This window comes from Kocuria varians (assembly GCF_006539885.1).
Lineage (GTDB): Bacteria > Actinomycetota > Actinomycetes > Actinomycetales > Micrococcaceae > Kocuria > Kocuria varians.
This window is the reverse complement of sequence record NZ_BJNW01000012.1, coordinates 1-103310: the sequence shown is the minus strand read 5'-3', so window position 1 is coordinate 103310 and position 103310 is coordinate 1. Positions and strand designations below refer to the sequence as shown.

104 protein-coding genes, 1 tRNA gene, 1 other RNA gene and 1 pseudogene are annotated in these 103310 nt (G+C 70.1%); 41 read left to right on the top strand and 66 right to left on the bottom strand.

All coding sequences use genetic code 11. The annotated features are described in order from the left end of the window. The 3 genes from KVA01_RS07955 to KVA01_RS07940 form a co-directional block, all read left to right on the top strand. A partial coding sequence (locus KVA01_RS07955; protein ID WP_218023602.1) for a DUF6318 family protein occupies nt 1–823 on the top strand: 823 nt, incomplete at its 5' end. 311 nt (nt 824–1134) lie between these two features. Beyond that, on the top strand, nt 1135–1917 hold the full coding sequence (locus KVA01_RS07950) for a PKD domain-containing protein (RefSeq protein WP_141269632.1): 783 nt from the start codon (nt 1135–1137) through the stop codon (nt 1915–1917). Nucleotides 1918–2223: 306 nt separating this feature from the next. Then, the gene (locus tag KVA01_RS07940; protein ID WP_141269628.1) at nt 2224–3426 is read left to right on the top strand and encodes an ADP-ribosylglycohydrolase family protein; all 1203 of its coding nucleotides are present in this window, start codon (nt 2224–2226) and stop codon (nt 3424–3426) included. Between the two features lie 56 nt (nt 3427–3482). Here the strand turns inward: KVA01_RS07940 and KVA01_RS07935 are convergent, their stop codons facing one another. The 8 genes from KVA01_RS07935 to clpS form a co-directional block, all read right to left on the bottom strand. After that, nucleotides 3483–4064, bottom strand: coding sequence for a 3'-5' exonuclease (locus KVA01_RS07935; RefSeq protein WP_068469460.1), 582 nt, complete (start codon nt 4062–4064; stop codon nt 3483–3485). Nucleotides 4065–4114: 50 nt separating this feature from the next. Then, nucleotides 4115–4975: a phosphotransferase family protein gene (locus KVA01_RS07930; protein ID WP_141269626.1), complete on the bottom strand. Its 861-nt coding sequence runs from the start codon at nt 4973–4975 to the stop codon at nt 4115–4117. Between the two features lie 3 nt (nt 4976–4978). Beyond that, on the bottom strand, nt 4979–5644 hold the full coding sequence (gene rdgB / locus KVA01_RS07925; RefSeq protein ID WP_068469457.1) for an RdgB/HAM1 family non-canonical purine NTP pyrophosphatase: 666 nt from the start codon (nt 5642–5644) through the stop codon (nt 4979–4981). Then, nucleotides 5634–6431 (bottom strand): ribonuclease PH, encoded by a 798-nt coding sequence (gene rph / locus KVA01_RS07920; RefSeq protein WP_371858573.1) that lies wholly within the window; start codon nt 6429–6431, stop codon nt 5634–5636. Before rph ends, rdgB begins: the two co-directional genes overlap by 11 nt. 10 nt (nt 6432–6441) lie before the next feature. Beyond that, on the bottom strand, nt 6442–7281 hold the full coding sequence (locus tag KVA01_RS07915) for an MBL fold metallo-hydrolase (RefSeq protein WP_068469452.1): 840 nt from the start codon (nt 7279–7281) through the stop codon (nt 6442–6444). A gap of 24 nt (nt 7282–7305) precedes the next feature. Continuing rightward, nucleotides 7306–8199, bottom strand: a complete 894-nt coding sequence (murI, locus tag KVA01_RS07910) for a glutamate racemase (protein ID WP_068469450.1) — start codon at nt 8197–8199, stop codon at nt 7306–7308. Nucleotides 8200–8287: 88 nt separating this feature from the next. Continuing rightward, nucleotides 8288–8848, bottom strand: a complete 561-nt coding sequence (locus KVA01_RS07905; RefSeq protein ID WP_068469448.1) for a DUF2017 domain-containing protein — start codon at nt 8846–8848, stop codon at nt 8288–8290. Continuing rightward, nucleotides 8848–9150: an ATP-dependent Clp protease adapter ClpS gene (gene clpS / locus KVA01_RS07900; protein ID WP_170221138.1), complete on the bottom strand. Its 303-nt coding sequence runs from the start codon at nt 9148–9150 to the stop codon at nt 8848–8850. Before clpS ends, KVA01_RS07905 begins: the two co-directional genes overlap by 1 nt. Nucleotides 9151–9294: 144 nt before the next feature. Here clpS and KVA01_RS07895 point away from each other — a divergent pair, with 144 nt between their 5' ends. Next, on the top strand, nt 9295–10635 hold the full coding sequence (locus KVA01_RS07895; protein WP_141269624.1) for a nicotinate phosphoribosyltransferase: 1341 nt from the start codon (nt 9295–9297) through the stop codon (nt 10633–10635). Between the two features lie 28 nt (nt 10636–10663). Further along, entirely contained in the window at nt 10664–11281 is a 618-nt protein-coding gene (locus KVA01_RS07890; protein ID WP_141269622.1) for an isochorismatase family protein, read from the top strand. Nucleotides 11282–11348: 67 nt separating this feature from the next. Here the strand turns inward: KVA01_RS07890 and KVA01_RS07885 are convergent, their stop codons facing one another. From KVA01_RS07885 to KVA01_RS07865, 5 genes are all read right to left on the bottom strand, one after another. Continuing rightward, nucleotides 11349–13133 carry a DEAD/DEAH box helicase gene (locus KVA01_RS07885; RefSeq protein WP_141269646.1) on the bottom strand — a complete coding sequence of 595 codons (1785 nt, stop codon included), beginning with the start codon at nt 13131–13133 and terminating at the stop codon, nt 11349–11351. Between the two features lie 298 nt (nt 13134–13431). Next, a complete protein-coding gene (locus KVA01_RS07880) occupies nt 13432–13776 on the bottom strand; it encodes a DUF3039 domain-containing protein (RefSeq protein ID WP_371858572.1) in 345 nt (114 codons plus the stop codon). Between the two features lie 32 nt (nt 13777–13808). Continuing rightward, entirely contained in the window at nt 13809–15482 is a 1674-nt protein-coding gene (locus KVA01_RS07875) for a hypothetical protein (RefSeq protein ID WP_233438807.1), read from the bottom strand. A gap of 86 nt (nt 15483–15568) precedes the next feature. After that, a complete protein-coding gene (locus KVA01_RS07870; RefSeq protein WP_082810346.1) occupies nt 15569–16468 on the bottom strand; it encodes an ABC transporter ATP-binding protein in 900 nt (299 codons plus the stop codon). Nucleotides 16469–16617: 149 nt separating this feature from the next. Further along, entirely contained in the window at nt 16618–17601 is a 984-nt protein-coding gene (locus KVA01_RS07865; RefSeq protein ID WP_068469444.1) for a tetratricopeptide repeat protein, read from the bottom strand. A 141-nt stretch (nt 17602–17742) separates the two neighbouring features. Between KVA01_RS07865 and KVA01_RS07860 the strand changes: the two genes are divergently transcribed. The 3 genes from KVA01_RS07860 to KVA01_RS07850 all read left to right on the top strand — a co-directional run bounded on the left by KVA01_RS07860 (nt 17743) and on the right by KVA01_RS07850 (nt 20362). Further along, nucleotides 17743–18921 carry an AI-2E family transporter gene (locus KVA01_RS07860; protein ID WP_068469612.1) on the top strand — a complete coding sequence of 393 codons (1179 nt, stop codon included), beginning with the start codon at nt 17743–17745 and terminating at the stop codon, nt 18919–18921. A 202-nt stretch (nt 18922–19123) separates the two neighbouring features. Beyond that, on the top strand, nt 19124–19819 hold the full coding sequence (nucS, locus tag KVA01_RS07855) for an endonuclease NucS (RefSeq protein ID WP_068469442.1): 696 nt from the start codon (nt 19124–19126) through the stop codon (nt 19817–19819). Between the two features lie 339 nt (nt 19820–20158). Then, nucleotides 20159–20362 (top strand): cold-shock protein, encoded by a 204-nt coding sequence (locus KVA01_RS07850; protein ID WP_012398055.1) that lies wholly within the window; start codon nt 20159–20161, stop codon nt 20360–20362. 183 nt (nt 20363–20545) lie between these two features. On the opposite strand, the gene murA is transcribed toward KVA01_RS07850, so the two are convergent. From murA to KVA01_RS07775, 15 genes are all read right to left on the bottom strand, one after another. Then, complete coding sequence (murA, locus tag KVA01_RS07845; RefSeq protein ID WP_068469440.1) at nt 20546–21829, bottom strand: UDP-N-acetylglucosamine 1-carboxyvinyltransferase; 1284 nt, start codon at nt 21827–21829, stop codon at nt 20546–20548. A 167-nt stretch (nt 21830–21996) separates the two neighbouring features. Beyond that, nucleotides 21997–22275: a F0F1 ATP synthase subunit epsilon gene (locus KVA01_RS07840; protein ID WP_068469438.1), complete on the bottom strand. Its 279-nt coding sequence runs from the start codon at nt 22273–22275 to the stop codon at nt 21997–21999. A gap of 3 nt (nt 22276–22278) precedes the next feature. After that, nucleotides 22279–23745 (bottom strand): F0F1 ATP synthase subunit beta, encoded by a 1467-nt coding sequence (atpD, locus tag KVA01_RS07835; protein WP_141269620.1) that lies wholly within the window; start codon nt 23743–23745, stop codon nt 22279–22281. A 42-nt stretch (nt 23746–23787) separates the two neighbouring features. Continuing rightward, a complete protein-coding gene (locus tag KVA01_RS07830; protein WP_141269618.1) occupies nt 23788–24699 on the bottom strand; it encodes a F0F1 ATP synthase subunit gamma in 912 nt (303 codons plus the stop codon). 57 nt (nt 24700–24756) lie between these two features. Further along, complete coding sequence (gene atpA, locus KVA01_RS07825; RefSeq protein ID WP_141269616.1) at nt 24757–26382, bottom strand: F0F1 ATP synthase subunit alpha; 1626 nt, start codon at nt 26380–26382, stop codon at nt 24757–24759. Nucleotides 26383–26553: 171 nt separating this feature from the next. Continuing rightward, nucleotides 26554–27366, bottom strand: a complete 813-nt coding sequence (gene atpH / locus KVA01_RS07820) for an ATP synthase F1 subunit delta (RefSeq protein ID WP_068469430.1) — start codon at nt 27364–27366, stop codon at nt 26554–26556. Further along, on the bottom strand, nt 27366–27917 hold the full coding sequence (locus KVA01_RS07815; protein ID WP_068469428.1) for a F0F1 ATP synthase subunit B: 552 nt from the start codon (nt 27915–27917) through the stop codon (nt 27366–27368). Before KVA01_RS07815 ends, atpH begins: the two co-directional genes overlap by 1 nt. A gap of 48 nt (nt 27918–27965) precedes the next feature. Then, a complete protein-coding gene (gene atpE, locus KVA01_RS07810; protein WP_012398047.1) occupies nt 27966–28169 on the bottom strand; it encodes an ATP synthase F0 subunit C in 204 nt (67 codons plus the stop codon). 114 nt (nt 28170–28283) lie between these two features. After that, nucleotides 28284–29075, bottom strand: coding sequence for a F0F1 ATP synthase subunit A (gene atpB / locus KVA01_RS07805; RefSeq protein ID WP_068469427.1), 792 nt, complete (start codon nt 29073–29075; stop codon nt 28284–28286). A gap of 55 nt (nt 29076–29130) precedes the next feature. Then, a complete protein-coding gene (locus KVA01_RS07800; RefSeq protein WP_231860643.1) occupies nt 29131–29487 on the bottom strand; it encodes an AtpZ/AtpI family protein in 357 nt (118 codons plus the stop codon). Then, nucleotides 29484–30053, bottom strand: coding sequence for a hypothetical protein (locus tag KVA01_RS07795; RefSeq protein ID WP_068469425.1), 570 nt, complete (start codon nt 30051–30053; stop codon nt 29484–29486). The genes KVA01_RS07800 and KVA01_RS07795 overlap by 4 nt, the downstream gene beginning before the upstream one ends. Then, nucleotides 30050–31183, bottom strand: a complete 1134-nt coding sequence (locus tag KVA01_RS07790; protein ID WP_233438806.1) for an MraY family glycosyltransferase — start codon at nt 31181–31183, stop codon at nt 30050–30052. Before KVA01_RS07790 ends, KVA01_RS07795 begins: the two co-directional genes overlap by 4 nt. Further along, nucleotides 31180–33189: a polysaccharide biosynthesis protein gene (locus KVA01_RS07785; RefSeq protein ID WP_231860641.1), complete on the bottom strand. Its 2010-nt coding sequence runs from the start codon at nt 33187–33189 to the stop codon at nt 31180–31182. Before KVA01_RS07785 ends, KVA01_RS07790 begins: the two co-directional genes overlap by 4 nt. 28 nt (nt 33190–33217) lie before the next feature. Further along, nucleotides 33218–34078: a glycosyltransferase gene (locus KVA01_RS07780; protein ID WP_141269614.1), complete on the bottom strand. Its 861-nt coding sequence runs from the start codon at nt 34076–34078 to the stop codon at nt 33218–33220. Beyond that, on the bottom strand, nt 34065–34997 hold the full coding sequence (locus KVA01_RS07775; protein WP_141269612.1) for a glycosyltransferase: 933 nt from the start codon (nt 34995–34997) through the stop codon (nt 34065–34067). The genes KVA01_RS07780 and KVA01_RS07775 overlap by 14 nt, the downstream gene beginning before the upstream one ends. 232 nt (nt 34998–35229) lie before the next feature. Between KVA01_RS07775 and KVA01_RS07770 the strand changes: the two genes are divergently transcribed. Continuing rightward, nucleotides 35230–36198, top strand: coding sequence for an NAD-dependent epimerase/dehydratase family protein (locus KVA01_RS07770; RefSeq protein WP_068469419.1), 969 nt, complete (start codon nt 35230–35232; stop codon nt 36196–36198). A 200-nt stretch (nt 36199–36398) separates the two neighbouring features. Here the strand turns inward: KVA01_RS07770 and KVA01_RS07765 are convergent, their stop codons facing one another. The 9 genes from KVA01_RS07765 to argS form a co-directional block, all read right to left on the bottom strand. Continuing rightward, entirely contained in the window at nt 36399–37418 is a 1020-nt protein-coding gene (locus KVA01_RS07765) for an L-threonylcarbamoyladenylate synthase (RefSeq protein ID WP_233438805.1), read from the bottom strand. A gap of 136 nt (nt 37419–37554) precedes the next feature. Then, nucleotides 37555–38421, bottom strand: a complete 867-nt coding sequence (prmC, locus tag KVA01_RS07760) for a peptide chain release factor N(5)-glutamine methyltransferase (RefSeq protein WP_068469417.1) — start codon at nt 38419–38421, stop codon at nt 37555–37557. A 3-nt stretch (nt 38422–38424) separates the two neighbouring features. Next, nucleotides 38425–39534 carry a peptide chain release factor 1 gene (prfA, locus tag KVA01_RS07755; protein ID WP_141269608.1) on the bottom strand — a complete coding sequence of 370 codons (1110 nt, stop codon included), beginning with the start codon at nt 39532–39534 and terminating at the stop codon, nt 38425–38427. 45 nt (nt 39535–39579) lie between these two features. After that, entirely contained in the window at nt 39580–41679 is a 2100-nt protein-coding gene (gene rho / locus KVA01_RS07750) for a transcription termination factor Rho (protein WP_141269606.1), read from the bottom strand. Nucleotides 41680–41982: 303 nt separating this feature from the next. After that, a complete protein-coding gene (gene thrB / locus KVA01_RS07745; RefSeq protein WP_233438804.1) occupies nt 41983–42984 on the bottom strand; it encodes a homoserine kinase in 1002 nt (333 codons plus the stop codon). 11 nt (nt 42985–42995) lie between these two features. Continuing rightward, nucleotides 42996–44105 (bottom strand): threonine synthase, encoded by a 1110-nt coding sequence (gene thrC / locus KVA01_RS07740; RefSeq protein ID WP_068469410.1) that lies wholly within the window; start codon nt 44103–44105, stop codon nt 42996–42998. Between the two features lie 107 nt (nt 44106–44212). Next, complete coding sequence (locus tag KVA01_RS07735; RefSeq protein ID WP_068469408.1) at nt 44213–45535, bottom strand: homoserine dehydrogenase; 1323 nt, start codon at nt 45533–45535, stop codon at nt 44213–44215. Then, nucleotides 45532–47013 (bottom strand): diaminopimelate decarboxylase, encoded by a 1482-nt coding sequence (gene lysA, locus KVA01_RS07730; RefSeq protein WP_141269602.1) that lies wholly within the window; start codon nt 47011–47013, stop codon nt 45532–45534. Before lysA ends, KVA01_RS07735 begins: the two co-directional genes overlap by 4 nt. A gap of 2 nt (nt 47014–47015) precedes the next feature. Further along, nucleotides 47016–48686, bottom strand: a complete 1671-nt coding sequence (gene argS / locus KVA01_RS07725) for an arginine--tRNA ligase (RefSeq protein ID WP_141269600.1) — start codon at nt 48684–48686, stop codon at nt 47016–47018. A gap of 145 nt (nt 48687–48831) precedes the next feature. On the opposite strand from argS, the gene KVA01_RS07720 reads away from it, so the two are divergent. Continuing rightward, nucleotides 48832–48904: transfer RNA gene (locus KVA01_RS07720), tRNA-Arg, on the top strand. A gap of 182 nt (nt 48905–49086) precedes the next feature. On the opposite strand, the gene KVA01_RS07715 is transcribed toward KVA01_RS07720, so the two are convergent. From KVA01_RS07715 to KVA01_RS07700, 4 genes are read right to left on the bottom strand one after another with little or no spacing between them, the layout of a single operon-like run. Continuing rightward, nucleotides 49087–49467, bottom strand: a complete 381-nt coding sequence (locus KVA01_RS07715; protein WP_141269598.1) for a hypothetical protein — start codon at nt 49465–49467, stop codon at nt 49087–49089. A 9-nt stretch (nt 49468–49476) separates the two neighbouring features. After that, nucleotides 49477–50370, bottom strand: coding sequence for an ABC transporter ATP-binding protein (locus KVA01_RS07710; protein WP_068469402.1), 894 nt, complete (start codon nt 50368–50370; stop codon nt 49477–49479). 4 nt (nt 50371–50374) lie between these two features. Then, a complete protein-coding gene (locus KVA01_RS07705; protein ID WP_068469401.1) occupies nt 50375–51343 on the bottom strand; it encodes an ABC transporter permease in 969 nt (322 codons plus the stop codon). A 5-nt stretch (nt 51344–51348) separates the two neighbouring features. Next, nucleotides 51349–52335, bottom strand: coding sequence for an ABC transporter substrate-binding protein (locus KVA01_RS07700; RefSeq protein WP_068469399.1), 987 nt, complete (start codon nt 52333–52335; stop codon nt 51349–51351). Between the two features lie 161 nt (nt 52336–52496). Between KVA01_RS07700 and hrpA the strand changes: the two genes are divergently transcribed. Then, nucleotides 52497–56636, top strand: a complete 4140-nt coding sequence (gene hrpA / locus KVA01_RS07695) for an ATP-dependent RNA helicase HrpA (protein ID WP_141269596.1) — start codon at nt 52497–52499, stop codon at nt 56634–56636. An 82-nt stretch (nt 56637–56718) separates the two neighbouring features. Here hrpA and KVA01_RS07690 read toward each other — a convergent pair whose 3' ends face one another. Next, nucleotides 56719–57147 carry an HIT family protein gene (locus KVA01_RS07690; RefSeq protein WP_068469395.1) on the bottom strand — a complete coding sequence of 143 codons (429 nt, stop codon included), beginning with the start codon at nt 57145–57147 and terminating at the stop codon, nt 56719–56721. Between the two features lie 47 nt (nt 57148–57194). Then, nucleotides 57195–57857: an MBL fold metallo-hydrolase gene (locus KVA01_RS07685; RefSeq protein WP_141269594.1), complete on the bottom strand. Its 663-nt coding sequence runs from the start codon at nt 57855–57857 to the stop codon at nt 57195–57197. A 158-nt stretch (nt 57858–58015) separates the two neighbouring features. Here KVA01_RS07685 and KVA01_RS07680 point away from each other — a divergent pair, with 158 nt between their 5' ends. Beyond that, entirely contained in the window at nt 58016–58465 is a 450-nt protein-coding gene (locus KVA01_RS07680; protein ID WP_068469393.1) for a Fur family transcriptional regulator, read from the top strand. After that, nucleotides 58462–59430 (top strand): diacylglycerol/lipid kinase family protein, encoded by a 969-nt coding sequence (locus KVA01_RS07675; protein ID WP_068469602.1) that lies wholly within the window; start codon nt 58462–58464, stop codon nt 59428–59430. The genes KVA01_RS07680 and KVA01_RS07675 overlap by 4 nt, the downstream gene beginning before the upstream one ends. On the opposite strand, the gene KVA01_RS07670 is transcribed toward KVA01_RS07675, so the two are convergent. The 4 genes from KVA01_RS07670 to KVA01_RS07655 all read right to left on the bottom strand — a co-directional run bounded on the left by KVA01_RS07670 (nt 59415) and on the right by KVA01_RS07655 (nt 63944). Then, a complete protein-coding gene (locus KVA01_RS07670) occupies nt 59415–60413 on the bottom strand; it encodes a metal ABC transporter permease (RefSeq protein WP_082810360.1) in 999 nt (332 codons plus the stop codon). The two genes, KVA01_RS07675 and KVA01_RS07670, sit on opposite strands and share 16 nt — an antisense overlap. An 11-nt stretch (nt 60414–60424) precedes the next feature. Next, nucleotides 60425–61378, bottom strand: a complete 954-nt coding sequence (locus KVA01_RS07665) for a metal ABC transporter ATP-binding protein (RefSeq protein ID WP_082810344.1) — start codon at nt 61376–61378, stop codon at nt 60425–60427. A gap of 3 nt (nt 61379–61381) precedes the next feature. After that, nucleotides 61382–62356 (bottom strand): metal ABC transporter solute-binding protein, Zn/Mn family, encoded by a 975-nt coding sequence (locus KVA01_RS07660; protein WP_068469388.1) that lies wholly within the window; start codon nt 62354–62356, stop codon nt 61382–61384. 130 nt (nt 62357–62486) lie between these two features. Further along, the gene (locus tag KVA01_RS07655; protein WP_141269642.1) at nt 62487–63944 is read right to left on the bottom strand and encodes a GuaB1 family IMP dehydrogenase-related protein; all 1458 of its coding nucleotides are present in this window, start codon (nt 63942–63944) and stop codon (nt 62487–62489) included. Between the two features lie 305 nt (nt 63945–64249). On the opposite strand from KVA01_RS07655, the gene KVA01_RS07650 reads away from it, so the two are divergent. The 3 genes from KVA01_RS07650 to KVA01_RS13210 all read left to right on the top strand — a co-directional run bounded on the left by KVA01_RS07650 (nt 64250) and on the right by KVA01_RS13210 (nt 69054). After that, nucleotides 64250–68104: a multifunctional oxoglutarate decarboxylase/oxoglutarate dehydrogenase thiamine pyrophosphate-binding subunit/dihydrolipoyllysine-residue succinyltransferase subunit gene (locus KVA01_RS07650; RefSeq protein WP_141269592.1), complete on the top strand. Its 3855-nt coding sequence runs from the start codon at nt 64250–64252 to the stop codon at nt 68102–68104. A gap of 169 nt (nt 68105–68273) precedes the next feature. After that, the gene (locus KVA01_RS07645; protein WP_141269590.1) at nt 68274–68873 is read left to right on the top strand and encodes a GDSL-type esterase/lipase family protein; all 600 of its coding nucleotides are present in this window, start codon (nt 68274–68276) and stop codon (nt 68871–68873) included. Nucleotides 68874–68979: 106 nt separating this feature from the next. After that, a complete protein-coding gene (locus KVA01_RS13210; RefSeq protein WP_371858574.1) occupies nt 68980–69054 on the top strand; it encodes a 50S ribosomal protein bL37 in 75 nt (24 codons plus the stop codon). 89 nt (nt 69055–69143) lie between these two features. Here KVA01_RS13210 and rsrA read toward each other — a convergent pair whose 3' ends face one another. Both rsrA and KVA01_RS07635 read right to left on the bottom strand, forming a co-directional pair. After that, a complete protein-coding gene (rsrA, locus tag KVA01_RS07640; protein ID WP_141269588.1) occupies nt 69144–69410 on the bottom strand; it encodes a mycothiol system anti-sigma-R factor in 267 nt (88 codons plus the stop codon). 4 nt (nt 69411–69414) lie between these two features. Continuing rightward, nucleotides 69415–70092 carry a sigma-70 family RNA polymerase sigma factor gene (locus KVA01_RS07635; RefSeq protein WP_068469380.1) on the bottom strand — a complete coding sequence of 226 codons (678 nt, stop codon included), beginning with the start codon at nt 70090–70092 and terminating at the stop codon, nt 69415–69417. Nucleotides 70093–70303: 211 nt separating this feature from the next. On the opposite strand from KVA01_RS07635, the gene KVA01_RS07630 reads away from it, so the two are divergent. From KVA01_RS07630 to hisN, 4 genes are read left to right on the top strand one after another with little or no spacing between them, the layout of a single operon-like run. Further along, nucleotides 70304–70840: a DoxX family protein gene (locus KVA01_RS07630; protein ID WP_068469378.1), complete on the top strand. Its 537-nt coding sequence runs from the start codon at nt 70304–70306 to the stop codon at nt 70838–70840. A 14-nt stretch (nt 70841–70854) separates the two neighbouring features. Continuing rightward, nucleotides 70855–72213 (top strand): 3-phosphoshikimate 1-carboxyvinyltransferase, encoded by a 1359-nt coding sequence (aroA, locus tag KVA01_RS07625; RefSeq protein WP_141269586.1) that lies wholly within the window; start codon nt 70855–70857, stop codon nt 72211–72213. Nucleotides 72214–72216: 3 nt separating this feature from the next. After that, a complete protein-coding gene (gene rsgA / locus KVA01_RS07620) occupies nt 72217–73332 on the top strand; it encodes a ribosome small subunit-dependent GTPase A (protein ID WP_068469374.1) in 1116 nt (371 codons plus the stop codon). Between the two features lie 5 nt (nt 73333–73337). Next, nucleotides 73338–74138 (top strand): histidinol-phosphatase, encoded by an 801-nt coding sequence (hisN, locus tag KVA01_RS07615; RefSeq protein WP_141269584.1) that lies wholly within the window; start codon nt 73338–73340, stop codon nt 74136–74138. Between the two features lie 91 nt (nt 74139–74229). Here the strand turns inward: hisN and KVA01_RS07610 are convergent, their stop codons facing one another. Together KVA01_RS07610 and ssrA are read right to left on the bottom strand one after the other, a co-directional pair. Further along, a complete protein-coding gene (locus KVA01_RS07610) occupies nt 74230–75042 on the bottom strand; it encodes a DUF4190 domain-containing protein (RefSeq protein WP_068469369.1) in 813 nt (270 codons plus the stop codon). A 172-nt stretch (nt 75043–75214) separates the two neighbouring features. Then, nucleotides 75215–75582: a transfer-messenger RNA gene (ssrA, locus tag KVA01_RS07605) on the bottom strand. Nucleotides 75583–75812: 230 nt separating this feature from the next. On the opposite strand from ssrA, the gene KVA01_RS07600 reads away from it, so the two are divergent. Then, nucleotides 75813–77558: an ABC-F family ATP-binding cassette domain-containing protein gene (locus KVA01_RS07600; protein ID WP_141269582.1), complete on the top strand. Its 1746-nt coding sequence runs from the start codon at nt 75813–75815 to the stop codon at nt 77556–77558. A 31-nt stretch (nt 77559–77589) separates the two neighbouring features. Here the strand turns inward: KVA01_RS07600 and smpB are convergent, their stop codons facing one another. Next, the gene (gene smpB, locus KVA01_RS07595; RefSeq protein WP_068469365.1) at nt 77590–78078 is read right to left on the bottom strand and encodes an SsrA-binding protein SmpB; all 489 of its coding nucleotides are present in this window, start codon (nt 78076–78078) and stop codon (nt 77590–77592) included. 100 nt (nt 78079–78178) lie between these two features. Next, a complete protein-coding gene (gene prfB, locus KVA01_RS07590) occupies nt 78179–79297 on the bottom strand; it encodes a peptide chain release factor 2 (protein WP_068469363.1) in 1119 nt (372 codons plus the stop codon). Between the two features lie 178 nt (nt 79298–79475). Between prfB and KVA01_RS07585 the strand changes: the two genes are divergently transcribed. Together KVA01_RS07585 and KVA01_RS12610 are read left to right on the top strand one after the other, a co-directional pair. Then, nucleotides 79476–80552, top strand: coding sequence for a glucose-1-phosphate adenylyltransferase family protein (locus tag KVA01_RS07585; protein ID WP_307723022.1), 1077 nt, complete (start codon nt 79476–79478; stop codon nt 80550–80552). A 26-nt stretch (nt 80553–80578) separates the two neighbouring features. Continuing rightward, the gene (locus KVA01_RS12610; protein WP_170221134.1) at nt 80579–80746 is read left to right on the top strand and encodes a hypothetical protein; all 168 of its coding nucleotides are present in this window, start codon (nt 80579–80581) and stop codon (nt 80744–80746) included. A 181-nt stretch (nt 80747–80927) separates the two neighbouring features. Here KVA01_RS12610 and KVA01_RS07580 read toward each other — a convergent pair whose 3' ends face one another. The 8 genes and pseudogenes from KVA01_RS07580 to KVA01_RS07545 form a co-directional block, all read right to left on the bottom strand. Beyond that, nucleotides 80928–81476, bottom strand: a complete 549-nt coding sequence (locus KVA01_RS07580) for a DoxX family protein (protein ID WP_307723021.1) — start codon at nt 81474–81476, stop codon at nt 80928–80930. A 67-nt stretch (nt 81477–81543) separates the two neighbouring features. Next, entirely contained in the window at nt 81544–82011 is a 468-nt protein-coding gene (locus tag KVA01_RS07575; RefSeq protein ID WP_141269578.1) for a pilus assembly protein TadG-related protein, read from the bottom strand. Between the two features lie 62 nt (nt 82012–82073). Beyond that, nucleotides 82074–82532, bottom strand: coding sequence for a hypothetical protein (locus KVA01_RS07570; protein ID WP_233438803.1), 459 nt, complete (start codon nt 82530–82532; stop codon nt 82074–82076). After that, the gene (locus KVA01_RS07565; RefSeq protein ID WP_233438802.1) at nt 82510–82920 is read right to left on the bottom strand and encodes a TadE family protein; all 411 of its coding nucleotides are present in this window, start codon (nt 82918–82920) and stop codon (nt 82510–82512) included. Before KVA01_RS07565 ends, KVA01_RS07570 begins: the two co-directional genes overlap by 23 nt. Further along, a complete protein-coding gene (locus KVA01_RS07560) occupies nt 82892–83146 on the bottom strand; it encodes a hypothetical protein (protein WP_068471045.1) in 255 nt (84 codons plus the stop codon). Before KVA01_RS07560 ends, KVA01_RS07565 begins: the two co-directional genes overlap by 29 nt. A gap of 38 nt (nt 83147–83184) precedes the next feature. Beyond that, nucleotides 83185–84129 carry a type II secretion system F family protein gene (locus KVA01_RS07555; RefSeq protein WP_068471043.1) on the bottom strand — a complete coding sequence of 315 codons (945 nt, stop codon included), beginning with the start codon at nt 84127–84129 and terminating at the stop codon, nt 83185–83187. Then, nucleotides 84126–84983: a type II secretion system F family protein gene (locus tag KVA01_RS07550; RefSeq protein WP_141269576.1), complete on the bottom strand. Its 858-nt coding sequence runs from the start codon at nt 84981–84983 to the stop codon at nt 84126–84128. Before KVA01_RS07550 ends, KVA01_RS07555 begins: the two co-directional genes overlap by 4 nt. Next, nucleotides 84980–86173 (bottom strand): annotated as a pseudogene (locus KVA01_RS07545) (TadA family conjugal transfer-associated ATPase); the annotation flags it as partial. The pseudogene KVA01_RS07545 and the gene KVA01_RS07550, both read right to left, overlap by 4 nt. Before the next feature lie 27 nt (nt 86174–86200). Here KVA01_RS07545 and KVA01_RS07540 point away from each other — a divergent pair. The 14 genes from KVA01_RS07540 (at nt 86201) to KVA01_RS07485 (ending at nt 94369) form a co-directional block, all read left to right on the top strand. After that, nucleotides 86201–87586, top strand: a complete 1386-nt coding sequence (locus tag KVA01_RS07540) for a recombinase family protein (RefSeq protein WP_141269574.1) — start codon at nt 86201–86203, stop codon at nt 87584–87586. Beyond that, on the top strand, nt 87583–88152 hold the full coding sequence (locus tag KVA01_RS07535) for a hypothetical protein (protein WP_012397990.1): 570 nt from the start codon (nt 87583–87585) through the stop codon (nt 88150–88152). The genes KVA01_RS07540 and KVA01_RS07535 overlap by 4 nt, the downstream gene beginning before the upstream one ends. Before the next feature lie 162 nt (nt 88153–88314). After that, a complete protein-coding gene (locus KVA01_RS07530; RefSeq protein WP_141269572.1) occupies nt 88315–88551 on the top strand; it encodes a hypothetical protein in 237 nt (78 codons plus the stop codon). Continuing rightward, the gene (locus KVA01_RS12605; protein ID WP_170221133.1) at nt 88548–88703 is read left to right on the top strand and encodes a hypothetical protein; all 156 of its coding nucleotides are present in this window, start codon (nt 88548–88550) and stop codon (nt 88701–88703) included. The genes KVA01_RS07530 and KVA01_RS12605 overlap by 4 nt, the downstream gene beginning before the upstream one ends. Continuing rightward, nucleotides 88700–89605 carry a bifunctional DNA primase/polymerase gene (locus KVA01_RS07525; protein ID WP_141269570.1) on the top strand — a complete coding sequence of 302 codons (906 nt, stop codon included), beginning with the start codon at nt 88700–88702 and terminating at the stop codon, nt 89603–89605. The genes KVA01_RS12605 and KVA01_RS07525 overlap by 4 nt, the downstream gene beginning before the upstream one ends. Next, nucleotides 89602–90702, top strand: coding sequence for an ATP-binding protein (locus KVA01_RS07520; protein WP_141269568.1), 1101 nt, complete (start codon nt 89602–89604; stop codon nt 90700–90702). The genes KVA01_RS07525 and KVA01_RS07520 overlap by 4 nt, the downstream gene beginning before the upstream one ends. A gap of 194 nt (nt 90703–90896) precedes the next feature. Further along, on the top strand, nt 90897–91103 hold the full coding sequence (locus tag KVA01_RS07515; RefSeq protein WP_141269566.1) for a hypothetical protein: 207 nt from the start codon (nt 90897–90899) through the stop codon (nt 91101–91103). A 674-nt stretch (nt 91104–91777) separates the two neighbouring features. Beyond that, a complete protein-coding gene (locus tag KVA01_RS07510) occupies nt 91778–91993 on the top strand; it encodes a hypothetical protein (RefSeq protein ID WP_141269564.1) in 216 nt (71 codons plus the stop codon). A 2-nt stretch (nt 91994–91995) separates the two neighbouring features. Beyond that, nucleotides 91996–92160, top strand: coding sequence for a ribbon-helix-helix domain-containing protein (locus KVA01_RS07505; RefSeq protein ID WP_141269562.1), 165 nt, complete (start codon nt 91996–91998; stop codon nt 92158–92160). Next, nucleotides 92144–92536 (top strand): hypothetical protein, encoded by a 393-nt coding sequence (locus tag KVA01_RS07500; protein WP_141269560.1) that lies wholly within the window; start codon nt 92144–92146, stop codon nt 92534–92536. Before KVA01_RS07505 ends, KVA01_RS07500 begins: the two co-directional genes overlap by 17 nt. After that, entirely contained in the window at nt 92520–93218 is a 699-nt protein-coding gene (locus tag KVA01_RS07495; RefSeq protein ID WP_141269558.1) for a hypothetical protein, read from the top strand. The genes KVA01_RS07500 and KVA01_RS07495 overlap by 17 nt, the downstream gene beginning before the upstream one ends. Nucleotides 93219–93340: 122 nt before the next feature. Then, nucleotides 93341–93520, top strand: coding sequence for a hypothetical protein (locus KVA01_RS07490; protein WP_141269556.1), 180 nt, complete (start codon nt 93341–93343; stop codon nt 93518–93520). 12 nt (nt 93521–93532) lie between these two features. Then, nucleotides 93533–93709 (top strand): hypothetical protein, encoded by a 177-nt coding sequence (locus KVA01_RS12600; RefSeq protein WP_170221132.1) that lies wholly within the window; start codon nt 93533–93535, stop codon nt 93707–93709. Between the two features lie 27 nt (nt 93710–93736). Next, nucleotides 93737–94369, top strand: a complete 633-nt coding sequence (locus KVA01_RS07485; protein WP_141269554.1) for a recombinase family protein — start codon at nt 93737–93739, stop codon at nt 94367–94369. A gap of 5 nt (nt 94370–94374) precedes the next feature. On the opposite strand, the gene KVA01_RS07480 is transcribed toward KVA01_RS07485, so the two are convergent. Then, nucleotides 94375–94818, bottom strand: coding sequence for a hypothetical protein (locus KVA01_RS07480; protein ID WP_141269552.1), 444 nt, complete (start codon nt 94816–94818; stop codon nt 94375–94377). A gap of 139 nt (nt 94819–94957) precedes the next feature. Here KVA01_RS07480 and KVA01_RS07475 point away from each other — a divergent pair, with 139 nt between their 5' ends. From KVA01_RS07475 to KVA01_RS12595, 3 genes are all read left to right on the top strand, one after another. Then, nucleotides 94958–97486 (top strand): tape measure protein, encoded by a 2529-nt coding sequence (locus KVA01_RS07475; RefSeq protein ID WP_141269550.1) that lies wholly within the window; start codon nt 94958–94960, stop codon nt 97484–97486. Between the two features lie 88 nt (nt 97487–97574). Then, nucleotides 97575–97967: a hypothetical protein gene (locus tag KVA01_RS07470; protein ID WP_141269548.1), complete on the top strand. Its 393-nt coding sequence runs from the start codon at nt 97575–97577 to the stop codon at nt 97965–97967. A gap of 402 nt (nt 97968–98369) precedes the next feature. Next, complete coding sequence (locus KVA01_RS12595) at nt 98370–98513, top strand: hypothetical protein (protein WP_170221131.1); 144 nt, start codon at nt 98370–98372, stop codon at nt 98511–98513. Between the two features lie 84 nt (nt 98514–98597). Here KVA01_RS12595 and KVA01_RS07465 read toward each other — a convergent pair whose 3' ends face one another. The 4 genes from KVA01_RS07465 to KVA01_RS07450 form a co-directional block, all read right to left on the bottom strand. Then, nucleotides 98598–99281, bottom strand: a complete 684-nt coding sequence (locus KVA01_RS07465) for a hypothetical protein (protein WP_141269545.1) — start codon at nt 99279–99281, stop codon at nt 98598–98600. Then, nucleotides 99278–99640 (bottom strand): hypothetical protein, encoded by a 363-nt coding sequence (locus KVA01_RS07460; RefSeq protein WP_174805715.1) that lies wholly within the window; start codon nt 99638–99640, stop codon nt 99278–99280. Before KVA01_RS07460 ends, KVA01_RS07465 begins: the two co-directional genes overlap by 4 nt. Nucleotides 99641–99850: 210 nt before the next feature. Beyond that, nucleotides 99851–100363, bottom strand: coding sequence for a DUF2304 domain-containing protein (locus KVA01_RS07455; RefSeq protein ID WP_068468653.1), 513 nt, complete (start codon nt 100361–100363; stop codon nt 99851–99853). 12 nt (nt 100364–100375) lie between these two features. Then, nucleotides 100376–101050, bottom strand: coding sequence for a glycosyltransferase family 2 protein (locus KVA01_RS07450; protein ID WP_068468655.1), 675 nt, complete (start codon nt 101048–101050; stop codon nt 100376–100378). A 127-nt stretch (nt 101051–101177) separates the two neighbouring features. On the opposite strand from KVA01_RS07450, the gene KVA01_RS07445 reads away from it, so the two are divergent. Further along, on the top strand, nt 101178–103211 hold the full coding sequence (locus tag KVA01_RS07445) for a DUF6541 family protein (protein WP_141269543.1): 2034 nt from the start codon (nt 101178–101180) through the stop codon (nt 103209–103211). The last annotated feature ends 99 nt before the right edge of the window (nt 103212–103310 follow it).

Here is a 103310-nt window from a genome sequence, read left to right as displayed (position 1 = left end):
TCTGGGGGATGTTCGACGCGTCACACACGGTGTGGCAAGACAGGGGGAATTCATGGGCACGCACAGATCTGGATCCATGCAGCGAACGGCGAGCGGGGTCGCCCTGGCATTCCTGGCCGCCGCGCTGGTCACTGGCTGCTCCGGCGGCGACGGCTCGGCAGAGAGTGCTTCTGACGGCGGCTCCCCCTCGGCTTCCGCATCTGCGTCACCCAGCGAGACCGCTTCCGTTCAGCCCACGGCCTCCGGGGGGTCGACGGCGACTCCCTCGGGATCCGAGAGCCCCCTCCCCGACGACTGGCGGCCGCAGGAGCCCACTGTCCTCGCCACGGGCCAGAAAGTTCCGGACGACTACGAACCCGCCACGCTCGAGCACCCGGCGCGCAACGTCCCGAAGCCCGTCATGCCCGAGGAAGCCAAGAACGAAACCGAGGCCGGCGCCCAGGCCTTCCTCAACTACCGCGCGGACGCCCAGTGGTACTCCATCCAGACCGGCGACACTTCCCTGGTCCGGGAAGTAACCTCCACCGACTGCGAAAAATGCACCGAGCAATTCAATGACTTCGACTCGATATATTCTTCAGGAAATTGGGCAGGCGGTGGCTTCGAAAAGGAGACACTCATACCCAATGCTTTTACGAAGCGACAAGATGGGGGTTATAATCTACCAGTTAAAATAAATAGTTTGGGCATGATTAAGGTCACCGATAACCATATAACTTTAAGGCAAGAGCCTTTCAATCTCCCAAATCGGTTCGATACATATCTTTATTATGAAAATGGATCCTGGATGTACTTGACAGCATCCCCCCGAGGGTCCCTCTGATGCGAGCCTTTAAAGTACTCCTGTCCCTGCTCTTATTTCTAGTTGCCCTGGACGTCGCTGGATCCGCTTCGGCAGACGAGCCGTCCTCAGACGGCGGCTTTGGAGCCAGCCAAGCTGACGGATCACTCTTGTCTTCTGCGAACGCATCTGGAAACTTGATACGGATGCGAGTTAGGCAGGATGCAGCAAAAGGCGTGGAGGCAGACGGATATTCGACTGGACCTTCCGGAAACAGCTTTGCGTCAGTCCAAGGCGCCGCCTGGGATCCCGACACCGATCCCGCCTTTCAAAAGGCCCTCCGTGCTCGATTGATGTCCAACGACGACTCCATCTTCTTCAACGCCCAGCTCATGGACACGGCAAAGAACCGGACAACCTATGGTTTGCAGGATCCGTGCATCGACGACAAGGGAGCGGCGCTGAGCCGTTGCCGGTCGGCTCAGGAGTGCACCGACGACTCCGGGGCCAAGGGTGTGAACATGGACATCGTCGTCGGCGGCGCGAATGAGGGCGCGCGGTCGGCCCGCGGAACGCAGATGTGTGTCGGTCAGGCGCAAGCCGAGGACGCGAACGACGACGGCTATGTCCCGCTTCCCGTCTTCACCCTCCAGGACTTCCAGCAGCTGGCCGTAGCACCGGCGGAGAACCACGCCCAGCCGGCGCCGGACACGTTGAAGAACATGAACACGAACGTCTATGCCGTCGCCCAGCCGCAGACCTTCGAGACGACGCTCGGCGGCTATCCCGTGTCCGTGCGCGCGTATCCCGTCCAGTACACGTGGAACTACGGCGATGGCACCACGCTGGGCCCCACTCCCCTGACCGGCTCTCCCCTGGCGGACGGCGCGTGGGACGTCCCCACGGACACGTCGCACGTGTACACGCGCACGGGCGACTTTCAGATCACGCTCACCACGTCGTTCTACGGGGAGTACAACATTGCGGGGACCGGGTGGCAGCCCGTGAACGGCTACAACCAGGTCACGTCACCGCCCGTGGCGCTGAGCGTGTGGCGGTCCACGGTCCACAACGTCGCCGACGACTGCCGCGTTAACCCGTCCGGCATCGGCTGCCCCGGCGCGAAGAACGGGTGAGGACGGCAGAGGAGGAAGGGGCGTCGCCCGGGGCGCAGAGCCTTCGTCGACCGGGCATCCGTACCTGAGCGCCACGAGTCTCATTCCAGACAGCGAGACCCTGCCCGCACTTTCGCGCAGCGGACGCCCCACGCCGTACAGGCCCCGTGCCCCGTGCCCTACGCCCCGTGCCCTACGCCCTGCGCCCTGCGCCCTACGCCCTGCGCCCTGCGCCCTGTGCCCTGTGCCCTGTGCCCTGTGCCCTGTGCCCTGTGCCCTGTGCCCTGACGATGACACGCGCTCCCGCCTGTTTCCTAGACTGGCACCATGACCTCACCTGATGCGCCGTCGCTGCTGGACCGGGACCACGGCCTGGATGCCTCCTCCGAGTGCTACCCGGATGTCGTACGCTCGGTTTTCCTCGCCCCGTGGGCCGCTCGCCGGTCCGAGGAACCGGATCAGCCGACGCAGCTCGCCGCCCGCACCGTCGTCGCCCTCAACGAGGTGGCGCGGTGGGCGAACGACGGTCAGTCCGCGGACCCCACCGCGTGCGCCTGGCTTGCCTACCTGCGCTGGGCGCTGAGCAACGGCGCGTGCCTTCCCGCCGACGCGCCCGTGCCACCGCAGGACGAGCTCGACCTCGACTTCCCCGTGCTCTCCGCCCCCGGACCGCACGACGGCGACAGCTTCCAGGCACTCGCCACGGGCCGCCTAGGTGAGGTCGCGCGACCGGTGCTGCCCCTCGCGGAAAGCCCCGAGGTTTTGGCTCGCACCGCACCGTACGGTCTGATCCCGAACATCGGATGGAAATCGCTCATCATCCTGGCGCTCGACTCCGCCGCGATCACCCACGGCAGCCCCGAGGCCCAGACGGCGGCGGCGGCGCTGGCCCTGGTCGTGCACGCGGCGGCACGGGCGCGTGCCACCGGTGGAACGCTGCACGAGGTCGTGCGCGAAACAGCTAGGGTCGCTTCCGAGATCACCCGCCCCGCCCCTCGCACGCACGAACTCCTCGCCCTGTGCGCGGATCCTGAGGCTCTGGCCCCGCTGTGGACCGAGCCGGGCGCGCTCGCCTCCCGCCTGGGCAGAGGCGACACCGCCACCGAGGCGTTGGCGCTCGGCCTCGCCGCGCTGCTCGCCGTCGAGGATTCCGGCGCCGCGAAAGCGACAGGTTCCACGAACAGTGCAAGGAACATCACCGGGGACGACGTCGCCGGGGCGGCCCGTGCCCTGATGGCCGAGCACGGCGTGCGGGAGGGAGCGGCGCACGATGTCGCGGTCGTCGTTGCCGCCGCCCGCTGGGGTCTCGCGGCGGCTGCCCCGGCGGACGACACTGATGGCACCGCTGCAGCGGCGTCGAACCGGAACGCAGGAGACCATGCCGTCGCCGCGCCGTCGCCGCCCCATACCCCCGCTCCCGGAGTAACGGCAACCGCGCCCCAAGACGGCAAAGGCGAAGAGGGCTCGGCCGCCGCACGGGCGGAACTGCACGCACTGGCCGATCGCTGGAACGGCCTCTGGCGCCCCTGACTCACCGATCCGCCGGTCGGCCCTGATCCGGGCACATGCTCCTGGGGCCGCGAGACTCAGAACTCGCCGCGCTGCATCCGCACCCCGTAGTGCGCGGTGAGCTCGGCCATGCTCCCGGCTCCGCTGCGCCGTGCGACGTCGAGCACGATCTGCGCGCACGCGAGTGCATCGCTCAGGGCGTTGTGGTGGTCCTCGACCTCGGCACCGGCCTCGCGTGAGGCGGACGGCAGGGCGTAGGAGCGCAGCATGTAGGCGGCCCGCGCGAGGCGCAGCGAGCAGGCGTAGTCCCAGGAACGGGGCACGCCCCCGCAGGCACGGTTCGTCGCCCGGATCACCCCGGTGTCGAAGACGGCGTTGTGGGCCACGAGCACCGCGTCCGGGTCATCCGGCAGGATGTTGCGGCACATCCAGTCCCAGGCGACGTCGAAGGTGGGCGCGTCCACCACGTCCGCCGGGCGGATCCCGTGGACGCGGATGTTCCCGGGCTCGAAGGCGTCGTGCCCGGGCGGCGGGCGCAGCAGGGAGTACCGCGTGTCGACCACCTCACCGTCCCGGACCCGCACCACGCCCAGGGCGCACGCGGAGGCCAGGCTGCGGTTGGCGGTCTCGAAGTCGATGGCGGTGAAACTGACGGGCACGCTCCGAGGCTAGGCAGAGGCTCAGACACGCACAGCGAGAAAACCCGAGCTCAGGCCGCCGCGACCGCCCGCATCTCGTACCAGGCGTCCGCCTTCTCCACCGCCTGGCGCACCTGGGCGGCATCGAGCTCGTGGTGCAGGGCATAGGCAATGGCCTGCAGGGGGAAGATCCGGGCGTGCAGGCGGGCGCGCTCGTAGCTCTGCGGGTCGGTGGCGTCCCGCACGCTGGACCAGCCGAACCAGAGCCCCAGCGAGGCGACGTCGTACGCCGGGTCGCTCAGGCACGCGTGGTCCCAGTCGATGACGCCCACCAGGTGGTCGCCCTCCCACAGCATGTTGGAGCCCATGAGGTCCCCGTGGACGAGCCGCGGTGCCACGTTCTCGAGCGCGACGAGGTCGTCGATGTCGCTCAGCGCGCGGTCCCTGTTGCGGGGCAGCAGCAGCGGGAGCACCTGGTCCAGCAGCACGTGGCGCCGTCGGTGGCCGCCCCAGTGCTGGCCGGGGCGGTCGAGCCACGGCTCGGCGTCCTGGGCGTCCGCCTCGCGCAGCTGCTCGAGGACACGGCGCAGCTCGCGCGGATCGGCACTGCCGGGGGCACGCGGCGCGCCGGGGATCCAGGCCATGCCCACGGCCGTGTACCGGCCGTCCTGCAGCACGGGTGTGAGGGGCCGCGGGATCGCGAAGTCGAAGTCGGGCAGCTGCGACAGGGCCTGCGTGCGGCGTCGCACGTTGTCGCCGGAGGTCGGGTTCTTCGCGATCCGCACGCTCATGAGGTGCCCCGCGTTGACCACGATGTGCGCGGATCCCCCGGCGTGCAGCTCCCACTCGGAGCGGTCCACCGTCACGCCCGCCTCCGCGAGGACCGCCTCGACGGCTCCGGCAAAGGGAAGGTGTCCGCACGCGAAGGTCATGTCTCAGCCCTCGGACCCCGTCTCGGAGGGTTCAGCCCCGGTACGGTCCAGCAGCTCCAGCACGAACGGCAGCACAGCGGACATGGCACGGGCGCGGTGGCTGATCCTGTTCTTGTGCTCGAGGCTCAGCTGGGCAGCGCTGAGGCCGCCCTCCCCCTCGGGGGCGAAGACCGGGTCGTAGCCGAAACCGTTCTCCCCCGCCGGCGCGGTGAGGATGGTGCCGGGCAGCTCGCCGCGCACCACGTGCTCCTCCCCGTCAGGGCCCACGACGGCCGCTGCACACACGAAGCGTGCACGGCGGTGCTCGGGGGCGATGTCGGAGAGCTGGGCGAGCAGCAGGTCCAGGTTGGCGGCGTCGTCGCCGTGGCGGCCGGACCAGCGGGCCGAGAAGATGCCGGGCGCCCCGCCCATCACGTCCACGGCCAGCCCGGAGTCGTCCGCGAGCGCGACCTTCCCGGACGCGGCGGCCGCGGCGCGCGCCTTGAGCAGCGCGTTCTCCTCGAACGTCACGCCGGTCTCGACGACGTCGCCCAGCCCGGCGGACTTAGCATCCACCACGGTGCCGGGGCCGGAGAAGCCGGCCGCCTCGAGCATGGCCTGCAGCTCGCGGACCTTGCCCCGGTTGTGCGTGGCGAGCACGACGCGCGCCGCGCCGAGGTCAGCGCTCATGGCCGCCCTCCAGCGTCCTGCGCTGGATCTGGGCGAGCTGCGCGCAGCCGGCCACGGCGAGGTCGAGCAGGGCGTCGAGCTCGTCCCGGCGGAAGGGGGCACCCTCGGCAGTTCCCTGGACCTCCACGAAGTCCCCGGAGCCGGTGACCACCACGTTCATGTCCGTCTCCGCACGGACGTCCTCCACGTACGGGAGGTCGAGCATGGGGACAGCGTCGATGATGCCCACGGAGACGGCGGACACCGAGTCCGTCAGGGGGTTCACGGTGCGCTTCAGCACGCCGTTCTCGTGCGCCCAGGCAATGGCCTCCGCGAGTGCGACGTACGCGCCGGTGATCGAGGCGGTGCGGGTGCCGCCGTCCGCCTGCAGGACGTCGCAGTCGAGCACCACCGTGTTCTCTCCGAGCGCCTCGAGGTCGATGACCGAGCGCAGGGAGCGGCCGATCAGCCGGGAGATCTCGTGGGTGCGCCCGCCGATCTTGCCCTTCACGGACTCGCGCGCGGAGCGGGTGGAGGTGGCTCGCGGGAGCATGGCGTACTCGGCGGTGACCCAGCCGCGCCCCTGGCCCTTGAGCCAACGGGGCACGCCCTCGGTCAGCGACGCCGTGCACAGCACCTTGGTGCCGCCGAACTCGATGAGTGCGGACCCCTCGGCCTGGTCGGACCAGCCGCGCGTGACGGTGATGGGCCGGAGCTCGTCGACCCCGCGGCCGTCGGCGCGGACCACCGGCTGCGCGGAGGCGTCGAGGTGGGGGGTGGACATGGCCGGGTCGGTAGGCGAGGTCATGCGTGTCACCCTAGTCGCCGCTCCGCACGGGTGCCAACGCATCGACCGAACGGTCGGTGGGGTCCGCGACGTCGTAGCGGTGGGCCACGCGTGTGACGGCCAGGGCGCCGTAGTAGACCGCGGCGGCCTCGGCCAGCACGGTCTCCGGGGAGTTCCACTCCGGCAGGTGGGTCAGCAGCAGGCGACGGGCCCCGGCGGCCGCGGCGGTCTCCCCCGCACGCCTGCCCGTCAGGTGGATGCCGCGCAGGTGGTCCTCCCTGCCCTCCTGGTAGGCGGCCTCGCACAGGAACACGTCCGCGTCCCGGGCGGCGGCCACCAGCTCGTCGCACGCGTCGGTGTCGCCGGAGTAGGTGAGCACCTCCGTGCCGCCGGGTCCGCGGTACTCCACGCGCAGCGCGTACGGCTCGGGGCACGTGTGGTTCACCGGGTGGGGAGTCACGGTGAACGGTCCCACGCTCACCGGCTCGTGCGGGTGCCACACGTGGAACTCGAACTCGGTGTCCATGGAGTGCTCCGGCGGCAGCAGGTGCAGCTGGTTGAGGTAGGTGGGCAGCTGCGAGGGCCCGAACAGCGGGATCCGTCCGCCCTTCCAGCCGCGCGGGTCCCACTTGACCGCCACGTGCAGCCCGCCCAGGTCCACGCAGTGGTCCGGGTGCAGGTGCGAGAGCATGACGGCGTCGATCGTGTCGAGCTCGATGTAGCGCTGCAGCGCCCCCAGGGTGCCGTTGCCCATGTCGAGCACGATCCGCCAGGTCCGGCCGTCGGCATCCTCACCGCACAGCAGGTAGCACGAGGCGGGTGCGTCCGGACCGGGAAAGCTCCCGGAGTTTCCGACCACGGTGAGCAACATGGTGAAGACCTTTCTGCGGCCGGCTCAGCGCCGGGTCGGGTGGATCGTGGCGAGGGAGCCGGTGGGGTACTGCTCCGCCACGGAGCTCGTGTGCCGCACGCGGACCACCTCCGGCCCCAGGAAGCGCTGGGCGAGGGTCTCGAAACGGGCGGGATCGCCCGTGGCCAGGAACTCGTGGTGCGGGGCCAGGCTCGCGTCCCGCTCGAGCCCGTTGTCCATGAGCGAGCGGTAGACGTCCCGCGCGGTCTCCTCCGCGGAGGACACCAGGTTCACGCTCTCCCCCATCACGTAGGAGATCACCGCGGTGAGAAGCGGGTAGTGGGTGCACCCCAGGACCAAAGTGTCCACCCGGGCGTCCTTCAGCGGCTGCAGGTAGCGCTGCGCTGTGGCCAGCAGCTTCGGTCCGGTGGTCACCCCGCGCTCCACGTACTCGACGAACTCGGGGCAGGCGACCGACGTGATCTCCAGCTGGGGGGCGGCGGCGAAGGTGTCGTCGTAGGCCCGCGAGCCGATGGTTGCCTCCGTGCCGATGACCCCCACGCGGCCGGTGCGGGTGGTGGCCACGGCGCGTCGCACGGCGGGCTGGATGACCTCGGTGACCGGGATGTCGTAGCCGCGCGTGTAGCGCTCGCGGGCGTCGCGCAGCACCGCCGCCGACGCCGTGTTGCAGGCGATCACGAGCACCTTGACCCCGGAGTCCACGAGCTCGTCCATGATGCGCAGGGCGTTGGAGCGGACCTCCGCGATGGGCAACGGGCCGTAGGGGCCGTGCGCGGTGTCTCCCACGTAGAGGATCTCTTCGTGGGGCAGCTGGTCGATGATGGACCGGGCCACCGTGAGCCCGCCCACGCCGGAGTCGAAGACGCCGATGGGCGAGTTGGGGTTCGGACCGGAATGACGTTCGCGCTCAGCCTGCATATCCGCAAACTGTAGTGCGTTGCGCAGGGTGCTTCGCACATGAGTCAGCGTGCGTGACGGGTGCGCTGAGCCTGGGTGACGGCCCCGCTCAGCGTGAGGGAAGCGTCTTCGTGAGCGCCGTCATCAGTGTCTCCTGCAGCCAGGAGACGAAGTTGTAGACGACCGCCATGTAGTCCTCGACCGACTCGGTCTTGCCGAAGTCCGTGAGTTTTCCCACACGCTCGGCGTCCTCCGCCGTCTCGATGCCCAGCCGGGCGGCCAGCACCATGCGGACGTCGTTGAGGGAGCGCGCGAAGTCCTGGGCCTGCTCCGTGGTGAGCAGCACCGGGTCCGACTCCAGGGCCAGCGACGACGCCCGCAGCGCGGCGGTCTTGCGTTCGCGCAGGGACCGGTCCGTGAGCCTGCGGAACTCCGCGGCCTGCTCCGGGTCCGACGACGCCGCGGGCAGCAGCCTGCGCACGGCCGGGTCCTCGGGCTCGGCCACCTCCTCGTCCCAGCCCACGAGTGCCTCGAGGGGGTCCACGTCCTCGCGGGGCTCGGGCTCGAGGGTGGTTCCCACGTCCGAGAACAGCTTCTGCAGCAGCCGCACCTCCGGGCCCTCGAAGTGTGCCGTGATGCCCTTCCGCGTGCGCTTGAAACCGTGTGCCATCAGTTCTCCCCCGCCTTCTCGTAGGTCGCCCACAGTCCGTAGCCGTGCAGGGCGCTCACATGGGCCTCGGCCTCCTCGAGGGAGCCCGTGAAGACGATGGAGCGCCCCCGCTCGTGGACCTCCAGCATGAGGGTGCGAGCCTTGGCGGGCGGGTAGCCGAAGTGGGCGCGGAAGACGTAGACCACGTAGCTCATGAGGTTCACGGGGTCGTCCCAGACCACCACGTTCCAGGGGACGTTCACGGCCGTGACGGCCTGGTCCTCGCGGGCGACCACCGGGGATTCCGCCGGTGCGGCGCTCATCAGGACTGCGGGTTCGGCGCGGGTGCTGGGGGCCGGGGTGCGGGCCGCCGTGTGGGTACCGGACATTTTCCCCATGGTAGTCACGAGCCCGCCCAGATGCCCGCGCGGGGTGTGCGCGCGGTGCACGCGCACTAGGCTGGCGGGGTGAACGACCACACGTATTCCTGGCACCCCCAGCCCACGTCCCTCCTCACGGACCACTACGAGCTGACCATGCTGCAGGCGGCGCTGCGTGCCGGCACGGCCTCGCGGCGCAGCGTGTTCGAGGTCTTCGCCCGCCGGCTGCCCCACGGCCGGCGCTACGGCGTCTTCGCCGGTGTGGGCCGCGTGCTGGAGGGCCTCGAGCAGTTCCGGTTCACGGACGAGCAGCTGCGCTTCCTGCGGGACACCGCCGTGGTGGACGCCGCCACGGTCGCCTACCTGGAGAACTTCCGCTTCACGGGGCAGATCCGCGGCTACGCGGAGGGCGAGACGTACTTCCCCTACTCCCCGCTGCTGAGCGTGGAGTCCTCCTTCGCGGAGGCCTGCGTGCTGGAGACCTTCATCCTCTCCGTGCTCAACTACGACTCCGCCGTGGCCTCCGCGGCCTCCCGCATGGTCGGTGCCGCCGGTGACCGCCCGTGCATCGAGATGGGCTCCCGCCGGGCGCACGAGCAGGCCGCCGTGGCGGCCGCGCGCGCCGCCGTCGTCGCTGGCTTCGAGTCGACCTCCAACCTGGAAGCCGGGTTCCGCTACGGCGTGAAGACCGTGGGCACCGCCGCCCACTCCTTCACCCTGCTGCACGACTCCGAGGAGCAGGCGTTCCGCGCCCAGCTCGACGCCCTGGGCGTCTCCACGGCGCTGCTCGTGGACACGTACGACGTCGAGCGGGCCGTCCGCCTGGCCGTCGAGATCGCGGGTCCGGACCTGGGCGGCGTGCGCCTGGACTCCGGCGACCTCGTCACCCAGGCGGCCTCGGTGCGCGCGCTGCTCGACAGGCTCGGCAATCCGCACACGCGCATCACGGTCACGAGCGACCTCGACGAGTACGCCATCGCCGCCCTGCGCGCGGCCCCGGTGGACGCCTACGGCGTGGGCACGCGCCTCGTCACCGGCTCCGGCGCGCCCACCTCGTCGATGGTCTACAAGCTGGTCTCGCGCGAGGGCGCCTCCGGCACCATGGAGCCGGTGGCGAAGGCCTCGTCCGGCAAGGCGTCAGTAGGCGGCGAGAAGTACGCGCTGCGGCGTCGCAATGCACACGGCGTGGCCACGCACGAGATGGTCGGCGTGTCCCACCTGCCCGAGGACGACGGCGACGACCGCCCCCTGCTCGTCGACTACATGACCGGCGGCGAACTGCGGGACGGGTTCACCGGCCCCGAGGCTGTGCAGCGGGCGCGCGTGCGCCACGCGGAGTCGATCGCGGAGCTGCCGCGCGCGGCCCGCCGGCTCTCCGAGGGCGAGCCCGTGATCCCCACGGTCATCGAACCCGGCACCGCACACTGACAGCACCGAGATCGAGAGGGAGGCACACGTGCGCACCGCACTAGTGATCGTGGACATCCAGAACGACTTCTGCGAGGGCGGCAGCCTGGCCGTGGCCGGCGGCGCGGCCGTGGCCGCGGGGGTCTCCGAGTACCTCGAGGACCACCACGCGGACTACGACGCCGTGGCCGCGACCCAGGACTGGCACATCGAGCCGGGCGAGCACTTCAGCGAGACCCCGGACTACCGCACGAGCTGGCCCGTGCACTGCGTCGCGGAGACCGAGGGCGCGCAGACGCACCCTGACTTCGACACGGACTACGTCACGGAGTTCTTCCGCAAGGGCGCGTACGACGCCGCCTACTCGGGGTTCGAGGGCCTCTCCGCCCCGGACGTGGACGTCCCCATGGGCGAGTCCGAGGAGGACTCGGACGAGGAGCGGGTGAGCCTGGACGACTGGCTGCGCGAGCGCGGGATCGAGGCCGTGGACGTCGTGGGCCTCGCACTCGACCACTGCGTGCTCGCCACCGCGCGCGACGCCGTGGAGGCCGGCTACGAGACCCGGCTGCTGCTGCCGCTCACGGCCCCGGTCTCCGAGGAGGCCGGCGAGCGCGCCGTGGCCGAGCTGGAGGACGTGGGCGTGGAGGTCCTCACGGAGCTGCCCTGACCCCGCGCCGAGCGCGCTGACCCGCACCGGCCTCTGCGACCCGGCCGGGCGGCGTCGCCCGCGCCCGCTACTTGCGGCCGATGAACCAGCGCTGCAGCAGGGCGATCCGGGCGTTGAGCTGCTCCTCCGAGGCCTGCGCCACCGCGGGACCACCGCACTTGGTGCGCAGCTCGTTGTGGATCACGCCGTGCGGGGTGCCCGTGCGCGCCGACCACGCCGAGACGTTCTTGGACAGCTGCGCCCGCAGGTCCTTGAGCCGCCTGTGGTCCGGCACCGCGGGAGCCTCCGGGGCGGACGAGCCGCTGCCCTGACGCTGCACCGAGCGGGACTGCCGCTCGCGCAGCAGCGCGGAGACCTGCTCGGGGTCCAGCAGCCCGGGAATGCCGAGGTACTCGGCCTCTTCCTCGGAGCCCACGGCCGCACCGCCGCCGAACGCACCGCCGTCGAAGAGCACCCCGTGGAACGAGGCGTCCGAGTCCAGCGCCTGGAAGTTGCCCTGGGCGAGCGCGGAGGACGCGCGCTCCTCCCGGTTGGCCTCCTCCAGCAGGTCGTCGTCCCAGCCGGTCTCCATGGGCTGGTCGAAGTCGACGACGTCCGGCACGCTCTTGGGCTTGTCGAGGGCGTGGTCGCGCTCCTCCTCCATGGAGTTCGCGAGCGCCATGAGCACGGGCACCGACGGCAGGAACACCGAGGCCGTCTCACCGCGCTTGCGGGCACGCACGAAGCGCCCCACGGCCTGGGCGAAGAACAGGGGCGTGGAGGTGGAGGTCGCGTACACGCCCACCGCGAGGCGCGGGACGTCGACGCCCTCCGAGACCATGCGCACTGCAACCATCCAGCGCTTGTCCGACTCGGAGAACTGGTCGATCTTGTTCGAGGCCGCCTTGTCGTCCGAGAGCACCACGGTGGGACGCTCCCCCGTGAGCGCGTGCAGCTGCTCGGCGTAGGCCTTGGCGTCCTGGTGGTCGGTCGCGATCACCAGGGCACCGGCGTCCGGCACGGTGCGCCGCACCTGCGTGAGGCGCTGGTCCGCGGCACGGAGCACGGAGGGTATCCACTGGCCCTGCGGGTCCAGGGCCGTGCGCCACGCGTGGGAGGTGATGTCCTTCGTGAACCCCTCCCCGAGCTGGGCGGCCATCTCCTCGCCCGCGGACGTGCGCCAGCGCATCTGTCCCGAGTAGGCCATGAAGATCACCGGGCGCACGACGTGGTCCTGCAGGGCGCTGCCGTAGCCGTACGTGTAGTCCGCGGTGGAGCGGCGGATCCCGTCCCCGTCCTCGGTGTAGGTCACGAACGGGATCGGTGAGGTGTCCGAGCGGAAGGGCGTGCCGGTTAGGGCGAGCCGTCGCGTAGCGGGTTCGAACGCCTCCCGCAGCCCGTCACCCCAGGACAGGGCGTCACCCGCGTGGTGGATCTCGTCCATGATCACGAGCGTGCGACCGGCCTCGGTGCGTGCGCGGTGCAGCAGCGGCTTGTTGGCCACCTGCGCGTATGTGACGGCCGCACCCATGTAGCCGCGACCGTGCTGGCCGTCCGCGTTCTTGAAGTTGGGGTCGATCGCCAGGCCCACACGGGCCGCGGCGTCCGCCCACTGCCGCTTGAGGTGCTCTGTGGGGGTCACCACCGTGACCCGCTGGACCACCCCGGCGTCGTGCAGCTTCTTGGCCACGGTCAGCGCGAACGTGGTCTTGCCTGCTCCGGGGGTTGCCACGGCCATGAAGTCCCGCGGCTGCGCCTGCTCGTAGCGCTGGATCGCCTCCGCCTGCCAGGCACGCAGCTTGGGGGCGGTGCCCCACGCCGCTCGGTCCGGGTACGCCGGAGGAAGGTCCGCCGCCGCCCCGAAAAGGGACATCTGGTCGTTCTCAGCCACGTGGTGCTCGTCCTCTCCGCGCTCTGGGGCGCGTGTTTCCGCCATGTCCCCGCAGCGACGCCGCCCGGTCCGGTCCGCGGCCCGGCGCCCGCCCTGCCCGCCGCTCGTGGCGGCCGGCGGTGGCAGCCGCTCCGCAACGGTGCCGGCGCTACCTCCCGACCTGGTGGGCCGGGCACATCCGCACGGCGCTGGGCCGCTCGGCACGGCAACGGCGCCCGCTCAGTGCGGGCGCCGCCGGTGTTCCGCGGGGCGGAACGGGGTGGTGCGTGCGGTGGTGCTGTCAGTTTTCGGGCTGGTCTTTGCCGGGGCGCAGGCCCTGGTAGATCTCCTTGCACTCCGGGCACACCGGGAAGCGCTGGGGGTCGCGACCGGGGGTCCACACCTTGCCGCACAGGGCGATCACGGGTTCGCCGGACAGCGCCGACTCCATGATCTTCTCCTTGCGGACGTAGTGGGCGAACCGCTCGTGGTCACCGGGCTCCGCGAACTGGCGGGTCTCCTCGCGCTCGATCGTGGCGGTCCCGCCCACGGTCTCGGTTCCGGACTCGGTGCTGTCGAGCACCCGCGGGAACCGGGAGAAAGGGCCCTCGACGTGCTGGGCTTCGGTGGTCTGCATGCCGTCCACTGTACCGCGTGCGACGTGGGCGGGCCGCCCGCTCAGCGGTATCCGGCCACCTCCTGCAGCAGCTCGGGACCGCGCCCGTCCAGCCACGTCCCGCCCACGCGCACGCCGATCCCCAGCAGCACGAGACCCTCCACGACACCCACGGCGAGGGCCACCCAGCTCCACACGGCGGCGCCGGTGCCCAGGTGCACGAAGAGCAGCACGATGGGCGGCAGCGCGAGCAGCAGCATGAAGCCCATGAGCACGAACTGCAGTACGAGGTTCAGGATGGTGAACCCCTGCGGCGTCTTCATGGGGGACGCCCCCGGAGGCGGCGTGGGATAGGTGTAGCGCGCGGAGACCACCGAGACCACGCCGGCACCGCCGAGCAGCAGGGCGGCACAGGCCCCGAGCATGGCCGGCAGCGCGTGCCACTGCTGCAGCCGCACGAGCCAGAGCACCAGGCCCAGGGCCACGAGCGGCGTGGCCACCACCAGCATGGCCACGACCCGCCCCAGCCGGTCGGCCCTGCCCGGCACGGGAGCCAGCAGGTGCAGGCTGAACGCGGTGTTGTCGTAGGAGACGTCCGCGGAGATGGCGTAGGACATCAGCAGGGCGATCATCAGGGGCAGCAGCCACATGGAGAATCCCGAGTCGCCACCCAGGAACCACAGGGCCGCGCTGATCGCCGGGATCATCACGAGGGACGCCGAGTACCGCGGATCCCTGAGCCAGTAGATGAGGCACCGTGCGGCCACGGCACCCCACGGGGCCGCGGGGAAGCGGTCGAACAGACCGATCCCGGCCACGGACCTGCCGGTGGCGCGCGCGGCTCCCCCGGCGGCGTCGGCCAGGGCACGCTCCAGGGCGAACCGGGCCACCGCGACGAGCACGACGAGCGTGACCAGCACGACGGCCAGGCGCGCCAGCGCGGCGCCCCAGTGGCCCGCACCCACGTCGCCCGGGATCGCCCAGACCGCGCCCAGCGGGGTCCAGCCGAGGACAGAGGCCCACACGGGCAGCCGGTCCCAGACCCGCTCCACCCCGGTGGCGACGGATGCGAAGATCGGGCCCAGCAGCACGATGAGCAGCAGGCTCAGGATCGAGATGATCTCCGTGGAGCGCCGCCCCCTGGCGATCCGCGCCGCGAGCGCGGAGGCGCAGCGTGCGCCGGTGAACGCGAGCAGAGCGGCCAGCACGGCACACACCACGGAGGCTGCCAGCGCGGCGGGCGAGGCGCGCCAGGTCGAGAGCCATCCGAGCAGCGCGATCACCGTGAGCACGCCCGGGATCCCGATCAGCGCACCCACCACCTGCCCGGTCAGCAGACCGGTGGTGCTCAGCGGGAACAGCGCGAGCCGGGACGGGTCCAGCGTGGCGTCCGCCTTGGCGGTCAGCACCGGCATCACCCACCAGCCGAGCAGCACCACGCTGCCCACGATGACCGAGGAAGCGGTGACGACGTCCAGGGGCTCGGCGCCCAGGAAGACCATGCCGGTCACCAGCATCCCCAGGATGGACAGCGCGTAGAGCCCGCCCAGGATGGTGCCCACCAGGACCCACGTGCTGCGGGTCAGGGTGTTGCGCAGGATCCGCCACTTCAGGCTCGCGAGACTGCGGGCCTCCTCGAGCACGCCCATCCGGTGCGTGACCCGTTCCTGCCCGGACGGCGACGGACGCACGGAGTCGGGGACGGCGGCGTCGGCACCGGGACCGGCGCTTTCCACGGCCCAGGGTGCGGCACCACGCCCTGCCACCGCCGCGTCCGGCCGGTCGCGGTCGGGGGTGTGGTCGGCGTTCCCGGGGGTCCGGTTCACTCGGGACGAAGCCACAGCAGCCCCTCCCCCGCATCCGTGCGGCCCCCCACGAAGGACACGAAGCGGTCCTCCAGGGACATGCCGTCGCGCACCTGGTCCATGGTGCCCTCGGCGAGCACCCGGCCCTGGTCCATGATTGCGACGTGGTCGCACATGCGCTGCACGAGGTCCATCACGTGGCTCGAGACCACCACCGTGCCGCCGGCCTCCGTGTAGTGGTGCAGCAGCGACCGGATGTTCGCGGCGGAGACCGGGTCCACCGACTCGAACGGCTCGTCGAGCACGAGCAGGCTGGGCGCGTGGATCATGGCCGCCGCGAGCGCGATCTTCTTGGTCATGCCCGCGGAGTAGTCCTGCACCTGGCGGCCCGCCGCCTCCTGCAGGTCCATCGCGCCGATCAGGTCCTCGGTGCGGTCCTTGACCAGCTGGCGGTCCATCCCGCGCAGCAGTCCCGAGTAGGCGACGAGCTGGCGGCCGGTGAGCCGGTCGAAGAGGTGCGCGCCGTCCGGGAGCACACCCATGCGGCGCTTGGCCGTGACCGGGTCGCGCCACACGTCCACGAGATCGTCCCGGCTGCCGCCGCCCACGAGCACGGTGCCGGCGGTGGGACGCAGCAGGCCCGTGGCCATCGACAGCGTGGTGGTTTTGCCCGCCCCGTTGCGGCCCACGAGCCCGTAGAACGAGCCGCGCGGCACCGTGAGGTTCACGCGGTCCGCGGCGGGTCGGGAGCCGTGGCCGTAGACCTTGGTGAGGTCGCGGACCACGAGGGCCGCGGCGTCGGGGTGCGGTGCGGCGTCGGCGAGCGGAGCGGATGTGGCGTGTGGCTCGGCGTCCCTCCCCGGCTCTCCATCCGGGGCTCGGACGGGGACGTGGTGATCGCTCGGTGGAGTGGTCATGACTCCAACCTAGGGAATGGCCCCCGGGGAGTCACGCATTCCGTGCCCGCGCGCCCCGAGCCACGGGTCTCGGGCCACGGATCGACGACGCCCCCGCCCGAGCGCGCGACAGCGCACTCCGACGGGGGCGGCGAACTTGGTCGGGAGGCTCAGAACAGCGCGCGCATCAGCTGCGCCCGTGCGCTCACCACGCGTGGGTCGTCCGCGCCCACGACGTCGAAGAGCTCCACGAGGCGCGCCCGTGCCGTGTCCTTGTCGTCGCCGGCCGTGGTGCGCACGAGGTTCAGCAGCCGCCGGAACGCGTCCTCCACGTGCCCGCCGGACACGTCCAGGTCCGCGACGTCGAGCGCGGCCTGGACGTTCGCGGGGTCCGACGCCGCGGCGTCGCGCACCGCCTTCGCGTCCATCGCGCTCACCCGCTGCAGCAGGTGCACCTGGGCGAGTGCCAGCTTGGCGTCGTGGTCCCCGGGGTTCTCCGCGAGGGCCTTCTTGTAGCTGGCCTCCGCGCCGTCGAGGTCCCCGGCCTCGAGCTTGTCCACGGCCTCCTGGTGCAGGGGCGGCAGGGGCGCGGGCTCGTTGGCCTCCCCGCCCGTGGGCTCGGCCGTGCCCGTCACCCCGTTCTGCTGGGCCAGGCTCAACAGCTCGCCGAGCAGCCCGCGCAGCTGGTCCTCGGGGACGGTCGAGTTCACCAGGGGCACCACGCGGCCGCCCAGCAGCGCGAGGACGGTGGGAACGCTCTGGGCCTGGAACGCCTGCGCGATCTGCGGCTCCGCGGACACGTCCACCGTGCCCAGCAGCAGCCGGCCGTCGAAGCCGTCCACGACGCGCGCGACGACCTCCACGAAGCTCTCGGACTCCGGGCTCTGCGGCGAGTGCAGCACCACGACCACCGGGTACTGCGTGGACGCCTCCGCGTACTGCTGGAAGTTCGCGGTGCTCAGCGCCACGCGGTAGGAGCCCCCGGCCGGGTTCGCCGCGGTAGGTGCCCCCGACGACGACGCCGTGGGGCCGGCTCCCAGATCCACCGCACCGCGCACGGACGCCGGGACCTGCTGCGGCTGCTCCGTGGCCGGCCGACCCTGGGCCGGGGTGCCGTTCGGACGCGCGGACGGGGACGCGGGGAACTCGCTCATGGTTGACCTCCTCGACGGGGCACCGCGGGGTGCCCGTGACTCGTGCCCGCCGTTGGGACCCGGCGGGCGCTTTCCTGCCGTCCATTATGCCCACGGCGACTCACTGCTGTCCTGCGGGAGCTCGCGTTGTACGCTTCCGGCGTGAGCACAACCCCTGAGCCCCGACGCAAGCCACCCGCGCGCTTCCGCCCGTTGCGCCAGCGCTTCGAGGTGCCGCCGGAGCCCAGCGGGGATCCCGAGCAGCGCCGCGCACCATGGGACCACCCCGGGGACAGCCGCGCGCACCCCGTCCAGACCGGCTTCATGCTCACGGTGGGCGTGGGTCTCGCGCTGCTCGTCTACTACGTGCTGACCAACGTGGGCGGGCTCGTCGGGTGGATCGTCACCGCGGCCTTCATCTCGCTCGGACTCGATCCGCTCGTGCGGTGGCTGGAGTCCAAGGGCCTGCCCCGCCCGCTGGCGGCTGGCATCGTGATCGTGGCCCTCGTCCTGGTGATCCTGGGCTTCATCCTGGGGGTCGTGCCGAGCATCGTGGAGCAGGCGCAGCAGATCGCCGCTCGCGGCCCGGACTTCGTGAACGACTTCATGCGCTCGGACCTCTTCCGCACGCTCGACGAGCGCTTCGACATCGCCTCCTCCGTGCAGCACGCCGCGGACGGCCTGGGCCAGAAGATCACCTCGGACGAGAACTTCCTGGGTGGCATCTTCGGCTCCGTGGTCAACGTCAGCGGCGTGGTGGTCACGTCCATCACGGGCACCCTGATCGTGATGGCCCTGAGCCTCTACTTCCTCTTCTCCCTGCCCACCATGAAGGCGTGGTGCTACCGCCTGGCCCCCGCGAGCCGTCGCGCCCGCGTGCAGCAGCTGGGCGAGCGCATGACCAACGGCGTGGGCAACTACGTCATGGGCCAGGCCTGCGTGGCGCTGATCAACGCGACCGTGGCATTCATCCTGATGAGCATCTGGGGCGTCCCGTACGCCACGCTGCTCGTGCTCTTCGTGGCGCTGCTCGCGTTCATCCCGCTCGTGGGCGGTGTGCTCGCCGGCATCCTCGTGACGATCGCCGCGTCCCTGGGGGGCTGGGACACCGCCATCCCCTACGCCGTGTGCTACTTCGCGTACCTCCAGCTCGAGGCGTACGTGATCTCCCCGCGCATCATGGCTCGCGCGGTCGCCGTGCCCGGCGCCGTGGCCGTGATCGCGGTGGCCGCCGGCGGCGCGCTGTGGAGCGTGCTCGGCGCGCTGATCGCCATCCCCACCGCCGCGGCGGGCCTGCTGCTCGTGCGCGAGGTCTTCGTGCCGCGCCAGGACACGCGCTGACGGACGACGACGACGCCCGCGCGCCCCGGCGCGGCCCTCACCACGGTCCTCTCCGCGGGTTCAGGGCCCGCCGCGGGCACCGTGACACTCGTCTCCGCTCTCAGGCCCACCTCGGGAGCTGAGCTGACCCGAGAGCTGAGCCGTAGTCCCCGGCACGGGACGGTCTCGGGCGCTGTACCGCCCCGGGCGCTAGGCTGTCGGGGTGCGTTTAGTGATTGCAGACTGCTCGGTCCGCTACGAGGGGCGGCTCAACGCCTACCTGCCCCCGGCGCGGCGCCTCATCATGCTCAAGGCGGACGGCTCCGTGCTCGTCCACTCGGACGGCGGCTCCTACAAGCCGTTGAACTGGATGAGCCCGCCCGCGAACCTGCACGTCCTGGAGCCCTCCGAGGAGCTTGCCGAAGAGGGCGTCACGGAGGTCTGGGAGGTGCGCGCCGGCAAGTCCGACGACCGGTTGCTGATCCACATCACCACCGTCTACAGCCAGCTGCACCACGAGCTGGGCGTGGACCCCGGCCTGGTGAAGGACGGCGTCGAGGCGGACCTGCAGCGGCTGCTCGCGGAGCAGATCACACGGCTCGGCGAGGGCTTCTCCCTCGTCCGCAGGGAGTACCCCACGCCCATCGGACCCGTGGACATCCTCGCCCGGGACGCGAACGGGGCCACGGTGGCGGTGGAGCTCAAGCGCCGCGGCGACATCGATGGCGTCGAACAGCTCACCCGGTACCTGGAGCTGCTCAACCGTGATCCCCTGCTGCACCCGGTGCGCGGTGTCTACGCCGCCCAGCAGATCAAGCCACAGGCGCGCACGCTCGCCAGGGACCGCGGCATCGAGTGCCTGAGCCTCGACTACGACGAGATGCGCGGCACCGCGGACACCCAGTCCCGCCTCTTCTGAGACGCAGGGCGGCACCGCTCCGGCGGCGTCCTGCCCGGGTCCCGGGGACACTCGCCCCTCCCCCGGTGGGCCTGCGCGCGGGCCCGCTCCCGGCGGGACATCGCCACGACACATCCCGTGAGCCGCCCGAAGACGATTGACCGCCGCCCGGCAGTGTGTGATGCTTAGAGTGTTCTCGCATCATGTTTGACATGCTCGCAGGAATGGTAGCGAGCGTGAAGTTCTGACTGGCGCTGTGGCACAACACATTGTGAGCCGCATCCACAGCCTTCTCGCGGTACCAGTTCAGGTGCACATCCATGTGCACGCACTACATACTCCAGAAGGAGATGCCCCATTATGGCTCAGGGCACCGTTAAGTGGTTCAACGCAGAAAAGGGCTTCGGCTTCATCACGCCGGACGACGCTGATGGCGACGTCTTCGTCCACTACAGCGAAATCCAGTCGGGCGGCTTCCGCACCCTCGAAGAGAACCAGCGCGTCGAGTTCGAGATCGGTCAGGGCCAGAAGGGCCCCCAGGCCACCGGCGTGACCGTCATCTGACAGTCCCCCTCGGACGAAGCCCCCGCCACCTCCACGAGGTGACGGGGGCTTCTTCGTGTCCCACGTCCGACGCCTCACACCGAGACGAACCTGCTGGCCGGTGTGAGATGTACGCACAAGGGGCCTCACCTGGACGAGGTGGTGCCGTGGATCGACGCGTGTACGACGTACGTACCCGGGGGCTCAGTTCCAGCCGCGTGCGATGCGCCGCTGCACACGGACCCCCGCGTTCTCGAGGTGCTCCACGAAATGCTCGTAGCCGCGGTCGATGTGCTCCACGCCCGAGACCTCGGTGACCCCCTCGGCCGCCATGCCTGCGATGACCAGTGCTGCCCCGGCGCGGATGTCCATGGCCTCCACGGGTGCACCGGAGAGCTCACGGGCCGGAACGCCGTCCACGCGGGCGTGGTGGCCGTCCAGGTGCACGCGCGCACCCAGGCGCTCGAGCTCCGCGGTGAAGCCCCAGCGGGCCTCGAAGACGTTCTCGGTGATGATCCCCGACCCCTCGGCCACCGCGTTGAGCGCGACCACGAAGGGCTGCAGGTCCGTGGGGAAGCCGGGGTACGGCAGCGTCGACACGTTGATGGCCCGCGGGCGCTCGGGTCCGCTCACGACGAAGCGCCCGTCCGCGGTGTCGATTACGCAGCCCGCGGAGCGCAGCTTGTCCAGGACGACGGACAGGTGCTCGGGCTCGGCTCCCACGATCTCCACGCGGCCACCCGTGACCGCCGCGGCGAAAGCCCACGTTCCGGCGACGATCCGATCAGGCACAGTGCGGTGGGTGACGGGGCTCAGGCTCGGCACACCCTCGATGGTCAGGGTGGTGGTTCCGAGGCCCTCAATCCGTGCACCCATCTCCTGGAGCATCCGCCCGATGTCCACGATCTCGGGCTCGCGGGCCACGTTCTCCAGCACGGTGACGCCGCGCGCCGTCGTCGCCGCGGTCATCAGGTTCTCGGTCGCTCCCACGGAAGGGTAGCCCAGTCGGTAGGAGGCACCTACCAGGCCTCCCTCCGCACTGGCGCGGAGGAACCCGCGCTCGATGCTCAGCTGCGCGCCCATGGCCTCGAGGCCCGCGCGGTGCATGTCCAGGCCGCGGGTGCCGATCGCGTCTCCCCCGGGCAGGGCCACCTCCGCACGGTCGCAGCGGGCCATCAGGGGCCCGAGCACGGAGATGGACGCCCGCATGGCGCGCACGAGGTCGTAGTCCGCCTGGTGGCCCAGCTCCTGCGGAACGTCAATGGTGACCTCGTGCTCCGCCGGGCGGTAGGAGACCTCGCAGCCCAACCGGCGCAGCAGCTCCGCCATGACCGTGACGTCGTGGATCTCCGGGACGTTCGTGATGGTCGAACGGCCCACGGCCAGCAGCGTGGCGGCCATGAGCTTGAGCACGCTGTTCTTGGCGCCGAATACGGGCAGGGAACCGGAGGCGGCGGTGGGTCCCTGCACCTCGATCATTTCTTCCACGTGTCCTCCTGGTGACCACGGCGTTGAATGGGGGGATGCGCACCCTGGGCAGGGACGCGCTGAGCGCAGACACGCGAGAGGCCCGCGGACGCTCGACCGGCCTCGGACGACGTCGACCCCCGTACCCGCAGGCACGAGGGTCGACGACGACGGGTCACACGAACCTGTCAGGCGGAGCGGTTCTCGGAATCGAGGGAGACCTCGTCCGCGACCACCGTGACGCGGTTGGCGTCCACGGAGATGAAGCCGGAGTCGATCCGCCCGCGGAGCCGGTCGCCGTCAAGACGGTCGATGACGAACTCCCCCGCGGTGAGCAGGCCGGCCATGGACTCGTGACCCGGCATGATGCCGATGTCGCCCTCGGTCGTCCGCACCCGCACGAGCCGCGCGGTGCCGGTCCAGATCTTGCGATCCAGCGCGACGATTTCCACGATGAGTTCGGCCATGACTTACTTCTCGCCCGTCTCGGCCTTGATCTCGTCCCAGCGACGCATGACGTCGTCCAGGCCGCCGACGTTGTAGAACGCCTGCTCCGGAACGTTGTCCAGCTCGCCGTCGCAGATCTTGCCGAAGGCCTCGATGGTCTCCTCGAGGGGAACCGTGGAGCCCTCCACACCGGTGAACTGCTTGGCCGTGTAGGTGTTCTGCGAGAGGAACTGCTCGATGCGACGTGCGCGGGACACGACGACCTTCTGCTCCTCGGAGAGCTCCTCGACGCCGAGGATCGCGATGATGTCCTGCAGCTCCTTGTTCTCCTGCAGGATCGACTTCACGCGGGTCGCGACGTCGTAGTGCGTCTGGCCCACGTACTGCGGGTCCAGGATGCGCGACGTCGAGGACAGCGGGTCGATCGCGGGGTACAGACCACGCGACGCGATCTCACGGGAGAGCTCGGTGGTGGCGTCCAGGTGAGCGAACGTGGTGGCCGGGGCCGGGTCCGTGTAGTCGTCCGCGGGCACGTAGATGGCCTGCATGGACGTGATGGAGTGGCCACGGGTGGAGGTGATGCGCTCCTGGAGCACACCCATCTCGTCCGCGAGGGTGGGCTGGTAACCCACGGCCGAGGGAATGCGACCCAGCAGGGTCGAGACCTCGGAGCCGGCCTGGGTGAACCGGAAGATGTTGTCGATGAACAGCAGCACGTCCTGGTACTGGACATCGCGGAAGTACTCCGCCATGGTCAGACCGGTCAGGGCCACGCGCAGACGCGTTCCGGGCGGCTCGTCCATCTGGCCGAACACAAGGGCGGTGTCCTTAAGGACGCCCGCCTCCTCCATCTCGACCCAGAGGTCGTTGCCCTCACGGGTGCGCTCGCCCACACCGGCGAACACCGAGGTGCCGCCGAAGTTGCGGGCCACACGGGTGATCATCTCCTGGATGAGCACCGTCTTGCCCACGCCGGCGCCGCCGAAGAGGCCGATCTTGCCGCCCTTGATGTAGGGGGTCAGGAGATCGATGGACTTGATGCCCGTCTCCATCATCTCGGTGCTGCCCTCGAGCTCCGCGAAGGACGGCGCCTTGCGGTGGATGGGCCAGCGCTCCTGGACGTCCAGCTCGGAGGTCGGCAGGTCCAGGGCGTCGCCCAGCACGTTGAAGATGTGGCCCTTGACCACGTCGCCCACGGGCACGGAGATCGGAGCACCCGTGTCCTGCACCGGGGTGCCGCGCACGAGGCCGTCCGTCTGCTGCAGGGAGATCGCGCGCACCACATTGGAGCCGAGGTGCTGGGCGGTCTCGAAGGTGATGCGCCGCGGCGTGCCGTTGAACACGTAATCCGCGGTCAGCGCGTTGTAGAGGTCCGGAACCTGGTTCTCGAGGAACTCGACGTCGACCACGGGGCCGATCACACGAGCGATGCGGCCGGTGCCGCCCGCGTTGACCGGCTGCGTCGCCTGGTCGTTGATAGTGGCAGTCATCTCTCTCACTTCGTTTCGGCTGGCAATGGGGTGGACGCGGGCTTACAGGGCCTCTGCGCCGCTGACGATCTCGGTCAACTCGGTGGTGATCTCGGCCTGACGGGCGTTGTTCATCAAGCGCGTGTACTTCTTGATGAGCTCCGTGGCGTTGTCCCCGGCCGCCTTCATGGCGCGCTGTCGGGAGGCCAGTTCGCTCGACGCCGCGTGGCACAGGGCCGAGTAGACACGCGCCTTCACGTACCGGGGCAGGATCTGGTTGAAGACCTCTTCGGGGTTCGGCTCGAACTCGAAGTTGTTGTGGTGGTCCTCCAGGGCGTCGTAGCGCTGTGCGACGTCGTCCCCCAGGTCGTTCGCGTCCACGACCTCCAGCGGCAGCAGGCGCAGCACCCGCGGCTCCTGGTTCACCATGGAGTTGAACTGCGTGTACACCAGCAGGACCTCGTCCACGCCGGCGTCCTCGTAGGACGCGTTGATGTCGCTCATCAGACGGTCCGTGAGCTCCTCGGCGCGCTCGGTGCTCGCGTTGTCCGTGTGACCCGTCCAGAAGTCGTCGTAGTCACGGTGCCGGAAGTCGAAGTACGCCTTGGCCTTGCGGCCCACGAGGTAGACCCGGACCTCCTTGCCCTGCGAACGCAACAGCTCGAGCAACTGCTCCGTGCGCTTGAGCACGTTCGAGGAGTACGACCCTGCCAGACCGCGGTCCGACGTGAAGACCACGACGGCCGAGCGCCGGACGTCGTCCGCAACGGTGGTCAGCGGGTGGGAGATGTTGTGCTGCGTGGCGATCTGGGAAACCGCGCGGGTCAGCGCGTTGGCGTACGGGTACGCACCTTCGAGGCTCTGCCGGGACTTGCTGATGCGCGAGGTCGCGATCATCTCCATCGCCTTGAAGATCTTCTTCATCGACGAGGTGGACGCGATCTTCTGTCGGTAGACCCGAATCTGCGCTCCCATGAAATTTCCTTTCGGCACCGCGGTGGTGCGCCGGCGAACGGCGCACCACCGGAACGGCTACTTCTTGACGATCGTTTCCTGGTTCACAGCGCTCGCGCCGAGGCTCTCGTGCTCCTCCACGCCCGGCTCGATGCCGTGCTTCGAGCCGTGGAAGTCGCGCTTGACCTCGGCCACCGCCGTCTTCAGGGCCTCGATCGCGTCGCCCTCGAGCTTGCCGGTGGAGTTGATCGAGTCCATCACGTTGGTGGTGCGACGGACCTGGTCCAGCAGCGCGCGCTCGAACTCCGCGACGTTGGCGACCTCGACGTCGTCGAGCTGACCGGTGGTGCCGGCCCAGATCGACACGACCTGGTCCGCCACGGGGTACGGCGTGTACTGGGGCTGCTTCAGCAGCTCCATCAGCCGCTCACCGCGGGTCAGCTGCTGGCGCGAGGCGGCGTCCAGGTCCGAGGCGAACATGGCGAACGCCTGCATGGAGCGGTAGGACGCGAGGTCCAGCTTCAGCGTGCCGGAGACCTTCTTCATGGCCTTCACCTGCGCGGCACCGCCCACGCGGGACACCGAGATGCCCACGTCGACGGCGGGACGCTGGTTGGCGTTGAACAGGTCCGACTGCAGGAAGATCTGACCGTCGGTGATGGAGATGACGTTGGTCGGGATGAACGCCGAGACGTCGTTCGCCTTCGTCTCGATGATCGGCAGGCCGGTCATCGAGCCCGCGCCCAGCTCGTCCGAGAGCTTGGCGCAGCGCTCGAGCAGGCGGGAGTGCAGGTAGAACACGTCACCGGGGTACGCCTCGCGTCCCGGCGGACGGCGCAGCAACAGGGACACGGCACGGTAGGCCTCCGCCTGCTTGGAGAGGTCGTCGAAGACGATCAGCACGTGCTTGCCGCCGTACATCCAGTGCTGGCCGATGGCCGAGCCGGCGTAGGGGGCGAGGTACTTCAGACCGGCCGACTCCGAGGCGGGGGCCGCCACGATGGTCGTGTAGTCCAGGGCACCGTTGTCCTCGAGGGTCTGGCGCACGGCCGCGATGGTCGAGGCCTTCTGACCGATGGCCACGTAGATGCAGCGGACCTGCTTGTCGACGTCGCCGGACTCCCAGTTGGAGCGCTGGTTCAGGATGGCGTCCACCGCGATCGCGGTCTTGCCGGTCTGACGGTCGCCGATGATCAGCTGACGCTGGCCGCGACCGATCGGGATCATGGCGTCGATGGCCTTGATGCCGGTCTGCAGCGGCTCGTGCACGGACTTGCGCATGGTCACGCCGGGCGCCTGGAGCTCGAGCTCGCGGCGGCCGTCCGTGGCGATGGGGCCGAGGTCGTCGAGGGGCTCGCCCAGCGGGTCCACCACGCGACCGAGGTAGCCCTCGCCCACGGGGACGGAGAGCACCTCACCGGTGCGGTGGACCTCCTGGCCCTCCTCGATGCCCTGGAAGTCACCGAGGACCACGACGCCGATGTCGCGGGTGTCGAGGTTCAGGGCCAGGCCCAGCACCCCGTTCTCGAACTTGAGCAACTCGTTCGCCATGACGGAGGGCAGACCCTCCACATGTGCGATGCCGTCCGCTGCGGACGACACGCGTCCTACTTCTACACGTTCCACGTTGCCGGGGTCGTAGGACGCCACGAAATCGTTCAGCGCCCTACGGACCTCATCGGCATTGATGGTCACATCGGCCATCTGCTGTCCCTGCTCTCTACGTCGTGTGATCATCGCGTGAGCAATGACCAAGCTTCTTCTTGTCGCGATGCGTTGCCCCATCGCCGTGCAACCGCCCGGGCGGCCCGTGGAGGCAACGCGACGAGATGCCGGCATCGACCGACTCCCCGCGATCCTCGCTCCACGTGAGGATCAGGCTCCGATCCGCTGCTGCAGCTGGTCCAGCCGGTGCGTGACGGAGCCGTCGATGATCTCCTCACCGACCCGGACGCGCAACCCACCCACGAGGGCGGGGTTGGTCTCCGTGGTCAGCTTCAGGTCCCGTCCGTACAACCGGTTCAGTCCGTCCCGCAGCTTGGCCACCTGGTCCTCACGCAACGGCCTGGCCGTCTGCACGCGGGCGATCCCGCGCTGCTGCCGGTCCGCGACCCACTGGGCGAACTGCTCGAGCAGACGCCCGGGCAGTGCACCGCGCGGTTCGCTGACCGCCCGCTCCACGAGCAGACGTGCCTCCTCCGACTGCGCCGTCATGAGACGACGGGCCAGGGTGACCTTGGCCTGCGCGCTCGCGCGGGGGTCGGAGAACGCCCACTGCACGTCCGCGGAGCGGTCGAGCATGGACTTGAACCCGAGGAGTTCGTCCACGAGCGATTCGAGGGCCTCGACGCCGCCGCGGTTCTCGGCCGCGGCCGCTGCGAGCAGCACCGCGGTCCGTTCGATCCTGTCCCCCAGCTGGCGCTCGGTGGCGCTGCGCTGGGAGGCGAGGTTCGCGACGATGTCCACGGCGACCTCGTGGGCCTTGCCGTCGAGGAGCGTGTGCACGAGGCGGGCCCGGTCCTCGGCAGACCGCGAGGGATCCGTCAGGGCGCGGCGCAGGGTGCCGTTGCCGTCCACGATGTCGAGGATCTCGAACAGCTGGGAGCTGATCTCGGCACTCGCGCCGTGCGCCCAGCGGTCCACGTCCACGGTGAGCGGGCGGTAGGGTTCGTTCGATGCTTCTGCCATTACCGTGCAGCTCCTGTACGGCCCTGCTCGGCATCAAGATCGGCCAGGAAGCGATCAACCACGCGGTTGGCGCGGTCGTCGTCCTTCAAGGACTCCCCGACGATCTTGGAGGCGAGCTGCGTTGCCAGAGTGCCGACCTCGACGCGCAGGGACACCACGGCGGCCGCACGCTCGGCCTCGATGGCCTTGTGGGCGTTCTCGGTGATCCGAGCGGATTCGAGGTTGGCGCGATCCTTGAAGTCCGCCAGGATCTTCTCGCCCTCTGAGCGAGCTTCCTCACGGATCTTCTGGGCCTCGAGCCGGGCACTTTCGAGCTGCTGGTTGTACTCGTCGCGAGCAGCCTTGGCCTCGGCCAGGGCGGCCTTGGCCTTGGCAAGTCCACCCTCGATGGCGTCCGCGCGGTCCTTGAAGACCTTCTCGAACGCCGGGACGATGTACTTGGCCGCGATGAAGAGCAGAATCACGAACCCGATGCCGGTGATCAGCATTTCCCAGCTGTCGGGGAAAAGAGGACTCTTGGCCTCTTCAGCTGCCAACACCATTGCGTTCATGAGCGCGATTCCTGTTCTCTAGTTAGGGCTTGTCCGATGGGCGTTGCCCTACTTGATGAACGCCAGGACCAGACCGAGGATGGCCAGGGCCTCGACCACGGCGAAGCCCATGAACAGCATGGGCTGCAGGACTCGCTGGGACTCGGGCTGGCGGGCCACGGACTGCATGTACGCAGCGAAGATGAGACCCACACCGATGCCACCGCCGATGGCAGCGAGACCATAGCCAATGACGCTAAGCGAACCTTCCATTGTGGATATTTCCTTTCTGGGTGCCCGCGGGCGCGGGCCGTGGTGCCGTTACGGGAATCGTAAGCGAGCGATGGTCAGAGTTGAGCGGCCCGGAGGTCGCGCTCCTTCGTGGGGCTAGTGCCCCTCCTGCAGTGCGCCCTGGACGTACACGGCGAACAGCAGGGTGAAGATGTATGCCTGGAGGACCTGGATGAGGACCTCGAGGAAGTAGATGAAGAGCCCCAGGATGATGCCGAAGATCGATCCGCCGATACCGAGGACGCCGCCCACCTGGGTGGCGAGGAACGCGGTCAGCGCTGCGGCGACCATGATGGCCATGTGGCCGGCGAACATCGTGGCGAACACACGCAGCGCGTGGGTCACGGGGCGGATGATCAGGTTCGAGAGGAACTCGAGCGGGATGAGGATCACGTAGAGGATCTTCGGCACGTTCGGGGGCATGGTCATCTTGACCATGAACTGCCCGAAGCCGTGACGCTTGATGCCCACGAACACCCACACGACGTACGCGATGGCGGCCACCACGTAGGCGGAGCCCGGGTGCGCGAAGGTGGGCAGCTGCAGCACCAGGATGGAGCCGAAGAGGTTGTTCACCAGGATGAAGAAGAAGAAGGTGAACAGCAGCGGGACGTAGGGGCGGAAGTCCTTCTCGCCGATGATGTCGCGGCCCAGGTGGTTGCGGACAAACCCGTAGCCCATCTCCCCGAGGAACTGGCCCTTGGAGGGCACCATGGCGCGGCGGCGGATCACGAACAGGAAGAAGCCGGCGATGATGACCACCGACAGCAGGATCAGCAGAGACTGCTTACCGAAGGCGAAGGACCCCACTTCGAAGAACGGGGGAAGATGAGCATCTTCCGTGGACGGGGCCACGAATTCGGCCGGAATCCTCAGGGCGGGGTTCAATACGGGTCCTTTCTGCGGTATCCAGACCGGTCACGCTCTGGGCTGGTGGCCCAGTTCAGTCGACATCCTTGTCTCCGACGGGGTCTCCATGCGGGTGATCACCGTGGTTCAGTGCGTCCCTCATGTGGAGGGAGCCGAGGTACACCCCGGCGGACGCGCCGAACACGGCTCCCGCGATCACAATCCACCGTGTTCCCAGCAGGTGATCCAGGAACCAGCCTACCAAACTCCAAAACACCGCACCGACCACGACATACAGCAGCACGGCGAGACCACCTCCGAGACCCCCGCGCTCCACGAGCTCCCCCGCGGTGTAGAGGGTGTCCTGGCGGGCGGACTTCTTGTAGCGCTCGGAGAGGTTGCGCAGGTCTCGGGGTCCCCGTGGCTCCTCCTGGCCGGGTGCGGGAGTCATGGGCTGGTCCTTCCGGAGGTCTGTGACGGCGCGACGGCGACCGTCGCGTTCTCGTTCGAGGTGCTGGCGTCCGGGGCGGCGTCGTCCTGGACGGGGCGCCCGAGTGCGGCCCGCGCCGAAACGCGCCGGGCGATCACGGCGAACGCCACCATCGCGGCCACGAGTGTGACCACCGCGGCCGCGACGAATGCCGGGGGGACGAGCCACGGCGGTGCCCCCGGGACGAGCAGCAGCCAGCCGAAGACCATCACCTTCACGAGGTAGAGCGCGGCGAGTGCGGGCGCGGTCGCCGCCGGAGCAGCTCGGTAGAGCAGGGCCGACACGAGCGCCGTCGCACCGGTGCTCACCGCCACGAGGCCCGCGCCGAAGCCGCCGGAGCGCAGGGGGGCGGCGGCGTCGACACCGTAGGAGGCGGCCACGAGCAGCGTGCCGACGACCACCCCGCCCATGGAGGCGAGGACGACGCCGCGACCGTAGCCGTCGCCCGTGACCGGTCCGGGCGTGGACTGCTCCCCCGGTTCTTCGGCGGACGCCGGCGCCGGGGCGGCGGGGCGAGTGCCGCTCACGGCCGCGGCTCCGCACCGCGCGCACGCAGCCGCCTCAGCACCGCGGGCGAGGCGAGGTAGGCGACGATGACGAGAACCACGGCCAGGCCGGCGATCGCCGAGCCCGTGCCCGAGGCCCAGAGGCCGTAGAGCGAGATCAGGCTCACGAGCACCGTGGCCGTGGTGACCACGAGCGCGGACTGGACGTGCGAGAGGCCCGCGTCCGTGAGTCGCTGGTAGGCGTGCTGGCGGTGCGGCTTGTACCAGACCTCGCCGCGGCGGATGCGCAGCACCAGGGTCACGGCGGTGTCCGCGAGATAGATCATCAGCGGCGGCAGCAGGTACTCCACGTACACGCCGGAGAGGAAGGCCCCGATGGCGATCGCGGCAATGGACCCGCCCAGCACGTAGGAGCCCACGTCCCCCAGGAAGACCGTGCCGCGCCCCAGGTTCCAGGGCAGGAAGCCCAGGAACGCGCCCGCGAGCGCAAGCCCCGCGCACACCATCCACGGCATGCCGTTCGTGGCCCCCGCCCATGCGTAGAGCAGTCCTACGGCGCCGCCGTGCAGCCCCGAGATGCCGTTGATGCCGTCCATGAAGTTGGCGATGTTGATGTAGGCGACCGTGGCCACGACCCCCACCGGCCACCACCAGGCGGGAACGCCGAGCGCGAAGATCATGGCGCCCGTGCCGAGCGCGCCGATAGCCGCCTGAGCGCCGAGGCGCATGCTGATGGAGACGCCACGGTAGTCCTCGGCCCAGCCGAGCGCGGCACTCGCCACGATCATGGCGAGCACCACCAGCGCGATCGAGCGGTCGACGGGGATCAGCCCCACGCACAGGGCCAGCGCGCAGGTCACGGCCAGGGAGATCGCGACGGCCAACCCCATGCCGCGCAGCACCGGCATGGAGTGCGACGAGCGGTCCGAGGGGATGTCGATGATCCCCCATCGCGTGAGCCACGGCTTCACCACGAACGGGAGCACGAGCGAGAGCGCGAAGGAGAGTCCCAGTGCGAGCGGTGCGGGGTGCAGCAAGAACTCCAGGGCCTCCGCGTCCGTCACGGTGGCGGGATCGGCCATGGCCAGGGGCATCGGTGCCTGACCGGCGGCGGTCACGAGACCGGGGGCCAGGGGTGCGAGGGCGCTCATGAACGGTCCCGTCCGGCGTGGAGGTCGTGGGAGGAGTCGGTGCTGTCGGAAGCGTCTCTGCCGTGCGACGGGTCTCCGTGGCGGGCTGCGTCCGTGTGGTGGGCCGTGTCCGTGTCGTGGGGCGCCTCGGTGCCGTGGGGCGTGGCCGCCGCGGCCCGGGGCACGGAGAAGTTCGTGATCTTGGGCTGCGTGCTCACGACCACCTGCGGGATGGAGCCCGTGAACATCATGCCGCCGCGGACCTTCCACACGTGGCGGTCCAGGTTCGCCGGGTCCAGCCGCTCGGCCTTCGCGTGGGAGATCTTGGGGTGGAACGGGCGCTCGTCCCTCTCCCCCGTGCCGATCAGGTCCTCGTGCAGCTTCTCGCCGTGGCGCAGCCCCGTGATCTCGATGGCGATGTCCTCCCGCCCGGACATCGCGCGCAGCCGCTGGGCGATGTCCAGGATCCGCACGGGCTCCCCCATGTCCAGGATGAGCACCTCGCCGCCGCGGGCGATCGCCCCGGCCTGGATCACGAGCTGGCACGCCTCCGGGATGGTCATGAAGTAGCGCGTGGCATCCGCGTGGGTCACCGTGATGGGGCCGCCCTGGCGGATCTGCTCCGCGAACAGCGGGAGCATGGACCCGCGGGAGCCGAAGACGTTGCCGAAGCGCACGGACGCGTAGCGCTTGCCGGTGCGCTCGCCCATCCACGCGGTGAGCTTCTCCGCGACGCGCTTGGAGTGCCCGAGCACCGTGGTGGGGTTGGCGGCCTTGTCCGTGGACACGTTGACGAACACGTCCACGTCCACGGAGGCCGCGGCGTCCAGGACGTGCAGGGAGCCCATGACGTTCGTCTTCCAGGCCTCGTCCGGGTACTGCTCCAGGAGGGAGACGTGCTTCAGGGCCGCCGCGTGGAAGACCACCTCCGGGCGGCGCTCCTGGAAGACCTTGTCCAGGGCGTCGGCGTCGCGGATGTCACACAGCACGGTGTCGTTGCCGTCCAGCAGGCCCCGGCCGGTGATGGAGATCTGAGTGGTCTGCAGACCGGTCTCGTCACGGTCCACCATGATCAGCTCCGCGGGCTCGAAGCCCACGAGCTGACGGCACAGCTCCGAGCCGATGGACCCGCCCGCACCGGTGACGAGCACGCGCTTGCCCGTGACGTACCCGGCGATGGCGTCCACGTGGATGTCCACGGGTCGCCGACCGATCAGGTCCTCCATGGCGATGTCGCGCAGGTCCACGCTCTGGTTGCCGCCGGTGAGCATCTCGGTCAGCGGGGGCACCGTCATCACGCGGGTCCCCGTGCCCTCCACGGCGTCCGAGACACGCTGCATGGTGCGCGGGTCCGCGTCCGCCAGCGCCACGATGAGCACCCCGGCGCGCGTGTGCTCCAGGACGGAGGCGGCGTCGTGCAGGGTGCCCATGACCGGCACCGAGGAGATCCGCAGGTGCTTCTTGGCGGGGTCGTCGTCCAGCAGGGCCACGGGCAGGAAGCCGGAGGCCGGGTCCTGCATCATGCGGTGCACCAGGAACGTGCCGAGCGCACCGGCACCGAAGATCACCACGTGCTGCGCCTCGTGCCCCGGCTTGGCCGTGGACTCCTGGTACATGCGCTTGAGGTAGCGGAACGCCGCCATGAGCAGGCACGCGAACGGGAACGCGATGAAGCCGAGCGAGCGCGGCACCCACAGCGTCACGCCGAAGACCAGCAGCACACCTTCGAGCAGTGCCGTCACGATGACCGTGACGACCACGAGCAGCTTGGCCTCCTCGAAGCTGCCGAACGAGTAGCGGCCCTTGTAGAGCGCGAAGGAGAAGCCCACGAGCAACTGCAGCACCACCGCCACGACGCACGTGGCCACGACCCCGCCCACCGAGACGAGGTCGATGTTGAGCTCGAAGCGCAGCAGCACCGCAACCCACAGCGCCACGATCCACGCCACGGAGTCCAGGATCATCTGGATCCACAGCCACGCGACGGGTTTCTCGCCTCTGGGGGTGGGGCTCGGGGAGTTGGGCATGGGGCCGTTGTCCTTTCGGGCGCGCGGGTCAGTCGTGGCGACGGCCCACCATGAGTCGGTAGGCGGCTTCACGCACCCGGACGGGCACGAACCGGTAGCCACCGCGCACCATGACGTTCGTGGCCCATTGTAGGAACCCCACGTGGCCCAGCGCCCGCAACCTGGCCTGCAGCGCGAGTTCTGCGCGCAGCACGCGGTAGCCGCCACGGCGTTCGTAGGAGCCCGCGGACACGCGGTAGCCCACGAGGGGCTCCGCGACGTTGCGCACGTCCGCGCCGGCGTGCAGCATGCGTGCCCACAGCCAGTAGTCCTCGGCCATGGGGGCGTCCTCGTAGCCGCCCACGCGCTCCACGGCGCTGCGGCGCAGCACGACGGTGGGGTGCGAGATCGGGTTGCGACGCCGGCTGACTGCCGCGATGCGCTCCGCACCCACGGGGGCGGTGCGCAGGGCAACGGGCCGGGTCTCGTCGTCCCCGATCTCGTGCATCGCGGAGCCGACGAGGTCCGCGCCGCCCTCGACCAGCGGGAGCTGGCGCTCGAAACGCTCGGGGTAGGCGACGTCGTCCGCGTCCGCGCGCGCCACGACGTCGTACGCGCACAGCGGCAGGGCCGTGCGCAGGGCGTGCGCGAGCCCCCGGTTCTGCGGGATCCGCACCAGGCGAACCGGAACCGGTGACTCCCGGGCGATCCGCTCCAGCTCGGCGTCCAGCTCCGGGGCCACGGGGCCGTCCTGCACGACCACCAGCTCGGCGGGCGGGCGGGTCTGCTCCACGGTGTTCGACTCGACGGCGCGGCGCACCCGCTCGGGCGTGTCCCCCGCGTAGACGGGCAGCAGGACCGAGAATCGGGCGGGCAGCTCGGAGGCCGTCAGCGGTTCAGCGAGGGCCACCGAAACCACGCCCGCGAATGCCGTTGCCGTAGAGCCGCGCCCAGGTGCGCAACCCCTTCAGGTCCCTGTTCTTGAGGTAGTGCGCGGGGTACCCGATGACGTCCGCTCCCAGCTGGACCACGCGCTTGTAGCGCCAGGACACGTAGCCGCGGTTGCGGAAGAAGTGCTTCTGCTTGAACTCCCCCGGGGGGATCAGCACCTGCAGCTTGCCGGGGATCACCACGTGCTCCTCCTCCCACCCGGGCGGGTGGGACACGGCCGTGGTGGTCACGGTGCCGAACGGCAGACCGCTCTTGCGCAGCCGCACGAGGAAGTCCACCTCGTCCCCGCGCAGGAAGAGCTTGAGGTCCGGCAGACCCACCCGGAAGAAGACCGACTCGTCCATGAGAGCGCCGTTGAAGAAGTTGGCGTACGAGTCGAGGAAGCCGAGCGGGACGAGGTCCTCGCGCCGGTGCGTGATGCCGCCCTCAAGGCGGTACGGGAAGGAGAGCAGCTCGTGGTCCTGCGGCGCCACGATCAGCGGGGAGACCACGGCGAGACCCCGTTCACGGGCGGCCGTGCGCAGCACCCGCAGGCAGTCCGGGTCCTCGGGGTGGGCGTCGTCGTCCATGAGCCAGACCTGCTCCGCGCCGCTCGCCAGGGCCGTGAGGATCGCCAGCGAGAAGCCGCCGGCGCCACCCAGGTTGGCTACCGAGCGGCGGTAGTGGAGGCTGAAGGTGCCGTCGATGCGCTCCAGCAGCTCGGCCTCGTCGAGCGCGGTGCGCCCGGCGTCCACGAGGCACAGGCTCGCCACGGGGTCGGTCTGGGAGCGCAGCCCGTCGATGAGGGCCGCCACGTCACGCGGCCGGTCCTGGGTCACGCACGCGACACTCACGATCGCGTCCGGCCGTGCCGCGGCCCTCGAGTCGGTGTCCGTCATGACGCCCCCGGGTGTTGTCGTGTGAAAGGTGGAGAAGCAGGGTCGCGGAGTCCGAACACCCTGGTGGGACAGGGATTCGTCACGGCTCAGCCGCGACGTCCCGGAGTCTACCAACCGCCACCTTGGCATCCGCTCGACGCCGCCGGGACGGATTCCGCATGGCGCGCACCGCGCCGCCGAGGGGCCCGGCGCTACCGTACGATGGGACAACCATCACGGGAGGAGACACACAGTGACGGCACACAGTTGGCGCGTCCTCGGAGCAACGGGCTTCATCGGTTCCGCCATCACCACCGCCCTTCGCTCACGCGACGTCCAGGTCACCCCGGTGGCCACACCCCGCCTTGCTTCTCCGGCGACCACCGTCCACCACCTCATCGAGCACGCACACCGTCTGGAATCCGTGATCGACTACCTGGCGGAGTCCTTCGCCGGCGCCGACACCGTCGTCAACGCCGCAGGCCTCGCCGCACCCGACCAGACGCACCAGCAGTCCCTGACCGGCGCCAACGCGCTGCTCCCCGTTCTCGTGGCTCTCGCCGCGCACCGCACGGGTGTGCGCCGCGTGATCCACATGAGCTCAGCGTCCGTGCAGGCGGACGCCCCCGTGCTCGACGAGTCCATCCGCACCGCGCCGTTCTCCCCCTACTCGTTCTCCAAGGCCCTCGGGGAGTCGGCGCTCTACCGCCTGCACTCGCAGTGGGAGGGGGAGGACCGGGCCCCGGAGATCACCGTCATCCGGGCGACGTCCGTGATGGGCAGCGACCGCCGTACCACGCGTCTGCTCGCCCGCTTCGCCTCGTCGCCGCTGAGCTCGGTGGCCGGCGACGGTACCGCCCCCACTCCTGTCACGTCGGTCACGGCGCTCGCCCAGTTCACGGCGTCCGTGGGCGAGTTCCCGGGTGCACTGCCGCCGGTGATCCTGCAGCCGTGGGAGGGCGCGACCACCGGGTCCGTGCTGCGCGACGCCGGCCGCCGCCACCCCACGAGCCTGCCCCCGTGGCTGTGCCGCGCGGTCATCGCCACCGCGCGCTTCGGCTCCAGCGTGGTCGGCCACCGTTACGCGGGACTCATCCGCCGCCTCGAGGTCACGTGGTTCGGCCAGCGCCAGGTCCCCGGCTGGGCCCACGAGCACCATGTGATCCCCGAGCCGCACGTCCAGGAGATCCTGCGCCAGGCGCACCTCGCGCTCGGGCGCTGAGCCGCCCACCCGGCACGACGAAGGGCCCGCCCCTCACCGCACTGCACGGTGGAGGGGCGGGCCCTCGGTCATGGACCCTGCGGTGCGTGGTTGTCACCCCGTGGTCATGCTTCCTAGGTCGGCCAGCCGGGCCGACCGCCGGGGGTCGCCGATGCGTCTGCGGGCGACGACTCCGCTCAGTCCCGGTGCGCGGGCACCGTTTACTCCGGGTCCGGGTCCGGGTCCCCCACGAGGCGCCGCGCCTCGTCCATGCTCAGCGCGCTCGTGCCACCCCACCGCGGTTCCGGGCGCACACTGCGGTCGCGCCCCTGGTCCACGGGACGGTCCTCGGCCACGGTGGACTCCAGGACCATCGAGGTGACGATTTCGTCGTCCGAGACGTCAATCTCAGCCTGCGGGTCGGCCTCTGCTCCGGTCGCAGTGGTCGCATCCCCGCCGGCCACACCATCCGGGCCTGTGGCCGACGTCGACGCCGACGCCGCGGTTCCACCCGCGGACGGGATTCCGGAATCGGCAACCTCCGCCGCGGTGGCGGGGGCCGATTCGCCCTGCGCTCCCCCGTGGACCGTGGGCACCACCTCGCGGAGCCGCTCGAGAGTGATGGCACCGTGACGCAGCACCACCGGCGTCTCCCCCGTGCAGTCCACGATGGTCGAGGCCACGTCCTGTGCACCGGAGGCGGCATCCGCGACGGGGCGGACGCCGTCGTCGAGATAGAGGGGCACACGGTTCTGCAACATCTCCTGCGCAGCCCGCGCGGTGCGCGCGGCGGGCATGCCGGTCCGGTTGGCCGAGCTCACGGCCATGGGTCCCACGCGCTCGAGGACCGCGCGCGTCACGCGGTCGTCGGGGACGCGCAGGGCCACGGTGCCGTGCGTCTCGCCGAGGTCCCAGCCGAGCGTGGGCTGGGCCCAGCACACGATGGTCAGCGCACCGGGCCAGAACGCCTCCGCGAGGGCGCGGGCCTCCGCGGAGACCTCGTCCGCGAGCCCGTCCATGACGGCCGGCCGGGCGATCAGCACGGGCGGCGGCATTTCGCGGGTGCGTCCTTTGGCACCCAGCAGGGCCTGGACACCCGCGGCCGAGAAGGCGTCGCAGCCGATCCCGTAGACGGTGTCCGTGGGCAGGACGATGCACCCGCCCTCGGTGACGACCTCCGCGGCCCGCGCCACGGCGTCGTCGAGTTCTTCCTGGCTCCCGCAGGGCCTGATCTCACTCACGCGCATCTCCTCTGCTCACGTGTTGCCTGTTCTTCCACGGCCTGGCGGGCTCGGGTACCTCATCGTCGGACCGGTCAACCCCTGGGCCCGTCACGCCGCGTCGGTCGTCACGGCGTGCGGTGCCCGCGCGCCGGGTTCAGTCCCGCTCCCCCGGCAGGAAGGCGGTCGTGGCCCGGGGCCGGTCCGTGAGGTCGCGATGGCACTGCACGTCCACGAAACCCCGGCGGCTCAGCGCATCGGCCACCGTCTCGACCTGCGACTCCGCGTGCTCCATGACGAAGCTGCCACCGGGGCGCAGCAGCCGCAGCGCCGTGTCCATGGCCGCGGCGGGGAAGAGCATGCCGCTCTCGTCCCCACCGTAGAGCGCCGTGGGCGGGTCGTAGTCGCGAACCTCCGGATCCCCAGGAACTTCCCCGACGGGGACGTACGGGGGGTTGGTCACGACCACGCAGAAGCGCCCGGAGCCCTCGACCGTGACGTCGCGGTAGTCGCACTCGAGCAGCCGGACCCGGCTGCCTGCCAGGTTCTGCCGCGTCCAGCGCAGCGCCTCCGGCTCCCGCTCGACCGCGGTCACGCGGCACGCCGGGTCCTCGGTGGCCACGGCCAGGGCAATGGCCCCGCTTCCGCTCCCGAGGTCGACGACGGCGGGGTGCACCTCACCGTGCTCGCGCCACTGCCTCGCGTGGTCCAGTGCCAGCTGCACGAGCAGCTCGGTCTCCGGGCGCGGCACGAAGACTCCGGGCCCCACCGCGAGGTCCAGCTGCCGGAACGGCGCCCGACCGGTGATGTGCTGCAGGGGTTCCCGCCGGACGCGGCGCGCCACGAGTTCCCGGTAGCCGGCGGGTTCGGGGGCGCCCAGGATGGCCTTCGCCTCCGTCTCCCCGCGGCTCAGGCCGAGGGCGTGGGCGGCGAGCAGGGCGGCGTCGGCGTCCGGGGAGGCAACCCCGGCGGCCGCGAGCTCACGGCGGGCCCCGGCGATCGCCTGGGCGAGGGACGTGGCCACGGGTCAGTTCTTCCGGCCCGCGGACCCCTGTCCCGAGGTGTCCTGGCTCAGCTGCTCGAGGCGGTGCCGCTCGTCGAGCTCGATCGCGGAGGCGATGACAGGATCCAGGGCACCGTCCAGCACGTGGTCCAGGTTGTAGGCCTTGTACCCCGTGCGGTGGTCCGCGATCCGGTTCTCCGGGAAGTTGTAGGTGCGGATGCGCTCCGAGCGGTCCACCGTGCGCACCTGGGACTTGCGGGCCGCGGCGTTCTCGGCGTCGATCTGCTCCTGCTGGTGCGCGAGCAACCGCGCCCGCAGCACGCGCATGGCGGCCTCACGGTTCTGCAGCTGGGACTTCTCGTTCTGCATGGACACCACGATGCCCGTGGGCACGTGGGTGATCCGCACGGCGGAGTCCGTGGTGTTGACCGACTGACCGCCCGGACCGGAGGAGCGGTAGACGTCGATCTTGAGGTCGTTCTGGCTGATGTCGATCTCGTCCGGCTCGTCCACCTCGGGAAACACCAGCACCCCCGCGGCGGAGGTGTGCACACGGCCCTGCGACTCGGTCACGGGCACGCGCTGCACCCGGTGCACCCCGCCCTCGTACTTGAAACGGGCCCACGCGCCCTCGGACGGGTCGGAGGAAGTGCCCTTCACCGCGAGCTGCACGTCCTTGTACCCACCGAGCTCGGTCGGGGTGGAGGACAGGATCTCGGTCTTGAGCCCCGACTGCTCCGCGAAGCGCATGTACATGCGCAGCAGGTCACCGGCGAAGAGCGCGGACTCGTCCCCGCCCTCCCCCGCCTTGACCTCCAGGATCACGTTGCGGCCGTCGTCCGGGTCCCGCGGGACGAGCTTGCGGCGCAGCACCTCGCGCGCCTCGCCCAGCTGCTCCTCGAGCGGCTTGACCTCCGCCGCGAGCTCGGGATCCATGCTCCCGAGCTCGCGGGCGGCCTCGAGGTCCTCGGACAGGCGCTCCACCCTGCGGTGCGCGTCCACGATCCCGTTGAGCTCCGAGTAGCGCCGACCCAGTTTCCTGGCCCTGCCGGCGTCCGCGTGGACCGCCGGGTCCGCCAGTTCACGTTGCAGCTGGGCGTACTCGTCCAGCAGCGGCTGCACGGGATCGGACATGGGGCGTTCTCCTTCTCGACGGGTGGGACGTGGCGCGCGGGCGTCCTAGTGACCGGCGAGCGTGGTCTTCTGGACCTGCAGCAGGAACTCCGCATTGGACTGCGTGTCCCGCAGCTTGCTCGTGAGCAGCTCCAGGGCCTGCTGCTGCTCCAGACCGGAGAGCACGCGGCGCAGGCGCCACATGATCTTGATCTCCTCCGGCGAGAGCAGGTTCTCCTCACGGCGCGTGCCCGAGGAGTTGACGTCCACGGCGGGGAAGATGCGACGGTCCGCGAGCTGGCGCGAGAGCCGCAGCTCCATGTTGCCGGTGCCCTTGAACTCCTCGAAGATGACCTCGTCCATCTTGGAGCCGGTCTCCACGAGCGCGGTGGCCAGGATGGTGAGCGAGCCGCCGTTCTCGATGTTGCGCGCGGCACCGAAGAACTTCTTGGGCGGGTACAACGCCGCCGAGTCCACACCACCCGAGAGGATGCGCCCGGATGCCGGTGCGGAGAGGTTGTACGCGCGGCCCAGGCGGGTCATGGAGTCCAGCAGGACCACCACGTCCATGCCCATCTCCACGAGACGCTTCGCGCGCTCGATCGCGAGCTCGGCGACCGTGGTGTGGTCGTCAGCGGGACGGTCGAAGGTCGAGGCGATGACCTCACCCTTTACCGTGCGCTGCATGTCCGTGACCTCTTCGGGGCGCTCGTCCACGAGCACCATCATGAGGTGCACCTCGGGGTTGTTCGTGGTGATCGCGTTGGCGATCGACTGCAGCATCAGGGTCTTGCCCGCCTTGGGCGGGGAGACGATCAGACCGCGCTGGCCCTTGCCGATCGGAGCGACCAGATCCACCACGCGCGGGCCGATCTTCTTGGGGTCGGTCTCCAGGCGCAGGCGCTCCTGCGGGTACAGCGGCACGAGCTTGTTGAACTCGACACGGTCCGCGTTCTCCTCCGGCTTGCGGCCGTTGACCGTGGTCAGCTGCACGAGCGCGGAGAACTTCTGGCGCGAGTTGTTGTGCTGCTCGCCCTCGCGGGGAGCACGGATGGCGCCCACGATGGCGTCGCCCTTGCGCAGGTTGTTCTTCTTGACCTGCGACAGGCTCACGTAGACGTCCGAGGGGCCCGGCAGGTAGCCGGAGGTCCGCACGAACGCGTAGTTGTCGAGCACGTCCAGGATGCCGGCCATGGGCAACAGGACGTCGTCCTCGGTGATCTCGACGTCGTCCACGTCCGGGCCGTTGTTGCGGTTGCGACGGTTGCGGCGCTCGTTGCGGTCGTTGCGATCACTGCGGTCATTGCGGTCGTTCCGGTTGCGGTTGCGGCGGTTGCGGCGCGAGCTGCCCTCGCCGTCGTTGTTGTTGCCGCCGCCGTTGTTGTTGCGGTTGCGGCGCTCGTTGCGGCCCTGGCCGTCCTGCGAGTTCTCGCCGGAGTCCTTGGAGTCGCGGGAGTCCTTGGAGTCCTGGCGGCCGTTGTTCTCCTGGTTGCCGTCCTTGGAGTCCTTCTGGTTCTGGTTGCCGCGACCACGGCCACCCTCGGACTTCTCGTCCCGCTTGCCGTCCTGGGACTTCTCGTCCTTGGAGCCGGAGGAGTTCTCCTGCTGGGAGGACTTCTCGTTGCGGTTGCCGCGCCCGCGCTGGTTGCGGCCGCCGCGGTGGGAGCTCTCCTTCGAGTCCTCGCCGGACTCGGAGGACTCCTGGTTCTCGTTCTCCTCGGAGGACTTGCCCTGGGCGGAGCGCTCACCGGAACCGGCGGCGCGGTGGGAGCGGCGCGAACCGCTCTGGCGCTTGCCGTTCTGCTCCGAGTTCTCACCGGAGCCGGACTCCGCCGACTGCTCGTCGGACCCGGCACCGCGGGAGGAGAACTCGTCCGAGGAGCCCGCCGGGGCGGCGTCGTCGACGTCGTCCGAGTGGCGGCGCGAGGCCTGCCGGGCGGTCTGCTCGATCTTCTCCTCGACAGCTTTGTCGCGGGCGGCGACGGCGCCACCGCGCTGGTGGGCCGAGATGGCCTCCACGAGGAGGGACTTGCGCATGCGGCGGGCGCCGGTGATGCCGAGCTGGGCGGCGAGGGCCTGCAGCTGCGCGAGTTTGAGCCCGGACAGGCCGGCGCTCTGGGCTTGCGAGGTGTCCGTTCCCTGTTCGGGGGCGGTGGATTCTGTCACGAAGCTTCCTTCTGACTCGGTGGGGGTCACGGCATTCAGATCGCCAGCAACCCGACGTTGATGGTGTGGGCCGCGCACTGCGGGCCACGAGAGTGCGTGCCGAAGGCACGCGACATCAGCAATGAAGTCCCCCGAAACCCCCGCGGGACCGCTGCGCCACACCACAGAGATGGTGACAGAGGTGGCCGGTCAACGCGGGAGAGGATCGCAGAGAGGCGGTGCTTCCGAGTACCTGCGGAGATGAACTGCGCACCAGTCTCGACTGCGGAGGTGCTGCGTCCGGAACGGACGAGTACCCGGGGGCTATTGCGTGGATACCGTCACTTTAGCACCCTCGCGCGGCACCTGCAGGATCTGGACACGCCAGGAGACCGGCTGACCGCGGTACGAGTGGGCGGGCGACGCCGTGTCCTCGGCGATCTCGTGGATCGCCGCCGCGGCGCGCTCGGCCTCTTCAGCACCGTTAACGAGCGTGAGGACCGTGGGTCCCGCGCCGGAGATCAGGGCGGCGTGACCGCGCTCGCGCAGCCGCGTCATCAGTTCCGCGCTGGGGGCCATCGCCTGGGCCCGGTAGGGCTGGTGCAGCAGGTCGAACGTGGCGGGCAGCAGCAGCTCGGGGCGACCGCCCAGAGCGGAGACGAGCAGGGCCGCCCGGCCAGCGTTGACCGCCGCGGTGCGGTGCGCCACGGTGTCGGGGAGCAGGCCGCGGGCCATGGCCGTGGCGACCTCGAAGTCCGGAACGGCAACCACGGGGACCACGTCCGGGTGCACGCTCACCGGCACGCTGTGGAAGCGGCCCTCCTCCTCGTAGGAGACCGTGAGCCCGCCGAGCAGGGTGGGCGCCACGTTGTCCGGGTGGCCCTCGAGCCGCGAGCACACCTGCAGCACCTCGTCCGGGGTGAGCCGGGAGGCCGCGGACAGGAAGGCGTTGGCCGCGAGCACGCCGGCCACCACGGCCGACGCCGAGGAGCCCATGCCGCGCCCGTGCGGGATGACGTTGTGGGCCTCGAGCCGCAGCGGCGGCAGGGATCCGGCACCGGCGGCGTCGTACGCGGCCTGCATGGCCCGCAGCACCAGGTGCTCGTGCGTGCGCGGCACCCCGCCCCCGGCGGCCTCGCCGTGCAGGTCGAACTCGAGGCCGGAGGAGAGGCGCGTGAGGCGCACGGTGTCGCGGCACTCCAGCGCGAGTCCGAGGGAGTCGAAGCCCGGACCCACGTTGCCCGTGGACGCCGGGACCTCGACGGTCACCGTGGTGCCCACCGGGGCCCCGTGACGGGCAGGGTCGTTCAGGTGTGCCTCGCTCACCGCGCCACCGCTCATTCCAGGCCGAGGGCCGCCGCGACCGCGACCACGTCGAAGGGGACGCGCTTCGGCTCGGCGGCCTGCTCGTCCTCCGCCTCGGCACCCTTGATGGCCCACTGCGGGTCCTTCAGGCCGTGCCCCGTGACCGTGGCCACGATGGTCCGCCCGGAGGGCACCTCACCGGCGCGCGCCTGCTTGAGCAGACCCGCGACGCTCGCCGCGGAGCCCGGCTCCACGAACACGCCCTCGCGCGAGGAGAGCCAGCGGTGGGCCTCCAGGATCTCGTCGTCCGTGACGGAGTCGATGACCCCCCCGGACTCGTCCCGGGCGGCGATCGCGCTGTCCCACGAGGCGGGGTTGCCGATCCGGATGGCCGTGGCAATGGTCTCCGGCTCGGTCACGGGGTGGCCCAGCACGAGCGGTGCCGCGCCCTCCGCCTGGAAGCCCCACATCACGGGCGTGTGCGTGGCGACCGCGGGCAGCATCTCCCCGGTCGTGCCGGGCGTTTCCTGCGCGTACTCTCGGTAGCCCTTCCAGTACGCGGTGATGTTGCCGGCGTTGCCCACCGGCAGGACGTGGATGTCCGGGGCGTCCCCGAGGGTGTCCACGACCTCGAACGCCGCGGTCTTCTGGCCCTCGATCCGGTACGGGTTGACCGAGTTCACCAGGAACACCGGATAGGACTCCGAGAGCTTGCGGGCGACCTCGAGGCAGTTGTCGAAGTTGCCGTCCACCTGGATGATGTCCGCACCGTGGGCCACGGCCTGGGACATCTTGCCCATGGAGATCTTGCCCTCGGGCACGAGCACGGCACAGCGCATCCCGGCCTGCTTCGCGTACGCCGCGGCGGAGGCGGAGGTGTTCCCGGTCGAGGCGCACACCACGGCCTTCGCGCCCTCCTCCTTGGCCTTGGTGATGGCCATCGTCATCCCGCGGTCCTTGAAGGAGCCCGTGGGGTTCATGCCCTCGAACTTCAGCCACACCGTGGAACCGGTCAGCTCGGACAGGGCGCGCGCACGGATTAGGGGCGTGCCGCCCTCCCCCATGGTGACGACCTCGGTCTGCTCGGTGACCGGCAGCCGGTCCTTGTACTCGTTGATGACGCCCTGCCAGACGTGTGCCATGCGGCGTTCTCCTCGGTTCGACTCGGTGCTTCTCGACTCGGTGCTTCCCGACCGGTCGCTTCGACGCGTTGGCCCCGCGGTTTGCGGCGGGCGGGGCCGGCCACCTGCTACTCCCCGGCCTCCACAGGCGTCACGGACACGATGTCACGCACCACGGGCAGCTCGCGCAGCGCGTCCACCGTGGCCACGAGCGAAGCGTGGCGCCCGGTGTGCGTCACCAGGCGCAGCAGGGACGTCTCGTTGACGCGCGGGTCCTCGCTCTGCTGCATCGTGGAGATCGACACCCCGTGGTCCGCGAAGACCTGCGCGAGGCGCGCGAGCACACCCAGCCGGTCGTTGACGGCCAGCGTCACGGACAGGCGCGTGGTGACGTCGTCCATGCTCACCGCCGGCAGTGCGGCGTAGGGCTCGAGCGGGATCCCGCGGGCCCCCAGAGCGATCGCGCGCGCGGCGGAGACCAGGTCTCCCAGCACGGCCGACGCCGTGGGGTCGCCGCCGGCGCCCTGGCCGTAGAACATCAGCGAACCGGCGTTCTCCGCCTCCACGAACACGGCGTTGTACGCACCGCGCACCCCGCCCAGCACGTGCTCGCGCGGGATCATCACCGGCTGCACGCGCAGGTTCACGCCGTCGCCGCAGCGCTCCCCCACCGACAGCAGCTTGATGACGTAGCCGGCCTCCTTGGCCGCGGCGACGTCCTCCGCGGTGACACCGGTGATGCCCTCGCAGTGGACGTCCGCGATCGTGTAGCTCGAGTGGAACGCGAGGGAGGCCAGCACTGCGGTCTTCGCGGCGGCGTCGTGCCCCTCGACGTCCGCGGTGGGGTCCGCTTCCGCGTAGCCGAGCTCCTGGGCCTGGGCCAGGGCGTCGTCGAACGCCGCCCCGGTGGAGTCCATCTGGTCCAGGATGAAGTTCGTGGTGCCGTTCATGATGCCGAGGAACCGGTTCACGCTGTCCCCGGCGAGGGAGTCCCGCATGGGGCGCACGATCGGGATGGCCCCGGCCACGGCGGCCTCGTAGGACAGCTGCGCGCCGGATGCCGCGGCGGCGTCGTGCAGCTCACGGCCGGACTCGGCGAGCAGCGCCTTGTTGCCCGTGATCACCGAGGTGCCGGCGTTGAGCGCGCGCAGCACGCGGGTGCGCGTGGGCTCGATGCCGCCGGTGAGCTCCACGACCACGTCCGCGGCGTCGATCACGGCGTCCGCGTCCGTGGTGAGCAGCTCGCGGGGCAGCTCGACGTCGCGCGGCGCGGTGACGTCGCGCACGGCGATCCCCGACAGCTCCAGGCGCACACCGGTGCGCTGCGCCAGCTCGTCCGCCTGGGTGAGCAGCACACGGGCCACCTGCGAGCCCACGGTGCCGGCGCCCAGCAGACCGACCCTCAGGACGGGGGTCTCGGAGGTCTCGTGTGTGGAGGGTGAAGGGTTCATCGGTTCGGAGGTTCCTCAGCGCTCGGGCGGGTGGAGGCGGTCGTGGCGTGCACCGGATCCGCAATGCCGGTGTCACGTGCGAGCAGATCGGTGACGGACTCGCGGCGGACGATCTCGCGGCTCCAGCCGTCGGGGCCCACGGCCACGATCCCGGGGCGGGGCAGCCAGTTGTAGTTGCTGGACAGGGCCCAGCAGTACGCGCCGGTCACGGGCACCACGAGCAGGTCCCCCGCGGCGACGTCGCCGGGCAGGTAGACGTCCTTGACGACCACGTCACCGGACTCGCAGTGCTTGCCCACCACCCGGGTGAGCACCGGCGCAACTTCGGAGACGCGGTTGCCGAGCACGGCCGTGTAGTCGGCGTCGTAGAGCACCGGGCGCGGGTTGTCGCTCATGCCGCCGTCCACGGAGACGTAGCGGCGTTCGACGCCAGGGCCCACCGTGACGGTCTTGACCGTGCCCACGGTGTAGACCGTGCACCCGGAGGGACCCGCGATGAAACGGCCCGGCTCGAAGGACAGGTGCGGCGCGGGCAGCTCCGAGGACTCGAGGGCCCCGGCCAGCAGCGCTGCGAGGTCCGCGGCGATCGCGCCCACGTCCCGCGGCTCGTCCGCCGCGGTGTAGGCCACGCCGTGCCCGCCGCCGAGGTCGATCTCCGGCAGCACCGCGCCCCAGCGGGAGGCCACGGTCTCGCGCAGGGCCAGCACGCGCTCGGCGGCCTGGCCGAAGCCCTCGGCCGCGAAGATCTGGGAGCCGATGTGGCAGTGCAGACCGCGCAGGTCCAGCGCGTCCGAGGCGTCGAGGCACGCGGCCACGGCGGCGAGCGCCGGGGCGTCTTCGCCCTCACGGGCCGGGTTGAGCGAGAGCCCGAACTTCTGGTCCTCGTGCGCCGTGGCGATGAACTCGTGGGTCGAGGCGTGGATGCCGGGGGTCACGCGGATCATCACGGGAGCGCGGGTGCCGTGCTCATGGGCCAGGCGCGCGAGCAGCTCAATCTCCGCGAGGGAGTCGACGACGATGCGTCCCACGCCCTCGCGCAGGGCCAGGCCCAGCTCGTCGGCGGACTTGTTGTTGCCGTGCAGCGCGATCCGGGCGGGGTCCACGCCGGCCGCCAGCGCGACGGCGAGCTCGCCGCCGGAGGCGGTGTCCACGTTGAGGCCCTCCTCGCTCGCCCATCCGACCACCGCGGTGGTCAGCAAGGCCTTGGAGGCGTAGTAGACCGCCACGTCCACACCGAGCGGGTGCAGGGCACGTTCGAAGGCCTCGCGGAAGGCGCGGGCACGCGAGCGGAACGTACGCTCGGAGAGCACGTAGCTGGGCGAGCCGAACCGCGCCGCGAGCTCCGTGACGGGGATCCCGTCCACGCACACGCGGCCGGAACCGTCGCGCGAGTACTGCGACGTGAAGACCAGCGGGTCCAGGGCGGCGGGATCGGTGGGCTCGTGCAGCCAGGCGGGAGCCAGGGGGTGGCCGGACACGGTCACATCCTCTCCGGGGCACTGACGCCCAGCAGGTCCAGCCCGTTGGCGAGCACCTGGCGCACGGCGTCGTTGAGCCACAGCCGGGTGTGGTGGACGGGCTCCACGGAGCCCTCTCCCTGCGGGGTCACGCGGCACGCGTCGTACCAGCGGTGGTAGGCACCGGCGAGCGCCTCGAGGTGACGCGCGACCCGGTGCGGCTCGCGGAACTGGGCCGCCTGCGCGACCACGGAGGGGTACTGGCCGAGCGCGGCGAGCAGGTCCGCCTCGCGCGGGTGGTCCAGCAGGGCGGCGTCGAACTGTGGCTCGCCGTCCGCATCCGTGCGCGAGACCCCGGCGGCCTCGGCGTTGCGGGCGACGGCGCACGTGCGGGCGTGCGCGTACTGGACGTAGAACACGGGGTTCTCGTTGGAGCGCTTCGTCAGCAGCGCGAGGTCGATGTCGATGTTCGAGTCCACCGAGTACCGCGTCAGCGAGTAGCGGGCAGCATCCACCCCCACGGCCTCCACGAGGTCCTCCATGGTGACCACGGTGCCTGCACGCTTGGACATCCGCACGGCCTCACCGTCGCGCACCAGGTTGACCATCTGCCCGATCAGCACCTCGACGGCGTCCGGGGAGTCCCCCAGGGCGGCCGCGGCGGCCTTCAGGCGCGCCACGTAGCCGTGGTGGTCCGCACCCAGCATGTAGATGCACAGGTCCGCGCCACGGTCCCGCTTGTTCTTGAAGTACGCGATGTCGCCAGCAATGTACGCGGCGTTGCCGTCCGACTTGATGACCACGCGGTCCTTGTCGTCCCCGTGGTCCGTGGAGCGCAGCCACCACGCGCCGTCCTCGAAGTAGAGGGCGTCCGAGGAGCGCAGCTGGTCCAGCAGGGTCTCCACCTGGCCGTCCTCGAACAGCGAGTTCTCGTGGAAGTAGACGTCGAAGTCCACCCCGAACTCGTGCAGCGAGGACTTGATCTGGGAGAACATCAGCTCCACGCCCGTGGCCCGGAAGACCTCCTGCGGGTCGTCCGACTCGAGCGCATCCGGGTGCTGGGCGAGGACGTCGTCCGCGATCTCGGAGATGTACTGCCCGCCGTAGCCGTCCTCCGGGGCGGCCTCGCCGCGGGCGCTCGCCAGCAGGGAGCGCGCGAAACGGTCGATCTGCGTCCCGTGGTCGTTGAAGTAGTACTCGCGCACCACGTCCGCGCCCTGTGCGCCGAGGATGCGTGCCAGGGAGTCCCCGACCGCGGCCCAGCGCGTGCCGCCCAGGTGGATCGGGCCGGTGGGGTTCGCGGAGACGAACTCGAGGTTGATGGTGGTGCCCGCCAGGCCCTGTGCCGTGCCGAAGGCCGCACCCTGCTCGACGATCGACTGCGCGAGCTCACCGGCCGCGGCGGCGTCGAACGTGATGTTCAGAAAGCCCGGACCGGCGATGTCCACGGTCTTGACACCCGGCACCTCCGCCAGGCGGCGCACCAGGATCTCGGCGACCTCCCGGGGGTTGCGCCCCACCTTCTTGGCGACCTGCATGGCCACCGTGGTGGCCCAGTCGCCGTGGTCACGGTTCTTGGGGCGCTCGACCTTCGCCTCGGGCAGGTCCACGCCGTCCACGGCGGTGAGTTCACCGGCGGCCACGGCGTCCTGCAGGCATGCGGAGACGGCGGAGGAAAGTTCTTCAGGAGTCACCGTGACAGTGTAGCGGGGCAGGTGCGCGCGGGCCGATTCGCGGACGCCCGCGCGCACCGCGCGGATTCGTGGCGCGCGGGCACCTGGTAGTATCGTCGAGTCGTCGTTGCCGATCGGACCACGGGCCCGGACCGGTAGCAGACACGCCCGCGTAGCTCAGTGGATAGAGCGTCTGCCTCCGGAGCAGAAGGCCGTAGGTTCGAATCCTATCGCGGGCACTTTTCATGCCCTTTTCCGGTTCCGGCGTCCCGGTGCCCTGCCACGACTCCTGCGCGGGGCTCTCGGAACTCAGGGCTTCGGCGCAGTGCTCCGGCACCTCGGGGCGCGCACCGCACCGTCGAGCGCGTCAGCCACGGCGAGGCTCTCCAGCCTGCTCAGCATCCCGCGCGGGGCAGATCTCTCAACGCCCGTCTCGACGCTGTTCACGGACCCTCAGGTGCGGGTTCAGCTCCAGCGGGTCGTACGCGCTGACCACGGAATCCTCCCCGTACTGCTCCTCCAGCAGGGCGTCCTCCGCGACCGGCTGCGGCGGGGCGGTGCGGCGCAGCACCACGCCCACGATGGTGAGCACTCCCCCGACCCCCAGGGTCCCGAAGCCCAGCACCACCATGGTCCAGCCCCGTGCGTTGAGGGGCTCCCCGCCGTGGTCCGCGGCCGCCCGTCCCAGGGCCACGAGTCCCTCCGGCAGGGTGAAGCAGCACACGAAGAGAAGGATCAGCCCCACCACAGTGACGACGGACGTGAGTCGTTGTCTGCGGCGGGGCTGATCCACTGTGTTCACCGGTTCTCCTTACGGCACCTCCGCGGCGGAGGAGCCGCCCGTTGGGGCGCCCTGGCCCGGGACCGCCTGCGCGGCGGCGTCCGGCCCGGCGCTGCGAGCTGTTTCCAGAAGCGTAGCGTCATCCAGCGCGGGTTCGCCCGTGGCGGCCTGGAGCTTGCGGAACTCCGTCAGGAGGTCCGCCACCGTGGCGTTGCGCTTCTGCTCGGCGTCGAGCTCGAAAAGGATCCGGCCCTCGTGCATCATGATCAGCCGGTTCCCCAGGCGCAGCGCCTGCTCCATGTTGTGCGTGACCATCAGGGTCGTGAGATGGCGCTCGTTCACGATCCGCTCGGTGATCTCGGTGACGTGGTGCGCCCGCTGGGGGTCCAGCGCGGCGGTGTGCTCGTCCAGCAGCAGGATCTCCGGTGCGGAGAAGGTGGCCATCAGCAGGGACAGCGCCTGCCGCTGACCGCCCGAGAGCAGGCCCACCTTCGCACCCAGCCGGTTCTCGAGACCGAGCTCCAGCGTCTTGAGCTCCTCGGTGAACTCCTGGCGCCGGGCCCTGGTCACACCGCGGGCGAGCCCGCGGGATCCGCCGCGGCGCTGGGCGATGGCCATGTTCTGCTCGATCGTCAGCGTGGGCGAGGAGCCCTTCATGGGGTCCTGGAACACGCGGGAGATCCATCGGGCCTTGCGGTGCTCGGGCAGTCGGGTGACGTTGCGCTCCCCCACCCGGATCTCCCCGCCGTCCGGGATGATCGTCCCGGAGACCGTGTTGAGCAGCGTGGACTTGCCGGCGCCGTTGGAGCCGATGACCGTGACGAAGTCCCCCTCGTCGACGGTGAGGCTCACCCCGTTCAGTGCGACCCGCTCGTTGACCGTCCCGGCGAAGAACGTCTTGCGGACGTCGTTGACCGTCAGCACGCGATCACCGTCCCTTCTGCACGGAGGTGGTGGAGAGCGCGGCGGTCACGGGGTGCTCGGTCGTGGCGGAGACGTCCGCCTGCACATCCTGCGCCGCGCGCAGCGTGCGACGCCGCTTCCACCGTTTGAACACGCCCAGCTGTGGGAGCACAAGGGCGACCACCACGAGCACCGCGGAGATCAGCTTCATGTCCGACGGGTTCAGCCCCGCCTGCAGCGCCACGGTGATGACCAGGCGGTAGAGCACCGAGCCCAGGACCACCGCGAGCGTGGCGACCACCACGGTGCGGGTCCCGAAGATGCCCTGCCCCAGGATCACGGAGGCGAGACCGACCACGATCATGCCGATGCCCATGCCGATGTCCGCGAAACCCTGGTACTGCGCGATCAGCGCTCCGGCCAGGCCCACGAGGGCGTTGGACAGGCACAGTCCCAGGATCTTCTGGCCGTCCGTGTTCACCCCGAAGGAACGGATCATGTCCGGGTTGTCACCGGTGGCCTGCATGGCCAGACCGGCGTCCGTGTACAGGAACCAGTCCAGCACCACCTTGACCACCAGCACGCCCACCAGCAGCAGCAGGACACCCACGACGGTCCCCTGCAGCCCGGCCTCGCGCAGCGGGGTGAACACGGTGTCCTCGCGCAGCAGCGCCAGGTTGGCCTTGCCGCCCATGAGCCTGAGGTTCACGGAGTACAGCGCGGTCATGGTGAGGATGCCCGCGAGCAGCCCGTTGATGCGGGCCTTCGTGTGCAGCAGCGCGGTGATCAGACCCGCCACACCACCGGCCACGAAACCCACCACGGTGGCGAGCCAGGGGCTGCCGCCGTCGAGGATGACCATGGCCGCGGTCGCGGCACCGCTCGTGAAGGACTGGTCGACGGTCAGGTCCGGGAAGTCCAGCACGCGGAACGTGAGGTAGACCCCCAGGGCCATGATCGCGTAGATGAGCCCGAGTTCGATTCCGGCGATCACAGGGTCTACTCGATGACCTGGTCGGCCTTGTCCCGCAGGCTCTGCGGGATCTCCACGCCCATGGCCTTCGCGGCCTTGGCGTTGATGATGAGCTTGGTGTCCTTCTGGGACTCGACCGCCATGTCCGCGGGCTTGGCGCCGTCCTTGAGGATCCGCACGGCCATCTCACCGGTCTGCTTGCCGAGGTCCTTGTAGTTCAGGCCCTGGGTGGCGAGCGCACCGCGCTCCACGGAGTCGCCCTCGCCGGGGATCAGCGGGATCTTCTTGGACTCGGCGGCGGAGATCACGGCCTCGAGACCGGCAACGACCTTGTTGTCGGTGGGCACGTAGATGGCGTCGGTGTCGAAGGACTCGGCGGCCTGAGCGACCTCCGCGGTGGTGGTCACGGTCTTCTCCGTGACCTTCAGGCCCTCGGCTTCCGCGGCCTTCTTGGCGGCGTCCACCTGGATCTGGGAGTTGGTCTCACCGGAGCTGTAGATGATGCCCACGGACTTGGCGCTCGGCTTGAGCTGCTTCACGAGTTTGATCTGGTCCGCCACGGGGTTCATGTCCGTGGTGCCGGTGACGTTGCCGCCGGGCTTGTCCGCGGAGTCCACGAGACCCGCGTCCACCGGGTCGGTCACGGCGGTGAAGAGCACCGGCTTGTCCGTCACGGCCTGGGCGAGGGACTGGGCCGACGGCGTGGCGATGCCCAGGATCAGGTCGTCCTTCGAGGACGCGAAGTTGGAGGCGATGCTCGTGGCGGTGGCCTGGTCCCCGGACGCGTTCTGGACGTCCAGGGTCAGGTTCTCGCCCTCCTTGTAGCCGGCGTCGTTGAGGGCCTGGACGAAACCTTCCCGGGCGGCGTCGAGGGAGGGGTGCTCCACGAACTGGGAGATACCCACCGTGACCGACTTCTTCTCGTCGGACGTCGTGTCCCCGCCGGAGCCGCAGCCGGTGAGCAGGAGGACGGCGGCGGTGGCCGCGGCGGTGATCGGGAGCAGAGGCTTCATGAGGTGTTTCCTTCCCCGCAGGATGAGTGGTGACTGGATATTACCTAACAATCGGTCGAAAATGAGACGCAGCTCACATTTGCGGACAAACGGGGCCGCCACCTGCACCGTCATCTTTCGGTCGGACGGTGTCGGAGGCGGCCCGTACACTTCTGCACGACATGACTGAGCCCACCACGCCCCACATCGTGTACCCGGAAGACCTGCCCGTCAGCGCGCGCCGGGACGACATCATGGCCGCCATCAGGGACCACCAGGTGGTGGTGGTCGCCGGCGAGACCGGATCCGGCAAGACCACTCAGCTGCCCAAGATGTGCCTCGAGCTCGGTCTCGGGGAGGGCGGGCTGATCGGCCACACCCAGCCGCGCAGGATCGCCGCGCGCTCCGTGGCCGAGCGCATCGCGCACGAGCTGGGCGAGCGCGTGGGCTCTACCGTGGGCTACCAGGTGCGCTTCACCTCGGAGGTCGGCAGGGACTCCAAGGTCAAGCTCATGACGGACGGCATCATGCTGGCCGAGATCAGCCACGACCCCGAGCTCTCCCGCTACAACGCGATCATCATCGACGAGGCCCACGAGCGCTCGCTGAACATCGACTTCCTGCTGGGCTACCTGCGCCGGCTGCTCCCGCGGCGCCCGGACCTGAAGGTGATCATCACCTCGGCCACCATCGACCCGCAGCGCTTCGCCGAGCACTTCGCGCAGCCCGACCCGCAGCACCCGGAGGCGGGGCCGGAGCCTGCGCCGATCATCGAGGTCTCCGGCCGCACGTACCCCGTGGAGATCCGCTACCGCCCCCTGACGCAGGAGCGCAGCGGTGACGGCGGCGAGGACGAGGAGGACACCGGGGACGGCCTCGCGGACGAGGACCGGGACCCGATCGACGCCGTGTGCGACGCCGTCGTCGAGCTCTCCCGCGAGCCGCGCGGGGACATCCTGGTGTTCTTCGCCGGGGAGCGTGAGATCCGCGACGCCCAGGACGCCCTGCAGAAGGTCGTGGAGTCCCACCGCTCACTCGCGGGCACCCAGATCCTGCCGCTGTTCGGGCGGCTGTCCATGGCGGAGCAGAACAGGGTGTTCTCCCCGGCCTCGCACCGGCGGATCGTGCTGGCCACGAACGTCGCGGAGACCTCGCTGACGGTTCCGGGGATCAAGTACGTGGTCGATCCGGGCACGGCGCGGATCTCGCGGTACTCGGCGCGCACCAAGGTGCAGCGGCTGCCCATCGAACGCATCTCGCAGGCCTCGGCCAAGCAGCGCGCCGGGCGCAGCGGGCGCACCTCGGACGGCGTGTGCATCCGGCTGTACTCGGAGGAGGACTTCGAGTCCCGGCCGCAGTTCACGGACCCGGAGATCCTGCGCACCAACCTCGCGGCCGTGATCCTGCAGATGATCTCCGTGGGCGTGGTCTCTCAGCCCTCGGACATCATGGAGTTCCCGTTCGTGCAGAAGCCGGATGCGCGCGCCGTCAAGGACGGTGTGCTGCTGCTGCGCGAGTTCGGCGCGCTGCGCGGTCCCGGTGACACGGGCGCGGAGGACGACGCCGCGGCGTCGGGCCCGGCGCACCGCGGCCGTTCCCGGGGCGGCCGCTCCCGGGGAGGCGCCCGCGGGCGCGGGAAGTCGCGCGGCCCGCTCACGCGCACCGGCGAGATCCTCGCGGCGCTGCCCGTGGACCCGCGCCTCGGGCGCATGATCGTCGAGTCGCAGCGGCGCGGCTGCGTGCGGGAAGTGCTCGTGCTCACCGCGGCGCTGACCGTGCAGGACCCGCGCGAGCGGCCGCTCGAGAAGCGCCAGGCCGCGGACGAGTTCCACGCGCGGTTCCGCGACCGGACCTCGGACTTCCTCTCCTACGGACTGCTGTGGCAGTACCTGCAGGAGCAGCAGCAGGACCTGTCCCCCTCGCAGTTCCGCAAGCTGTGCAAGCGGGAGTACCTGAACTTCCTGCGGATCCGCGAGTGGCAGGACCTCTACGCGCAGCTGCGCCAGATCGCCCGGCAGGTGGGCATCGACGCCGGCGGCTCGCGTGAGATCGACGTCGCCGCGAACCAGGACGCCGTGCACAAGAGCCTGCTCTCCGGGCTGCTCAGCAACATCGGCGTGCGGGACGAGCGCAGCCGCGAGTACCGGGGCGCGCGCGGCACGCGGTTCGCGATCTTCCCGGGATCGGCCCTGTTCAAGAAGGCCCCGGACTGGATCGTCTCTGCGGAGCTCGTGGAAACCACCCGCCTGTGGGCGCGCACCAACGCGGCCATCTCCCCCGAGTGGGTCGAGGAGCTTGCGCCGCAGCTCGTCAAGCGCAGCTACTCCGAGCCGCACTGGTCCCGCTCCCGCGGCGCCGTCATGGCCTCGGAGAAGGTCACGCTCTACGGGCTGCCGCTCGTCCAGGAACGGCCCGTGCTGTTCTCCTCGATCGACCCGCCGCTGTCGCGCGAGCTGTTCATCCGCCACGCGCTCGTCGAGGGTGACTGGCAGACCCGCCACACGTTCGTCAAGCGCAACCGGAAGGCCCTCGCGGAGGTCGAGGAGCTCGAGAACCGGATGCGCCGCAAGGACCTGCGCGTGGACGACCAGGTGCTCTTCGACTTCTACGACGCCCGGATCCCCGAGAGCGTGGTCTCGCAGCGGCACTTCGACTCGTGGTGGAAGAAGGCCCGCCAGCAGGACGAACACCTGCTGGACCTCACCCCGCAGGACCTGATCGCCCCCGAGGGGCCCGCCCTGGACACGGACTCCTTCCCGCGCTCGTGGACGGTTGCCTCCGCGGACGGCGAGCTCAGCCTGGACCTGGACTACGAGTTCGCCCCCGGTGCGGACACCGCCGACGGCGTGACGGTGCGGATCCCGGTGCTGTTCCTGGACCGGCTGTTCCCCGAGCAGTTCGAGTGGCACATCCCGGGTCTGCGCGTGGAGCTCGTGACGGCGCTGATCAAGTCCCTGCCCAAGGCCGTGCGACGCAACTTCGTGCCCGCCCCGGACACGGCCGCGGCTGCCGTCGCCCGCCTGGACGCGGAGTTCGACCCGGCCACCGACTCCCTCCTGGCCTCCCTCGCCACGGTGCTGCAGCGCCTGCGCGGACACACCGTCACCGCCACGGACTTCCACCCCGAGACGCTGCCCACCCACCTGCGCATGAGCTTCGAGGTCCGCGACGCCCGCAACGCCGTGCTGGGCCGCGGCGACGACCTCACCGAGCTCAAGCAGCGGCTGCGGTCCCGGGTCCGCGAGGCGCTCGCGGAGTCGCTGGGCGGCGCGGCGGCACAGCTCTACGACGCCGCCCGCACGGACGACGACGCCCCGGGCCGTCCCGGGGACGCCACCGGCTCCTCGCGGAAGGGCCGGGGACGACGCCGCGGGGGCGGGGGCAACGCCCCCGCACCCGGCCCACGGGCCTCCGGTGCGCGGGCGGCGTCGTCCGTGGAGCGCGAGAACCTCGCGGCCTGGCCCGAGCCGGACCCGCCCCGCAGCGTGGAGACGGTGGTCGCCGGCCAGACCGTCACGGGCTACCCCACGCTCGTGGCCACGCCGTCCGGCACGCCGGGCTCCACCGAGCCGCCGCGCGTGGACCTGCGGATCCTGAGCGATCCGCAGGAGCAGCGTGCGGCGCAGCGGGACGGCGTGATCGCGCTGCTGCAGCGCGTGCTGCCGTCCGTGCACCGCTACGTGGTGGAGCACCTGAGCCAGAAGGAACGGCTCATCTTCACCCAGAACCCGCACGGTTCGGTCGAGGCGCTGATCCACGACTGCACGGTCGCGGCGATCGACCGGCTCGTCCCAGAGGAGCCGCCGTTCACGCGGGAGGAGTTCGAGCGCGTCGCGGAGCACGTGCGCGCGGAACTGATCGACACCGTGTTCGCGGTGACGGCCCTGGTCACCACCACGCTGACCGAGGCCAACACCGTGCGCAAGCGACTCAAGAAGCCCGGCTCGCTGGGGGCCGTCCCGGCGTTCACGGACATGTCCGAGCAGGTCTCCGCGCTGGTCTACCCGGGCTTCGTCGCCCGCACCGGCTGGCGCGCGCTGCAGCACCTGCCGCGCTACCTCGCCGGGGTCAACGCCCGCCTGGACAAGCTCTCCGGGCACCTGCAGCGCGATGCCGTGGCCATGCAGACGGTGCACGACCTGCAGGACGAGTACCGCGCGGCCCTCGACGCCGTCCCGGCGAACGTCCCCGTCCCGGCGGCGCTGTCCGGCGTGCGGTGGGACCTCGAGGAGCTGCGGATCTCGTTCTTCGCGCAGGAGCTCGGCACCGCGCACACCGTCTCCGAGAAGCGGATCCGCAAGAAGCTGCGCGAGCTCTCCTGATCCGGGCCCTCCCGGCACGCAAGAGGCGCGGGCACCCGTCCCGGGTGCCCCGCGCCCCTCCTCATCGCGTTGGCACGACGCGTCAGTCGAACTCGACGTGCTCCGCGTGCCCCTGGGCCACGAGCGCCTCACGGATCCGGCGGGCGGAGTCGTCCATCGCGGCCGGGTCAGGGTCCTGGTCCACGTTGGCGAAGTCGAACTCTTCGATGGAGTTCGTGGGCCACACGTGCAGGTGGGTGTGCGGAACCTCGAAGCCCTGGATCATCAGCCCCACGCGCTTGGGCCGGAAGGCGGTGTCGATGGCCTTGCCGATGGTCTGGGAGACGGTCATCAGGTGCGCCGCCAGGTCCGCGGGCAGGTCCACCCACGCGTCGACCTCCTGCCGGGGCACCACGAGCACGTGGCCCTGGGCGAGCGGCTGGATGGACAGGAAGCCCACGCACTGCTCGTCGCGCCACACGAAGCGCCCGGGCAGGTCGCCCTCGATGATCTTGCTGAACACTGAACTCACGGCGATGTCCTTTCGATGCGGATGGGGCCCGTTCGGAACCCCGGTGGTCAGGCTGCGGGGAGCTCCACGCTCTCGCGGGTGTCCAGGTGGCGGTACTCGGTGCCGTAGACCCCGGCGAAGTGGGAAACCTGCTTCTCGACCACGCCGAAGCCGGTCTCGGAGAGCAGGGCGTCGTGGATCTGGTACACCCGGGTGGCGCGGGTGGCGATGACGAAGTCGATCACCTCGGACATCTTGGACCACGGGGCGTGCAGCGGCACCAGGACGGTGGGAACGGTCAGCCCGTGCGGCACCACGAAGGAGTCCCCCGGGTGGAACACGACGTCGTCGACCACGTAGCCCACGTTCTGGATGGTGGGGATCAGGGGGTGGATGAGCGCGTGCTGACCGCCGAAGGTGCGCACGGTGAACGGCCCCGCCGCGAACTCTGAGTCGGCATCCACGGCGTGCAGCAGCGCAGCGTCCTCGACGCGCGGCGCGAGCTCCTCGATCACCTGGCGCGGGCCGTGGACGGCGAGGTCCGGGGAGGCCTGCAGCGCGGCGACCAGCCGGTCGGCGTCGTAGTGGTCCGCGTGCACGTGGGTGATCAGCACCGTGCCGGCACCCTCGAGCGCCTCCTCCACCTCGGAGAAGGTTCCGGGGTCGATCACGAGCACGTGGCCCTCCTTCTCGAGGCGCACGCACGAGTGGGTGAACTTGGTCAGCAGCATGCTGCCAGCGTAGCGGCTGAGCACCCCGCGCAGCAGGTCTCCGGGCACCCGCGGGCCCGCCGGAACGGGGACGGGTCCGCGTGTGACGTCCCCCGTCCTGGGGGTCGGAACAGCGCGCTACCATGGCGGCACCATTCAGCCAGGGAAAGGACCACCGGGTGAGCACCAGGAAGACCCAGCACGCGGAAGTGCGCAACACCAAGCAGCGCCGCGCGATCGTCGGGGCCCTGCAGCACCTGGACGACTTCATCTCCACCCAGGACCTGCACCGCGTGCTGCAGGAGCGGGACGAGCCCGTCTCCCTGGCCACCACCTACCGCATCCTGCAGTCCATGGCGGAGCTGGGCCAGGTGGACGTGCTGCGCAGCGCGGACGGCGAGGCCATCTACCGCCGCTGCGAGGCGGAGCACCACCACCACCACCTGGTGTGCCGCTCGTGCGGGGCCGCCGTGGAGCTCGAGGTGCCCGAGGTGGAGGCCTGGGCCGCGGAGACCGCCCGGCGCTACGGCTACTCGGACGTGGACCACACCATCGAGATCAGCGGCATCTGTGCCGAGTGCACGCAGCGCGCCGCCGCCGGGGCCCAGGCACCGGGCGCGGCCCGGTGAGCGCGGACCAGCCCCGCGAGGTCCTGCTCGTCCACCACGGCGGTTCCCGCCCGGGCCGCACCGCGTGCGAGCGTGCCTCCGGCGTGATCCGCGCGGCAGGACTGCAGCCGGTCCCGGTCTCCGCCGCCACCCCGGAGCAGCTCACCCGGGACCTCACGGACCTGCTGCGCTCCCGTTCCACCAGCATCGCCGCGGTGGTCGCCGTGGGCGGGGACGGGATGGCGCACCTGGTGCTGCAGTGCCTCGAGACGATGCGCCTGCAGGGGGTCGAGTTCCCGTTCGGCCTGGTGCCCGCGGGCTCGGGCAACGACCTCGCGCGCTACCGGGGTGTTCCCGTGGGCGACGTCGAACGGGCCACCGGGCGCATGCTGCGCGGGCTCGAATCGGCCCCGCGCACCATGGACCTGATCCACGTGCGCTGCGCGGACGGCACGGAGCACGTGTGCGCGACCGCCGTGTGCCTGGGTCTGGACGCCCGCGTCAATGCACGGGCCAACACGTGGCCGCGCGTCAGGGCCTCCGCGAAGTACCTGGTCGCCCTCGCGCTGGAGGCCGTGTCCATGCGGGCCCGCCGCTACGACCTCACGTGGACCGCGCCGAACGGCATGCTGCACGTGATCGACACGAACCTGTCCTTCCTGGTGCTCGCCAACACGTCCTCGATCGGGGGTGGGCTGACGATCCTGCCGGACGCGGACGCCGAGGACGGTGTCCTGGACCTGTTCGCGGTCTCGGACGTGGGGCCGGCGAGCCTCGCGGTGCTGTTCCCACGCCTGTTCGTGGGCAAGCACCTATCCCTGCCGCAGGTGGCCGTGGAGCCCTCGGTCTCCGCGACCGCCTCGCTGCACGGCGCCCCGCCCACCGCGCGGGAGCCGGAGGCCGCGGCCTACGGCGACGGCGAACGGCTGGGCCCCCTGCCGGTGTCCGTCGAGGTCCTCCCCGCGGCGGTTCAGGTCCTCTTCTGAGCGGCGCTGCCCGGGACGGCGGCACCGTCCGTCAGGGATCCCGCCGGATCGGACGACGCCGCGGTGCCGCCCACCGCGGCAGCGTCACCGGCGTCGGTCGGTGCGCCGTGCGGCGTCGTCGTCCCGCTCCGGTACGAGGACGAGCGCTCACGCGCCCACCGCACCACGCGAGAGACGAGCCACAGCAGGAACGAGATGGTGGTCACGTAGGGGCTGATGGGAATGTTCCCGCCCAGGGCGAGCAGGATTCCGCCCACCATCGCGAGCTCGGCGAAGACCACCGAGAGCACCACGGTGCGCACGGGGCTCGCGGTGAGGTTCATGGCCGCCGCGGCCGGGGTGATCAGCAGCGCGAGCACGAGCAGCGCGCCCACGATCTGCACGGACAGCGCCACAGAGATCCCCAGCAGCACCATGAACAGGATCGAGAGCCCACGCACCGGCAGACCCTTCGCCTGGGCCACGAACGGGTCCGTGCTCGCGAACGTCAGCGGGCGCCACACGAGCACCAGCACACCCAGCACGAGCGCCGAGAGCACCACCATGGACGTGAGCTGCAGCGAGGAGACCGAGACGATCTGCCCGGTGAGCAGGGAGAACTTGTTGGAGGAGCGCCCCTGGTAGAGGGAGAGGAAGAGGATGCCCAGGCCCAGGCCGAAGGGCATCAACACGCCCACGAAGGAGTTGCCCTCGCGCGCATGCAGTCCCGTGAAGCCCATGATGAGCGCGGCCAGCACGGAGCCCACGAGGGAGCCGGTGATCACGTCCGCGCCGATCAGCAGCGCGGCGGCCGCGCCGGCGAAGGACAGCTCCGCGATCCCGTGCACGGCGAACGCGAGGTCGCGCATCACCACGAACGTGCCGACCACCCCGCCCACGAGGCCAAGCACGGCCCCGGCCCACAGGGAGTTGCGCACGAGGGCGAGCAGCTCGCCGTAGTCGTCGAAGACGAACACGGAGCTCACGAACGAGCTCCAGTCGATGTCGGCCAGGATCACGGGATCAGTTCCTCCGGGGAGTCGGTGTGGTGCGTGCTGTCCGGGCGCCCCGCCACGAGGATGCGGCCGTTGCTGCGCAGCACCTCGATGCGGGTGCCGTACAGCTCAGAGAGCACGTCGGAGCGCAGCACCTCGTCCGGGGTGCCGATCCTGAAGGAGCCGTTGGCGAGGTACAGGATGCGGTCCACGTGGTCGATGATCGGGTTCACGTCGTGCGTGACGAACACCACCGCGCTGCCGTGGCGCACCCGCTGCTCGTGGACGAGCTCGCTCACGACCTGCTGGTGGTGCAGGTCTAGGGAGAGCAGGGCCTCGTCGCACAGCATGACGGAGGGGTCCGCGGCGAGCGCCTGGGCCACGCGCAGCCGCTGCTGCTCACCGCCCGAGAGCAGTCCCACGGGGGCGTTCGCGTAGTCGCTCGCACCCACGCGCTCGAGCAGCTCGGCCACGCGGCGTCGGACGCGGCCGGGGTGCAGCCGGATCCCCCAGCGGTCGCCGTCCACGCCCTGCGCCACGAGGTCCTTGGCGCGCAGCGGGGTGCGCGCGGGGAAGCCGCGCTGCTGCGGCACGTACCCCACGTGGCGGGCGGCGGCGCGCGGGCGCAGGCCGTCCACGCTCACCGTCCCGGAGGTCAGCGGCAGCAACCCCAGCAGCACCTTGAGGAAGCTCGTCTTGCCCGTGCCGTTCGATCCCAGCACCGCCAGGTACTCCCCCGGGGCCACGTCCAGGTCCAGCCCGGACCACAGCACGCGGTCGCCGAAAGCGAGTTCCGCGTCCCGCAGCCGGATCGCCGGGGCGGCCCGCGCCCCCGGATCACGACGACGCCCTGCCGCCGCGCCGGGCGCCGTCGTGCCGGGCCCCCCGGGGTCCGGGGTCGTCGTGCGTGGCTCCGGCACGTCGCGCAGCGGGAGGTCCGGCCCGTGGCCGGTGGGTGGGGTGCTGGAATCCATGTCCTACTTCTTGAGTGCCGTGGCGACGTGCTGAGCGTTCTCCGTCATCCACTGCTGGTAGTTCTTGCCGTCCGGGATGGTCTCGCTGAACTCGACCACCGGGGTGCCCGCGTCCTGTGCCGCGGTGCGCAGCTGCTCGGTCTGTCCCGTGGAGGTCTGCTTGTTGAAGGCCAGCAGGGACACGTGGTCGCTCGTGACGAGGTCCACGGTCTTGGAGAATACCGCCGGTGCGGCGTCCGACTCCGAGTCCACCGCCGCGGTGAACTCCGCGGGGGTGTCGTCGTGCAGGCCGGCATCCTCCAGCAGGTAGCCGGGCACGGGCTCGGTGGCCACGTAGCCGCCGGTTCCCTTGATCTTGGCGACGTCCTCCCGCACGGTGCCCAGCTCGGAGGAGACCTTCTCGGCGTTGGCCCTGTAGTAGTCCTTGTTCTCCTGGTCCACCTCTCCCAGCTGCGTGGCGATTGCGTCGACGACCTTCTGCATGCTCTCGACGTCGTACCAGACGTGCTCGTTGAAGCCGCCGTGGTCGTGGTGGTGCTCCTCACCCGCGGCGTGGGTGTGCTGCTCCGACTCCTTGGCCTGCTCCTCGCTCTGCAGCCCGGAGACCTTCACGGCGTCCACCACGCGCTGGTCGTCCGTGGTGAGGCCGGAGAGGAACTCGTCGTAGCCCCCGCCGTTGAGCACCACGAGCTTCGCCTCGCCGGCGCGCAGCTTGTCCTGGGGCGTGGCCTCGTAGGAGTGGGGGTCCTGGGCGGAGGAGTCGATCAGCGGCGAGGCCTCGACCTTGTCACCACCCACCTGGGAGGCGAGGTCCGAGTATACGTTGGTGGACGTGACCACGCGGACCTTCGCCGCGCCGTCGGAGCCGCCGGCGTCCTGGGACCCACCGCACGCCGTGATCGCGAGGCCCGACAGCGCGGTCAGGCAGACGGCCGCCGCCGTCCGGCCGTGGTGACGGATGCTGGGTCCTGTGGTCATGTGCTTCCCTCCGGTCGCGATCCGGGCGCAGGCCCGTGAGAATCGGTGTCATCAAATCACGAGCGAGCTTATCACGAACCATTCTCAATAAATCGACAGTTGAGAACGCTCCGCGTGAGGTGGCCGCGCATCACGACCAGGACTCGGAGCGGGGCCGTCCTTCGTCGTAGCCGGACTGGGACTGGATGCCCACCACAGCACGCCCCGCGAACTGCTCAAGGCTCGCGGCCCCGGCGTAGGTCATCGAGCTGCGCACGCCCGAGGTGATGTGGTCCACCAGGTCCTCCACGCCCGGGCGCTGCGGATCCAGGTACATGGTGGAGTTGGAGATGCCCTCCTCGAACAGTGCCTTGCGGGCGCGGGCGAAACGGTCCTCCCCCGCCGTGCGGTGGCGCACCGCGCGGGCCGAGGCCATGCCGAAGGACTCCTTGTAGGCCCGCCCGTCCGCGGCGACGTTGAGCTCCCCCGGGCTCTCGTGGGTGCCCGCGAACCACGAGCCCACCATCACCTGGCTCGCACCGGCCGCGAGCGCCAGGGCGACGTCGCGGGGGTGCTTCACGCCGCCGTCGGCCCACACGTGGGCCCCGAGGTCCGCCGCGGCCTCCGCGCACTCGAGCACGGCGGAGAACTGGGGGCGCCCCACGGCGGTCATCATGCGGGTCGTGCACATGGCGCCCGGACCCACCCCGACCTTCACGATGTCCGCACCGGCGGAGACGAGGTCCCGCACGCCGTCGGCGGTGACCACGTTGCCCGCGACCACCGGAACCTGCGGGTCCAGGGCCCGCACCGCGGCGATCGCGTCGAGGGCCTTGAGCTGGTGGCCGTGGGCGGTGTCCACCACGAGGACGTCCACGCCGGCGTCGAGCAGCTGCGCGGCCTTGGCGGAGACGTCCCCGTTGATCCCCACGGCCGCACCAACGCGCAGCCGGCCGGCGGCGTCGAGCGCCGGGCGGTAGATGCTCGAGCGCACGAGGCCCTGGCGGGTGAGCAGACCCACCACCGCGCGCCCGCGCAGCACCGGGGCAGCCTTGACGCGGGCGTCCGAGAGGGTCTCGTAGGCCGTGTGCAGGGCGGAGGGGTCGGAGGCCACCGACAGCTCGGACTCCTGGACCACCGGGCCGTCCGCGCGGGCCAGCTCCCCCAGCTGCGTGAAGCGGTCCACGTCCCGGCAGTCGGAGTCCAGCACCACGCCGATGTAGTGGCCTGCTGCGTCCGTGACGAGCACCGCCCCGTGCGGACGCTTGTGCATGATCCCCAGCGCGTCGTGGACGGTGCTCGAGGCGTCCAGCACCACGGGCGTCTCGTAGAGCGGCGAGCGCTCCTTGACCCAGGCGACCACCTCCGCGATCACCTCGAGCGGCACGTCCTGCGGCAGGATGCCCAGGCCGCCGCGGCGCGCCATGGTCTCGACCATGCGGCGTCCGGTCACGGCGGTCATGTTCGCGGCGACCAGCGGGATGGTGGCACCCGTGCCGTCCTGCGGGGTCAGGTCCACGTCGAACCGCGACGTCACGCGGGACATCGAGGGCACGAGGAAGACATCGTTGTAGGTCAGGTCCGTGGTGGGATTCGTGAGGTAGCGCACAGCACGGGAGTCTACGGCCTCCGTGGCGGCAGCCTTCTGCGCCGACGACGCAGCGGCCCCCGGTGCCCGGCGAGGGTCCCCTCGTGCGCCGGGGACGACGCCGCCCGGGGCCTGTTCGCGCGCGGCGTCGCCGGGTGGCACGCACCCGGTCCCCTCACTAGACTGAAAATCTGGTAGGGCTTTGCGTGCGCGAAGCCGTTCACGTCTGCCACGGCGGGTAAGCTCCGTGGGAGTCATCAGCGGGCCGCAGTGGATCCAGCTCGCCGCCCGGGACACACAGCACACACGGAAGAGGCGTATCACTCGTGCCAGAGCAGCCGCAGCACCTTATCCCTGAAGAATTCGCCGGCAACGAATGGCTCGTGGACGAGCTGTTCGAGAAGTACCAGGCGGACAAGAACTCGGTGGACAAGAAGTGGTGGCCCATCTTCGAGCAGATGGACGGCGGCACGAAGCCCTCGGAGGCCGCCGCGTCCGCACCGTCCCGGCCCGCAGCGGCCGGTGACAAGGGCGCGGGTGCCAAGGCCCCGGCGTCGTCCCCCGCGAAGCCCGCCGCCGCGCCCAGGACCGCTCCGAAGACGGCCGCCCAGCCGGAGCGCGCCGCCGCCCCCGCCCCGACCGCGACCGGGGCCAAGGCCAAGGGCCGCCCGGCCGGCGTCGACACCGACGCCGAGGGCTCGGACGCCGCCGCCAAGCGCCCCCTCCGTGCACAGCCCGAGGACCACAAGGGTGAGTCCCCCGCGAAGGCCGCCCAGGAGAAGCCTGCGGAGGACACCGTGGTCAAGCTGCGCGGTCCCGCCAAGGCCGTGGCCGCCAACATGGAGGCCTCTCTCACGGTCCCCACCGCCACCACCGTGCGCGCCGTGCCAGCCAAGCTGCTGATCGACAACCGCCTGGTCATCAACTCGCACCTCGCCCGCAACCGCGGCGGCAAGGTCTCCTTCACCCACCTCGTGGGCTACGCCGTCATTCGTGCGCTGTCCAACTTCCCGTCCATGAACGTGATCTACGACGACTCGGACGGAAAACCCGCCGCCGTCCACCCGGCGCACGTGAACTTCGGGATCGCGATCGACATCCCCAACAAGGACGGTTCCCGCAACCTCGTGGTGCCCAACGTCAAGGGTGCCGAGGAGATGTCGTTCCTCCAGTTCTGGACCGCCTACGAGGACATCGTCAAGCGCGGGCGCAACGGGGCGCTCACCATGGACGACTACGCCGGGACCACCGTCTCCCTGACCAACCCCGGTGGCATCGGCACCGTTCACTCCGTGCCGCGGCTGTCCAAGGGCCAGGCGTGCATCATCGGCGTGGGCGCGCTGGACTACCCCGCCGAGTACAAGGGCGCTTCCCCCCGCACGATCGCCCGCAACGCGGTCTCCAAGATCATCACCTTGACCTCCACCTACGACCACCGCGTGATCCAGGGCGCCGGCTCCGGCGAGTTCCTCAAGCTCGTGGAGCACTACCTGCTGGGCGGGGACGACTTCTACGACCACATCTTCGAGGCCCTGCGCATCCCCTACGAGCCCGTCCGCTGGGCCGTTGACAACCAGGTCAACCCCGAGATCCAGATCAACAAGGTGGCGCGGATCCAGCAGCTGATCCACGCCTACCGCGTGCGCGGACACCTCATGGCGGACACCAACCCGCTCGAGTACGTGATGCGCAAGCACCCGGACCTGGACATCCGCACCTACGGCCTCACCCTGTGGGACCTAGAGCGCGAGTGGCCCACCGGCGGCTTCGGCGGCCAGAACCTGCTCACCCTGCGCGTGATCCTCGGCCGGCTGCGGGACGCCTACTGCCGCACCGTGGGCGTGGAGTACATGCACATCCAGGACCCCGAGCAGCGCGAGTGGTTCCAGTCCAAGCTCGAGCGGGACTACCAGAAGCCGGCGCGCGAGGAGCAGTTCCACATCTTGGAGCGCCTCAACGCGGCGGAGGCCTTCGAGACCTTCCTGCAGACCAAGTACGTGGGTCAGAAGCGCTTCTCCCTGGAGGGCGGCGAGTCGCTGATCCCGCTGCTGGACGCGATCATCTCCGACGCCGCGGACGCGGACCTTGCCGGCGTGGGCATCGCCATGGCCCACCGCGGCCGTCTCAACGTGCTCACCAACATCGCGGGCAAGTCCTACGCCCAGGTCTTCCGGGAGTTCGAGGGCAGCCAGGACCCGCGCAGCTCCGAGGGCTCCGGGGACGTGAAGTACCACCTGGGAACCGAGGGCGTCTTCACCTCCGACAAGGGCAACGAGACCCAGGTCTACCTGGCCGCGAATCCCTCCCACCTTGAGGCCGCGGACCCGGTGATCGAGGGCATTGCCCGAGCCAAGACGGACGTCCTGGGGGCCGGGCCCGAGGGCAACGGGGAATTCCCCGTGCTGCCCATCCAGGTCCACGGCGACGCCGCCATGGCCGGGCAGGGCATCGTCTACGAGGTCATGCAGATGTCCGGCCTGGAGGCTTACACCGTGGGCGGCACCATCCACGTGGTGGTCAACAACCAGGTGGGCTTCACCACTTCTCCCTCCGGCGGACGCACCTCCACGTACTCCACGGACGTGGGCCGCACGGTGCAGGCACCGATCTTCCACGTCAACGCGGACGACCCCGAGGCCGTGACCCGCGTGGCGCAGCTCGCCTTCGAGTACCGCCAGCGCTTCCACAACGACGTCGTGGTCGACCTCGTGTGCTACCGCCGCCGCGGCCACAACGAGGGCGACGACCCCTCGATGACCCAGCCGCTGATGTACTCGCTGATCGACGGCAAGCGCTCCACCCGCAAGATCTACACCGAGAACCTCGTGGGCCGCGGTGACATCAACCAGGAGGAGGCGGACCGGGCACTGAAGGACTACCAGGAGCGCCTCGAGCGGGTCTTCGCGGAGACGCACGAAGCCCAGAACTCCACGGTTCCCCTGGTCACCGGGGATGCCGCGGCGATCGCCAACATCGAGCGCCCCTCCGCCCAGCAGGCGGACTCCGGGGTGTCCGTGCCCAAGACCACGGCCATCTCCGAGGAGACCGCACGCCGCATCGGCGAGGCCCACGTGGACTTCCCCGAGAACTTCACCATGCACCGTAAGCTGCAGAAGCTCGCGGAGAGGCGCCGGGAGATGACTCTCGAGGGCGGCATCGACTGGGGCATGGGCGAGCTCATGGCCTTCGGCTCCCTCGTGATGGACGGCGTTCCGGTACGGATGTCCGGCCAGGATGTCCGCCGCGGCACGTTCACCCAGCGTCACGCGGTGTTCTTCGATGCCGAGAACGGTGCGGAGTGGACGCCCCTGAACAACCTCTCTGCGGACCAGGCACGGTTCTCGATCTACAACTCCCTGCTCTCCGAGTACGGCGTGCTGGGCTTCGAGTACGGCTACTCGGTGGAGCGCCCCGAGGCGCTCACTGTGTGGGAGGCCCAGTTCGGCGACTTCATCAACGGTGCGCAGATCATCGTGGACGAGTTCATCTCCTCCGCGGAGCAGAAGTGGGGCCAGCGCTCCAACCTGGTCATGCTGCTGCCTCACGGCTTCGAGGGCCAGGGCCCGGACCACTCCTCCGCCCGCATCGAGCGCTTCCTGTCGCTGTGCGCGGAGAAGAACATGATCGTGGCGCAGCCCTCCACCCCGGCCAACCACTTCCACCTGCTGCGGCGCCAGGCGTACTCGCGTCCCCGCCGCCCGCTGGTCGTGGCCACGCCCAAGCAGCTGCTGCGCCTGAAGGCCGCGGCCTCGCCGGTGGAGGACTTCACGCACGGCAACTTCCAGCCGGTGATCCCGGAGGTGGCCGAGCTGGACGACTCCAAGGTCACGGACGTCATCCTGGTCTCCGGACGGCTCTACTACGACCTCGCGGCGCAGCGGAAGAAGTCCGACGACCACTCCACCGCGATCGTGCGCGTGGAGCAGCTCTACCCGCTGCCCACGGACGAGATCAAGGCGCAGCTGGACCGCTACCCGGATGCGCGCATCATCTGGGCGCAGGACGAGCCTGCCAACCAGGGCGCGTGGCCGTTCATGGCCGTGAACCTGGTGCCCCAGCTGGACCGCCCCGTCACGCTGGCCTCGCGCCCTGCCTCAGCCTCCCCCGCGAACGGCTCGGCCAAGCGCCACGCCGCCGAGCTGGAGACCCTCGTGCAGCAGGCGTTCGACCGCGGCGAGTGAGATCCCCGTGCGGTGCGCTCCGGTTGCGGGCCGGGGCACACCGCACGCCGGGGCACCGGAACGGATCCTCCGCTGTTCCGCACCCGGCCTGGTCGAGTCCGTGGCAGCGGGGGGATCGACGACAGCGCGGCCACCCAGGTCCGCGCGGCAATCCGAAGGATGTAGAAGAGTGGACCAACGCAGGATCCGCATTGTGGCCGTGGGAGACGAACTGCTGGCCGGCGTGGACGACCCCCGCGCGCTCGGCTGGTTCGGCCGCGTTCTGGCACGCACCCCCCGTGACGTCGTCCCCGTGGACGCGTACAACCTCGCGGCTCCCGGTGAGGGCAGCGAGACTCTCAACGAGCGCTGGTTCGACGAGGCCGTCCGCCGCTTCGACCCCGCGTGCGACAACCGCCTGGTGATCGCCCCGTCCGCGCTGGACATCGACCTCGGCATCACCTCGGCCCGCTCCCGCCTGAACATGGCGAACATCGTGGACCAGGCCACCCAGAACAACGTCAAGGTGCTCGTGGTGGGTCCTCCCCCCACACTGGACCCGCAGCGCAACCGCAAGATCGCGGACCTCTCCGCGGCCTACGGGGACGTCACCACCCGGCGCAACCACGTGTACGTGGACACGTTCAACCCGCTGCAGCACCACGAGCAGTGGCGCAAGGACCTCGCGGCCAACCACGGCACGCCCGGGCAGGCGGGATACGGCCTGATCGCGTGGCTCGTGCTGCACCGCGGCTGGTACTCCTGGCTGCAGCTGCCCGAACCCCGCTGAACCCCGCCGCCGCCCCCGGGCGCGCCCGGAGCCGTGGCCCACGACCGGCCGCGGATGTGAGATACTGGCGGACGATGTCCCAGCCAATCAATGCAGGAGGTACATCATGAGCAAGCGTGGACGTAAGCGCAAGGATCGTCGCAAGAACTCGGCCAACCACGGCAAGCGGCCCAACTCCTGAGGTTCTTGCACTCGAACCACGGAACGCCCGTGACCATCGTGGTCACGGGCGTTCTGCATGTCGGGCCTCCGCCGCCGGATCGAGCCGGTTCAGGCCACCGGGTGCTCGTTGCACTGGGCGTCGATGCGCGCCAGGATCGAGCGCTTGAGCTGGGTGGGTGCCGTCTCGCAGCATGAGCGCTTCATGACCGAGCGGATGACGCACTCCAGGTCGTACTCGCGCGAGCACTCCGGGCAGTCCGTGAGGTGCGCGTGGATCTCCTCGAGGTCCTCGGTGGTCAGCGCCCCGTCCAGGTACTCGTAGATCCTGCGGATGCGTTTCTCCGTGCAGCCGTTGTGGCACGGTTTCTCGGTCATTGTTTTAGCCTCGATCCTTCGCTGGTGCGCCGTCCTTGGCCTTGCGGGCCTTGGAGGTGTCGAATCCTCGTTCGTGGGCGTAGTCGCCCAGTTTCTCGCGCAGGAGCTTGCGGCCGCGGTGCAGCCGGGACATCACGGTGCCGATGGGCGTGTCCATGATCTCGGAGATCTCCTTGTACGCGAACCCCTCGACGTCCGAGAAGTACACGGCGAGCCGGAACTCCTCGGGCAGCTCCTGCAGGGCGCGCTTGACGTCCGAGTCCGGGAGGTGGTCCAGGGCCTCGACCTCCGCGGATCGCAGCCCCGTGGAGGTGTGCGACTCCGCGCGGTGCAGCTGCCAGTCCTCGACCGTGTCCGTGTTGGCCTGGCGCGGTTCGCGCTGACGCTTGCGGTACAGGTTGATGTAGGTGTTCGTGAGGATGCGGTACAGCCACGCCTTGAGGTTGGTCCCGGGCTTGTACTGGTGGAAGGCGGAGAACGCCTTGGTGTACGCCTCCTGCACCAGGTCCTCGGCGTCCGCGGGGTTGCGCGCCATGCGCAGTGCTGCGGCGTAGAGCTGGTCCACGTACTGCATGGCGTCGCGTTCGAACCGTTCCCGGCGCTGCTGCGTGGACTCCTCGCCCGCGGGCACTTCTTCCGGGTGGTCCACGGCGCGGGATTCATCACTTCGCTGATCGTTCATCGCAGCCAAGTCTAAGGTCAGGGCCGTCATTCGAGGTGTTCACCCGCCTCCCGCGGCTCGTGTGCTGTACGGCGCCCCGGCGGGGCATGCGCTGTTCACGGGGGATAACACGGCGACCGCGGGCGGGTATTCCCGGCAGATCCCCCCGTGCGGGCCGATAGGATGGGCAGCATGCCTTCCCGGAAATGCCGGGACCGTAAGGAGGAGCACCATGAGCATTGTTCGTCGTCTCGCCCGCCCGCTGCTCGCCACCGGGTTCATCGCCGGAGGCGTGGATGCGTTCCGCAACTCGTCCGCCGCCGCCCAGCAGCTGGATCCCGTGCTGAAGGCCGTCGAGTCCGTCGCGCCGCAGCTGCGCCCCGTGACCGCCAACCGCGCCGTCGTCGCCCAGGGCATTGCCGCCGCCCAGGTGGGTGCCGCATCCCTGCTGGCCATCAGCAAGCTGCCGCGCCTGTCCTCCACCGTGCTGCTCGGCACCACCGCGCTCAACGGCTACAGCCAGTACCGTTCCGCGGACGCCAGCACCCGCGAGGGCAAGGAGGCCCGCCGGGCCGCCCTGCTCAAGAACGTGTCCCTGCTCGGTGCCGTGATGATCGTGGCCGTGGACACCTCGGGCAACCCGTCCCTGGCGTGGCGCGCGAGCCACCTCGCCGACGACGTCCGCAAGAACGCGGCGAAGGTCAGCAAGGACACCAAGAAGAAGATCGCGCAGGCCGAGAAGGCCGTGCAGGACGCCGTCTCGAACTAGGAGCCGTACCCCACGTGAGCCCCAGCAACGGCGCGCAGCACTCCCCCGGTCCGCAGTCCACCGGGCCGCACTGGCCCGCCCCGTGGCGCAACGGTCGTCCCGTGACCGCCACGGTGGCGGTGCCCGGTTCCAAGTCCCTGACCAACAGGTACCTGGTGCTCGCGGCCCTGGCGTCCGAACCGTCCGTGCTGCGCAAGCCGTTGCACTCGCGTGACAGCAGGCTCATGATCACCGCGCTCGAGCAGCTGGGCGCGGTGATCACCCCGCTTCCCGATCCCGGCCCCTTCGGCCCGGATCTGCACGTGTCCCCGTTGCCCGTGGGCCGCCCCCTCGATGCTCGCGTCGCCGTGGACTGCGGCCTCGCGGGCACGGTGATGCGCTTCGTCCCGCCGCTGGCCGCCCTGCGCGGCGGGGTCGTGGACTTCGACGGCGACGCCGGGGGGCGCGTCCGCCCCATGGGTCCGGTGATCGCCGGCCTGCGGGAGCTGGGCGTGCACGTCGAGGACGACGGCCGGGGCACCCTGCCGCTGAGCGTCCGCGGCGAGGGGCACGTGGCCGGCGGCACCGTGACCATCGACGCCAGCGGCTCCTCCCAGTTCGTCTCGGCGCTGCTGCTCGCTGCGGTGGCGTTCGACGCACCACTCACCCTGCACCACGAGGGCGAAGGCCGCGGTGTTCCCTCCCTGCCCCACGTGGACATGACCGTGGACGTGCTGCGCAAGGCCGGCGCGGACGCCCGGAAGATCTCGCCCCAGGAGTGGCGCGTGGCCCCTGGCTCGCTTCCTGGCATGGACGTGACCGTGGAGCCTGACCTCTCCAACGCCGGGCCCTTCCTGGCCGCGGCGGTCGTCACCGGTGGCAGGGTGACCGTTCCGGACTGGCCCGAGCACACCACGCAGGGCGGAGACCACTGGCGCAGCATCCTGCCCCGCTTCGGCGCGACTGTGGAGCTGCACGACGGCCACTTCACCGTGACCGGGCCGGAGGAGATCCACGGCGTGGACCTGGACCTCTCCCAGGCCGGGGAGCTCGCCCCCACCGTGGCCGCGCTGTGCGCCCTGGCCGGCAGCCCCTCGCGGCTGCGTGGCATCGCCCACCTGCGCGGGCACGAGACCGACCGGCTCGCGGCCCTCAGCGCCGAGCTCAACGCACTGGGCGGCGACGTCCGGGAGACCGAGGACGGTCTGGTCATCACCCCGGTGCCCCTGCACGGCGGGGTGTTCCACAGCTACCACGACCACCGCATGGCCACCGCCGGCGCGATCCTGGGGCTGCGCGTTCCTGGCATCGAGGTCGAGGACATCGCAACCACCTCCAAGACCCTGCCGGACTTCCCCCTGATGTGGGCCCGCATGCTCGACCCGGAGGCCTGAGCCGTGGCCGGGAGGACCTGGGACGAGTCGGACGTGCGCGTGCGCGCCAACAAGCGCGGCTCCCGTCCGCGGACCAAGCAGCGCCCCGCGCACGAGGACGCCGTGGTGGCGCGCGTGATCGCCGTGGACCGCGGCCGCTACACGTGCGTCGTGGACGAGGACGGTCCCGCCCCGCGCACCGTGCTGTGCGTACGGGCCAAGGAGCTGCGGCGTCGTCCCATCGTGCCCGGTGACCGGGTGGGCGTCGTCGGGGACGTCACCGGGGAGCCGGACACCCTCGCCCGCATCGTGCGCATCGAGCCCCGCACCACCGTGCTGCGCCGCAGCGCGGACGACACGGATCCCGTGGAGCGCGTGATCGTGGCCAACGCGGACCGGCTCGTCCTCGTGCTCGCCGCCGCCTCTCCCACACCGCGCACCGGGTTCGTGGACCGTGGGCTCGTGGCCGCGTGGGACGCCGGGATCACCCCTGTGGTGTGCATGACCAAGTCGGATCTCGCTGACCCCGCCGAGTTCCTGTCCTACTTCCGGGACCTCGACGTCCTCACGGTGACCACGGAACGCGCCACCGAGCGCGGCCAGCGGCCGGAGGCCGGGCTGCACGAGCAGTCCCTGGCCATCTCCCCCGAGTCCCTCGACCGGCTGCGCGCCGTGCTGGACGGCCACGTGAGCGTGTTCCTGGGGCCCTCGGGGGTGGGCAAGTCCACCCTGGTGAACGCGCTGACCGGCGCGGACCGGGCCACCGGCGGCGTCAACGACGTCACGGGACGGGGGCGCCACACGTCGTCGTCCGCCCTGGCCCTCACGGTGCCCGGCACACGACCCGGCACCTGGGTCGTGGACACTCCCGGGATTCGTTCGCTCGGCCTCGCACACGTGGCGGAGGAGGATCTGCTGAACGCCTTCACGGACCTCGTGCCCGCCACCGCCGACTGTCCCCGTGGTTGCCTGCACACCGCGGACTCCCCCGGCTGCGCCCTGGACGCGTGGGTGCACCGCCCCGAGGCGTCCCCGGCAGCACCGGAGCGGCTCGAGTCCCTGCGCCGGCTGCTGGCGGCCTCGCGCGGGGAAACACAACGGGGCGACGACGAAAAGCGCCTCGGACAAGCGATAACGTAGGAGCCATGCGAGCACCCAGCAACCACACGGACGACCTGCGCCTGGCCCACACCCTGGCGGACTCCGTGGACGGCCTGACCATGAAGCGCTTCAAGTCCCAGGACCTGACGGTGGAGACCAAGCCGGATCTCACGCCCGTGACGGACGCGGACCGCGAGGCCGAGCAGATCATCCGCTCGCAGCTCGGGCGGGTGCGCAACAGGGACGCCGTGATCGGCGAGGAGTTCGGCACCACCGGCTCCGGCGGCCGCCAGTGGGTCATCGACCCGATCGACGGCACCAAGAACTACGTCCGCGGCGTGCCCGTGTGGGCCACCCTGATCGGGCTGGTCGAGGACGGCGAGGTGGTCCTCGGCGTCGTGTCCGCCCCGGCCCTGAACCGCCGCTGGTGGGCGGCGAAGGGCTCAGGCGCCTTCACCGGCCGCTCGCTCTCCCAGGCGCAGCGGCTGCGGGTCTCCTCGGTGTCGACCCTCGAGGACGCCTCCCTGTCCTACGCCTCGCTCGGCGGCTGGCGCGAGCTGGGCATCCGCGACCGCTTCGTGGACCTCACGGACCGTGTGTGGCGCACCCGCGCCTACGGTGACTTCTGGTCCTACTGCCTCGTGGCGGAGGGCGCCGTGGACATCGCGTGCGAGCCGGAACTCAACCTCTACGACATGGCCGCCCTCGTTCCCATCGTGACCGAGGCCGGCGGCCGGTTCACCTCGCTCGCCGGTGAGGACGGTCCCTTCGGCGGCAACGCCATGGCCAGCAACACGATCCTGCACGACGCCGCGCTGGACGCCCTCGGCACGCGCGCCTCCTGAGCGCACGAGCCCACACGAAAGAGCCCGTCCCGCCGTTCAGGTGGGACGGGCTCTTCGCGTGCGTGCCGGCGCAGGCGCGCGCGGATGCGGATCAGGTGTTGGACACGTCCTGGCCCATCTTGTCGTTGACGCACTGCTGGTACTGGGTCTGTGAGCCCTGCTCGGCGTACTGCACGCAGTCACCGACCGTGCCCAGCGCCCAGAACATCACGACGGCCATGAGGGCGCCACCGATCAGCGCGAGGGCCGAGAGCACGATGCCCACGATGGCGAGGGCCGGCGAGTCACGGCGCGACCGGCGGATCTTGACGAGTCCCACGATGCCCAGCACGAGCCCCACCAGGCCGAACAGTGCGCCGAGACCGAAGAACCAGAACGTCACGATGCCCACGATGCCCAGCACGAGCGAGGCGATCCCCAGGCCCTTGCCCGGCACCGGACCCTGCTGGTAGCCGTTGTAGCCCTGCTGGTAGGGCTGCTGCGTGTAGTCGTTCTGGTAGTGGGTAGGGTAGCCCTGGCCACCCTGCTGGGAGTAGCCCTGCTCGCCCGTGCCCGGCTGCACGCCGTAGCCCTGGCCGTAGCTGTGACTGCTGTAGTTCTGGTCCCCGTAGTTCTGGTTCGCGGAGTTCTGCGAGCCGTAGCCCGGCTGAGAGTAGCCGTCACCGTTCGCGCCGCTGCCGTAGCCGGGCTGCTGGTAGCCCGAACGGTCCAACGATCCGTAGCCGGAGGACCCGTAGCCGGAATCACCGCTCTGCGAGGCGCCGGAGGCCTCACCGTACTGGCCGTAGTCGGGCTGCCGGGCGCCTTCGGTGCGTGACCGGTCGTCGGAGTACTGGCCGTACTGGGGCTGCTCGGGGCGGGAGGCCGAGGAGGAGCCGGACTGCTCGGAAGGACGCTCGCTCATGACGATGTGCACCTTTCGGTCGTGGTGTTCTGTGTCTCGTACCAGTGTTCCACACGCGCCTGCGCGCCACCCCGGCACGGGGCGGTCCGCACGTGTCGTCGAGTGCCGTCACCCGGGCATGGAAAAGCCCCGAGCCGGGACACACGACGTGGTGTCCCGGCTCGGGGCCGTCTGGTGGAGATGGGGGGAATTGAACCCCCGTCCGATGCAGCTTTGTCAGGGCTTCTCCGGGTGCAGTGTGCTTGCAGGTTTCTCAGTCCCGGCCATCTCGCACACGAGTGGCCGCCGGACTCAGTCACGTAGAAGTCCCCTGGACGTCCGTGACGTACGTCCAGAGCAGTGACCTTCTAGCTGATGTCAGATTCCAGGTCGAAGGTGAACCTGGGCTGACAGACTGCTCGGGCTACTTACGCAGCGAGAGCGAAGTCAGTGCGCTTCGATTTGGCACTTATATTTTTACAGAGAGCGTTAACGAGATAACTCTGTGTCCTCGACCCGCTTCCCCTGTCTCAACTCACATCGTCGAAACCGATCATCCCCGTATTCATTTTTCAATGAGCACCACGCCGCAACCAACACTCAACACTGTGCGCTACTTCGTGGACACATTAGAGTACGTCCGCACCCCGTGTCGAGTCAATGCCCGCCGGAGACCCTTGCCGCCTGCCGTGGGGTGGCATACCGTGAGTGCCATGTCCCGATGAGCCCCGTTGACACCCCCGCGCCCGAGGCCCGTGCCCGGCGGGGAGCCCGGCCATCGACGGACTCTCATGACGTCTCCACACATCGCCTCCCGCGCGTCCACCCAGCGCGCTGCCACCCACGTGGCCGCGGACGGGATCTCCGTCTCCTACGGCGAGCGCCGTGTTCTCACGGACGTGAGCTTCAGCGTCACCTCCGGGCGCCCCACGGGCCTGATCGGCGAGAACGGCTCCGGCAAGACCACGCTGCTGCGCGTCCTCGCCGGGCGGCAGCGCCCCGACGCGGGAACCGTCCGCGCCGTCGGCCCCGCCGGTGCGCCGGCGCGCGTGGGCCTGCTGCACCAGGAGCCGCCCTTCGCGCTCGACGAGACGGTCGAGGAGGCCGTCGAGTCCTCGGTGCGGCTCCTGCGCGAGGTGTCGCGCGCCGTCGGCGACGCCGCCCGCGCCCTCGCCGCCGCACCCCACGACGAACGCGTCGGCACCGCCTACGCCGAGGCGCTCGAGGCCGCCGAGCGCACCGGCGCGTGGGACGTGGACACCGCGATCGCTGCCACCCTGGACGGGCTGGGCCTCGGGGATGTGCCGCGGAACCGCCGCACCGGTGAGCTCTCCGGCGGGCAGCGGGCCCGGCTCTCCCTCGCGTGGACCCTGCTCTCCGCCCCGGACGTGCTGCTGCTCGACGAGCCCACGAACCACCTGGACGACTCCGCCGTGGAGTTCCTCACGGGCACGCTGAGGTCCTGGCCAGGCCCTGTGCTGCTCGCGAGCCACGACAGGGCGTTCCTCGACTCCTCAGTGAACTCGCTCGTGGACCTGGACCCGGCCCCGCAGCCGCACTCACTCACAGGCGACCTCGTGGGGGACGGCACGGGCACGGGAATCGGCGTGATCAGGTTCTCCGGCAGCTACTCGCGCTACGTCCTCTCCCGCATGGACGCCCGCGAGCGCTGGGAGCGCACCTACCGGGACGAGCAGGCGCGGCTGAGGAAGCTGCGGGCCGCCGCCAGGGACCAGCACACCGTGGGGCACTCCGACTGGACCCCGCGCTCCGACACCCGAATGGCCAAGAAGTTCTACGCGGACCGCAACGCCACCGTGGTCTCCCGGCGCGTGAACGACGCCCGAGCCCGGCTGGCAGCCCTCGAGGAGGAGCAGATCCGCAAGCCTCCCCCGGAGCTGTTCTTCCAGGGCCTGACCGTCGCGGACAGCGCAGCCCAGGACAGGCTGCGCGCGTCCGGACCCGTGCTCACGGCGTCGGCGGCGGAGGTCTCCGGGCGCCTCGCCCCGGTCTCGCTGACCGTGGGCGCCGGGGAGAAGTGGCTGCTCACCGGCCCCAACGGCGTGGGCAAGTCCACGCTGCTGAACCTGTTCGCGGGTCGGCTGCAGCCCACGGGGGGCTCCGTGCACTGCGCGCCGGGGCTGCGCGTGGGGATGCTCGGCCAGGACGACACCCTGGCCGGCGCTGATCCCGACCGTTCCGTGGCCGAGACCTACCGCGCGCTCGTGGGCGAGGACCGCGCCGAGTCCGTTCCCCTGGGGACCTTCGGCCTGCTGCCCGGCCGCGACGAGAACCGGCCGCTGGGCGCACTGAGCGTGGGCCAGCGGCGTCGGCTGGCCCTGGCCGCTCTGCTCGCGGACCCGCCGCACGTGCTGCTCCTCGACGAGCCCACCAACCACTTCTCGCTCGTGCTTGCCACGCAGCTGGAGGCGGCCGTCCCCGGCTACCCGGGGACCGTGGTGGTTGCCTCCCACGACCGGTGGCTGCGCCGCACGTGGAACGGCCGGCACCTCCGTCTGGAGGCACCGGCCGTGTGAGGCACGTGCTGCGGGGCGGGGACCCCGGGGCTCAGCCGCGCATGTTGCGGTAGCGCATGGCGCGCTGGGCCTCGCGGTTGTCCTGCTTCTCACGCAGGGTCTGGCGCTTGTCGAACTCCCGCTTGCCGCGCGCCACCGCGATCTCCACCTTCACCCGCTTGCCGTCCACGAAGTACAGGGCCAGCGGGATGATCGTGTAGCCGGCCTCGCGCGTCTTCGCGGCGATCTTCTCGAGCTCAGTGCGGTGCAGCAGCAGCTTGCGACGCCGCCGGGCCGAGTGGTTCGTCCACGACCCCTGGAGGTACTCCGGGATGTGCGCGTGCTCGAGCCAGAGCTCGCCGCGGTTGTCGAACTGGCAGAACGCGTCCACCAGGGACGCCCGCCCCATGCGCAGCGACTTCACCTCGGTCCCCATGAGCACCAGTCCGGCCTCGTAGGTGTCGAAGATGGCGTAGTCGTGCCGCGCCTTCTTGTTGTTGGCCACCATGCGGCGGCCGTCGTCAGCGTTCTTCTTGGCCATCGGCCTGTTCTTCCTCCACTGCTCTCCGTCCGCCTCCCTGCGGCTCGCGCGTCCCGGTCATGGAACCGGTGACGACGCCGCGGCGCGGCCGGCGGGAGCCTCAGCTTTCGTCGTCGCGGCGCGCGCCTGCACGCCAGCGGATGCCCTCGTCGATGAATTTGTCGATCCCACCGTCGAACACGGAGGAGGGATTGCCCTCCTCGTAGTTGGTGCGCAGGTCCTTGACCATCTGGTACGGGTTCAGCACGTACGAGCGCATCTGGTCACCCCAGGACGCCTTGACGTCCCCCGCCATCTCTTTCTTCTTGGCGTCCGCCTCCTCCTGCCGCAGCAGCAGCAGACGGGACTGCAGGACGCGCAGCGCGGCGGCGCGGTTCTGGATCTGCGACTTCTCGTTCTGCATGGAGACCACGATGCCCGTGGGGATGTGGGTCATGCGCACCGCGGAGTCCGTGGTGTTCACGGACTGGCCGCCGGGTCCGGACGAGCGGAACACATCCACCTTCAGCTCGGACTCCGGGATCTCCACGGTGTCGTCCGACTCGATCAGCGGGATGACCTCCACCGCCGCGAACGAGGTCTGGCGGCGCCCCTGGTTGTCGAACGGGGAGATCCGCACCAGCCGGTGCGTGCCCGCCTCCACGGACAGTGTGCCGAACGCGTACGGGGCCTTGACCTCGAAGGTGGCGGACTTCAGCCCGGCCTCCTCCGCGTACGAGGTGTCCAGGACCTTGGTGGGGTAGCCGTGGCGCTCGGCCCAGCGCAGGTACATGCGCATGAGAATCTCCGCGAAGTCCGCGGCGTCCACGCCACCGGCACCGGAGCGGATGGTCACCACGGCCTCGCGCTCGTCGTACTCCCCCGCGAGCAGGGTCTGGATCTCCAGTTCGGACAACGACTTCTGGATGGACTCGAGCTCCACGGCGGAGGCGTCCCGGGTCTCCTGGTCGTCCTCGTCCTCCGCGAGCTCCACCATGACCTCGAGGTCGTCGATGCGGCTCTCGATCTTGCGTAGCCGGTCCACCTTGGACTGCTTGTGGGACAGCTGCGAGGTCACCTTCTGGGCCTCGTCCGGGTTGTCCCACAGGTCCGGGGCCGCCGCCTGCTGCTCCAGCTCCGCGATCTCCTTCTGCAGCGTCTCTGCATCACTGACCGCCGCCACGGATTCGTAGGTGGCGCGGAGGGCACGGATTTCTGCAGCGTAGTCAATGGAGGCCATGGCAGACCACTTTACGTCATGGTCCGCGGGCCCCGTGAGTCGGTAAGCTTCTCCTCGACGCGGACGAACTAAGGAGACTGACGATGGAACGCCCCACCGTGCTCGCACTGGTCCTCGCCGGAGGGAAGGATCGCGTCTGGGCGCCCTGACCGACCACACCGTCAAGCCCGCACTGCCCGTGGGTGGCACCTACCGGCTGATCGACATCTCCCTGTCCAACCTGGTGCACTCGCACATCACGGACGTGTGGATGGTGCAGCAGTACCTGCCCCACGACCTCAACTTCTACATGGCCGGCGGGCGGCCGTGGGACCTGGACCGCTCCCACGGCGGACTCCACGTGCTGCCGCCGTACCAGGGCGCGGAGGGCGAGGGCTTCGCCACGGGCAACTCGGACTCCATCTTCCGGCAGGCGGACCTGATCCGGGAGGCGGACCCGGACCTCGTGCTCGTGCTCTCCGCGGACCACCTCTACACCGTGGACTTCCGCGACGTGGTGGACACCCACCTCAGCAAGCGCGCGGACCTCACCATGGTCACCACGCAGGTCTCCGAGGACGCCTCCCGCTACAGCGTGGTGCGCACGGACGAGTTCGGCCACGTCACGGACTTCGCGTACAAGCCGGAGGAGCCGCAGAACGACGTGGTGGCGGGAGAGATGTTCCTCTTCACCACGGACGTGCTGCTGGACGCTCTGGAGCACCTCCAGGAGCAGCACGGCGAGCTCGGCGACTACGGTGAGGACCTCATCCCCCACGTGATGCAGCACCACACCGTGGTGGAGCACCGCCACACCGGCTACTGGATGGACCTGGGCACCATCCAGTCCTACTGGACCGCGCAGCAGCAGCTGCTGGACGGGGACGGCGCCACCCTGGCCGATCCCGCGTGGCCCATCTGGAGCGGCCAGGCTCCCCTGCTGCCCGCCTTCGTGGCCGACGACGCCGCCGTCACCCGCTCGCTCGTGGCTCCCGGCTCGCGCGTGGCCGGGCCCGTGGAGCACTCGGTGGTCGGGCAGAACGTGGTGGTCGAGGCCGGGGCCGTGGTGCGCAACTGCGTGCTCCTGGACGGCGTGCACGTGGGCTCCGGGGTGGAGCTGCTCAACGTGGTGGCCGACACCGGCGCGCACATCACCGGTGGCTCCCGGCGCGGCTCCTCCCGGCACGTGACCGTGATCGACCGGACCGGGGCCGTGGCGGAACTCGAGCCCTTCGACGCCTCCGCCGCACTGCCCCGGAACTGGGAGCAGTACTGAACCTCCTGCGAAAGGACCCGTCCCCCATGTTCCGTTCTTCCCGCCAGACCCTCGGCCCCGCCCTGCGCCGGGAGCTGTGGCGCACCGTGCGCCACCAGGGCGCCCGCCGGGTCCTGCGCCTGGCCCTGCTCTTCCCGCCCCTGCGCTGGGCGCACGGTGTGCTGCGGGCGCTGCGGATCGTGCGCGGGCGCTGAGTCCGGCACCACGACCACGACAGGCCGGGAGCGTCGTCGTCCTCCGACGACGCTCCCGGCCTGTCGCATGCGGCGTGCGGGTGTGTCCGCAGACGCACCGGCCGCTCTGGGACTCCCGAGGCGCCCCGCGCGGTCCGCGGAGCACCTGCTCCCCGGACGACCCACCCGGCTCGGAGCCGGATCAGGCGAGGATGCGTCCCGCACCGCGGCCGGGAAGTGCACGCGCCACGGCGAACCGGCCCGGGCCGGTGAGAGCCAGGGCGAGGGAGGCTGCCGCGAGCAGCAGCACGTACTCGAGTCCGCCATCCGAGGCGAAGAACCCCTCGGAGGCGTGCACCAGGGCGAGCGCGCCGAGCATGTCCAGGGCCAGCAGGACGCCGGCGATGCGAGTGAGCACGCCCAGGATCAGCGCGAGCCCGCCCGCCAGCTCCACCACGGCGGCGAACACGGCCGAGGCCGCCGGGGTCGGAATGCCCATGCCCTCGAAGCTCTCGGCGGTGCCGGAGAGGCCCCACTCGGAGGCCTTCTGCCAACCGTGCATCAGGAACGTGACGCCCAGCACGACCCGCAGAGGCAGCAGGCCCCAGGAGGTGGCGTGGGAGGCGTGGGCGTCGCGGCCCGTGCTGGCATCAGCGGTGCCGGGGTGCGTGTCAGCGGGCACGGACGCCCCCGTTCCGGTCGAGTGCTCGGGGGTGGTGCGGATGTCGGTCATGGCAGTTTTACCTGTCATGGAAACTAAATTACCGATGACGCGTCAACAATGCAAGAAGCCGGGGGTGAGGTGTCGACGCCGGGTCTCAGCGGCGCATGACCGCGCGGGCATCTCCCGTGGCACTGATCGGGACCCCCGCGGGCACGATGACGTTGACCACGGGCGGATGCACCAGGGCCGTGAGGGTCACCTGAGCGGTGGTGCCGTCTGCGGATCCGGTGGGAGCGCCCACGGCCAGTCCGCTGACGTCCTGGAAGGCACCCACGGTGCCCAGGTAGCTCGTGGCGGCCCCGGCCACGGCGTCGTTCGTGAGCACGGGCGTGGGAGGGCCTGATCCGGAGCGGTCCACGGTGGTGAACGTGTCCGCCGCCGCACCCGCGGCACGGTCTGCGAGGGACTGCAGCTGCTGCCGGCCCACGTACACACTCGTGACGGCCATCACGGTGACCACGAGCAAGAGGCTCACGAGGGCGAACCCGATCAGCACGATGCTGGTCTGCCCCGCGTCCGAGTCCTCGCCCGCCGCCCGGGCGCGCCGGAGCGCGGCGAGCATCCTTCTCCCCGTGATGGCCTCCGCTCCCTCAGGCACGGCCGCCCCGGAGCGCTCGTGCCACCTCACGAGTACCTCCCGGCCACGACGGAGACGTCCGCCGACAGGGTGGCCACGTTCGCCGTGACGAACCCCGGCATGCCCGGCAGATCCACCGTGAGGCTCGCGTGCACGCGGGCCACCGCACCCGGGGCCTCGCACGTGCCGTCGGAGCAGTCCACGGTGACCGCCAGGTCCTGGGGCTCGAAACCGTGGTCCTGCGCGGCGACGGCGGCGACGTCGTGGACCCCCGTGCGGTTCAGGTCCTTGACCTCGAGCACCGAGACCGCCTGGCCTGCCTCCTCCGCGGCGGCGACCACCGCGAAGGACCCCGCCTGCACACGGGCCACGGTGACGACCAGGTAGACCACGGGGACGAGCAGCAGCAGTCCCAGACCGATGAACTCCACGATCGCGCTCCCCCGGTCCGGGTCCTCACCGTGCCGTGCCGCGGCCGTGGTGTCACGAGACCATGTCCACGGCATGTCCGCTCACCTCCAGCGCCGCAGGAGGTCCCAGTGTTGCCACCACCGGCAGCGGAGCGACCACGCGGATCTCGACCGCCGGGAGGTCTCCCACGCTCGTGCGGGACACGGTGACGTCCTGGGCGTAGGTCCCACCCACGGTGTCCACGATGATGCCCCGGGTCCGCTCCACCCCGTCCGCATCCGTGCGGTCCGCGAGGCTCGCGTACCGCGCCCCGGAGGCCGCGGCGTCGATCAGCGTGTTGCGCACGTGCAGCGCGAACCCCACCTGCAGGACCATCCCGAACAGCACGAGGGCCAGCGCCAGCACCATGACGTACTCCGCCACGGCGTTGCCGGCGTCGGGGTGCTCCCGCGGATCAGAGGCCCGAGACGCGGTCGATGGCATCTTGGAACAGCCCCTCCAGTGCCGGGCGCGCGATCAGCAGCAGTCCCGCCACGAGCACGGCGGACATCAGCGTGAGCATCACCCAGCCGGGAACGTCCCCGCGGTCGGGGTGGTCGGCGTTCTCCCCGTGGCCGGGAGCACCAGCTCCGGGGCGAGTGAACAGGGCAGGGAGGACCGCCCCCAGCAGGAGCAGCACGGCCGTGTGGCAGCGCACCAGGTGTTTCATGATCGTCTCCTTCGACGTGTTGAGGTCTGCGGGTCCTCTCAGAACCCGAGGTTGAGTACGGCCAGTCCGGGGAACACGGCGAACACCACGCTGAGCGGCAGGATGAAGAACACCACGGGGACCAGCATCGCGATCTCCTTCTTCCCCGCCACCTCCATCAGCACACGCTTGTCGTGGTCGCGGACGTCCTGGGCCTGGGCCCGCAGCACGTCCGCGAGCGGGGTGCCACGCTCGATGGCCACGACGATCCCGTCCACGAAGCGCCCCAGGGCCACGACGTCCGTCCGGGCGGAGAAGTCCTGCAGCGCCGTCGTCAGACCGGAGCCGGCCCGTGTCTGGGCGAGGACCGCGCGGAACTCCCCCGCGAGCTCGCCCTCCGCCACGCGGCACACCCGCTCCAGGGCGCCCACCGTGGACTCCCCCGCCCCCACCGCGAGCGCCATGAGCTCCGCGACCGCCGGGAACTCCGCGAGCATGCGCTTCTCCCGGCGGCGGATGCTGCGCCGGAGCAGGCCGTTGCGCGCCCAGACCCCGGCCCCGGCACCGAGGACGGCGCCGACGGCCACGATGGCCGCGTTCACGTCCGCGCGCAGCACCAGCGCGATCCCCGCGAGCACGCCGAGGACGGCGCAGCCCACCGCGCACAGGACCTGCTCGGCCCGGTAGTCCACCACGTCCTGGCGGGAGCCGTTGCGCACTAGTCGGCGTGCGAGCAGGTCCGTGCCGGAGAACAGCGGAGCGGCGCGCTCGAGCAGCCACTCCACGACCGCGTGCCCGGCCGCCCCGGTGAGTGACCGGCCGCGCCCGCGGCGGGAGGACAGCGACGGGGCGCCGAGCGCCGTCGTGAGCTCGGCCGCGCGCAGCTGCGGGGCGATCCGCTCCGCGAAGGTGGGGGCTCCCACGGCTCTGACCGCGGCCAGGACCATCCAGAGGCCGAGGGCGAGGACCAGGCCCAGCAGCGCCGAGGTGAGGGGCACGTTCATCGCAGCACCCGCCGTTCCTCCGGCAGCGCGCCGAGCCGGAGCATCAGCTGGTAGGCGACGACGGAGACGGCCAGCCCACCCAGGAGCACGACCGCGCCGGCCACGGTGTTGTAGGCCTGGACCGCGGCTGGCTGCGTGGCCATGAGGGCGAGGATCAGCCATGGCGCGGCCACCGAGAGGCGCGCCGCATTGACCGTCCACGACTGGCGGGCCTCGAGCTCGCTGCGCGTGCGCTCGTTCTCCCGCAGGAACTCGGAGAGCGTGCCCAGCAGACGGCCGAGGTCCGTGCCACCCACCTCACGGGTGACCCGCAGCGCCTCCACGATGTTGTCCGCCACCGGATCCGCGAGACGCTGCTTGAGCATCGTGAGCGAGCCGTGGAGCTGACCGCTGGCCCGGTAGTCCGCCGCGAACCGGGCGAACGCGGGGCGCAGGGGCTCCGGGCCGCGGTACTGCAGCTGCATCAGTGCCTCGGGCAGACCCATGCCGGCGCGGATGGCGGAGCGCAGGTGGTCCACGACGTCCGGCCACACCTCTCGCAGCACCGCGGTGCGCCGCCTGGCACGGTGGCGCACGAACCCCCACGGGACGAACAGGGCCACGAGGAACACGCACAGACCGAAGACGGCCGCCGATGTCAGCGCGAGGACGAGCACACCGCACACTGTCGCGAGCAGCAGGCTCAGTCCGGCGAACGCCACCGGGGACAGCCCCGGCAGGTCCGCCTGCAGCAGGAGCGTGCGCAGCCGTCCGGTGCGTGCGTGCCGCGTGCGGCCCGTCTCCGGGCGGGTCCAGCAGGACCACCACACCAGGAATGCCCCGACCCCCAGCAGCGCCCCGAGCAGCGCGCTCACGATCTCCTCCCCGCTGGACGGTGCCCGCTCGCGCGTGTGCCCGGTGCGGGGCGGTCGATGCGTTCCTCCCTGGCCCCGCTCCTCGTGCGTTGGCGGGAGCGCTGACCTGCCGGTGCGCTCGACCGCGCCTTCTCGTCGGGCTGCGGGGACGACACCGCCTCGCGGTCCCGGAACACTGGCGTGGTCGGGGCGCCGCGGATCCCGGGGACAGCCGCTGCGGCGTCGTGTGCGCCGTCCTGCCGGATGAGCTCGGCGGGGTCGTGACCCGCGCGGCGGAACTTCTCCGCGGCGGGCACCTCGGAGGCCACGCACCGCAGCGCGCCGTCCTCCAGCCGGAAGACCGGATAGGTCTCGATGACACCGTTCTCCACCCGGTTGCCGATGGCCAGCACCTCCGCCACGTAGCGGTGCCCCGTGGCTCCGCGGTGGCAGTGCACCACCATGTCGAAGCACGAGGCCACGGTGGGAACCACGAACGCGCTGCTGATGTTCTCCCCCGCGAGCAGCGGCAGGGTGCAGAGCTTGGTGACGGCGTCCCGCGCGGAGTTGGCGTGGATGGAGCACATCCCGGGCAGCCCGGCGTTCAGGGCGATCAGCATGTCCAGACTCTCCGCCTCGCGCACCTCGCCGACCACGAGCCGGTCCGGGCGCATCCGCAGGGCCTCCTTCACGAGCCGTCGCAGCGGGATCTCGCCCGTGCCCTCCAGGTTGGCCTGGCGGCACTGCATGCCGACGACGTCGCGCAGCGCCACCTGGAGCTCGAAGACCTCCTCGACCGTGACCACCCGCTCGCGCGGGCCGATCGCCGCGCACAGACAGTTCAGCAGCGTGGTCTTCCCGGCCTGCGTGGCACCGGAGACGAGCACGTTGAGCCCGGAGTCCACGGCCGCGTGGAGGAACTCCGCGGCCTGCACCGTGAGCGAGCCGAGCCCCACGAGGTCCTGCAGCCTGCGGGCGCGCGCCACGAACTTGCGGATGTTCACGGCCCAGTGCGCGCGGGTCACGTCCGGGATGACCACGTGCAGCCGGGAGCCGTCCGGCAGGGAGGCGTCCACGAACGGTGAGCTCAGGTCCAGCCGACGCCCGGAGGACTTCAGCATCCGCTCCACGAGGGTGCGGACCTGGGGCTCCTCCAGGACGAGACTCGTCAGCTCCGACTCTCCCCCGCGTGCCACGTAGACCTCGCTCGGTGTCAAGACTGAGCTAGAATCTCTTACATGGACGCTGTCATCTACGCCCGCATCAGCCGTGACGCTGAGGGCACAAGCCTGGGTGTGAACCGTCAGCTCGAGGACTGTCGGCAGGCCGCGAGCGCCCGCGGGTGGGCCGTGGTCCATGAGTACGTGGAGAACGACACCTCCGCCACCCGGGCGAAGGTCCGTCCCCAGTACCAGCAGATGCTCCGGGACCTCGCCAACGGGATCGCCGGCGCGCTCATCGTGTGGGACGTTGACCGGCTCACCCGCACACCCCGCGAGCTCGAAGACGTGATCGACCTCGCCGACGCCCACAACATCGCGCTGGTGTCCATCGGCGGGGAGATCGACCTTGCAACTCCACAAGGCCGAATGACGGCCCGTATCAAGGGCAGTGTGGCGCGGCATGAGACGGACCAGATGGCGCGACGTATCCGCCGTAAGCAGCGTGAACGGGCCGAGCAGGGCCTCCCTAATGGGCTGTGCCCGTTCGGGTGGCGCCGGGTCTACGACGACCAGGGACGCCGCGCAGGGAGCCGTGACGTGGCGTATGCGCCCGAGGCGGAGCAGATCCGCGACGGGGTATCACGACTGCTTGCCGGTGAATCGGTCCGGTCCATCGCCCTGCGTTGGAACACGGAGGGGTTACCCACTCAGCGGGGCAACCCGTGGAGCACCGGGACGGTCCGCCAGACGCTTCGCCGGGCCGCGAACGCCGGGCTCCGCGAGCACAAGGGTGAGCTGTTCCCCTCCGACGTGATTGAACCGCTCATCACCGAAGACGACCTGCACCGGGTACGGGCGCTCCTGGCAGACCCGGTGCGCCGGGTGCAGCACGGCACCACCCCCGCCTACCTGTTGACGGGGATCGCCGTATGTGGGCGGTGCGGCGGCAAGATGCGCTACTTGAAGCCACGAGGGCGCCACAACATCCCGTCCTACGGGTGCCGGGACTGCACCAGGGTGGCCCGCTCCATGGGGCTGGTGGACGCCGTGGTGGAGGGCGCGATCCTGGGGCGCCTGCAGCAGCCTGACGTCCTCGAGACGCTCCCCACGATGGATCCAGCCCGGGGGGACGATCTGCGCTCGCAGGCCGAGGCGCTTGAGGCCAAGCTGTCCGAGGCCGCGGACTTGTTCACGGCGGGCACGATCACTGGTGAGCAGTTGTCCAGGATCACCGCTGGGGTCCGCCCCCAGTTGGAGAGGGCCCGGGCACAGTTGGCGGACCTGACACCGGCGAGCGCCGCGGCCGCGATAGCCGGTGAGGATGCGGTGGCCCGCTGGGAGGACGCCACCCTGCTGGTGAAGCGGGAGATCGTGGACACCCTGATGACCGTGACCATCCTGCCCGCCGGGCCGGGGCGGGGACGAGACCCCGAATCCGTGAAGATCGAATGGAAGGCATGAGCATGGAGATCACCCCCGCATGGGACAACTCCGAACGGACCTACCTGCACGAGGGCAGCTACTTCGTGACCCCGAAACTGCCCGCGTCCGAGGGCGAACTGCTGGTGCGCTGCACCGATGGCGGACAGCACCCGTCCCGGGAGCTGGGCCGGGGCCGGTGGGCTGAGGTCATGTCCGGGGAGGACGTGCCGGCGTCCCTGGTGTTCTGGGATGCGCCCATCACAGCCCACGGCCGTCCGCGGTTCGTCCCCCAGGCCCGCATGTTCGATCACAAGCAGCAGGACGAGGTGACCTCGAAGCGGGGCGACGCTATCGACTACGCCCCCAACGACTACACGGATCTCAACATGGAGGATCCCGGCAGGGTGGGCCCTGGCATGAGCGTGGGCAAGGTGGAGTTCCAGTGCCCTACCTGCCGCCGCCGGGTGGTTCTCGCTCCCGTGAAGCTGGGCATGTACGTGTTCCTGGACCTGGTCGCCCGCAACGTCTCGCACGGCGAGCGCGCACGGGTGGACGTGTCCCGGTTGCGAGAGCTACCCGCAATCCTCACAGAGAAGCGTGCTTGACACTCCAGGCATGATATGCTTATCCCGTGAGCAGTAGGCACGTTGCTCACATGTCCGCGTGCGAGGGCATGACAAGACGTCAGACGCAATGCACGAATTTTGAGCCGCTGAAAATCGTGGCTCGATTCGTTGTGCCCGAATCCTGCGAAGGATCAGCGTCTGATGTCTATCGAAACACCACAGCGAGCGCGGGCCCGCCTCGGGGCCCTCTCCCGGTTCGCCGCTTCTGATACCGCCCGGCTTTCCGATGCCCGGCGTGACCTCGTGGCCGCCAATCTCAAGGCCACCATCCTCCAAGCCACTACCGGCGACTACTCCATCACCGCTGCCCAGCGTGATGAGCTGGTCCGCATCCTGTGGGCCAACACCTCGCCCCTTAACGAGGGGGTGGCCGCATGAGCAACGTCATCCGCGGACAGTTCGGCACACCGGACCTGGACGCCTACGTGGCCCGCCTCGTGGCCGAAGCTCCCCCGCTCAACGACGCCCAGAAGGCCACGCTCGCCGGGCTCCTGCGCCCCGTGGAGACCCGTGGGGGTGCCGCAGCATGACGGCAAAGAAGAACCCCCAGGCGGGCGACCTGGGGGCCTCGAAGAACGATCTTCCGAACCACCACCAGTCTACCCGCGATCACCTTTACGCGCTCGCGATTCACGGCTTCCACCTGTTGCCGTTGATCCCGGGTGAGAAGCGGCCGGCGATTACGGACTGGGAGAAGCGGTCCACCGTGGCCCCCGCCCAGCTCGACCGGTGGCCGAAGGATGCCGGCGTGGGTATCGCGTGCGGCCGCTCCGGGCTGGTGGTGATCGACTGTGACTCTCATGGTTCCACCCCTCCTCCTGAGTGGGACCGGCCCGGGATCCGTGACGGGGTGGACGTGTTCGCGGACCTCTGGTCCCGCCACTCCCCCAACGTGTCCATGTTCGACACGTTCACTGTGACCACACCGAGCGGAGGGCTGCACCTGTACTTCCGCGCCCCGGTTGGCTCACGGATCCGAAACCGCACCGGAGTGGAATGGCAGGTCGACGTGCGCGCCCGCGGTGGCTACGCCTGCGGGCCCGGGACCAACCTCAAGCAAGGCACCTACACGCCAGCAGGAGACCCTGGGAAGCTCCTACCCCTCCCCCAGTGGCTTCACGACATGCTGGCCCCGCAGGAGCCCGCACAGCGCCGCCCCATGCCCGTGGCCCCTCCCACACGTTCGCAGGCGGACCGTCGTGTGGCCGGGTTGCTCCGCACTGTGTCCACCGCTCCCGAGGGGCAGCGCAACTCGACGCTCAACTGGGCGGCTTGGCAGCTCGCGCAGGACGGGCTGCTGACCCAGGAGTACGCCACCGCTCTGCTCCACGCCGCCGAAACAGCCGGTCTTCCCCAGGCCGAGGCCATCAGAACCATCCGATCAGCAGCCACCCCAAGGGGCGCCAGCACCCGAGGGGGCGCAGCAGCATGACCGTAGAACCATTCGCCGACTTCCCGGAGAGCGCCGAGTTTGAAGACCCGGCCGTTGCCCGCGAACGCATGGTCGTCAACGAGATGGAGCGCATGCAGATCCGTGAGGAGGCGCGCCGACGGATCGCGGCCGAGTCCTCCACAGTCTCGGAACTCCCGGCCCTGTCCAACCTCGCGGACCGGCTCGCAGCGCCCCGCACGCGTCCCCGCTGGCGAATCCAAGACATGTGGCCCGCCGGGGGGCGCATCAACCTCGTTGGGGCGCCCAAGGCGGGCAAGACCACGATGACCACCAACGTGGTCCGGGCACTAGTGGACGGCGGGCAGTTCCTCGGGAAGTACACCACCGAGGCCGTCCCCGACTGCGAGGGCCCCGCGGTCGTCGTGTTCGACTTCGAGATGACCGAGGACATGCTCCTGGACTGGTACGAGGATGCTGGGATCACCAACACCCACAAGGTGGAGACCGTGCTGCTCAACGGGCTGGGCTCCGGGTTCGACTTCACCAACCCAGCTGTGCGCGCCGAGCTGGTGAACCGGTACGGCGGCGCCCACACGTACATCCTCGACCCCGTGGGGCCGCTGCTGGCTTCGCTCGGGCTGGACGAGAACTCCAACAGTGACGTGCAGCGGCTGCTCACGGCCTGGGACGAGTTCGTGCGGGAGCTCGGCGGTCAGGAATCCATGGTCACGATGCACGCCGGGCACAACGGCGAGCGCGCCCGTGGTGCCTCCGCGTTCCTCGGGTCCTGCTCTGCAGTGTGGACGCTGATGCGTGAGGGAGAAGAACCAGGCGCGCCCCGGTTCCTCAAGACCATGGGGCGGATCGAGGGCATGCCCAAGACCCGGTTGGCGGTACAGGGACGGACCCTCACCATCCTGGGGCACCTCACCCCCGAGAAGATCGCAGATGCCAAGGGGGAGCAGATCCTCGACTACCTCGCCACCGTCTGCGAATGGCAGGGGCGGGACCGCATCCGCAGCAAGGTCGGAGGATCCCAGCCAACCGTCACTCAGGCGCTAAGAGAGCTTGTCGATTCCGAGCAGGTTCTCCACGACAACAAGAAGGGCTACGGCCTCCCTCACTGGTCGTCCTGACCGGTGGCCTGACTCCCGGCCCCCTTAAGGGGGGCCCGGGAGAGTCAGGGGGCCTGACTCTCAGCCCTGACTCGCCCTGACTATCCGCTGACTTTCAGGGGTCAGGCCCCCTGACTCAACCCTGACTCAACCCCTGACTCAACCCTGACTCCGGCCCACCCGAGAGTCAGGGGGTACGAGAAAGAGAACACCTCATGGAACAGCAGAAAGCATTCACCGCGCAGGACACAAACGAGCAGGACTACCACCACCGCCGGGTCGAACAGATGCTCACCAACGCCAAGACCAAGGCGGACCTGCAGGACCTCGTCCGGTCCCTCGACGCCCGCAACATGCAACTCCAGCACCTCAACCGCGCACTCCAACACCAACTCCACCAGCACCGGAAGGACACCCCATGAGCACCCACCAGAGCAACGCACAGGACAGTAACAAACCGCGGCCACAGGACCCCACGAGCGCGGCCCAGCAGTCCGCGGAACTCGTCACCACAGGAGCTGCCGCCCCCGGCAAAACGACCCCGGCAATGGCGTGCAATGGACTGGCGTCCCCTGGGCCACAAGAGACCGCGGAGGGGCAAAAACTTTCGCGCAATGGACTTACCGATTTCGCCCCTGCGGACCCGCACGAGGTCCGCGCCCAGCTCACCCGCCGCGGGTCCCTGAACGGCCTCGAACTCGACGGCGGTACCGGGGTCGTGTTCATCCCCCAGCACGCGCTCCCGGACCTTAGGCGGCGCCTCCTGCTGGCTCAGGAACGGTTCACGGCCATGAGTGGCTCAGTGCCGGGTAAACGCCGCAGACGGCCCGCTACGGCCGCGTGAGGGGCACCCCCAGTGCGGGTACCCCTCCTGATCCGCAGGGTATGGGGCGCCACCTGGTGGAAACCCTGCACGATCCGCAGGGTATGGGCCAGGGGCGGGGGTCACCAGCAGTGACCCCCCGGCACGCTCACTGTCTTGCCGGTCCCGGTGACATCGCCCGCCGTGCACCACTCGGCACCGTTTTGGCACCACAGTGGCACCAACAGCCCCGCAGCACTCGGCCGCGGGGCGTGACCTCCCAGGAGGGGCCCCATGGCCAAGCTTGACCCCCAGAACCCACCGGACTTCGAGAAGTTTGGGCGGGCGCTCTGGACCGAACTCACCACCCTCAAGTTCGGCGAGCGCGGGAACAGCGCCCGGATCGCGGAGACCGCTATCGAGTGTGCACTCTCTGTGTCCCGGAACTACCGCACCGCGTCAGCCGAGGACGTCGCCTTCGACAAGTGGGCCGACTCGGTAGGCCTGTGACGATGGAACAACTGCACCGCGTGCCCGTGGGCATGCCTCCCGACATGGTCCGCCGGATGGACACCCTGCGCTCGCTGACCGGCACCAGCCGCGCCGGGTTCATCCGGCTCGCCGTGGCCGACTACCTCCGTCCCCTGGACGGCACCACCCATGACGCCCAGCCCTGACCTCGTGGCCGCGGTGGAGGGCATGCGCCGGTTCGGGTCCTACGGGATGCCCCTCATCAAGGCCATTGAGGACTACTTCCGAGAAGGCGTCCAGGACATCGCCACATGGGACGAGCTCCACGCCAGGGTCCTCACCGAGTGCGGCACCTTCCCCCCGTTCACGGGAGGGGCGGACCCTGAGGGCCCGTCCGGGGTGCCCCTTGTGGGCCTGGGGCGACCCAGCGCAATCGAGTTTTGGGTCAACGGCACCGTGTACCGCCGCCCGGACCTCGAAACCCTCCACAAGGCCACACAGGCCACCACCGCGAAAACGTGGCTGAAGCATGACACCCGTTACCCCACCCCGAGAAAGAAGAACAATGAGCACCAGAGCTGAACGACGACTGCGAGAAGCCCAGACCACCCTCGAACAGGCCACCCAGGCCCACCAGACCGCCGCGGCCGCGCTCGCCGCACTCGAGGACCGGGCAGTGTCCGGGGAGGACATAGACCCTCTGGAACTGGCCGGCACCCAAGGGGACCTCGGGATCAAGGCCAAGCGGGTCCAGCGCGCCCATACCGCCGTTGACGCCGAACAGTCCACCGTGGACGAGGAGAAGGCCCGAGCCCGCCACCGTGAGCTCGTAGAGGCCGCGAAGGCCACCCAGGCGGACCTCAGTACCACCGGGGTGCGTGCGGCCATGGAGGACCTTTTGCGGCGCGCCTACGCGGCCTCCGACGCATGGTCCGAGCTGCAGGCCGCGGTCCGGGCCGAGCATGGGGAGATCCCGTTCTACGGACCCGGCAACACGGCACCCGACGGGGTGAAGTCCCCCCTCCTGGTCAAGCTCGACGGAGTAGGTTACCCGGACCCAGATCCTTACCGCCTCGCTCGTGACCTGCGCGACCTGGCGGACCGGGTGTTCGAGGATGTGGGCATTGAGCGTGCCCGTGCGCGGTCCGCCGGTCAGGAGGTACCCGTGTCGTGGCAGGCGCGTGCTGTGAAGGCCGGGGTCGAAGCGGCGCGTGAGGACCAGCGGCGGTGCACACCGGAACCAACCCCAGACGCCGCCGCGTAGGATCAGCAGCAGGACGAACACCCCGGTGGGCGGGTTTGGACAGGACCCGCCCACCGGCATCTTGAAGGAGCGCGAGCATGACACCCGAAGACCTGGCAGCGGCCGGCCTCTCACAGAGCGCAATGGCGACAGACGATGAGCTCGCGGAACTCGTGGACGAGATAGAGGCAATCCTGCTCCAGGCCCAGGGCACCCCCGGGGACCTCGAGGAGCAGCTCACACGCGCCCGCCTGGACGGGTTCGTGTACGGGTACAGGCTTGGCGCCCGCCCCACGGATACCCAAGCCACTCAGGACCTCTGAGAGGATCAACAGATGGCCACGATCACCGAGACATTCCACGCGATGACCGAGGACGATGCCACGACGACAGTGGACGCACTTGCAGGCATGTTGGCCGCGCTGCCTGCCGATGATGCGGACCCGGTGGACCGGGCCACCCGCGCCGGTGTGGAAGGTTTCGTGATGGGCTACCGCACAAACCATACATAAAGGGTTCCCTTTATGTATGATTAGGGCATGACCACCCCCCGTCTGCACGTCATCGGCTACGTCCGTGTCTCCACCAGCAAGCAGGATATTGGCCCTGAGGTGCAGATCGCCGCCCTCCGAGCCGAAGCGGACCGGCTGGGCTGGGAGCTCGACCTGCGACGCGAGAACGCGGCGAGCGCCAAGACACTCAAGAACCGCCCAGTGCTCGCCCAAGCCCTCGCGGACCTCAAAGCCGGGAAGGCTGATGCGCTCGCCGTGTCCAAGCTCGACCGACTCTCCCGCTCCGTGGCGGACTTCGCCGGCCTGCTCGAGACCGCCACCCGGCAGCACTGGGCGTTGATCTGCTTGGACCTGGGGATCGACACGTCCACCATCACCGGCGCGGCCATGGCTCAGGTCACCTGCACGTTCGCGGAGATGGAGCGGAAGAAGATCGCCGAGCGCACCCGTGACGGCATGGCCAAGATCAAAGCCACCACCGGCAAGCACATGGGCCGCCCGTCTGCGCTCCCCCAGGCCACTGTGGACCGGATCCACCGCGAGCGCACCGCCGGCCTGTCCTACGCCAAGATCGCCGCGGCCCTCAACGATGAGAGCATCCCCACCGCCACCGGGCGCACCTGGCACGCGTCCACCGTGCGGCAAGTACTGGGACGGTAGGCCCGCTACTTACCGCGGCCCTTCGAATCCCCCTGTGTGCGAAATATCTGCTGGGACCCGGCAAGTAGCAGGGCCACAGTCAGTAGCAGCACCACTCCGAACGCGATCCAGAAGACCCAGCTAACTGCATGCGCTGCCCAAGAGGACGCCCACAGAAGAGCGGCGCCGCCAAAGGCCACGACTACCAACGCTGCGATCGTCGCGCCGTCTACCTCCCGTGTGGCTCGGTTATCCAGATCATCGAAGTACCTGTCCACGTGTTGCTCTAACAGGGGGAGCACCCGATGTTGCTCTTCGACTGGCAAGGAGTTGTAGACCTTGATGCCCTCCTCCAAGGTGGATCGTGCTCGAGAAGAGTTCAGGAGTCCATACGTGACGGTCAGGAGAGGTATCGCTACGGACGCGATGCGCCCCCAAGGCAGTGATGTCAGGTAGTTGATCAAGTCCATGTAGACACCCTAGAGCCACCTGGGACGGCGCCAATCAGGGTGACTCCTGGCCCCGTCCCCCACTCCCCTGCCGCGTCACGGGAGGGTTGTTCTGACCACGGAACGACTCTGAACGGACCTCCTTTTGGGCAACTCACGGATGACATTCGTCGCCGAGTTCATCGACCGGCTCACCGGCCCCTCCACGAAAGCCAAAAAGGCTGTGGAGGACCTCGGCAAAGCCAGCGAGAACGCGGCCAAGACCACCGACGGCGCGAACAAACGGGTGGAGCAGTCCGAACGGCGCCGCGCCAAGACCGCCCGGGACACCGCGACCACCGTGGCCGGCAGTGAGCGTCGCAGGGCCCGCGCTACCCAGGACACCACCCGGGCCACCGAACGCGGTGCACGCGCCCAGTCCAAGGCCGCGCAGGCCACCGCGCAGGCGATCCAGGCACACGGGCGGCGCGCCAACCGTGAACTGGGCGCCACACGGTCCTCAGCGAACCGGACCGCGAGCGCCCTGCAGTCCATGGCGACCCGTGGGGCCGCTGACCTGGGATTCCTCAGCGGCGCATGGGGGCGGACCGCGACCAGCGTGGACCGCTCCTCCCGCCGGATGCACCGGGCCACCGGGCTCGTGCGCGCCCAAGGCATGGCGAAGGACTGGAACTCGGCGATGGACTCCATCGTGCGCCGCACCGCCGGGTCTGTCTCCGAAGTTGAGAACACGCTCAGCAGCATGGGGTCCAAAGCGAAGATGGGCGGCGCGCTCGTGGGTGGCATGGCGTTGGCCGGTGGCGCCAAGCGTATCGCGGATGTGCAGCAGGCTGATGTGGTCATGGAAACCATGGGCATGTCCGACAAGGACCGCGGGAACATGATGGGCCAGTTCAAGGGCCTCGCCCAGGACACCCCGTTCTCCACCGGTTCTATTGCCGCTCTCGGGTCCGGGCTGATCTCCTCCGGCATGGACCAGTCCAAGGTCCATGACGCGCTGCAGGGCGCTATCGACACGTCCGCGACCTACGGCATGTCCCTCGAAGAGATGGCGCTGCCGTTGAAGCAGATTCAAGCCAAGGGCAAAGCCCAGGGCGACGACATGATGCAGCTCATGGACCGCAACATCCCCATGATGGATTGGATCGCGAAGCAGAAGGGTGTGGACAAGTCCCAGGTCCAGGACCTCGTGTCCAAGGGGCAGGTGTCTGCGGACGACGTGTTCTCAGCGCTTGCCGCTAACTCGGAGGGCGGCGCGGAGAAGGCTGCTGGGACGTTGAAGGGGTCGTTCACGAACTTCACGTCCAGCCTGTCCCAGGCCGGGGAAGCGTTCCTCTCCCCCATGACCGATGACCTCACCGAGTTCTTGCAGGTCGCCAAGGAGTCGGTGAACAGTATGAAGCCCGCACTGTCCGTGCTCGGCGAGTTCGGTGGGATCCTGCTGAAGGTCCTCAAACCCACCCTGCCCGTGCTGATCCCCTTGATCGCCGCAGGCGGGGCGGCGTTCACCGCCTACCGGTCCGTGAAGACGGCCACAGCGTTGCTCGGGTTCTTCGCCGGGCGCCGTGGTGTGGGCGGTGTGGTCGAGGCGCTCCTGGGCAGCCGTGGGGCCACAGCCCTCACCAGCATCTTCGGTGGGGAGCTCCGCTCCACCGGCCGGCACGCGAAGTCCTCAACCCGTCAACTTGGCGGGCTCACCGACATGCTCGGCAATACCACCCGGAAGATGGACCGGGGCGCGTTCTCCGCGAAGGGTCTCGCCAAGAACTTCGGTCTCGCCGCCGCTGCCGCGGGTGGTCTCGCCGCCGCGGGGGCTGGCATGGAGGGCCTGAACAAGCTGAACGCGGACCTGAACCCCTCGGGTGCGGAGAACAGCATCGCCACCGGCGGTGATGTGAACGCCGAGATGAAGGGCAAGGACTGGGCCAACAAGAACGGGTCCATCCTGGGTGGCACTATGTCCGGGGTCAACGGTATCGGCGACGTCATCAACAAGAAGCAGAACATGGGGTGGGGTGACAAGGCCACCGGTTGGCTGGGCCACGGGGCCGGCAAAATCCTCCACTACGGGTCCTTCGGTGCGATCCCCGAGTACAAGGACGGGTGGGACAAAGCGTTCGACAGTCTCACCGAACAGGACAATGCGCTCGCCAGCCTGGTGGGCACCCCTGGCGCGGGGCAACGCTGGAACTCCATCCTCGGGGACGCTCACCGGGCCGGGGTGTCCGACAGCGACACACTCGCCGCGTTCCCTAACTACAAGGCCGCGGTCACGGACCGGTTGTCGAACCTCACCCCACCGGTGAAGGCCGACGACAACACTCTGCTGCAGTACATGGGCAACACGTCCGGGTACCGCAAGGGCGGGTTCACCGGCATGGGTGCGGGTAGTGCAGTGGCGGGCCTGGTGCACCGCAACGAGTACGTGATGCCCGAAGCCGTAACCTCCCGCCCGGGGATGCTCCCAGCCCTCCGCCAGATCCACCGCACCGGGGAGGTGCCCGGCGCTCGCAGTGCGTCCAACGTCCGGCACGGGGATGTGATCGACCAGAGCATGCACGTGCAGGTGTCCGCGAACACGGCCCAGGACGCGGCGGTCATCAAGGCCGAACTGGAGCGGTTCTTGGCTCAGCGGGAGCGCCGGGCGGCAAACCGGCACGGTACCCGTGAGCTGCGGGGCGCGCACTGACCCCCAGGTAACATTCCCGCCCCAACCTGTATCAGGCTCTGGGGCGGGAATACTTAGCGGAAGCAACCCCCAGTGCTAAGGACACCTCATGAGCGCGGTCCCCTACACGTTGCCGGCTGAGCAGCGGGAGCAGATCCTCACCCGGGAGATCACTAAGCGGACCTCCACGGGGAAGGCCGAGTTGCTCGCCACACGCCCGTTCAAGGCCTACGTACGAACCGGGCAACCCCTCACTGCGGCATGGCCAGTGGCCCTAACCGTTCACGCGTTGTGGGTCGTCGCCGTGGTCGTCCTCGCTTTCCTGGTCCTCCGGTTCTTCGCGGTCCTTGTGGTCCTGGCCCTGGGGTGGTGGTTCCCGCGGGCTTTCACCCGCATCGAGGTCATCACCATCGGCGAGCGCGGCGAAGTGGGCGTGAAGACCCTGTACTGGGGTGGTGCGTACAAGCTCGAGCAGCACCTCAAAGACCCCACCCGAAACTAGCCCTGGAGCACCCCCATGCACCGCTATGCCCTCCCCCTGACCCTTGCCGCCGCGGCTCTCGCTCTCACCGGGTGTGGCGCCCAGCAGGACCCGGCACCCACGGCGACCGTCACCGTCACGGCCACTCCGTCTGCTGAGTCGTTCACGCCCACCCCGGAAGCAGCCGAGACCACCGAAGCGCAGGCTATGGAGACCGCACCACCCGCCGAAGCTGAGACCCCCGAAACCGCACCCACAGGCGCAGTAGAAGCTCCCGCGGCACCCGCAGAGACAGACGCTGCCGAGGACGAATCGCAGGGCGTCTCCATTGTCGAGTCAGAGGGGATGGAGGGAGACGACTACATCATCCGACTCCGCACTAATCAAGGCGCTACGGCGACGGAGAACTACGCCCCCAGTGTCATGCAATCAAGGATCCAGTCCCTGACTGGCACCCCGCAGGCGAAGAACATTGACCTCGTGGCCATGTACACCGCGGACGGCGTGATGATCGCTACCGGCCGTCTGCCGGACGGGAAGTACGCCGGCGTTACGTCTGGCCTGTAGAACCACCCTCGCCCCATGAAGAAGCGGCCCTCAGCATGACGCTGAGGGCCGCTCTCTTATCCCCTGGTGTCCCCTGTTACTTGGCTACTCCCCGGACCAGTACCCGGCCTGCTCCGGGTGATCCTGCAGCAGGCGTTCGATCTCTTCCCCGAGGCGCTGGTGGAACGCCACCAGGTTGTTCACCGGGTGCCCGGGGCCGTCCACTTTCCGGTCCTCGATCCGCAGGGCAAGTTGCACCCCGTGTTCCGGGGACCACACGCGGGTGAGGATGAACTCGGATTCGTTGCGCTCGCCGTCCAGGCCGTCCACGTCGGTGTCCAGCATCGTCTCGAAGTGGCCGTCGTCTTCGCCGATCTCACTGGCGGCGCCGGGTTCCATTCCCGTGTCTGGTCCGCCGAAGGGGCACGCACGGGCGAGGGCGACCACGTAGACCCCTGCCCGGCCGTCCACGGGCTGCCAGTTCTCGTCGCTGAGGATCTTGTTACGGGTGGTTTCTCCGTCACCCTGGAACCATTGGCGGTGGCGGGCCTCGAGGGCACGGCTCACGGCAGTTCGCTCGCGGTCCGTGGCGTCCTTCATGGAGTAGGCCGAGATGGTGTGACTTGTGGAGTCATAGAGCATCCCCCCGTAAATCCACATGTAGTCGCCGGTCTTGGTTTGGTGCAGGTGGCTGGTGGGCCCGGGGGTGGTGCCGAGGGTCCAGGTTTTGAACTTGGGCCAGGATTTGATCTCGGCGGGGGTGGGCATTTTGGGTGCCGTGGTGTTCATGGTGCTCGCCCTTCTTGGGTCCGGTGAGGTCGTTGTAACCTCCTGACACCAAGAAACCTAAACCCGTTTTGCGCAGGCCCGTTGATCCAGATCTCCTCGACCTCGGGATCGTCCAGGTACGGCTGCAGCGGCCCGTAGCCGGCCACGAGGTCCAGCACCGTCTTGCGCGCGGCCTCCAGGTCCTGGAGCCGCGGCAGACCGGCCTGCGCGGACCGGACGTCGTACTCCGCCACGACGGCGGCGACGATCCGGCGCGTGGGCTCGACCTCGCGCAGCGGGTCCAACCCGCTGCGCCGGATCTGTTCGCGCACATCCGCTTCGATCAGTCCGATCGCGTCCTCGACGGCGACGGTGGCCATGGCTCCCCCTGCGGTTCCCCCGAACCGTTACTGGCTGGTCAACTCTGGAGGGAACGCTAGGTGAAATTCTCGGCCGCGGACACGAGCGGGGCGAGATCTGTGGACAAGTCCCCCTGACGTGCGCGGACGCCGGGGACACGGCACGTCATGCTCGGACGCAGAATGAATCCGCATCGAATGTGACACCCGTCACGGGCGCCACGGGAAGGGTCAGACGGCCGTGGAACCGCCGCGGGCGGCGTCGTCACCGGCAGAATCGACGGTGCCCCGGGCGTCCACGCCCGGACCCGCGGGTCCCACGTGCGGCTGCTCCGCGGGGCGGCCCAGCGGCGAGGCCGCGACGAACGAGCGCACTGAGGCGCGGTCCGCGTGCTCGGCGTCGTGCTCCCAGGGCTTCTCCGCCTCCGCGATGGCGATGTGGCGCGCGAGCCGCGTGACGTTGACCTCCTCCGCGCGGCGGCGCTGCGCCGAGCTGTACTGCGAGATCATGAACAGCATCACGAGCGCGTAGAGCACGAGGTCCGTGCCGCGCCCGATCCCCAGGATCCGGGCGACCTGGGTGACGAGGTCCGGGACGAGGATCGAGATGGCGGCGAAGACGAAGAACGCCACGGCACCCAGCCGGCGGATGGCCTGGTGCTTGGCGTTGGCACCCCCGCGCACGAGCGTGAGCGCGCCGTAGGCCACGCCGAGGATGAGGACGATCTGAACCACGATGGTCATGTGTGCGCTCCGCTACTTCACGAACAGTTCGGCCAGGATGTTCACACCGTTGAGCAGGGACTGGCCCTTGCCCCTGGAGTAGTCCGTGTAGATGATCTCCACCGGGTGCTCGACCCACCGGGGCTTGATCTCCGCGAACCGGTTCACGATCTCCGAGGCGTGCGCCATGCGGTTCTGCTTCAGGTGCAGCTTGGCGAGGGTGGCGCGGTCGATCGCGCGCAGCCCGTTGTGGGCGTCCGAGAGGTCCATGCCGCTCGTGAACTTCGACACGAACGCCGCGGTGCGCAGCACAAGACGCTTCACGGAGGACACCTGTGTGCGGTCGTCAAGGAATCGCGAGCCCAGCACCACCTCGGCCTCACCGCTGCGGATCCGCTGCACCATGTCGTAGGCGTCGATCACGCGGTGCTGGCCGTCCGAGTCGAACGTCACCACGCAGTCCATCTCGGGATCCTGCAGCGCGTACTCGAAACCGGTCTGCAGCGCCGCGCCCTGCCCCAGGTTGATGGGGTGCTGGACCACCACGGCACCGGCGTCACGGCAGATCTGGGCGGAGTCGTCCCGGGACCCGTCGTCCACGCACACCACGTGCGGGAAGGTCTCCCGGAGGTTCTCCAGGACCTCCCCCACGACTTCGGCCTCGTTGTACACGGGCATCACTATCCAGGCTCGACTCACGCGCCCCATTGTTCCACAGACCCCTGGGCGGACACGGGCCACGCCCCCCCCACGCCCGCGCGGGCCGGTTGCGTTGGAGCGGTCCACTAAACTTCGCACAGACCCTCCCGCCTTCCCCGTCTGGAGTCCTGGATCCTTGAGCTGGCTTGAAGCACTACCCTCGTTCGCCCTGGCGGCGCTGCTCCTGATCGCGCCCGGCACGCTGCTGGGCCTGGTTCTCCGGCTGCGCGGCCTGCTGCTGTGCGCCGCCGTGGTTCCGCTGTCCGTGGCCGGGTTCAGCGCCTCCGCGGTCGTCTTCGGCATGGTAGGCATCCCCTGGAACCCGCTGACGGTCGCCGCGGCGTTCCTCGCCGTCGCACTCCTGCTGTGGTTCGTCATGCTCCCGTCACGACGCCGCGCCGCGGGTCTGTGGACGGGCACCGTCCCCTGGCGGGAGCGGGTGAGCACCACCACGGTGGGGCTGTGGTGCGGCGCCGCCGTGGGCATCGCCCTCGTGACGCAGCGGCTGTACCTGATCCTCCAGGTCCCCGACGCCATCTCCCAGACCTACGACGCGAACTTCCACTACAACGCGGTGCGCTTCATCGAGGACACCGGCACCGCCTCGTCCCTGAAACTGGGCGGGCTGGGCGTAACGGCGCCTTCCTTCTACCCCGCGGCGTGGCACGACACCGCCGCGTTCCTCACCCAGGCGGGCCACCTCCCCATCTTCCTCACCGCCAACGCCATGACACTGCTGGTGGGCGGGGCGGTGTGGGTGCTCGGCTGCCTCTACTTCACCACCCGTGTCCTGGGTTCACGACCGGTCGTGGCGGTCTCGGCCGGGCTGCTCGCCTCGAGCTTCCCCTCGTTCCCTTACCTGCTGAGCTTCTACGGCAACCTCTTCCCGAATGCGATGTCCATCGCATTCCTCCCCCTGTGGCTCGGGCTCCTCACGGACGCCCTGCGGCTGTCCCGCGAGCCGTACCTGCGCTCCCCCCTGGCGCTGTGGATCACCATCCTGGCCGTCACCGGTGCCATGGGCCTCGCCCACCCCTCCACGGTGGTGCTGGGGCTCGCCCTGCTGTGGATCATGCTGGTCACCGTGTGGTGGCGCCTGCTCCGCTCGTCCCGGCCCTGGTGGCGCAAGCTGCTGGGCGGCGTGGGCCTGGTGGTCATGCTCCTGGTGCTGCAGCAGATCTGGTTCGCGGCCAGGGCCTCCCAGGACTCCTCCACGTGGAAGCCGCACGCCCCCGAGACGCAGGCCCTCGGCGAGGCGCTGGCCACCGTGTACCCCGGTGCACCGCACGCCCCGTGGGCGCTCATCGTCCTGGTGCTGCTCGGGGCGGCGGCCATGCTGCGGCACACCTCGCGCTGGGTCGTGGTCGCCTGGGCGTTCGTGGTCTGGCTCTACGTCCTGGTGGCGTCCTCGCGCGATGTCCCGTTCCGCTACGACTGGACGGGTGTCTGGTACAACGACGCCAACCGGCTGGTGGCCCTGATCCCCGTGGTCGCCCTGCCCCTCGCCGTGGCCGGTGCCGTGGCCGTCCTGCGCTGGATCGCCTCTCACCTCCGGCGCTTCACCGCGCACCTCGTGCAGCGCGAGGGCACCACGGCCCCGGTGCGGCGCCTGGCAGAACGCACCCAGCCGCTGCTGCACGCCCGCACCACGGCCGTCGTTGGCGGGGTGATCGCGGTGGTGCTGGGGTGGCAGCTCGTCCAGACCCAGCCCATGACGGACATGGTGAACTACGGCAAAACTCTGTACGCCGGAGGGGGCAGCCATCCCTATGCCCTGCTCTCCCCGGAGGAGACGCAGCTGCTCGAGGAGCTGCCGGACTACGTCCCCGAGGGTGACGTGGTCTTCGGCAACCCCTTGACGGGCGCTTCCCAGGCCTACGCGATCTCGGACGTCCCGGTGCTCTTCCCCCACAACGGCCTGGTGGCGGACCGTGAGGCGTCCGTGATCGCCCACCACCTGGACGAGCTCACCACCGACCCCGAGGTCTGCCCCGCACTTGCCAAGCACCACGTGACCTACGTCCTGGACTTCGGGACCCGCCAGGTCAACCCGTTCGCGTACTTCGACACCGCCGGCTACGACGACCTCTCCCCCGCGAAGGGCTTCGAGCTCGTCGCCCAGACCGGACCCGAGGCCAAGCTGTACAAGATCACCGGCTGCGACCACTGACCCGCTGACGGGCCGAGCAGCGGGCCCCGCCCCCTCGCACACGACGACGGCGCCGCGAGAGAATTTCTCTCGCGGCGCCGTCGTCGTGCGGTCAGGGGG

What these genes read in the sequence shown, in the direction of transcription:
- KVA01_RS07950 (WP_141269632.1), top strand. Translation starts at nt 1,135, where the DNA reads ATGTCCAACGACGACTCCATCTTCTTCAACGCCCAGCTCATGGACACG.
- KVA01_RS07940 (WP_141269628.1), top strand. Translation starts at nt 2,224, where the DNA reads ATGACCTCACCTGATGCGCCGTCGCTGCTGGACCGGGACCACGGCCTG.
- KVA01_RS07930 (WP_141269626.1), bottom strand. Translation starts at nt 4,975, where the DNA reads ATGACCTTCGCGTGCGGACACCTTCCCTTTGCCGGAGCCGTCGAGGCG.
- rdgB (WP_068469457.1), bottom strand. Translation starts at nt 5,644, where the DNA reads ATGAGCGCTGACCTCGGCGCGGCGCGCGTCGTGCTCGCCACGCACAAC.
- rph (WP_371858573.1), bottom strand. Translation starts at nt 6,431, where the DNA reads ATGACCTCGCCTACCGACCCGGCCATGTCCACCCCCCACCTCGACGCC.
- KVA01_RS07915 (WP_068469452.1), bottom strand. Translation starts at nt 7,281, where the DNA reads ATGTTGCTCACCGTGGTCGGAAACTCCGGGAGCTTTCCCGGTCCGGAC.
- murI (WP_068469450.1), bottom strand. Translation starts at nt 8,199, where the DNA reads ATGCAGGCTGAGCGCGAACGTCATTCCGGTCCGAACCCCAACTCGCCC.
- KVA01_RS07905 (WP_068469448.1), bottom strand. Translation starts at nt 8,848, where the DNA reads ATGGCACACGGTTTCAAGCGCACGCGGAAGGGCATCACGGCACACTTC.
- clpS (WP_170221138.1), bottom strand. Translation starts at nt 9,150, where the DNA reads ATGAGCGCCGCACCGGCGGAATCCCCGGTGGTCGCCCGCGAGGACCAG.
- KVA01_RS07885 (WP_141269646.1), bottom strand. Translation starts at nt 13,133, where the DNA reads ATGTCCCTTTTCGGGGCGGCGGCGGACCTTCCTCCGGCGTACCCGGAC.
- KVA01_RS07870 (WP_082810346.1), bottom strand. Translation starts at nt 16,468, where the DNA reads ATGACCACTCCACCGAGCGATCACCACGTCCCCGTCCGAGCCCCGGAT.
- KVA01_RS07865 (WP_068469444.1), bottom strand. Translation starts at nt 17,601, where the DNA reads ATGAGCGAGTTCCCCGCGTCCCCGTCCGCGCGTCCGAACGGCACCCCG.
- KVA01_RS07850 (WP_012398055.1), top strand. Translation starts at nt 20,159, where the DNA reads ATGGCTCAGGGCACCGTTAAGTGGTTCAACGCAGAAAAGGGCTTCGGC.
- KVA01_RS07840 (WP_068469438.1), bottom strand. Translation starts at nt 22,275, where the DNA reads ATGGCCGAACTCATCGTGGAAATCGTCGCGCTGGATCGCAAGATCTGG.
- atpD (WP_141269620.1), bottom strand. Translation starts at nt 23,745, where the DNA reads ATGACTGCCACTATCAACGACCAGGCGACGCAGCCGGTCAACGCGGGC.
- KVA01_RS07830 (WP_141269618.1), bottom strand. Translation starts at nt 24,699, where the DNA reads ATGGGAGCGCAGATTCGGGTCTACCGACAGAAGATCGCGTCCACCTCG.
- atpA (WP_141269616.1), bottom strand. Translation starts at nt 26,382, where the DNA reads ATGGCCGATGTGACCATCAATGCCGATGAGGTCCGTAGGGCGCTGAAC.
- atpH (WP_068469430.1), bottom strand. Translation starts at nt 27,366, where the DNA reads ATGGCAGAAGCATCGAACGAACCCTACCGCCCGCTCACCGTGGACGTG.
- KVA01_RS07815 (WP_068469428.1), bottom strand. Translation starts at nt 27,917, where the DNA reads ATGAACGCAATGGTGTTGGCAGCTGAAGAGGCCAAGAGTCCTCTTTTC.
- atpE (WP_012398047.1), bottom strand. Translation starts at nt 28,169, where the DNA reads ATGGAAGGTTCGCTTAGCGTCATTGGCTATGGTCTCGCTGCCATCGGC.
- KVA01_RS07800 (WP_231860643.1), bottom strand. Translation starts at nt 29,487, where the DNA reads ATGACTCCCGCACCCGGCCAGGAGGAGCCACGGGGACCCCGAGACCTG.
- KVA01_RS07790 (WP_233438806.1), bottom strand. Translation starts at nt 31,183, where the DNA reads ATGAGCGCCCTCGCACCCCTGGCCCCCGGTCTCGTGACCGCCGCCGGT.
- KVA01_RS07785 (WP_231860641.1), bottom strand. Translation starts at nt 33,189, where the DNA reads ATGCCCAACTCCCCGAGCCCCACCCCCAGAGGCGAGAAACCCGTCGCG.
- KVA01_RS07775 (WP_141269612.1), bottom strand. Translation starts at nt 34,997, where the DNA reads ATGACGGACACCGACTCGAGGGCCGCGGCACGGCCGGACGCGATCGTG.
- prfA (WP_141269608.1), bottom strand. Translation starts at nt 39,534, where the DNA reads ATGTCCGATCCCGTGCAGCCGCTGCTGGACGAGTACGCCCAGCTGCAA.
- thrC (WP_068469410.1), bottom strand. Translation starts at nt 44,105, where the DNA reads ATGGCACACGTCTGGCAGGGCGTCATCAACGAGTACAAGGACCGGCTG.
- KVA01_RS07735 (WP_068469408.1), bottom strand. Translation starts at nt 45,535, where the DNA reads ATGAACCCTTCACCCTCCACACACGAGACCTCCGAGACCCCCGTCCTG.
- KVA01_RS07700 (WP_068469399.1), bottom strand. Translation starts at nt 52,335, where the DNA reads ATGAAGCCTCTGCTCCCGATCACCGCCGCGGCCACCGCCGCCGTCCTC.
- hrpA (WP_141269596.1), top strand. Translation starts at nt 52,497, where the DNA reads ATGACTGAGCCCACCACGCCCCACATCGTGTACCCGGAAGACCTGCCC.
- KVA01_RS07685 (WP_141269594.1), bottom strand. Translation starts at nt 57,857, where the DNA reads ATGCTGCTGACCAAGTTCACCCACTCGTGCGTGCGCCTCGAGAAGGAG.
- KVA01_RS07665 (WP_082810344.1), bottom strand. Translation starts at nt 61,378, where the DNA reads ATGGATTCCAGCACCCCACCCACCGGCCACGGGCCGGACCTCCCGCTG.
- KVA01_RS07660 (WP_068469388.1), bottom strand. Translation starts at nt 62,356, where the DNA reads ATGACCACAGGACCCAGCATCCGTCACCACGGCCGGACGGCGGCGGCC.
- rsrA (WP_141269588.1), bottom strand. Translation starts at nt 69,410, where the DNA reads ATGACCGAGAAACCGTGCCACAACGGCTGCACGGAGAAACGCATCCGC.
- KVA01_RS07635 (WP_068469380.1), bottom strand. Translation starts at nt 70,092, where the DNA reads ATGAACGATCAGCGAAGTGATGAATCCCGCGCCGTGGACCACCCGGAA.
- KVA01_RS07630 (WP_068469378.1), top strand. Translation starts at nt 70,304, where the DNA reads ATGAGCATTGTTCGTCGTCTCGCCCGCCCGCTGCTCGCCACCGGGTTC.
- hisN (WP_141269584.1), top strand. Translation starts at nt 73,338, where the DNA reads ATGCGAGCACCCAGCAACCACACGGACGACCTGCGCCTGGCCCACACC.
- KVA01_RS07610 (WP_068469369.1), bottom strand. Translation starts at nt 75,042, where the DNA reads ATGAGCGAGCGTCCTTCCGAGCAGTCCGGCTCCTCCTCGGCCTCCCGC.
- KVA01_RS07600 (WP_141269582.1), top strand. Translation starts at nt 75,813, where the DNA reads ATGACGTCTCCACACATCGCCTCCCGCGCGTCCACCCAGCGCGCTGCC.
- smpB (WP_068469365.1), bottom strand. Translation starts at nt 78,078, where the DNA reads ATGGCCAAGAAGAACGCTGACGACGGCCGCCGCATGGTGGCCAACAAC.
- prfB (WP_068469363.1), bottom strand. Translation starts at nt 79,297, where the DNA reads ATGGCCTCCATTGACTACGCTGCAGAAATCCGTGCCCTCCGCGCCACC.
- KVA01_RS12610 (WP_170221134.1), top strand. Translation starts at nt 80,579, where the DNA reads ATGTTCCGTTCTTCCCGCCAGACCCTCGGCCCCGCCCTGCGCCGGGAG.
- KVA01_RS07580 (WP_307723021.1), bottom strand. Translation starts at nt 81,476, where the DNA reads ATGACAGGTAAAACTGCCATGACCGACATCCGCACCACCCCCGAGCAC.
- KVA01_RS07575 (WP_141269578.1), bottom strand. Translation starts at nt 82,011, where the DNA reads ATGCTCGCCGCGCTCCGGCGCGCCCGGGCGGCGGGCGAGGACTCGGAC.
- KVA01_RS07570 (WP_233438803.1), bottom strand. Translation starts at nt 82,532, where the DNA reads ATGCCGTGGACATGGTCTCGTGACACCACGGCCGCGGCACGGCACGGT.
- KVA01_RS07565 (WP_233438802.1), bottom strand. Translation starts at nt 82,920, where the DNA reads ATGCCATCGACCGCGTCTCGGGCCTCTGATCCGCGGGAGCACCCCGAC.
- KVA01_RS07560 (WP_068471045.1), bottom strand. Translation starts at nt 83,146, where the DNA reads ATGAAACACCTGGTGCGCTGCCACACGGCCGTGCTGCTCCTGCTGGGG.
- KVA01_RS07555 (WP_068471043.1), bottom strand. Translation starts at nt 84,129, where the DNA reads ATGAACGTGCCCCTCACCTCGGCGCTGCTGGGCCTGGTCCTCGCCCTC.
- KVA01_RS07540 (WP_141269574.1), top strand. Translation starts at nt 86,201, where the DNA reads ATGGACGCTGTCATCTACGCCCGCATCAGCCGTGACGCTGAGGGCACA.
- KVA01_RS07535 (WP_012397990.1), top strand. Translation starts at nt 87,583, where the DNA reads ATGAGCATGGAGATCACCCCCGCATGGGACAACTCCGAACGGACCTAC.
- KVA01_RS07530 (WP_141269572.1), top strand. Translation starts at nt 88,315, where the DNA reads ATGTCTATCGAAACACCACAGCGAGCGCGGGCCCGCCTCGGGGCCCTC.
- KVA01_RS12605 (WP_170221133.1), top strand. Translation starts at nt 88,548, where the DNA reads ATGAGCAACGTCATCCGCGGACAGTTCGGCACACCGGACCTGGACGCC.
- KVA01_RS07525 (WP_141269570.1), top strand. Translation starts at nt 88,700, where the DNA reads ATGACGGCAAAGAAGAACCCCCAGGCGGGCGACCTGGGGGCCTCGAAG.
- KVA01_RS07520 (WP_141269568.1), top strand. Translation starts at nt 89,602, where the DNA reads ATGACCGTAGAACCATTCGCCGACTTCCCGGAGAGCGCCGAGTTTGAA.
- KVA01_RS07515 (WP_141269566.1), top strand. Translation starts at nt 90,897, where the DNA reads ATGGAACAGCAGAAAGCATTCACCGCGCAGGACACAAACGAGCAGGAC.
- KVA01_RS07510 (WP_141269564.1), top strand. Translation starts at nt 91,778, where the DNA reads ATGGCCAAGCTTGACCCCCAGAACCCACCGGACTTCGAGAAGTTTGGG.
- KVA01_RS07505 (WP_141269562.1), top strand. Translation starts at nt 91,996, where the DNA reads ATGGAACAACTGCACCGCGTGCCCGTGGGCATGCCTCCCGACATGGTC.
- KVA01_RS07500 (WP_141269560.1), top strand. Translation starts at nt 92,144, where the DNA reads ATGACGCCCAGCCCTGACCTCGTGGCCGCGGTGGAGGGCATGCGCCGG.
- KVA01_RS07495 (WP_141269558.1), top strand. Translation starts at nt 92,520, where the DNA reads ATGAGCACCAGAGCTGAACGACGACTGCGAGAAGCCCAGACCACCCTC.
- KVA01_RS07490 (WP_141269556.1), top strand. Translation starts at nt 93,341, where the DNA reads ATGGCGACAGACGATGAGCTCGCGGAACTCGTGGACGAGATAGAGGCA.
- KVA01_RS12600 (WP_170221132.1), top strand. Translation starts at nt 93,533, where the DNA reads ATGGCCACGATCACCGAGACATTCCACGCGATGACCGAGGACGATGCC.
- KVA01_RS07485 (WP_141269554.1), top strand. Translation starts at nt 93,737, where the DNA reads ATGACCACCCCCCGTCTGCACGTCATCGGCTACGTCCGTGTCTCCACC.
- KVA01_RS07480 (WP_141269552.1), bottom strand. Translation starts at nt 94,818, where the DNA reads ATGGACTTGATCAACTACCTGACATCACTGCCTTGGGGGCGCATCGCG.
- KVA01_RS07475 (WP_141269550.1), top strand. Translation starts at nt 94,958, where the DNA reads ATGACATTCGTCGCCGAGTTCATCGACCGGCTCACCGGCCCCTCCACG.
- KVA01_RS07470 (WP_141269548.1), top strand. Translation starts at nt 97,575, where the DNA reads ATGAGCGCGGTCCCCTACACGTTGCCGGCTGAGCAGCGGGAGCAGATC.
- KVA01_RS12595 (WP_170221131.1), top strand. Translation starts at nt 98,370, where the DNA reads ATGCAATCAAGGATCCAGTCCCTGACTGGCACCCCGCAGGCGAAGAAC.
- KVA01_RS07465 (WP_141269545.1), bottom strand. Translation starts at nt 99,281, where the DNA reads ATGAACACCACGGCACCCAAAATGCCCACCCCCGCCGAGATCAAATCC.
- KVA01_RS07460 (WP_174805715.1), bottom strand. Translation starts at nt 99,640, where the DNA reads ATGGCCACCGTCGCCGTCGAGGACGCGATCGGACTGATCGAAGCGGAT.
- KVA01_RS07455 (WP_068468653.1), bottom strand. Translation starts at nt 100,363, where the DNA reads ATGACCATCGTGGTTCAGATCGTCCTCATCCTCGGCGTGGCCTACGGC.
- KVA01_RS07450 (WP_068468655.1), bottom strand. Translation starts at nt 101,050, where the DNA reads ATGGGGCGCGTGAGTCGAGCCTGGATAGTGATGCCCGTGTACAACGAG.